Here is a 115,343-nt window from a genome sequence, read left to right as displayed (position 1 = left end):
TTTTAAATAGGCTAAAAAATCCTGTTCAGACATAGGACTTTCTAAATTTCCAATAACTCCAGCTCCGACTTCTTGATTTTTATTTTCCAGTTTAAGCGTATCGTAAGCAACTTCTTCATAAGGATGTGATTCATACATAGCCAAAAGAACTTTACGTTCAATAGCTTTTGTATAAACAACTTCAATTCTGGTCTCTTCCACTCTTTCTTGTAGCCCAATTTCCCCAATAGTTGGTTGTGCTTCGCCATGAGGTCTAAATGTACCATAACCGGCATTATTAAAACTGCATTGATCGTATTTGGTCCCAACTTTACCTGCGCCAGCATCAAATAGAGCTTCTCTAACCAATTCGACATGGCTTCGTGGGACATAGACCACAAGTTTATACAAAAGATTAGATTTAGGTTCTAAAATAGCCTGATTTTGAAGATTTAACAGGGAGGCTATCTTTGAATTAACACCACCTGTTATATTATCCAGATTCGTATGAATAGCATACAGCGCAATATCATGTTGAATTGCTTTTATAACAGTACGCTCTACGTAATTGTTACCATTAAATTTCTTCAGACCTTTAAAAACAATAGGATGATGAGAAACAATTAAATTACATCCTTTAGCAATTGCATCATCAACTACCTCTTCAGTACAATCTAAAGAAATCAATATTTTTGAAAGTTCTTGATCCGGATCTCCCACGATTAAACCGCAATTGTCATACGACTCCTGTAGATCTAATGGTGCTATCCTTTCCAGATAAGCAGTAATTTCCTTAATCTTCATGTTTATTCTCTAATTCTTCTTGATCCCTAAAAGTATTATGTTGCTCTAATATACGCTTATAATTTTTGATATCAACCCAATAATTAATCATGGTTACAAAATGAAAAATAATAGCAACAACAGATATAAATGGGGGTAATGGAATATTTGTCGCCAAATATATCCAGCCATATAGTGAACCTTTCTTAAATGTCGGAGATTCATCTACAGCGATTTTACGATCAAAAAATTCATTAATTAACGAATCCCGTAAACGTCTTGCTACTTCAAAATTCCAATAAATATTAAATAAAGGAATAGCGATACCAAATACCTGATTAGGTTTTATACATTGATTTTCTTCTGACACCAATAATAATGTCTTTCTCATCGTATTGGCTAAAAACAGCCAAATAACAATACGAATAATATAAATTGCAATTACTGTATAGATAAACTCCGGCTTTGAAATTTCCTTCAATAACTGTTCTTGTAATTCTACTTGATCCATCTGTGCTAATTCTCGTTATGCAGTAAAGATACCAATTCTTTTAAATTCTTTATTCGTCGATTTTGATCAATTACCCTTAAAATGATATTTATATTAAAAGCTTTAACCTATTCCCAAATAGTGAAAGAGTGGGGGATTTATTAGATTATTATCCAACTGTATTCCTGCAACTTAGCAAGTTTTATGAAAAATAAAGTTCATATAAAAAATATATCTAATTAATAATCAGACGTGTATTTCAAAAGCATAGTATGCCGTATACAACTGAGATAATGATTGCAATCTACATGGAATCATTTAATACAACGCGTTTCAAAAACTATTCGTTATCAACAGATAAAATAACAGAGTAAATAAGTACTTACTCACCGTATTTCACCCCGTTTAAAACACCTCAGTGAGGTTTTTAATTTCAGTATGCGAACTTACCACACTAGGGTAGGGGAGACCATTACTAGTAAAGCAAAAATATAGCAGGTCTTTTATGAAAATCATCGGATCTCTTTTTCCATTGATCAATAGTCAATGTTTTAATAAATTCAGCATCATCTGTGAGATCACATGCAACACAAAGTTTAGTTTGTCCTTTACATGTTTTTAATAATTCGGCCAGTAATTGATTATTTCTGAAAGGAGTTTCTATAAAAATTTGTGTCTGATCTTCCTTTGATGCCTGTAGTTCCAATTCTTTTATACGTCTTGAACGATCTGTTTTATCAATAGGTAGATATCCTTGGAAAGCAAATTTTTGTCCACTAAAACCCGAAGCCATTAAGGCTAATAAAATAGAACTAGGCCCAACTAATGGCACAATCTTAATTCCTTGACGATGTGCTTCAGCCACAATATCAGCACCGGGGTCAGCAACACCTGGGCAACCAGCTTCGGACATGAGACCGACATTTTTACCTGCTAGTAAGCCCTTGAAAAAATCTTTAATGTTTCCTTTATCTCTTGCATGCTTACCATAATCATAAATGATCAAATCCTTTTGAGGAATATTAAGTCCAGCTTGTTTAAGAAACTTACGTGCTGTCTTCTCATTCTCTACAATATATTCATCCAAGCTATTTATTGTCTCCACTAAATAGGAAGTGAAAGATTTTGCTGATGCTTCCTCGCTAAGAGGAACCGGAATCAAAAATAGTGTACCTTTTTGCATATTTACAAACCTACTAAATTGTCTTTCATAACAGATGCATTTTTCAATATAATGTAAAACCTTATCATTTTTTTGAGTATTTAAACTCATTATTAGTAACTTAGTTGCATAGCAAAAAAACTATATATGACAACTCAAATAACAGAAGGAATAAAAATTTCAGTAGAATGCGTTTTTCAACCTGAATATTCTAATCCAGAAAGAGATCATTTTATGTTTGCTTATCTAATAAGTATAGAAAACTTAAGTGATTCAAGTATTCAGCTCATGAGCCGCTACTGGGATATTTTCGATTCAATCGGAGATCATAATGAAGTATATGGTGACGGTGTGGTCGGAGAACAGCCCATTATTGAGCCAGGTCAAATGCATCAATATACATCAGGATGCAATTTAAAAAGTGAGATGGGCTATATGGAAGGTTACTTTAATATGATCAAATTGATAGACGACTCTTCATTCAAAGTTGACATCCCTAGATTTAACTTGATTGCAAATTACGTATTGAACTAGATCATTATCACCTGCATTTCATCTTATCCAGATCTTCTCCAAAGATTACATATAAAAGGCGAAAATTACTTACTTTTGCGTGATACATTTGTGAGTGGAAATTATTTTCTAAATAATCAAATTCATATATCTTCCTTATTCATCGCGATTGATTTTACATGTGATAAAATCTGCTTGAATAACTTGGACATACTGTTGCTAGGGACCAACATTTAAAATCTCCTATTAAATGACCAACTGTCATTTATTCTTAATAAAATAATACGTTAGCAATGTGCTAACTTTTGCATATAATTTACTACCATCAAAGTTATTTATACTAGAGGGTAGACATTCATAGTTTTTAATACATAGAGGTGTATTGAAAAACACAAGAAAAACACAAAATACTAATAATCAGTATTTTATGTTTTTCTTATGTATAAATTATGCAATTTATTGAACAAGAAAAATTAGGAAATTAACGTGAGTATATTAGCAACTGAACAAGTAAGTCATTCATTTCATGATAGATGGCTTTTTAAAGATTTACATTTTGGACTTCTAAAAGGGGATCGAGTAGCCTTAGTAGGTATCAACGGAACAGGAAAATCAACCCTTCTCTCCATATTAGGTGGCAAATTAGAGCCTACCTCCGGAAAAGTTGTTAAAGAAAAAGGTATCAAGATTGGTTTTTTAGATCAAGATCCTAAATATGATGGATTAACCTCCATTAACGATTTTATATATTCAACTGACAACGAAGAACAGCGATTAATTAGAGATTATGAAGAGCTTTTGGCTATGCCAGAAATTGATCAGAATAAATTAGAAGAGCTGACAGAAAAAATAACAACCCTCAATGCATGGGAGTATGAGTATAATATTAAGACTATTTTGAATAGACTTAATATTGTCGATTTTCATCAAGATATAAAGAGTCTTTCGGGAGGACAACGTAAGCGACTAGCTCTAGCAAAACTTTTAATAGACGAACCGGATGTTTACATTCTAGATGAGCCTACCAACCATTTGGATATTGAAACAATAGAATGGCTTGAAAAACTTTTGACAACAGGAAATAAAACTGTATTACTGGTTACCCATGATCGTTATTTTTTAGATAACATTTGTACAGAGATCAGAGAATTGGATAGGGGAAAGCTGTTTACTTATAAAGGAAACTATTCATACTTCCTCGAGAAAAAATCTGATCGCGAAGCGATCGACGCAGTAATGGTAGAAAGAAGTAGAAATCTATTACGTCGGGAACTAGAATGGATGAGAAGACAGCCGCAAGCACGTGGTACAAAATCAAAATCTAGAATAGATGCTTACTATGAGCTTGAAGATAAATCCAAAGCTCAAAAAGCAAATGACTCTGTTCAGTTAAGTGTTAAAATAAGTAGACAAGGCTCTAAAATTTTAGAATTGGAAAATGTCTCTAAAAATTATGGAGATAAAGTCATCATCAGTGATTTCTCTTATGTTTTCAAAAAAGGTGACCGTATTGGATTAGCCGGTAAGAATGGAACAGGTAAATCTACTTTTCTAAATTTAATTACCAAAAATGAAGTACCGACTAGTGGTAGTATTGCTGTAGGTGAAACGACCGTTTATGGATATTACAAACAAGGTGGTTTAGAAGTAAGTGAAGGAGATCGAGTTCTAGATGTTGTAAAAAATGTAGCAGAATATATCAAGATGGCAAATGGTGAAGTGATCACTGCTTCACAATTGTTGACACACTTTTTGTTTCCTCCTGAAAAACAATTTGGTTTTGTAAGCAAGTTGAGTGGGGGTGAGCGTAAGCGTCTACAACTAATGCGCGTGCTGATGTTAAACCCGAACTTCCTAATACTCGATGAGCCATCAAACGATCTTGATATTGACACCTTAAATGTTCTAGAAGATTTCTTAATGAACTATAATGGCGTACTTATATTAGTTTCTCACGATAGATATCTACTAGATAAATTGACAGAGCAATTATTCATATTTGAGGGAGAGGGAAAAATTGATATCTATAATGGTAATTATGCCGATTATAAAACAGAGCAGGATATCTTACTAAAAGAACAAAAACAGAAAAAAGATATTCCTGTTCAAAAGAAAGAAGAAGTAAAGGAAGAAAAGAAAAAGCTTTCATATAAAGAGCAATTGGAGTACGATAAACTGGAAAAAGAAATACAGCAATTGGAAGAACTCTTGGTAGAAAAAAACGATACACTTCATTCTACGGTTGACCATGTACAACTATCAAGTATAGCAAAAGAAATAGAAGATATACAAAATAGTATAGACGTCAAATCTGAAAGATGGTTGAGTCTAGCAGAACTGATGTAAAAATAACACACTACGTTTCACGTGAAACGTAGTGTCATAAATAATAAAAACTAAACAATCAATTCCGCCGTTTCACGTGGAACTTTGAAATAAAATAAGATGTTTAAAAAATATAACGTTATCGTAGTTGGTGCAGGACATGCCGGCTGTGAAGCCGCGGCGGCAGCTGCAAACCTAGGTTCATCTGTACTTCTCATTACAATGAATATGGGAGTAATCGCACAGATGAGTTGTAATCCAGCAATAGGTGGAGTAGCAAAAGGACAAATCGTAAGAGAGATTGATGCCATGGGTGGCTATACGGGTATCATCGCAGATAAATCAACTATTCAATTTAGAATGCTTAATCTGTCGAAAGGACCTGCCATGTGGAGTCCCAGAACGCAGAATGATCGTATGCGATTCGCAGAAGAATGGAGATTACAACTGGAAGCTCTGCCAACATTAGACATGTGGCAAGATACCGTGAAAGAAGTGATCGTTAAAAATGGAAAAGCTTGCGGTGTCATCACTTCTTTAGGAATAGAAATAGAAGCAGACGCAGTAGTCCTAACAAATGGAACTTTTCTAAATGGAGTCATTCACATTGGCGAAAAGAAATTCGGTGGCGGGAGAACAGGAGAGAAGGCAGCAACAGGTTTAACAGAACAACTTGTATCACTAGGCTTCGAGTCCGGTAGAATGAAAACCGGAACACCTCCGCGAATCGATGGAAGAAGCTTAAATTATGCCTTGATGGAAGAGCAATGGGGCGACGATAATCGAGGTCGGTTCTCTTATACAGATACTCCATTACCGACAGAGCAACGCTGTTGCTGGATCACATATACCAATGATAAGGTACATGAAATGTTGAAAACAGGTTTTGAAAGATCGCCTATGTTCACAGGTAGAATTAAAGGTCTCGGCCCACGTTACTGTCCTTCGATAGAAGACAAAATCAATCGCTTTGCAGAACGTGAAAGACATCAGATTTTTGTAGAACCAGAAGGATGGACTACCAATGAAATTTATGTTAATGGCTTCTCCACTTCTTTACCGGAAGACGTGCAACAAAAAGCTTTACAATTGATCCCAGGTTTTGAAAATGCAAGAATGTACAGACCAGGTTATGCTATAGAATATGATTTCTTTCCACCTATGCAACTTGATCTAACTTTGGAAACACTCATTGTAAAGCATCTCTTTTTTGCAGGACAGATTAATGGTACTACAGGTTATGAAGAAGCAGCAGCGCAAGGATTCATTGCAGGTATCAACGCACATCAACGCATTAATGATGATAAAGAACTAATCTTAAAAAGATCTGAATCTTATATAGGCGTACTAATTGATGACTTAGTAACAAAAGGAACTGATGAGCCATACCGCATGTTTACTTCCAGAGCAGAACACCGCTTACTGCTAAGACAAGATAATGCAGATATCAGATTAACACCGATTGCCCATAAATTAGGATTAGTAGGAGATGAGCGACTGAATAAAGTAAATGAGAAAATTAAAAATTCAGATCATATTATTCAGTATCTTAAACAAAATTCAACAACAGTAGATAAGATGAATCCTATCTTAGACGAAGTTGGATCAAGCTTGATTTCACAAAAAACAAAATTGGTTAATTTACTAGGAAGACCACAAATCAATATCTATGACCTCGCGAAAGGTGATTCAGATTTTGGATCCTATTTAAACCAGTTTGACAAAGAGACAATAGAGCAGGCGGAAATCAAAGTCAAATATGAAAGCTACTTCGAGAAAGAAATGGAAATCGTAAACAGAATGAAAAAAATGGAAGATAGAGAAATCAATCCAGATTTTGATTATTCTTCCTTAGTTTCGTTGTCGATAGAAGCAAGACAAAAACTAGCTCAGGTAAAACCTAGAACATTGGGCCAGGCATCCAGAATATCAGGTGTATCACCATCCGATATCAGTGTTTTAATGGTACATATGTCATAATAATCTGATTTACAGTTACTTGTATAATAAATATTATCAATGCAAAATAAAGCGATATAAAGTATTATTATTTCATTTATGAGTCAACATTCAAAAAAAAATAAAACAAGCTTAAAAAGCATTAAAAGCACACTAATCACAAGGTTAGTGCTTTTAAGCTTGTTTTCTTCTCTGATTTTATTAACTGTGCAATGTGCAAGCATAAAGCAGCCAACAGGTGGACCGAAAGATTCAATTGCACCGGTTGTACTCAATGAGTTTCCTAAGAATTTCTCAAAAAATTTCAAAGAGAAAAAAATTAGCATCACATTAGATGAGTATATTAAACTCAATAATCAGCAAAAGGAAATCAGTGTTTCTCCTGATATGGATAAGCCACCACAATTTAAAATTAAAAAGAAAGTACTCGAAATTACCTTACCAGATTCTTTAGAACAGAATACAACCTATACCATCAATTTTGGAAAGGGTCTCGTTGATTATAATGCGAGTAATCCAATCATCAATTACAGTTATGTATTTGCAACAGGAGATCAGATTGATTCATTATCAATATCAGGAAATGTAACCAACGCTTTGACAAAGGAGAAAGAAAAGGAAGTCCGGGTATTACTAATTCCAGTCAGTCAGGATTCTATATTTGGCAAAAAGAAAGCCAATATTTTTGCGCAAACAGATACAATTGGCAATTTTAAAATAAGTAATCTAAGAGCTAATACCTATCGCATTTATGCACTAAAGGAAACAAATAATGACCGTATCTATAACGGCGCAGATGAACTAATCGGTTTCTTAAAAGACTCCATTGTATTGGACAAAGACCTAACGAATATTAATCTTCAAATATCAAAAGGTACACCACTTAAATTTAGAGTAGTTGACAAGAAAATTGAAAACACAGGACGAATACATTTAGTTTTCAATAGGGGTATTAAAAAGCCAAACTTAGTGCTACTAAATGATGATGAAAATGATAAATCAAAAATTGTTAAGTACTCGGAAGCACAGGATTCAGCGTTAATTTTTATTAATAACCTGGAAAGAGATTCTTTAAAATTTGTCTTATCAGAAAACAATACAGTACTTGATACCATATTGGTAAAGAAATCGAATCTGAAATTAGATAGATCAATTGTTCCAACAACTTCTCCATCTACAGGTAAAGTTGACCGCGTAAAACATCTAACAATATCATCTTTAACACCTATAAAATTAATAGATAAAAGCAAAGTAAAATTGATAGAAGATAGCATTGCTAAAACAAATTTTCAACTCCAATTGGATACTAATGTTGCCAATCTTTATCACTTAAGATACAATTGGAGAAAGCAAAAAAACTATGAAATTATTCTTGAAGAAGGCGCAATGCAAGGCTATTTCGGTGAAAAAAATAAAGAGAAAAAGCTGACACTCGCTTATGATGATAGTGATAATTACGGCGATATAACGTTTACTTTTACTGCCATTGACAGTGCAAGACAGTACATCGTAGAACTTATTGATGAGAAAAAAGAAAAAGTATTCCGAAGAGATATTCTCAATAATTCAATCGGGAAAGTAGCTTATAAAGAGTTCCCCGGTGGTAAATATTCCATCAGAATAATACGCGACGATAACAAGAATGGCATTTGGGATCCTGGAGAAGTTTATAAATCAACGCAACCAGAACCCCTAGTATATTTAAACAAAACCTTTACAATACGTGCTAACTGGGAGCAAAATGAATCGTTCAGTTTACAGGAACTGAACGACTTGAATTAATCAAACCAGGAACTATAAAGCACATAATTATGCGGTAACTGCTGTAACAATAACTTTTGTTCATCAGTTATCGCTTTTATTTTTTTAGCCGGCACTCCAGCATATAAATACCCCGATTCACATACTGTATTTTCCAAAACAACAGCTCCTGCTGCAATAATAACATGGCTTTCTAGCACAGCATTATCCATAACAATGGCCCCCATACCTATCAGCACATAATCATGTACAACACAACCATGTACCATCGCCTGATGGCCGATGTTCACATAGTTACCGATCGTTGTACCAGCCTTTTGATACGTACAATGAATAACAACCCCATCCTGAATATTGGTATAATTACCGATACGGATATAATTTACATCTCCTCTTACGACAGCATTAAACCAAACTGAACAATGCTCTCCCAGCTCAACATCACCTACAATAGTACAATTAGGCGCTATAAAGCAGTTATCTTTAAATTTAGGGCTAATACCCTTTACTGGTAATATGAAGGCCATAATTGTTCTAAAATAAAGTATCTGTTAAAGTATCAGCATGTTGCGGATAATCTGTTGTAAAATGCAGTCCCCTACTTTCTTTTCTTAACAAAGCAGATTTTGTCACAATGAAAGCCACCTGTATCACATTTCTAAGCTCACATAGTTTAACTGACAATTTAGTATGCCTATAAAAGTCTTCAGTCTCCCCATACAATAAATGCAATCGATTGAGTGCTCGTTCTAATCTAAAATCTGAACGTACAATGCCAACATAATCACTCATCACTTTTTGACACTCTCGCAGATTATGGGTAACCAAAATATCTTCATTGGAAAGCTTTGCTTTTGAATCATCCCATTCTGGCACTCCTACTGCATAATCGGCTGTAGAAATCACTTTTGTAGCATCCAGGTAAATACGATGCGCATATACCAATGCTTCTAACAGGGAGTTGGAAGCTAGGCGATTTGCGCCATGTAAACCTGTCGATGAACATTCGCCACAAGCATATAAATTTTGAATACTGCTACGTCCAAAATCATCAACATAGATACCCCCGCATAAGTAGTGCGCAGCTGGTGTAACAGGAATAAAATCCTTACTCATGTCGAGTCCAATAGACAAGCATTTCTCGTAAATATTTGGAAAATGTTTAATAATATCCTCCTTCTCACGGTGGGTTATATCTAAATAAACATAATCAATTCCTGACTTTTTCATCTCGGCATCGATTGCTCGAGCCACAATATCCCGAGGTGCCAATGAAGCTCGTTCATCGTATTCAGCCATGAAATCATCCCCATTAATACGTCTTAGAATACCGCCAAAACCACGCACAGCTTCCGAAACCAAAAACGCTGGTGAGTCACTCGGATTATACAAAGCAGTAGGATGAAATTGCATAAATTCCATATTTCGCACCTTACCTTTTGCACGGTAAACCATGGCAATTCCGTCACCTGTGGCAATAGTTGGATTGGTTGTACTTGCATATATATGGCCAGCACCACCAGAAGCCATCACCGTAGTTTTGCTCAAAATCTTATCAACCTGATGCGTATTTGTATTGAATGCATAGATGCCAAAACACTTAATATCGCTCCTTTGCTTATCGACAAATTCACCTAAATGGTGCTGTGTTATTAAATCTATAGCGAAATAATGCGTCAACATTTCGATATTTGGATGCTCGTGTATTTTCTGCAAAAGAGACCTTTCAATCTCATACCCCGTGATATCTTTATAATGCAAGATACGATTGGCAGAATGACCTCCCTCCTTCGCAAGATCATAAAATCCGCTGTCCGATTTATCAAATGAAGTTCCATATGAAATCAATTCGTTAATACGTTCTGGAGCTTCCCGAACTACGTTTTCCACAATATTCACATCGCATAAACCATCCCCAGCAATCTGAGTATCAATTATATGCTGCTCAAAGCTATCAGACTTATCCACAACTGCGGCCACTCCTCCTTGTGCGTATTTTGTATTAGATTCATCTTCGTTAGATTTTGTGACAATCAATACTTTACCATGATCAGCAGCTTTTAAAGCAAAGCTTAATCCCGCTATTCCAGACCCAATTACAAGGAAATCTACCTTTTTTTCTGACATAAAATAATATTACATGTGACCAGCACATTTTGACTATTCAAATTAACAAAAAATGTGGAAAACGTGTAAATAAAAGGTTAAATAAAAATGATAACTTTTTTTTTTTTGTTGATATCTCCTATTTCTCACAAAATTCTTAAAAGTTATTAGCACAAAACTGCTCGTTTATCAACATAAATTAACATCAAAAAAATTCACATTTTTTTATTGAAAACAAAATCAAGGAAAAATCAGATAATTAAAAATCAGGCCTTTAAAATGAAATTAATGTGAATAAATTGTTAATAACTTTATAAAATCTTCATATCAAAATAAAAAATCACACTTTTATCCCCATTTTCCACACACTAATAAACAATAAGACCTTTTTATATAAAAAAGATTATTATTTATTAAAAAAAAAGAATGTGGAATACGTTTGATTTTCTTTGTTTAGTTTTGTCAAGTTGAATTTGAGTCTTTGAGAATTTGATTATTGATTAGGTATTGAAACTGAAATCAAATATTCAATTCTCAAGGGCTTTATTTCTTTTGAAAATATTTTTAAACCCCTTTAGAATGCGATAAATCTTATTTTTTAATTTAAAAATCTAAATAATGAACTGTTAAACAGCTTAATCGGCTATTTTAGTGGCTTTAGATTTCAATATTTTGATTTTATTTTTTTATTATTCTAAATATTGAATCTTAAATACCTGAAATTTGTTTTTTTATAAATTGGTCTAGATTTAAAACGAAAAATTTTAGGTCATTTTACACTGAGATCCCTTTGGTCAGTCTTTTTTGTAATTGTGTATACAGCATTTTCAAAATTTTTAATTGAAATCTCTCCTGCCGATCTTAAATACCATCTTCTTAAAAATCATATTTTTGAAATTTGAAATTGAAAAAATAAATTTTTCAATTTTTTTTTGAAAATGTTATTACGATTAAAGTCGTTTAGCTTTGAATTTTTATAAAATTTTTTGGATTTTGTAAAAATTTGAGCTTTTAAAGTGGTTTATTTTATAAATAAGCCCGCTTAGAATTGAATATACTTTTTTATAAAAAATGAATTATTCTACATTGTAATTTCAAAGCCTTTAATTTGATTTTAGGCGCCTTGAGGATCTCTTATTTACTTCATCAGAATTTTATTTTCAAAAAATTCTATCTATGGTCGCTTTATTTTTTTTAAAAAATTAGCAGTCAAATATTTTTATATCATCTTCAGATCGTAATGGCCGATGATCATAGCCGCTTCCACTTTTCAGTAATTTTTTTTTTTCGAATCTTATCTTTTGTATTTAAAAGCGTTTTACTTGCAATATTTGTTTTTTTAAAATTTTTCTGTTGATGTATAGGTTTTCTCAAGCGTTTATATTAAAAATTAAGTCCCTTACATTTAAATATTTGAAAACTTTGTGAATAAATTTTGCTGTAATTTATTTGTATAGCTTCAAAATAGTTTAGCTTTGTCCTATTGATTTGCATTAAAATCATCTTTGATTTTTTAATTTATAGCATTTCATTAAAATTCTTTGATATTCTCACCATTCTATATTGTGATCAATACTGCGATATTTGATAATTTTAGAAGTGAAATTCCAAATATTCGATTCTAAGAGCCTTTAATTTGAATTTTGAGGCCTTTACAATTCGATATTTATATTTATGTGGACAACTATATTGAATATTTAAATCTCATATTGCTATACAGTGCTATTTAGATAGGTTTTTGTAGTCTTAAAATTCACCTTTTAAGAAATGTTGATAAGTGTGTTAATTATCTTTATGACAAGTATTTACATTGTTATTTTAGCCTTAATTTCACCTGTTATTAACACATAGTAAAAATACGCTTTATTGAGATGTTGATAAGTGTGTTAATTAGCTGAATATTAATATACTATTTGTAACTATCAGTTAGTTACGGTTGGAATTATAAACATCATTTTCTATTTGAAAGATTTATTGAAGAACTATTCTTAATTTTGTAACGTAAATCAAATTAAGAAGAAGAATTAATGGATTTAGTAAATTACGATATTGAAGCTAAGGGCTATATTGATGCTCCTATAGATCCTAGCTTAGATTTGATACAAGAGATCAAACGTCTTAAGGAAGAGAAAAACGCCGTCATTTTAGCACATTACTATCAAGAAGCGGAAATACAAGATATAGCTGACTATATTGGTGATAGTTTAGGTTTATCTCAGGAAGCAGCAAAGACCGATGCTGATGTGATTGTTTTCGCTGGAGTGCACTTTATGGCTGAAACAGCAAAGATACTTTCACCATCAAAAAAAGTTTTACTTCCAGATGCCAAAGCAGGCTGTTCATTGTCGGATTCATGTCCACCTCATCTATTTGCTAAGTTTAAGGAGCAGTATCCCGATCATCTGGTCATCACGTATGTAAACTGTACTGCAGAATTGAAAGCGCTATCTGATATTGTCTGTACTTCTAGTAATGCAGTTGAGATTGTGGAGAGTCTACCGAAAGATCAAAAGATCATTTTTGGACCAGATCGTAATCTTGGGGCCTATGTAAAGAAGAAGACAGGAAGAGATCTTGTTTTATGGAATGGTGCATGTATGGTGCATGAGATTTTTTCTCAGGATAAAATAGATCGTTTAAGAGCTGAACATCCCGATGCAAAATTCATTGCTCATCCGGAGTGTGAAGATCATATCTTAGCAAGTGCAGATTATGTAGGTTCTACCTCTGGAATGCTGAAGTTTACAATCAATGATCCTGCGACCACATATATAGTCGCTACAGAGTCGGGAATTATCCATCAGATGCAAAAGGCTAGTCCAGGTAAAACTTTCATTCCTGCGCCTCCAAATAATGCTTGTGCGTGTAATGATTGTCCACATATGAAATTAAATACGTTGGAGAAGCTTTATAATTGCTTAAAGTATGAAAGTCCGGAAATAACACTAGATGATTCGATGATTGCCCGTGCGCAACGACCTATTGAACGTATGTTGGAAATATCCGCACAATTAGGATTATAAAATATAAAACAAAGACAGATATGTTAGAATTTGATAATACAGAAAGAACAAATTTAGGAGAGTTGGGTGAATTTGGTTTAATTTCATATTTAACGAAGGCTGTCGAGATTAATGAACCCAGTACCCTTAAAGGTATCGGGGACGATGCCGCTGTTTTAGATTTTTCAAATAAGAAAACTTTAATTTCAACAGATCTTCTGTTGGAGGGTATCCACTTTGATCTGCGTTATGTTCCTTTGAAACATTTAGGCTATAAAGCTGTACAGGTGAATTTGAGTGATATCTATGCCATGAATGGAACAGCATCGCAAATTACATTCTCAATAGGGTTATCCTCAAAATTTCCATTAGAAGCAGTTGAAGAAATCTATCAAGGTGCACTGATTGCTTGTAAAAAGTATAATGTGGACCTTATTGGCGGGGATACGTCAGCTTCAGTTCAAGGATTGGTTATTTCGGTAACGAGTATCGGTTTTGCTGATGAAGATCAGATTGCCTATCGATCAGGTGCACAGGAAGGCGACTTGTTATGTGTTTCAGGCGATTTGGGCGCTGCTTATGTTGGGCTACAATTACTAGAGCGTGAGAAAAATATCTTCTTGGAGAACCAGAATATACAACCAGATCTAGAAGGTAAGGATTATATCGTAGAGCGCCAGCTAAAACCAGAGGCTAGAAGAGATATTGTTGAATTATTAGCAAAAATCGGTATTAAGCCGAATGCAATGATTGATGTATCAGATGGATTGGCATCAGAGATTATACATATTTGTGAGGCATCTGATAAAGGTTGTAAACTTTACGAAGATAAAATACCGCTGGATTCGATGACTTATGAGACAGCTCGTGAATTTGGAATAGATCCAACCGTTTGTGCGTTGAATGGAGGAGAAGATTATGAATTATTGTTCACGATTCCACAAGCTGATTATGATAAGATAAAAGGATCGATGGATATTACTGTTATTGGGCATATTACACAAGCAAGTGAAGGATGTCAAATGATTTCTAAATCTGGAAAGGTCTATCCAATAACGGCGCAAGGTTGGAATGCATTTAAAGACTAAGGGTATTGTATACTATAAATAGAAGAGGCGATAATCCAGATTATCGCCTCTTCTATTTATGATGCTAATTCTTCTTCAATATCGATGTGATCGAATTCATCTGCACGTCTTTTTCGGATACTGAATTCGTTATAGCCGAAACCTATTTCTATTTGCAATAATTTTTGTTGAAGCATTTCAAGGATCGCGAGGAAATTGTAAACGAACTGTACCTTATTTTCAGAGTTTTTTAGAATATATTGAAAATCGAGTTGCCTATTTATTTCTATCAAATCTGCAATTGCCTTTTTTTGTTGATCTATACTATAAGGATGTTTTATAACAGTATGTTTTACTTCCGCAGGTCTATTAGCATATTGAAACATGACACGTTCGTATACCATCATCAATTTATACAGATCAAAACTGTTTAATTCTTCGCCTGTATTTGACTCCGGCCTAGCAAGTTTAATATCGTAATTGATATTACCCCGTTTATAAAGTTTAAGCCGCTCATCTTCCAATAATTTTAAATCCTCACAGGTATCCTTAAACTGCTTGTATAAAATTAATTTTTGGATTAAATCTTCTTTAGGATCGATTTCATTTTCATCATCATCCAATTCCGGGCGTGGGAGAAGCATCTTAGCTTTTATACGCATCAGGGTCGAAGCCACAAAAATAAATTCACTGGCCATCTCCATGTCTAATGCCTGTAATTTGTTGACATATGACAGGAAATCGTCGGTTATTTTTGAGATTGGTATCTCATGAATATTTAATTCATCCCTTTCAATAAAAAATAAGAGAAGGTCAAATGGGCCTTCAAACTGGGGTAACTTTATTTCGTATCCTTCTTCTACTTGCATATCAAGAGCAAATTTACATAATAATACAAACATTTTTATTTCAAACTATTAAAACTAAAAGCTTCTGCAACTGTTCATTTTCTAATACAAAAAGTATGATAAATACGAAAGTTGTGATAAATTAGTTGTTATTTTGTATCAATATTTTAAAGTAATTAGCAATACTATGCAGTTTGATGCTGGAGAATTATTAAGTAAAATCAATGATCCCTCTGATCTGAAAAAACTCAAGGATGACCAACTGGAACAAGTCAGCCAGGAATTACGTCAATATATCATTGATTTAGTTTCGGTTAATGGTGGTCACTTTGCAGCTAGTTTGGGAGTAGTTGAATTGACTGTGGCATTACATTATGTCATGAATACTCCCTATGATCAATTAATATGGGATGTAGGTCATCAGGCCTATGGGCATAAGATATTAACAGGACGTAGAGATTCTTTTCATACGAATAGAATTGTCGATGGTATTTCCGGTTTTCCAAAACGAGGAGAGTCCATCTATGATGCTTTTGGAGTAGGACATTCGTCAACATCAATCTCTGCCGCATTAGGTATGGCGGTTGCTTCTCAGATCAAAGGAGAAAAAGATCGTCAGCATATTGCGATTATTGGCGATGGTGCTATGACAGGAGGTATGGCATTTGAAGCTTTGAATCATGCAGGTATAGAGAAATCAAATCTTTTGGTTATTCTCAATGATAACTGTATGTCCATTGATCCTAATGTAGGAGCATTAAAAGAGTATTTAACCAGTATCACAACTTCAAAACGATATAATCGTTTCAGAGACGATATTGCATCTGTCTTATCCAAGATATCAGAGATGGGACCGAATGCTTTAGGAGCTGTTAAAAAGCTGGAAAAAAGCATAAAAGGGACATTGCTCAAGAATGCTAATTTATTTGAATCTTTAAATTTCAGATACTTTGGACCTGTTGATGGACATGATGTCAAAAAATTAGCAAAGACACTGGAAGATTTGCGCCATATCCCGGGGCCAAAGTTGTTACATTGCGTAACTGTTAAAGGTAAGGGATATGCATTAGCAGAAAAAGATCAAACCAAATGGCATGCCCCAGGTTTATTTGACAAAATAACAGGCGAGATAAAAAAATCTGTCAATGATAAACCGACAGCACCGAAATATCAAGATGTCTTTGGAAATACATTGGTAGAACTTGCGGAGAAGAATGATAAAATAGTGGGTATTACACCTGCTATGCCTTCTGGATCATCGATGAATATTATGATGAAAGCTTTTCCAGAACGATCATTTGATGTAGGAATAGCAGAACAACATGCTGTTACATTCAGTGCGGGTCTAGCAACCCAAGGGCTAATGCCTTTCTGTAATATTTATTCCTCATTCATGCAGCGTGCGTTTGACCAAGTCATTCATGATGTAGCCTTACAGAATCTTAATGTAGTATTTTGTCTGGACCGTGCCGGTGTAGTAGGAGCGGATGGTCCGACACATCACGGTGCTTACGATATTGCTTTTATGCGCTGTATACCAAATATGACGGTTTCCGCTCCAATGAATGAAGAGGAGTTACGCAATTTGATGTATACTGCTCAATTAGAAAATAAAGGTCCTTTTGTAATTCGCTATCCAAGAGGTAACGGCGTGATGGTCGATTGGAAAAAACCGTTTAAAGAAATTGAAATTGGAAAAGGCAGATTAATTCAGGATGGAGAAGCTGTTGCCATTTTAACTTTTGGAGCAATTGGTAACGAAGCCAGTAAAGCAATTTTGCAATTAGCTGAAGAAGGAATATATCCGGCTCACTATGATTTAAGATTTGCTAAACCTTTGGATGAAGAATTGTTACATAAAGTTTTTCAAAAATTTGAAAATATCATTACCGTTGAAGATGGCTGTTTGCAGGGTGGAATTGGGTCTGCTGTTCTAGAATTTATGGCCGATCATCAATACAGTCGTAAAGTTGTAAGATTAGGTATCCCTGATGCTATCATCGAGCATGCCGAACAGAAAGATCAATGGAATATAGCATACTACGACAGTGCCGCTATAATGGCCGAATGTCGAAAATTAGTAAAAGGTATAAAAACGGATACGATGGTTAGCTAAATTCGTTTGGTAAAAAAAATAAAAAAGAGGAATCATATCATCATGATTCCTCTTTTTTTGTTTAACTTTATAAAGATTCATCCGGCAGCAGTTCCCTTTTTTATAGTTTACTAGATTCGATCATTATTTTGCAACGTTATACGGATGGAATATTGCATGAATTATAGACCAAAAACTACTTTTTTTTAAAAAAAATAACAAAAAATTTGGAATGTTAATAAAAAAAAATAAGGCTAAAATTAGTTGCAAAAAAAAGCGATTTTTTTAATGTAACTAGTTGATTAATAATGAATTTAAATTAATTTTAAATTTTAGTTTTTTAGCTGATTTTTTTTTGTCATCTTCGTCTTAAGAGAAAGTTATCAACATTTTTTTGGTCGCTTATTGGAAATCAACTTATTAAGAATTTTAGAATGGAAAAAACGAGTACAAGTGTTTGGAATAATTGTCTTGCAATCATCAAAGACAATATACCAGCGCAAAGTTTTAAAACCTGGTTTGAGCCTGTGAAAGCAGTACGTTTGGAGGGTGACGTTTTGACTATTCAAGTACCTAGTTTATTTTTTTACGAATGGTTGGAGGAGCACTATGTTGGTATCCTTCGTAAGACTGTTAAAAAGTTTTTAGGTGAGCTTGGTAGGTTGGAATACAATATCGTGGTTGAGAAGTCATCAGCTTCAATTCCTTATACAACAAATATCCCTTCCAATGGCAATGGTGCAGAAGGTAAGAAACAATCTATACCTGTTCCTGTATCTTTAAATAAAGATATCAAGAATCCATTTGTAATACCAGGATTAAAGAAACTACAGGTTGATCCTCAATTAAATCAAAATTACACCTTTGATAATTTTATTGAAGGCGAGTGTAACCGTTTGGCGAGATCTGCGGGCTTTGCTGTGGCAAATAAACCTGGAGGTACCTCATTCAACCCATTGATGATTTATGGAGCTGTAGGACTAGGAAAGACTCACTTAGCACAAGCTATCGGTAATGAAATCAAAAGAAATCTACCAGATAAGTTGGTGATCTATGTTTCTTGTGAGAAATTTTGCCAACAATTCGTAGATTCACTTAAAAATAATACCATTAATGATTTTGTGAATTTTTATCAGGCAATGGATGTGATCATCATGGATGATGTACATAACTTCGCTGGTAAAGAGAAAACACAAGATATATTTTTCCATATTTTCAATCATTTGCATCAGTCTGGAAAACAAGTAATCTTAACATCTGATAAAGCTCCTAAAGATTTAGCAGGATTAGAAGAACGTTTATTAAGCCGTTTCAAATGGGGTCTTTCTGCTGATATTCAAATTCCAGATTTGGAAACAAGAATGGCTATTTTGAAAAAGAAAATGTATTCTGATGGAATTGAATTACCAGAAAATGTTGTAGAATATGTTGCAAATCAAATTGACAACAGTGTTCGTGAACTAGAAGGAGCTATGGTTTCTTTATTAGCGCAGTCAACATTAAATAAAAAAGAGATTGATTTAAATCTAGCTAAATCAATGCTTAAGAACTTTGTTAAAAACACGCATAAGGAAATTTCAATGGAATTTATTCAAAAGCTCGTTTGTGAGTATTTTGAAGTTCCAGTAGAAATGGTTAAATCTAAAGTTCGTAAAAGAGAAATCGTACAAGCTAGACAGATTTCAATGTATCTGGCTAAGAACCATACAAAATCGTCATTGAAAACAATTGGTTCATTCTTCGGTGGTCGCGACCACTCTACGGTAATTTATGCTTGTCAGACAGTAGAAGATCTAATTGAGACAGATAAGAAGTTTAAAACGTATGTAAATGATATTATGAAAAAGCTAAAAGCTTAATATCATCCATACATAAAGATATAAGACAAAAAAGGGATTCTAATTAGAATCCCTTTTTTTATCCAAATTGGATAACGTTTATGAACAAGCTCTTATACTATTGTGTTGTTTCTTCTGTATTTTCTTTTTGCTCTTCCTTGACCGGCTTAGGTGCTACTTCTGGAATAACTTTAGCAGGTCTTTCTGCCACCACTTTTTTGAATAATTCTTTTTGATCCTCTGTTAGTAATGCATCAACCTTTGCATCTGCATCAGCTTGTAATTTAGTAAATTGTTCTGTTAATACTTCTTTAGTAGCCGTAGTATCCTGCAGTAAAGCAGCCTCAGCTTTTGCCTGATCTAGCGTAATTGTATAAGCGGCAGTTTTCTGCTCGTCTGTCAAACTTAATTTTTGCGTTAATTCCGTCGTTACCTGAGTAGCTGTTTCTTCTGGACTAGCTTGTTGGGCAAATGTTAAACTGAGTGCTAATAAAAACCCGATCCCTGTTAAAAATAATTTTTTCATGACTGTTATTTTTAGTGTAAATATTCAATTCTTAAATTCTACTACTAAAACTAAAAACTACTGCTTTTTATTGTATCAAATCTGTTACTTTAACAAAGTTTTAACAAAATTAACGTTTTAAGTTATTGAAAATCAGTTTTTAATAAAAAAAGGTTCAACCGTGAAGTTGAACCTTTTGTCAATAATTATAATCAAATTAGTTTGATTTTTGTCTTTGTTGCCTACGTTCTAGCATTTCTTTTTGTAATGCGTCGTAAGATTTACTTTGTTCAGCATTTAAAAATGATTTGATTTTTACGTCGGTTGAAGAACGAAGAGGTTGCAATTTTTCGAAAGCTGCTTTACGGTCATCTGTATTCTTAAAAATATCTTGTTGCTTTTTGGACAGTTCCAAGCTATATACATAGATTGAATCTTTTTGATTTTGTGATAATTTTAATTGCTTATCTAATCTTTCTACCATATTTTTAGCTTGGTCTTCAGGAGATCGCTGCTGACCACCATTACGTTGTCTCTCTTGTGCCATAGCTGTTACAGCCAATAACATAAAAGCTCCCATTAAACTTGATTTTAAATTTTTCATATCATTTTATTAGTTTACTTATTTTTTATGTCAACTAGTTTAGTCGCCAATAAGAAGACAAATGATATTTAGTAAAGTTTAAGTGATGTGAAAATTTAAGATTCATTAACACTTCTGTCACAGATAGATAGAAGTTGTTGTTCAATAATATTTCGATATTCCTGATCTTCAAATGCTATTTCGATGGGAATGTAAGCTATAGGTAAGCTCTCTACTAAAGCTAAGTATTCAGGAGTACGGATTCTTTGTGCATCCTTTTCTGTAGTTATAATTAATTTAAAAGGATTTTTGATCTGATTAAACTTCTGTTTGACTGTCAATATATCATTTGATGTATAGGCATGGTGATCAGAGAAACCAAGATGCTCTATACCTTTTACAAGCCCTGTAAGGTAATCTAATAAAGGTTTTGGGTTCGCTATACCTGTAAGTAATAATACTGTCGTATTGGCGTTCATTTCAATCCTAGTTGTATTCAGATATACTAGCTCACCGTAGTGTATGGAAGTGAAAAAAATATTTGAAAGACCACTTTTACATTCTAGTTTTCTTTTAATAATTGCTTTCTCTTGAAGCGTAACTGAAGCAGGAGTTTTTGTAACCATAATCAGATCTGCGCGTTTAGATTCTCCTGGAAGATCTCTAAAATTACCCATGGGAAGTACAAACATGGGATTGAGGCAAGAATGATAATCGAATAAGAGTATTGAAAATGTAGGTTTTAGCTTACGGTGCTGAAAAGCATCATCTAGAATAATAACATCATGATTATCCATTAATGTTTCAACCCCTAAGCATCTGTCTTCACAAACAGCAACTGTAATATCTGAAAATTTATTTTTGAATTGTAAAGGTTCGTCACCTACTTCATCAGCAGTTGAAGAGACGGTAACATATTTAAAACCTTTGGTTTTACGTCCATATCCCCGACTCAAGGTAGCGATACATCTTTTATCTTTAAGGATTTTAATAATAAACTCCGTCATAGGACTCTTTCCTGTACCTCCAATGGCAAGGTTGCCAACAACGATAGTCGGTATGGAATAAGTTTTAGATTTTAGTATCTGGAGGTCAAATAATCGATTTCTGATCCAGATGATAAATCCGTATAGTATTGCAAAAGGGAATAATAGTAATCGAAGAAAATTCATTTTATTTGCTCATAATATTTAATCCAACGTCACTTATTTCTACAAGCGGATTGTCGCGCATATTCTGTTCAAAAGTGAATTGGTAAATACCGGTATCTGGGAACGTATAATTTTGATGAATAAGGCTACGCTGCGTATATAAAGAACCTGCGCTTTTTCCTGTCCATTTTCCATCAGCTTCTGCTAATTTGAGCGCTTTTCTATAGCTGTATTCTTTAGTTTTGGGACCTTTTTCATGTACTAAAACAAAAAGGTTAGAATAAGGGTATTTTGCCGTGTGTCGAACATTTAACCAAACGTCATATTTTTTAGAGATATCTGAAATATGTATGTTAAAGCTTGGTTTATCAGAATGGAGCCATTCTTTGTTGTTAATATTGACATTTTTATCAATAATGGTATTGGAATCGCAAGCACCCAATAGTATTATCATTATAAAGCCAATTAGAAACGCGTTGTTTTTCATTCTTATTTAAGTCTATAAAATTGGCGAGAATAGCTATTCTCGCCAATTAATGCAATAACTTATTATTCAGCTGAAGGATCAGTGTTATTGCCTTTATTTCTATTATTTCGATTCTTATTGAAACGTCTTTTTGGCTTACTTCCTGTACCTTCTTTACTTTGGGCAGAAGCAGTAGTTTTGTCTACATTTAAAACCTTTGTATTTTTATCCTGCTTTTGTTGCGGTTTCTCTAGCTTTACCGGTTGCGTTTTTACATTAGGTTCCGCAACAGTTTTTGCACGATTGTTAGGTTTGGATCTACCTTTATTATTTCTTTTTCTTTTGTTTTTTTCGTCCAGACGGGTTAAGCTATCTTGACCGACTACGTTCTCGTAATCATAATTAACAATTTTTTCCTCTTTGATCTCAGTATCAACAGTTGTGATCAACTCTTCAACTTTAATGCCCTGTTTATTCTTCTCGATTAGTTCTTTGACCTGATCCACAGGAAGTGCAATCCAACTCTCAGCTCCAGGATAAGAGAACCACATCATTTTCTTGAAAATGTCGGTTTTTTGCAAATATGCATTTCCTTTCAAAGTTTCAATACGGTCTACATTATTAGGAATATCCTTTAAAGCATCCATATAACTATCCAATTCGTAATTTAAGCAACACTTCAATTTACCGCATTGACCCGCTAATTTTAGCGTATTAAGCGATAGATTTTGATATCTAGCTGCAGAAGTTGAAACAGTTTTAAAATCTGTTAACCATGTCGAACAACATAATTCGCGACCACAAGAACCTATACCACCTAAGCGGCTTGCTTCTTGTCTCATACCAATCTGTCGCATTTCTATTCGAATACGGAATGACTCCGCCATTCTTTTAATTAACTCACGGAAATCCACACGACCTTCTGCTGTATAGTAGAAAGTTGCCTTTGTTTTATCACCTTGATAATCTACATCAGAAATTTTCATGGAAAGTCCCAATTCTAAAGCTAAATTACGCGCTTTATGCATCGTCTCCCATTCCAGATCTTTTGCCATATTGAATTTTTCAACATCGGCCTCAGTAGGTTTACGGTAGATTTTTTTGGTAACACTCTCTAAACTTACATTGTTTTTCTTTAACTGTAAGCGAACGAGTTCGCCAGTTAGAGAAACGTGTCCTATATCATATCCGCCTGTAGTAGGTTCTACAGCAACCATTTCACCTATTTCTAAATATAGATTGTCTGAATTGACAAAGAAATCCTTTCGGGATCCCTTAAATCGAACTTCTACAATGTCAAAAGGTTTATAGTTGGATGGCATATCCATATCAGATAGCCAGTCATATACATCTAATTTATTACATCCGCTAGTCATGCAAGAGCCATTATTTTGGCAACCTGCTGGAGTACCGCCCACTGTCGTCGTACTTCCACAACCTCCGCCGGATGAGCAACTGCCACATCCCATAGTTTTCTATATATATTGAGTTCCTTTCGGAAACGTTTTGTATTTAAACATTAATACTAATTGCAAAGATAAATCTAAAAATAATATTTTAGGATTTGCATTTCTTTCCACACTATAGTGTGTTGTTTCAAACAAATTAATTGTTTCTTCAATTTGTTCGATGGTATAATGAGTAGCAAACTTGTTTACAAAATCAAGTTCATGCGCGGATAGAAATACTAAGTTTGAAAGATCGAGTTTAATTAAAATAATTTGACGCATGATATTAATAGCATACATCAAAAACGTTTTTTGATTTTCACGACCTAATTTAGCCAATTCCTCCTCGCAAATGCTGATGATATTTAGACCAGAATCCTGAACAATAAGCCGTAACCATTTAACCAATAAATTGAAATGGTTGTTTGTCTGCGTATCGATCATATTTATAGCTTCCTGTACGTTACCGTCAGCTATAAAAGCAATATCTCTTGCTTCAGATTCTTCGAGGTTTTTATTTTCTATTAAATACGATGTAATCGCTTGATGACTCAATTTATTAATTTTAACGAGCTGTGTTCTCGAAATAATCGTGTTTAATATTTTATTCTGATTTTCAGCCACCAAAAGGAACAATGTTTTTTCTGGGGGTTCCTCAATCAATTTTAATAAGGCGTTACCTTCTTTTTCTAAATATTCAGGTAGCCACATAATCAAAACTTTAAATTCAGCCTCAAAAGACTTTAAACTTAATTTTTTGATTATTTCATGCGCTTCAGCAATATTGATGTTAACCTGCTTATTGTCGGCATCAAGTTGTTGTCGCCAATTTTCTAAACTTAGGTACGGATTATTCAAAAATGCTTTTCGCCAATTCTCAATAAATGTCGCAGCATTATCCTCCTTATGCTTCGCAATAAAAGGATAAGAAAAATGCAGATCCGGATGTATAAGTTTATTATATTTCCTACAGGATGAGCATAAACCGCAACTATCAAACTCGGCTTTATTTTCGCAATTAATAAATTGTGCGTAAGCTAAAGCTAAAGCTAGTGAGCCAGAACCTTCTGGTCCAAGAAATAATTGCGCATGACTCACACGGTTTTCACGAACTGTGCTGATCAGATGAGTTTTAACTAAATCATGTCCAATAATATCCCTAAATTGCATATACTACTCCTAGTCTATACAAATGTAATAAATAATAGACAGCATTTATTTATATTCAAAATATAAATGGGATATATGATGTCAATTTTATTGAAATTCAATTATTTACTAACCTGTAGCAAGATAAAGTTTATACAGTTAATTTTCCGCTATTTGGATATACACCTTCTAAAAATGTAGATTCTTTTGCGTAATATTGCAGATATAATTCATAATTTTAGGAAATGAGATTTATAGTATCCACATCGATTTTATTAAAACAACTTCAAGCTATTAATGGCGCTTCAAGTAGTAGTACAGTTCTACCCATTTTAGAGAACTTTCTTTTTGAAATAAAAGACAATACGTTAACAATATCTGCGACAGATTTGCAGACAAGCATGGTTACGTCATTGCAAATTGAGGCTAAAGAAGAAGGAAAAGTAGCGATGCCTTCTAAAATTTTAATAGAGACCTTAAAAACATTACCAGATCAACCAGTTGCTTTTTTTGTTGATAATAATACGCTAGCGATCGAGATCAGTGCCGGTGACGGTAAATATAAGTTGAGTGGTGAGAATCCTGAGGATTTCCCTAAAATTCCAGTAATTGACAATGCGCATACTGTTCATATGCCTGCTCCAATACTAGCAGAGGCAATTAGTAAAACAATATTTGCTGTTAGTAATGATGAGTTAAGACCGGCAATGTCAGGTGTGTTAGTTCAATTGGGAGATAAGGCCGTAACGTTTGTATCTACAGATGCACATAAACTGGTACGCTACAGACGTTCTGATATTGGCGTAGAAAAGCCTGCTTCATTAATTCTTCCAAAAAAAGCATTGTCTTTATTAAAATCATCTTTGCCATCAGAAGATATCAATGTTTCGATTGAATATAATTCGACAAATGCATTTTTTAGTTTTGGTAACATCAATTTAATTTGTCGTTTGATTGATGAGCGTTACCCAGATTACGAAGCTGTAATTCCGCAGGTGAATCCAAATAAGTTAACTGTTGACCGTTTACTATTTTTAAATACGTTACGTCGTGTTGTTATTTTTGCGAATAAAACAACGCATCAGGTACGTTTGAAAATCTCAGGTAGTGAATTGAATATTTCTGCTGAAGATCTTGATTTTTCTAATGAAGCTCATGAGCGCTTAGGATGTCAGTTTGAAGGGGAAGATATGGAAATTGGTTTCAACGCTAAATTTTTAGTGGAGATGTTAAACAATCTAGCTAGCGAAGAAGTAGTCATTGAAATGAGTACAGCCAATCGTGCAGGTTTGCTAATTCCAGCAGTAGCAGAAGAAAATGAAGATATTTTAATGCTGGTTATGCCAGTTATGTTAAATAACATCGGTTAATCGCACTGTTTTGGAGGTTATAGCGCATATCATTGATTTTGTTCTGCATATTGATAAACATTTACTTGAGATCGTAAATGATTATAAAACGTGGACATATCTCATCTTATTTCTGATCATTTTTGTTGAAACAGGAGTTGTTGTGATGCCATTTTTACCAGGCGATTCTTTACTATTTGCAGCAGGAATGCTAGCAGCACAGCCAAATGAACTTAATGTCTGGTTGATGATTGCTATCTTATTAGTAGCCGCGGTATCGGGAGATTCTCTTAATTATGCCATCGGGAAGCGATTTGGAATGCAGATGACCAAATTTAAACTATTTGGTAAGCAGGTAATCAAAGACGAGCAGATTCAAAAGACACATACTTTTTATGAAAAGTATGGTAGTAAAACAATTGTAATTGCACGCTTTGTGCCTATTGTCAGAACACTGGCTCCATTTGTAGGAGGAATTGGAAGAATGCATTATGGCACTTTTATAACTTATAATGTTATTGGAGCAATTCTCTGGGTCGTAGGGATTACATTAGCAGGATATTTTTTAGGTAATATACCGATCATCAGAGATAATTTTTCAAAAGTAGTGCTGTTGATTATCTTATTATCAGTATTGCCGATTGTCTTTGAAGTCTTAAAAGAAAAATTTAAAAGTAAGAAGGAAGCCTAAAAGCTTCCTTTTTTATTACAGGCAATTTTTTAGTATCATATCATAAAATAAGGTATTTGTAACCCAATAAGGTTCGATGATCAAAACAGTAAGTGTTTGATTTTATTAAACATGCATTTTAAATGGATATTATCACAAATCTCATTGATTTTATTTTACATATTGATAAACATCTTATTCAAATTGTTCATGATTATCAAGGATGGACTTATCTGATTATATTCTTAATTGTGTTTGCTGAAACAGGTCTTGTTATAACACCATTTTTACCAGGAGATTCGGTATTATTTGCATTAGGAGCTATTATTGCTCTTCCAGAAAGCGATCTATCTTTGTCTTTATTTTGGTTGGTGTTAGTGACAGCAGCAGTTTTAGGAGACTTTGTTAATTATGAAATTGGAAAATATTTGGGACATCGAGTTTTCAGGTCAAAGTCTAAAATATTTAAACCCGAATATTTAATCAACACCCAGTCTTTTTATACTAAACATGGTAATAGAGCTATTATCTATGCCCGCTTTGTTCCAATAGTACGCACATTTGCACCCTTTTTTGCAGGAGTTAGCCACATGACTTATGTTAAATTTGGTACCTATAATATTTTTGGAGGGCTATTATGGGTCACTTTATTTTTATTAGGAGGATATTTTTTTGGACAAATCCCAATGGTTAGGAATAATTTCTCTTTGGTCGTCTTCCTGGTTATCATCATTAGTGCTGTACCTGTGCTGGTACAGTTTTTTAATCATAAAAAATCTTCTACGGTCTAAACCTAAGATCCTTTTTTGAGTCTATTTTGTGAAAGAATTTCACACGAAGCATCTATTTATTTACATGAAGTACCTATTAATTTTCAGTTTAAGTCTACTATTTTCATTATCATCAGCACAAGTAAGAGTCGAAAAAAAGCAGGCAAAAGAAGCCTATCATCTTCTTAATGAAATCCGTAAAAATCCTGAACGGTATAAAAAGAAGCTCGGTCTATTCAATTTGAATAAAGTGACACAAAAGTCACTGAATTGGAATAAGAGGCTCGCTGAGGTTGCCGAATCGCGGGCCAAGGATATGGCAAAGCGAAATTATTTTGACCATGTCAATCCAGATGGTATAGGTCCTAATTATTATATGCAGCAAGCAGGTTATGATTTGAATGCCAAATGGCTAAAAAATAAGCGCGCAAATAATTTTGAGTCTATTGCCTGGAATTGGCCAAGTGCCACAGACGCAATAAAAGGTTTAATTATTGGTAAAGAAGCGCCCGGTTATCATCATCGAAAACATCTATTAGGGATGGACGAATGGAATGCCTCTTTATATGATATCGGTATTGGTTTTGTTACTACAGGAAAGAAAGGACATCAAAAAAGTTATTTATGTGTCATTATTGCCAAGCATGATTGGTAAATTAATCAATTTATAGTCTTGATATTATGCATTATTGGAATGTTTCTTACCTTTGCATATGATAAAATCAATGACAGGATACGGCACAGCTGTAAAAGACAATGGAAAAGTTAAGTACAGCGTCGAGATTAAATCCTTGAATTCTAAATTTCTTGAATTAAATCTGCGTTTACCAAAAGCAGTTTCGGACAAGGAATTGACTTTACGTACAGAGTGCAGTAAACTTATTGAAAGAGGTAAGGTGAACCTTTCTGTAAACGTTGAATATTCTGATCAAACGGCAAAAGCATCGACAATTAATGCAGATTTGCTAAAAAAATACTATACTCAATTACAACAAATTGCTTTTGAACTGGGAGATAAACAAGTTTCTCTTTTCGAATTGGCTCTTAATATGCCCGAAGTAATTGCTAATAATGATAATGAAGTTGATGAAGAAGAATCACGATTATTATTAGAAGCATTTTACGCGGCAGTAGAGCAATTTAATATTTTCAGAGCAGATGAAGGAGCAGTTCTTTCACAGGACCTGACAGATCGTGTTGAATTGATCTTAACTTATTTAACAGAAGTCGAAGCTGTTGAAATGGACCGTATTCCTTTAATACGCGAACGTATAGGCCATTACCTGGAGGAAACTGTAGGTAAGGAAAACGTTGATAAAAACCGTTTCGAACAAGAATTGATCTATTATATCGACAAATTAGATATAACAGAAGAGAAAGTTCGTCTACGCTCTCACTGTACCTATTTTCAAAAAGCTTTGAAAGCATCTGATTCTAATGGTAAGAAATTAGGATTTATTTCTCAAGAAATGGGTAGAGAGATCAATACGCTAGGATCAAAAGCCAACCACGCTGGTATTCAGCAGATCGTGGTAAAAATGAAAGAAGAATTAGAAAAAATTAAAGAGCAATTGCTCAACGTATTATAGGAATGGCAGGTAAGTTAATTATATTCTCGGCACCATCAGGAGCAGGTAAAACAACAATCGTAAAGAATCTATTAAGTAAACATGGTGATAAGTTGGAGTTTTCTATTTCTGCTAGTACACGCGAACCGCGCGGTGAAGAAATAGATGGCAAAGATTATTACTTTATATCAAAAGAAGACTTTCTACATAAGATTGCGAAACAAGAGTTCATCGAATTCGAAGAAGTATATTCAGGTACATTTTATGGAACATTACGTTCTGAAGTAGAACGTATCTGGGCACAGGGTAAACATGTTATTTTTGATATTGATGTGATTGGAGGACTTCGTTTGCGTTCAAAGTTTCCAGACGAAGCCTTATCTATTTTTGTGCAACCTCCTTCCTTAGAAGTTTTAAAAGCACGCCTGCGTGGTAGAGGAACAGACTCTGAAGAAAAATTGCAGGAACGTTTTGCAAAAGCTGAATCCGAATTATCCTATGCAGATAAGTTTGATGTGATTTTAAAAAATTATGATTTGGATGTTGCTGTTGTGGAAGCAGAGAAATTGGTAATGGACTTTCTGAATAAAAAGTAATGGCTAAAGTCGGATTATTCTTCGGGTCTTTTAATCCAGTTCATGTTGGGCATTTGATTATTGCCAATTATATGGCCAACTATACTGAGCTGGACGAAGTTTGGTTTGTGGTATCCCCACAAAATCCATTTAAAAAGAAAGAGAGCCTTGGTAATATGTACGACCGTTTAGAGATGGTTAATCTGGCAATTGAAGAGACCGAAAATTTAAAGGCAAGTTCCATTGAATTTAGTTTACCGCAACCCTCGTATACCATCGATACTTTAACACATCTGGCAGAAAAATATCCCACGCATGAATTTGTTTTAATTATGGGTGAAGATATTTTAGAGACCTTTTCAAAGTGGAAGAATCACGATATTATTTTAAGGGATTATCATATCTATGTTTATCCAAGACCTGGATATAATGGCGGTACAATGAAAGAACATCCGTCAATAACCCTGACACAAACACCGATGATGGAATTGTCTTCTACCTTTCTTCGACAAGCGGTGAAAGAGGGGAGCAATATCAAATTCTATACTCCGGATAAAGTCATTGAGTTTATCGAAAAAAAAGGACTATATTCATAAAAAGGCGAAACTTAAGTTTCGCCTTTTTTATGAACTTCAATCTTCTATAATAAATCCAACTTCCTGATCAAAAGCTTTTTTTTCTTCTTCAGATAGGTTCTTTTTCATAACACGGATGGTATATCCACCTTTTAGGACCCCTTTATCTAGATACATCCAATCAGAGATCCGTTGCGGATCTATTGTTACTTGATCACCATATTTTACAACCTTAGTTAGTTGCGGTTCATTATTAACGGTACCACGATATGATTTGCCATCTGAGGTTAGGTTACCCACCCAGATATGTTCACCACCCCCATCTTCTGTATCGAATCTTACTTTGATAGCAAAACTCTCGTATCCTTCCTGGGGATCCTTAAAAGAAGTTTCAAAATTCTGAAACGTTTTATTTGCTTCGAGGATGGCCTGATTCATGGCTTGATCATCACCATTGAATTCGATGACATCATCATTCTTTATCTTTTCTTTAATCGTGTTTTGGCACGAAATAAATGAGAACGATACAAGTACGGGTAATAAAAAAAACTTGAAAATTGGACTGTTTTTTGAATGTAGCATTGTTTGTTTATTTGTATTAGCTTAGAAATATTATTTTAAGATAATCATAATTTAGTATTTACTGCAAATAGAAGAGAAATGACTAGTACTATGGTCTGTATTTTTATATAACAGTTTATTCATATCTTCAATAAATTTTAAATGGACAACTGGACTAACTTATATTAAAACAATGAAACATCATTTAATATTATTGATTCTCCTTTTTTCAGGCTTTATAAAATCATTTGCTCAGACGAACGAGGATGATGGAAGTTCTTATACTAGGGATGAAAAAGGATACGAATTGCGCACTAAAATGACTATACCGCCGTACGGACTGACGAAAATCAAGACGTTAATATCAAATATTACATTTAAAGAAGATCCAGAAGGAAGCTCTGATGGAGGTTTTGAGGCGATAAGTGCTTCGCAGTTTAATGGACTGAGCCTAAGAGAGAAATTTACTTATGTAATGATCCATGCAGAACTTTCTCAACAGAATTGTGCTATTCCAGAATATCAAAATGATCTTCAGAAACGCATTTTCGGACAGCTTGAAACGGGATTTAATGAGGCGAGCTGGAGCCAGAGACAAGCTGACTTTCTTCTTGAAAATCGAGACTCGGTATTGAGACTCATTCAAGAATCAGTTGGACGGAGCAAATGGATGGGCATTAACTACAAAGAAGCAATTTTAGAAATGAATGCTTGGAACATGATTCCTTTTATCATTACGTATGTTAAAAATACACCAAAGGATAAAGATGCACTAACCTTACTGATGCTATTAATGAAACGTGGCGAATATGAAGAATTCCTCAATTCAGTATCCTATCAGAAATTGTATGGTACAGATGCTGGTTATTATGCCTACTTGAACTATAATAAAGCAAATGAGGATTTAATTTGTGAGCGGGCAAATCGTTACTACAAAGTAAAAAAGAAATAATATGAAGCGAATAATTAGTGTAAGTCTCTTTATGATTTGTCTATGTACAACATTAGTTGCACAAGAGCATGTTTATGTTGAACCGACGCAGGCTGATCGAAACTATAGGGCATACCGCGAGCAGGAGACAAAACCTGAGTTTGGTTTGAGAAAAGTTGAATCTTTAATCAAAAAAATTAAAGAACCAGAAGATGATGGAATGATTGCAGATTACATCGCGGCTATTTCTAAGGACGAATTTAAGCGATTGAATTTAAAAGAACAGTTTACCTATGTTATGATTCATCCAGAAGTATATAGTCAGGCTTGTATAGATGATATGACAAGTCGGGGTGAAGATCAAAAGATCTTTGGGTTACTTACCTTTCGTCTTTCAGGAGTCGACTGGAGCGCGGATCAATATAAGTTTCTCAAACAAAATCGCGATACAGTACAGACATTGATTTTTGAAACCATAGCTGTAAAGAAACATATGGGTGTCAATTTAAAATCGGCCCTTGTCGAAATTTCTGCATGGGAAAGTATCCCGGCTATGATTCGCTATTATCAAACAAATAGGAAAGATAGGGATGTTTTGACGGTATTATCTTTAATATTAAAAAAAGAACAGTACACTCCTTATCTGAAATCTACGATGTATGGAAAATTGTATTTGGGCGATGCTAATTATATGACATCAGTTCGTTTCAATACAGCAAACGAACAATTTCTCTTATCTACGGCACAGGAATATTATAATCAGAAAATTTCAAAATGATGAAGAGCATTCGAATATTATTGATTGGATTTTTTTTATACATGAATACTTCTTTTGCCCAAGAACAAAAGTTTATTGCGGTGGAGGCAGGTACTTATATTTTAGGTGATACAATCAGTTTGGATAATCCTAAAAGATCCGTTTCAATTCCAGCTTTTGCTATTGCTGAAGCCGAATTAACAAATGAAGCATTTGCTGCATTTGTTTCTGCTACGCATTATGTCACATTGGCAGAACGATTTCGTAATGCAATGGTCTTTGAACCCGGATTAGAAGAATTTCGATGGATACAGGATAGTACGGCATATTGGCGGTTTCCAAACGGAATAAGTAGAGGCGGGATTAAAGATAAAATGAATCATCCTGTTACCTGTATATCCTATCGGGATGCAGTAGCTTACTGCGAATGGGCAGGGGTTCGTTTACCCTCATTGGATGAATGGGAAGTAGCTTCAAGAGCAGGTTCGGAGACAAAGTATTTTGAAGGGGTAGATTTAGAAAAAATCATCAATTATGCCAATATATGGCATGGCAGAAATCATTTGGTAGCCGATACCACGGATGGTTATCTCTATACATCACCGATTAAAACATTTAAAGCAAATCCTTTAGGTTTATATGATGTATATGGTAATGTGTTTGAATTTTGTGAAGGCGCATTAGAACGTGATAAAGGTAGGAAAGTTGCCCATGCACGCGGGGGATCGTGGTGGTGTAGTAAAAATAGTTGCGTATCCTTTAATTCGCAATACATAGGTTCGGTCAATCCAAATGCATCTTTTAGTAATCTTGGCTTTCGAGTAGTCAAGAAAATGTAGAGAGATCTAATAAAAACAAATCTCTCTACATCTATTTGTTATCTACCCATCCAGCCACCATCTACGGTCAGAATTGTTCCATGAACATAGTTAGACGCTTCAGAGCTCAGAAATAATATAGGTCCTTTGAAGTCTTGAGGTTCTCCCCATCTTGCGGCAGGAATTCGACCTAAGATAGAAGCAGAACGCTCCGGATCATCGCGCAATGCCTCAGTATTATCTGTTGCAATATATCCCGGAGCAATAGCATTCACATTGACACCTTTGGAGGCCCATTCATTTGCAAAAGCTTTCGTGAGCGATGCAATCGCACCTTTTGAAGCCGCATATCCAGGTACATTGATTCCGCCTTGAAAAGAGAGTAAAGATGCTGTAAATATGATCTTTCCTGTTCCACGTGAAATCATGTCTTTACCTATTTCTCTGGTTAAGATAAACTGAGCATTTTGATTGATCTCGATAATTTCATCCCAATACTCATCCGGATGTTCTGCTGCGGGTTTGCGTAAGATATTACCGGCATTGTTGACTAATATATCAATGACAGGATGTTGTTCTTTTACCTTAGTAATAAATGCATACAAGTCATTTCGCTTTGAAAAATCACATTGATAGGCATGGAATTTTCTACCTAAAGATTCAATAGATTTTTGAACAGCAGAATTTTCTAGTTCTAATGTTGCAGATACACCAATTATATCTGCTCCAGCCTCAGCTAATGCCTCGGCCATAGCTTTGCCAATTCCTCTTTTGCAACCTGTCACAAGGGCTATTTTTCCTGTTAAATCAAATGATTGTAGTATGGACATTATTTTTTATAGCTAATGGTTAATGGTTTTTGTATTTGTTCTGATGCTTGTTGCAAATAAGCTTTCCAAGCATCCATATTTTCAATTTTTCCGGCTTTGTTGAAGGTTGCGCCAATATAATAAGTCAGGGTCTGATTATTTTTAGCCGCTATATTCCATAAAAATTGAGTTGGAGTATCAATAAAATCTTTCTTTACATGTGGTAAAATGATCGCTGTTCCCGTAATATTGCCTTTATTCTCTGGTTCCCAGTAAGCAAAGAAGTTTTCTTTTTTATAAATCGTGTAATTAGGATTTGCTTCTTTTCGCTTGGCGATACCCAATACGATAGGTGTCTCAGCAGCGGTTGCATTATGCATATTCACATTAATTCTACTTAACTGACTTTCAGCATCAATTGATATCTCTTTTTCAATACTGATCATCTGACCTTCTATTTCTTGAGGCTCATAAATTAATTTGAAAGTACTGCGTATAGGACCATTGTCCAGGACTTCTGATCGACGGTAGTGTTTTGTGTATTGAATTTGACCATTAAAGTATAGTGCCATATCACCTACCCCAAGGGTTTGTCCTACAGAATAATAGTCGAGACCTTTACCGTGATCGGCATGATAATCACCTGTTTTATACCACTCATCAATAATTAGATCGTTGGTCCGTTTTGACCAAAAATCAAAACCTTGTGCATCTTCAGAAGTCCCTTCTAAAGCTTTACCATATGCTCGAAAAGCTACAACATTGTTTTCCCATGCAAAATCATCTTTTCGTTCAGGAACATAGCGCGCATATGTTTTGCTTGCTGTCTTTACAGGTGCAGTGGCGGTAACAGCAAGTTCAATTTTTGCTTTCGGAGCAATGTGAACCGCAATCAGTACATTTTGAGGTGTTGATTTTCCGCGCTTTTCCAGTTGATAGATGACCGGTTTTTTCGATTCTTCTTCCAAAATCGAAAAAACGGTATCTTTTAGTTCAAAGTGCTGTTTAAATTTTTCGTAAGGAATACTCACGACTTCTTTTCTCTCAAAAGAAGAAGTATTGTGGATGAGTAATGAGCTCTTATTTTGGGCAGATAAACTAGATGTAATACCGAGTAATAATGCCACCGATAATAATGATTTCATAGTATTTATTTTAAATCTGTAATTGCAGATTTGTCCATATCGTCGTAGTCGAGGTTTTCTCCTGCCATTCCCCAGATAAAAGTATAGTTACTGGTACCTGCTCCAGCGTGAATTGACCAAGGGGGAGAAATCACAGCTTGTTCATTTTTCATCCAAATATGGCGTGTTTCATCTACTGGACCCATAAAATGTGATACCGCTTGACCTTCGGGAACTTCAAAGTAGAAATAAACTTCCATTCGACGGTCATGGGTGTGTGCAGGCATCGTATTCCAAACAGATCCTGGTTTTAGCTCTGTCATACCCATTTGAAGTTGACAGGTATCAACAATCTTATTCAGTAACATCTGATTGATTGTTCTATGGTTTGCTGTCTCAAGAGATCCGAGTTCAATTTTATTAGCCGACTCTTTCGTTACTTTTTTTGTGGGGAAGGTATGGTGAGCAGGAGTTGAATTTAGATAGAATTTTGCTGGATTCGAGGGATCATTACTATTGAAGTAAACATCTTCTACACCTTTTCCGATATATAAGGCCTCTTTGTAGCCTAATTCGTAGGTGGTACCATCAACTTCTACTTTTCCAGCTCCACCAACATTAATAATTCCAAGCTCTCTTCTGCTGAGAAAGAAAGGTTCTTTCAACAATGCTGGAATCGTTTCCAATTTTATTTTTTCAGCAACCGGCATGGCACCTCCAGCCATGTAGCGGTCATAGTGTGAGTAAGTAAAATGTATCTGATCTGCTTCAAAAATATTTTCTATTAAAAAGTTCTCTCTTAAAGACTTTGTATCAAGTGTTTTACATTCATTTGGGCTAATTGCGTAGCGCGACTCATAATTCATTTTCATATTCTAGCGTATTTAAGAAACATGCTAAAAATAACATATAAATAGATCATAAGCCACAATAATCTTCGCAATCGATATCGGAGACTTTAAATAAATATTGAAATGATATAAGACCAGATGGCTGTTGTCAATAGACTTAAGATAATTCCTAAGCCAATAATGAGATTGATTAATTTCGTGTTTAGCCTAAATTGTTGTACCACCATACTGGCTGTAATTAAAGTCGGCATAGCCGCTTCCATAATACTCACACGGGCGATATCCCCCTTAACATTGAGTAACAATGCGGCGATAAGAACAATCGCAGGCGCTAACATCAATTTATACAATAAGGTCATCGAAATTTGAGAAATCTCTCTCTTCATGCCTTTAAATTGCAACTGTAACCCCACAGAAAATAATGCCAAGGGCGCGACTGTAGATGCGATCTTATCAAAAAATGGTTCGGTAATACTCAAATCCACGTATTGTGCCAATACAAGGGCAAGTATGCAGGCGATAAAAGGAGGAAAAGTAACAAGTCTTATTAATAGGGCACCAACCTTAATCCCTTCATTATTGCTCCGGTCTCCCTTGATGGCACAAATAATCCCAACGGTAGACAATAGCATGAAATTTACCTGATCGCAAATAATAGCAATACTTAGATTCTGCTCCCCATAATAGGCAATAATTAAAGGAAAACCAATAAAAGAGGTATTGCTGTATGCCGACGACAATTCCAACGTACTTCTTGACCGCTGACTATAGCCTTTATAGCGACAATACAGTTCCATAAAGAGCCAACTCCCTGCAACAACAAGTATAGGGGATAGGACAGGGAAAAAAAGTTGCATACTCCAGGTGATCTGGGGAATATATTTAAAAGATACGGCAGGTAAGGCGATATATAAAACCCATATATTAATGCTTTTTGAAGCATTTTCAGGAATTAATCTAAAATGCTTAAATAGCATTCCAGCACAGACACAGAATATAATAAGTATAAAATTGACCATTTTAAATTGGAAAACGATATGAATGGTCGAAGTTACTCAAAAGAGAAATTGACTTTATATTTTTTAGAATATATATCGGATAAAAATCATCTTTTTTTAATGCAGTTCTGCTGGTAGATATAGGGCAATTATATTTTGAACATATTATAATTTCATGTAGTGATACTACAGGAGTAATAGAGGGTTTCTAGAGGGTTCATAGAGGTAAATCTATAGAAACCCTCTATAAAACCTAAATAATATCTGATATAAATCTCATAAAATATTTAATGAGATACCTATATGTGCATCAGATGTCCTTTAAAAAATATGAGTTAAGGTCTTTTTAATGTATAAAAAGAAAAAGCAATAGGTTAAAAGCTAACGCTTTTCTTTTTTTCTTCCTAAATTAGCATCATGACAAAGAAGAAACCAACCATCTTGGTTGTGAATGATGATGGCATTACAGCTCCAGGGATTAAAGTTTTAATTGAAGAAATGCAAAAAATTGGCCATGTGGTGGTCGTTGCTCCCGATAGCCCGCAATCGGGTATGGGACATGCCATTACGATCGGGCGACCTTTGCGTTTAGACCGTATTGATCTTTATGAAGGGGTTGAGATGTATAAATGTTCTGGAACTCCGGTAGATTGCGTCAAATTGGCCGTAAATAAGATCTTTAAGGGGCGTAAGCCTGATGTATGTGTCTCTGGTATTAATCATGGGCTCAATCATTCGATCAATGTTTTATATTCAGGAACGATGTCCGCTGCGGTTGAGGGAGCAATAGAAGGAATTCCGTCTATTGGATTTTCTTTAGATAATTTTGATTACGATGCAGATTTTTCTCATTGTAGATCCTACCTGGTATCAATCACCAAGCAGGTGTTGGCAAATGGTCTTCCAAAAGGTTCTTTGTTGAATGTTAATTTTCCTAAAGATGAAGCCAAAGGTATAAAGATCTGTCGTCAGGCAGGTGGACATTATGTTGAAGAGTTTGATGAGCGTGTCGATCCTAGAGATCGGGATTATTATTGGATGACTGGCAGGTTTGAGTTGGAAGATCGTGGAGAGGATACTGATTCATACGCATTAAGCAAAGGTTATGTTGCTATCGTACCCACACAGTTTGATATGACTGCCCATCATGTTATTCCTGAATTAAATTCTTGGGGATTCGATAGTTAATATGAAAAACAATTTAGGCATAGGGATTTTGTTGGGTGCCATTGCACCCATGATCGCTTATTTACTTTCTACCTATACAACGCTTTTTGAAAAAACGATATCGGAAAAGCCGATGTTAATTTATGCCATAGCGGTATTTATCAACTTATTGGTTATACGTTTTTTGTTTAAAGGAGAAAAAGGTGCCTTAGCAAAAGGAGTCTTGGTCGCTACATTTATAGCAACCATACTTTATATTCTTACACATAAATTATCCATATGAAATTGACATTGGGTTTTTCACCATGCCCGAATGATACGTTTATTTTTGATGCACTTATTCATCATAAAATAGATACAGAAGGACTAGAGTTTGACATTGTATATGAAGATGTCGAAACCTTGAATTTAAAAGCCTTTAAGGGAGACTTGGCCGTCACAAAATTAAGTTACCACGCTTTTGCTTATGCTGTTGAAGATTATGAGCTATTGGACGCCGGTAGTGCATTAGGTTTTGGAGTAGGACCCATGTTAATTACGAAAGATGAAGAGCTGGCTAAAGAGCTTCAAGAAATATTGTCATCCAAAACGGTATTAACGAAAGCACTAGCAGAATTACGGGTCGGTTATCCCGGGAAATATACGACAGCTAATTTTTTATTGGGTTTGGCATTTCCTGAATTGAAAAATAAAAAGGAACTTGTTTTTTCAGAAATTGAAGGTGCTTTGTTAGCCGGCGATATAGATTTAGGATTGATCATTCATGAAAACCGCTTTACTTATCAGGAAAAGGGCTTATTTAAAGTGGTTGATTTGGGCGATTATTGGGAAAAAACGACAAATTGTCCTATTCCTTTAGGTGGTATTGTTGTTAAAAGAAGTATTCCTCAAGATATTAAAGAAAAATTGAACCGCGTTTTGAGAGCGAGTGTCGAATATGCTTTTGCAAACCCGACATCAGGTCTCGAGTTTATCAAATCGCATGCTCAGGAGATGAGCATCGAGGTGATGTATAAACACATTGAACTTTATGTCAATAAGTACTCTGTAGAACTTGGAAAAGAGGGGCGTTCGGCGATTGAAATCATGTTTAAGAAGGCTCAGGATATGGGCTTTATCCCTAAAACGGAAAAGAATTTATTTTTGTCATAAAAAATAGTAAAAAATATAGATATAGTGTGTTAGATATGATATCTAATAACTAAATTTGCCCGATTAGTGTCAATTTGTCTGCAATTTTAGTTTGGAGTCATTATTGAATGAAAGTCATAAATTGAGATAGAAAAGAATATTATGTTAAAATTTTTAAGTAAATTATTTGGAAGTAAATCCGAGCGAGATATTAAGGCGGTCCAGCCAATTGTAGAAAAAATCAAATCGGAGTACGAACAACTTTCGCCGTTAAGTGATGATGAATTGCGTGGCAAAACCGCTGATTTCAAAAATAGAATAAAAGGATATTTAGCAGATATTGATAAAGAGATTTCTACTCTAAAGGCTGAAGCTGAAGATGATAATTTGGACATGTCACAAAAGACAGCGATATACGAAAGTGTAGATAAATTATCGAAAGACCGTGATAAAAAATTAGAAGAGGTTTTAATGGATATTTTACCAGAAGCATTTGCTGTGGTAAAAGAAACATCAAGACGTTTGGCAGAAAATAAACAATTAGTCGTTACTGCGACAGATTTTGATAGAGAACTTGCTGCGCAAAAGCAAAATGTGGTTATTGAAGGAAATCAGGCAACTTGGAAAAATGTATGGTTAGCTGCAGGAACTGAAGTAACTTGGAACATGGTGCATTATGATGTGCAATTAATTGGTGGTGTTGTTTTGCATCAGGGTAAAATTGCACAAATGGCAACTGGTGAGGGTAAAACATTAGTTGGAACCCTTCCTACTTATTTAAATGCATTAGCTGGTAATGGTGTGCATATTGTTACAGTGAATGATTATTTGGCACGTCGTGACTCGGAGTGGAATGCACCACTCTTTGAATTTCATGGATTGAGCGTAGATTGTATTGATAAACACCAACCAAACTCGCCGCAAAGACGTAAAGCTTATGCTTCAGATATTGTTTACGGTACGAATAATGAATTTGGTTTCGATTATTTGCGTGATAACATGACGCAGACACCCGATGCTTTGGTACAGGGTAAGTTACATTTTGCAATGGTGGATGAGGTCGATTCAGTTTTAATTGATGATGCGCGTACGCCATTGATTATTTCAGGTCCTATCCCACGTGGTGATCAACATGAGTTTTACCAATTAAAACCACGTATCGAACGTTTGGTAAATGCACAAAAAGCATATATCAATACGGTTTTGAATGAAGCTAAGAAAGCAGTTAAAGCTGGAGATATCGATCCAGAAAAAGGTGGTTTAGCATTATTTAGAGCTTATCGCGGTTTGCCGAAAAATAAAGCTTTGATCAAATACTTAAGTGAGGATAATCACCGTCAGATTTTGCAAAAAGTGGAAAACTACTATATGCAAGAGCAGAATAAAAATATGCCTAAAGCTGATGCTGAATTGTTTTTTGTAATTGATGAAAAAAATAATCAAGTAGAATTAACGGAAAAAGGTATTGAGCTTATTACTGCTTCGGGAGAAGATCCTTCATTCTTTATCTTGCCAGATGTAGGTTCTGAAATTGCGGATATCGAAAAAGCAGATATTCCTTTAGAGGAGAAAGCTGCTCGTAAAGAGGAGTTATTACGTGATTATTCTATCAAAGCAGAGCGTATTCATTCAATCAATCAATTATTGAAGGCATATACTTTATTTGAAAATGATGTTGAATATATTGTTGACGAAGGAAAAGTAAAAATAGTAGATGAGCAAACAGGACGTATCATGGATGGTCGCCGTTACTCTGATGGATTACACCAGGCAATCGAAGCAAAAGAAAATGTGAAAGTAGAAGATGCTACACAGACATATGCAACGATTACCTTACAAAATTACTTCCGTATGTACCACAAACTTGCGGGTATGACGGGTACAGCTTCTACTGAGGCTGGTGAGCTTTGGGAAATATATAAATTGGACGTTGTAGAAATTCCTACAAACCGCGTTGCTTTACGTGATGACCGTCAAGATTTTATTTACCGTACTGCTCGTGAAAAATATAATGCCGTTGCGGAAGAAATCCAAAAGTTAACTGAAGCGGGAAGACCTGTGTTGGTCGGTACAACTTCTGTTGAGATCTCTGAATTATTAAGCCGTATGCTTCAATTACGTAAGGTAAAGCATAATGTCTTAAATGCAAAATTACACCAAAAAGAGGCCGATATTGTTGCGGAAGCAGGTCAACCTGGACAGGTAACTATTGCGACAAACATGGCTGGTCGTGGTACGGATATTAAATTAACAGATGAGGTGAAAGCTGCAGGTGGTTTAGCGATCATCGGTACAGAACGTCACGAATCTCGTCGTGTTGACCGTCAGTTACGTGGTCGTGCTGGTCGACAAGGGGATCCGGGATCATCGCAGTTCTTTGTTTCTTTGGAAGACAACTTAATGCGTCTTTTCGCTTCTGAGCGTATCTCTAACATCATGGTTAAAATGGGTGTTGAAGAAGGTGAAGTGATGCAACATAGTATGTTGACAAAGTCAATCGAAAGAGCACAGCGTAAAGTAGAAGAAAACAACTTTGGTATTCGTAAGCGTTTATTGGAGTATGATGATGTGATGAACTCACAGCGTACAGTTATATACACAAAGCGTAAGAATGCATTGTTCGGAGAACGTTTAGACGTCGATTTGAACAATATGATTTTTGATGTTGTTGAAGAAATTGTTGTTGATGCTAAAGAAGGCGGTTCATATGAAGATTTTCAAATTGAAGTAATCCGTATATTTGCTGTAAATCCAGAGATTTCGGAAGAAGAATTCACAAGTCTAAAGATCGAAGCGTTAACAGATCGTTTGTTTGATCAGATAATCAATGCGTACCACACTAAATTAAATACGGTAGCGGCACATACGATGCCAGTATTGCAAAATGTATTTGAAGAGCGTGGTAATGTTGTCGAAAATGTTGTTATTCCTTTCTCCGATGGTCTTCGTGGCATTCAAGTTGCTACAAATTTGAAGAAAGCAATAGAAACAGAAGGAAGAGAAGTTTTCAAATCTTTTGAAAAAGGTATTGTTTTAGCATTAATTGATGAAGCTTGGAAAGAGCATTTACGTGAAATGGATGACTTAAAACAATCTGTTCAGAATGCTGTTTACGAACAAAAGGATCCGATCATTATCTATAAAATGGAAGCATTCAACTTATTTAAGTCGATGCTGGCGACCATGAATAAGGATATTGTAAGCTTTATCTTTAAAGGTGAGATCCCTGGACAAAATATGCAAAGTGTTCCAGAACGTTCTGTTCAAGCTGCTCCGGTACAGGTTAAAGCGACAAAAGCAGAGCTGGAATCTCCAATTGGAGTAAGTGCTGAGGATGTAGATACCCGTGATTTGGGCCCTACACAGCCTATCCGCAATGAAAATGCAATTGGCCGCAATGATGACTGTCCTTGTGGTTCTGGTAAGAAATACAAAAACTGTCACGGCGTTAATAGCTAGGCAGTGTTTTAAAAAAATATAATAATGCTTAAGAGAGGATTGATAGTTGTTTTTGCTTTAGTTGCTTTTACTTTTTCGAAAGTAAAGGCGCAACAAAATGAAAATGTAGTTGTCGTAAAAGATACATTAATTACGCTATTACAACACGTTAGGGCAAATATGGGTATCAATCCTGTCGAAAGCAAACCTGTTGCTGTACCAACTAAACCGACTGTAAGAAGCGCGGCTACGCGTACTACGGTTCGTGGTTTTAGGGTTCAGATATTTGCAGGCAGTGATCGTAACAGTGCTTTCTCAGAGCAGGCGCGATTTAGAAATATGTATAAAGATATTGATACCTATATTAATTACGATGAACCTAATTATAGGGTTAAAGTAGGAGATTTTAGGAGTCGATCTGAAGCAAATAATTTTATGAATTTGCTGCGTCAACAATTTAAGAACGTCTTCGTATTCTCTGAAAACGTTTTTGTTTACCAATAATCTTATTAAAATGGCAAGTATTAAAGATAAAGTTAATGCCTTAGCCCAACAGTTTTTCCACGAAGCAGTTCAAATGAGGAGACATCTTCATCAGCACCCTGAACTTTCTTTTGAAGAGTACAGTACTTCGGCATATGTCAAGTCTGTTTTGAATGCTATTGGAATTCCCTTTGAAGAAATGGCTGATACGGGTGTAGTTGCCTATTTAACGGGTGACATCGTTTCTGATGAAGTGATTGCTTTACGCGCTGATATGGACGCTTTGCCTATCCAAGAAGTGGAAGGCAGGACTTACGGTTCTCAAAATCCAGGTGTCATGCATGCCTGTGGACATGATGTGCATACCTCATCTTTGTTAGGTGTGGCCAAAATACTGCACGCATTGAAATCGGAATTTGGAGGAGTTGTAAAATTGATTTTCCAACCAGGAGAAGAACGTCTTCCGGGTGGAGCATCCCTCATGATTAAAGAAGGAGTTTTAGAAAATCCTATTCCTTCAGCCATTATAGGTCAACATGTTATGCCTTTTATTGAGGCAGGTAAAGTTGGCTTTAGAGAGGGGAAGTATATGGCTTCTTGTGATGAACTTTTTGTGACAGTAAAAGGTAAAGGAGGTCACGGTGCCCATCCGCATCAAAATATTGATCCAATTGTTATCACAGCGCATATCATAACGGCACTGCAACAGATTGCGAGCCGATTTGCCGACCCAAGAACCCCTACAGTTCTTTCTTTCGGAAAGATCATTGCAAATGGAGCTACAAACATCGTTCCTGACGAAGTTTATCTTGAAGGAACCTTTCGTACGTTTGATGAAGATTGGCGCGCTGAGGCTCATGAAAAGATGGTTAAAATGGCAACAGGTATTGCAGAGAGTATGGGTGCGGTTTGTGATTTTGATGTACGTAAAGGATACCCGTTCCTAATTAACAATCCTGAACTGACAAAAGCAGCAAGAGGTTATGCTGAAGAATATCTCGGTAAAGAAAATGTTTTAGATTTAGATCTTTGGCCTGCGGCAGAAGATTTTTCCTATTACTCGCAGGAAGTAAATGCCTGCTTCTACCGTTTAGGGACAGGAAATAAGTCGAAGGGTATCCAGTCTGCTGTTCATACGTCATCTTTTGATATTGATGAGGATGCATTACAATTGAGCATTGGTCTTATGGCTTATATGACATTAAGACGTTTAGGTCAGTAAAGTCTATGTCGTCACATCATATTGTTCGAGAAAGGCAAGAGCCGGCACTACTGATAACGGATATTTATAGTATTGACAAAGAGTTGGTTGGACAGCTTTTAGAATGGTCTCCAACGATCGTTACGGATGTCAACTCTTATGAAGCTGTTACTTCTCAGGCCTATAAGGTAGATATCATCTTCACTCCGGGGCTCATGGATTTCCCGCAGGAGCATGTAAAGGCTGTTATTTATGAAAAAAATTTTATAGCCAGTGCTTTGAGTTATCTTATTGAGGAGGGGTACAAAGCTGTAAATATATTAGGATCTGGATTTGATCAGACAGTATTGGAATATTTTGCACCAATGATTGATATTGTATGGTTGCATCACGAAACGAGAACTATCTTTGTTCAATCGGGATTTGAGAAATGGATGCCTGCTGGGGATGAGCTTTTTATAGGGTCTGTACTGAATGACTTGGAGACAAGTGGTTTGCAAGCGATTGGAGAAAATCACTTTAGAACAATTCAAGATGGTTTTTTTAGGTTAGAATTTTCATCACCAAAATATTGTTTATTGACAGAAAAATTATGAGCGCAGTAATTATTAAATCCGCAGGAAAAGATGAAGCGGCATTTATTAGTAAAATTGGACAGCAAAGTTATAATGAAACTTATCCTGCTATTCTAACGCAAGAACAAATTGATTTTATGTTGAATAAAAATTACACTGTTGATGCTATTCAGGCTTTAATGGACAGTGGTCAAGATTTTTATTTACTGTATGAAGGTGCTGTACCCAAAGGATTTGTTGCTGTTCAAAATAAGGAACAATCGATTTTGAGAATAGAAAAACTTTATCTGTTAGCTGAAGATAAGGGAAAAGGTTATGGAACGAAGTTCTTAAATTTTGTAGCTGATCTGGCTAAATCAAGAGATTTAAAGCTTTTAGAGCTAAATGTAAATCGGGGTAATCCGGCTTATCATTTTTATTTAAAGCAGAGTTTTGTTGTAACGGAAGTTGTTGACATCCCTTATTATGGTTATATTTTGGATGATTATGTTATGCAAAAAGACCTCACGCTTTAACGGTTTATTTTCGTAATTAAGTAGTATATTTCCTCTATGAATTAATAGCTTTTAATGGCAGAGGAGAGAACATAAATTGTTTTTATATGTGACAAAATTATGTTGCATATAAAAAGCAATTTATCTAAGTTTGATATAAATAGTAATCATCATGAAAGAAGTAACAGTAGAAGAGCTTAAATCAAAAATTGATAATGGCGAAGATTTTCAATTAATTGATGTTCGTGAATCATTTGAATATGAGGTTTCTAATTTAGGAGGATTGAATATTCCTTTATCTGGAATCTTAATTGAAGTAGATAAAATCGCTAAAGATAAACCTGTCGTGGTACAATGCCGTTCAGGAAAACGTTCTGCGCAAGCAGTAATGATGTTAGAGCAACAAGGTTTTGATAATTTAGCAAATTTAAAAGGCGGAATCCTTGCTTGGAAAGAGGAGATCGATCCTGAGATTGATGTTTATTAATATACATCCATCAAGGTTATACTTTTCATATCGATAATCAATAACCGAATAGGTTTACAATAAACAATCGTATTTAATGAAAAACTTAGAGCATCAGACTAAACAAGCTTTTTTGTTTAGTCTTGCTTTTTATTGCATTTCAATAATATCAAAATTCTTTTATTTTGAAATTTTTCCTATTCTCTTTAGTATATCTTTGTTACTCTCTTTAATCTGGGTCGTATTGGTACTGAGAGAAATCATTTTTTCTGGTCGAATTTCAAATACAGAGCGGATGCTCTTGGCTTTATTTATTATATTTTTCAATATAGTAGCGGGTCTATTTTATTTCTTCAAATTTAGGGAGAAGGTAATTGCTAAAAAGTAATCTTATGACAAAAAATTTTATTTTAAATATTCTAATCAACTTACTGATAGTAGGTGCAGTTTATTATGGCTATAAGTCTTATGAAGCAGGAAACATTTTAGTCTGTGGTATTTCGATCGCGCTATTGGTCGTCTTTATTTTCTTTAAACGTGTACTTATTAAGAAAGTTAGGATTGATTTAAAGAAAGAGGAAGAGCGAAGAAGATTAGAAAAGAACAAGCAATAAAAAGGGGGGCTAATTTTTCAATTGCCCCCTTTTTATTATTACTTAACAAATGGTGGTTTTACCACTTTTGCTTTTATACTTTGGTTACGGATACTGATGAAGATTTCAGTGCCTTCTTTAGCGAAAGCATTATCTACATAGCCTAAACCGATTGATTTTTTCAATGTTGGAGATTGTGTTCCTGAAGTTACACGACCAATTTTGTTTCCTTCAGCATCTACGATTTCGTAATCATGACGTGCAATACCACGGTCAATCATTTCAAATCCTACTAGTTTTTTCTTGATACCAGCTTCTTTTTCCGCTTTTAGATTCGCCGAGTTAACAAATTCCTTCGTGAATTTTGTTACCCATCCTAAACCGCCTTCTAAAGGAGAAGTTGTATCATCAATATCATTGCCATATAAGCAGAAGCCCATTTCTAAACGAAGCGTATCACGCGCGCCTAAACCGATTGGTTTAATACCGTAAGCTGCTCCAGCTTCAAATATAGCATCCCAAACTTTTTGAGCATCTTCGTTAGCAACATAGATTTCAAAACCACCAGCACCAGTATAACCTGTAGCTGATACCAGCACATTTTCTACTCCAGCAAAGGTACCTTTAGCAAAAGAGTAGTATTCCATAGATGCTAGTTCAATATCTGTCAAAGATTGTAAAGCATCAGCTGCTTTAGGCCCTTGTACCGCAAATAGTGAAGTTTCGTCCGAAATATTTTTCATATCAACTCCAAAACTATTGTATTTGGAAATCCAGTTCCAATCCTTCTCTATATTAGAAGCATTGACAACTAAGAAATATGTGTTTTCGTCGATGCGGTAAGTTAAAAAGTCATCTACTATCCCCCCAGTTTCATTTGGAAGATAACCATACTGTATTTTACCATCATATAATTTAGATGCGTCATTTGAAGACACCATCTGAATAAGGTCTAGCGCTTTTTCTCCTTTTAGAATGAATTCGCCCATGTGACTAACGTCAAACACACCTACACCTGTACGAACAGTTTCGTGTTCATCATTGATGCCCGAATATTGAACAGGCATATTGAAACCTGCAAAAGGTACCATTTTCGCTCCTAAAGCGATATGCGTATCCGTAAGGGCAGTATTTTTGATCATAATACGATAAGTTTTATTTATTTACAAATTTACAAAATAAACATGGATTTTAGCCTAAAGATTAGCATTTATGCAATCGATTTACTGATCGATTGTCAAAGAATAAATCGTGGTTTCCATTTTATCATCATCTTTATCTTCGCAAAGAAAAAAAGTGATCTGATCTTCTGATTGCTCTTTTAAGGTAATGCCTTCAAATTTGTGCTTTCCCGGAATACGGATAGTTTCAATACTTTGAGAATTTTTACGATTAAATTTTCCAAGTATTGTGCCCGCAATTTCCCCATCTAAATAAGTTGAGTTTGATGCTTCGGCCGCAGCAATGAAATAAACGAAGTCACCAACCAGAATGGCATCGGTAAAACCTGCTTGTACTTGATCTATGAGCGGTAATTTGATCGCATCAAAACTGGATTTTTCAGTGTTGAACTTGTTGATTTTGAAGATTCCGTTTTGAGCTTTTTGACCATTACCTCTATTGAATAACCAAATCTCATCTTCCGTATGAATAACACCTTCAATATTAAAATTGTCCTGATCGACTAGAAATTTCTGCTGTAAGCGATGATATATTTTGGAAAAATCTTCGGTTAGAACCTCTTTTTGGTAGGTAATGCGAAGGTTACGGTTTGGCGTTGATCCTGAACCATAAATATAATATTTATCCTGATCGAAAGTTATGGATTCAAAATCTGGTTTTCTAGCTTTCGCTATATTCTCTAGATCTGATGTGTTTTTGTCAAGTTGAATTCTTGTTAGAAGTCGGTCATTTAGTCCAAAGTCGTACAAGTATTGACTGTTATCAGCGATTAGAAAAAGGTGATTATTTTGATGTACTAACCCTGACGCGGCACTGATACCGGTGATGGTTAGAAAAAAATCCAGTATGATATTCTTCATATTGAGTTCTCCATGTTTAAGATCTCGAGGACACGTTTAAATTCCGGTTGTAGTCCTGCGTTGATGATGATATTATTTTGTGTTTTGGGATGCTTAAATGTTATTTCAGAGGCATGCAACATCATGGTGTCCATTTCAAAATGCTCTTTCCAAAACTTGTTTTGTTTATTACAACCATGAGGGCGATCACCTATAATCGGGTGGAAGATGTGTGCGAAGTGCTTTCTTAACTGATGCATCCTTCCTGTTGTAGGATTTGCTTCAACTAAGCTATAACGAGATGTTGGAAATTTTCCTGAAGGAAAAGGAAGTTCTGTATGAGCGATTGTTTTGAAATCGGTTTGTGCTTCCTGTATTACCCCGTTATCTTTTTTCAGGGGATAGTCAATGTGCATCTCTTCGGGCGCATGGCCACGTAATATCGCTAGATATTTTTTATCGACCTGTTGGTTCTGAAATAACTGCTGCAATTCCTTATCCATATCCTTATTTAAAGAGAATAAGAGGATTCCAGCTGTTTTTCGATCAAGGCGATGTGCAGGGTATACCGTTTGATTAATTTGATCACGCAAGAGCTGAAGGGCAAATTCGGAAGCATCGCGCGCGATAGATGAACGGTGTACAAGTAAACCATGTGGTTTATTAATCGCAATGATATCTTCGTCTTGATATAATATTTCTAACATGTTGGATTAATTGTTCTTTATAGCATCGATTATTTCGGTCGCTTTTTCGTCAATCTTAGGGCTTAACCATATTTTTCCGAAAGCACCGACACCTATGGGGTTCTCCTTACCTTGCCATTTAATTTTTGTTAATGAAAAAAGATAGAAGTTTTCAACGAGAACGTTTTTCGAAACAAAATCTTCGACTGCATTATTTCCGAATAACTGCATGCCGATATCAAATAAGCTCTGTTCTTTTTTACCTAATTGATTTTTTAATAAATATTCGGCTTTTTCCTTCACAACAAGTTCATGTTGTTCCTTTTTCGGATTTGTCCATATTGCTGCAATAACAATGAAAATGATTACTAAAGCAAAAATTCTTTTTTTATTCATTTTTAAGAAATTGTGTATACAAAAATAGCGTTTATACATCCATATAAACGCTATTTTATGATTTTATATACATTCGGTTAAAAAAGTAATTGCCAAACCCATTCTCCGGCAATCCATAAAAGATAGATGGTGCCGACAAAAAAGAGGACAATGATCGATAGAATACCCAGTAGTAACCAAATCGCAGAACCTTGATGTTTGTTTTCGTAGTAATGCTCTTTCATCAATTTGATATTCTTGGTATTTGCCTTGTTAAAGAAATCAAATACATTTCCAAAAAGTGGAATTGCTCCTAAAATTGCATCAATTGAAATATTAATCAGCATTTTGACGACTAATTTAGAGCTCGCTCCATTTCTCCACATGACCATTACCAAAACGAATGACGTTCCAAAGCTGGCAATTGTTCCTGCAAAAGGAACAAAATTAAGAAGTGGATCAAGACCAAAGCGGAATCCAGCTATCTGGAAATTATTATCCATCAGCCAGGAGAGTCTTTCAACCCAACCGAAATCATGATCTCTTCTTTTTTCTTTGTCAGCTAAAGATAAATCTCTTTTCATTATAATATTTCAAAGGATGCATTTACCTCACTTGTAATTTTGATCGGTTTAATATCCAAGTCCAGATCATCAGCTACATCTGCAGCTTCCATGTTACTTGATTTGAATGAAGCCATGGCACGTGGTGAATTGAAATAAATCATTTGTGGACTTTCAGACAATAGAATTGCTTTTCCAACTTTTTGACCAGCAGCTTCAGCTAAAATTTTCGCATTTTCCATCGCATCTTTAACCGCTTTAACTTTTAATGTTTTTTCAAGTTCTTTCTTTTTTGAATAATCAAGTTCGCTGATTGCTGTATTCTGTATTCCGGCAGCATCAACACCATCGAACAAATCATTTAATTTATTCAATTGCGTTACTTTAATACGGTATTGACGAGAAAGTAAGATTTCAGTTTCTTTTTTCTTCTTTGTAGCATAGTTCGTACTGTAGATGTTTTGAATTGTAAAATCCTTTTTTTCAACCCCTACATTTGTTGCTGCTTGAAATAATTGCTTTTCAAGAGTTTCGATTGAAACCTTTTTCTTTGTGTTTCCGTCTTGATAAAATTCCTTTAAAGTAACGTTTATATAAATAATATCGGGTGTTACTTCTTCTTCCGCTCTTCCGATGGTTGTTACCATATCTTTATTTGTCATTTGTTGTGCTTGTAAAGTGTGTACAGATGCAAATAGCATTATTCCTAACAATAAATTTTTCATACTTTTTCTATTTTAATACTTGTTTTCAAAAATCGAACCATTGTTTGTTTCTATTGATGTAGACGCAGTTTGAGCCAAGTAGTTTAATGGAAAAAAAATTAAAAAGATAAAGGATTTTAATTTTTTTTAAATATCTTTAAGAAATTTAATACAATAAAACAATGCAAGAAGGAGTAGTAAAATTCTTTAATGAAACCAAAGGTTTCGGTTTCATCATTCCAAATTCAGGCGAGAGCGAAATCTTCGTTCACGTTTCTGGTTTAGTAGACAAAATTCGTGAAAATGACAACGTTTCTTACGAAGTAGAACAAGGTCGTAAAGGTCTTAATGCGGTAAATGTAAAAGTTATCTAATCAGATTTTAAGATATATTTATTGTAGAAAAGCCCGATTTCAGAACGAAATCGGGCTTTTTTATACACTTCTAATTATGAAATTTAATGAGTTTCGGGAGCCTTTTTATATTGTATGGAATCTAATTTCCATTTGTATGCTTCTTTTTTTAGTAGTACTGTTTGTTTTAGATAGTTCTTTATTACTTGTAGCTGCGCCGATTTGTCCATCAAAGCTAAAAGGGACGGAATGTATGCTATGTGGTATGACAAGGGCATTTTTAAAAATTAAAGAAGGAGATTTCTCACTGGCTCATCAGTTTAATCGTGGAAGCATAATTTTGTTTTCATTGATTATCGTAAATTCTATTATCTTTATAAGTGAAAAAATTATAAACCATAAGAAACTATGAGAATAGCAGGATTACTATTGGGTATTCTATCCTTAATCGGGATGTTAGTGGCATTTATCCCTTGTTTAGGTTGGTTAAACTGGCTTAATATTCCTTTTGCTGTAGTAGGTTTGATCGTTAGTTTGATTGCTTACAATGATGTCAATGTGCAACCAAATAACCAGCCAAAGACTGGCATTATTTTATGTGTCATTGCAATTGTACTTGGTGGGTTTCGTTTGGCTGTTGGTGGCGGTATTTTTTAAAATACCATAATCAAGATATTAAATACAGCTGATATAGATTGATCTATGTAATTGATTTAATCTATATCAGCTGTATTTATTTACGAATTATGAGGAGCAAAGGGGTCATTATTGCCTCTTTCAGAAGGAGGGGGCGGAGGAATATGTCCGAAAGGATTCTGGTCTGCAAATGGATTATCATTTTCGTCAGCCTTTGGATCTTGACCATATTCGTTAGGACCTTTATCTCCTTCTAAAAAGAAAAGATATATTAAATAAAAGTTGACGAATGGTATTAGACACAATAGGATCATCCATCCTGACTTATTAATATCATGAAGACGTCTAACTGCTACTGCTATACTTGGTATTATTAGTGCAAGAGAAACAATAATACTCAGGTAGTAAAAAACATTAGCTATGTAAGCAAGAATTCCAAGAATACAGGAGATGATAAAGTTAAATAACGCGAACATCCAGTATTCTTTTCTGCGGGCTCGACCATCAAAATTTGCATAGTTGTCGCGAACGACTTTCAGAAACCATTCCATAATGTTAAGTTTTAATTAGGTTTTTTTATTAAAGTATATCTAAAAGTAAGGAAATAAATTTCAATTAGATGATTTAATGAAAGATTTCTTCTAAGATATAGAGCGATTTTATTTCTCTGAAATTCGTGAGATGTAGTCTGTAGTAGTCGATTATTTTTTCTAAAAGTATTTGGCGATCTTTAGTACTCATTTTGATATCTTCGGAGGAGTTGAATTCTGTTGCCATCAATTTTCTAAAGAGTGTGGTATGAGGTTCCTGTAGTACATAGGGATGTTCGGGAAGCTGATTGGAGAAAGTGGCAGATTCCAAATTGAAATAGGGATAGTTTTTCGCAGCTTCAACAGGGTAAAAACCCAGAAAACGACTTAAGTTAATAAGAAATACCAAATGAAAATTTGCCAGATTTGTTTCAGAGTTATCAAGCCAAAGTATCGCTTGATACAAATATTCAAAAAGAAATGGATCTCCAGATTGTTCCCTTAAGATTTTGTAGAGCACTTCATTGAGAAATATGGCTAATGAGCTTTTAACAATATCGTAAGGTATACTTTTTAAAGGAGGTACCTGCCGTGCTTCATTTATGCGATGTAGGGTATTGTTATCTTTAAAGGTTACAACCATATCTAAAGGATGTAAGGCCTGTAAGAACCCCGATCTAATTTTAGCTTTGGGTTTGCGGGCACCATTCACAAGGTATGATTGCAAGCCAAAGTGTTCCGTATAAATTTGAGATACGACGCTGCTTTCAGAATAATTGGTGGTTTTTAGTACAATACCCCTAGTTTTATGAAGCATATTTATTTATCTTTTTTTCCTTTTCGCATTTCTAACAATGCATTTCTATCAATCTTGCGTATCAGGCGATAAATAATACGAAGAAACCCGACTCCAAAAGAAATTACTCCTAAAATCATAATCGGTTTATACCAATTGTTTTGTAATTTCATTAGATAATAACTGACCAGGATGAGTATAACAGCAAGTATAATTTCTAATAGTCCTCTGCGTAAATATTTATTCATGATGTTTACAAGTGTGAATTGTTGAAAACTATTTTCTATGTTTAAGCAAATATAATATAATTAAATACATTATTTTTGCCTTTACCAAGGCCTGGATATTTATTTTTTTAAAAATAAATCCTTAAAATTGTTGCATTTAACAAAATAAATATAGATATTTGCACACTCTTTGCGAAAAGATATATTTAAATTAAGACAACAAAATAACATAATATCATGTCAAGAATTTGTGATTTAACAGGCAAAACAGCAATGAATGGATATAATGTATCTAATTCTAACGCTAAAACAAAACGTAAATTTTACCCAAATTTGCAAACAAAACGTTTCTTCATTCCAGAAGAAGATCGTTGGATTACATTAAAAGTTTCGACTTCGGCGATTAAAACTATCAACAAAATCGGTATCACTAATGCTATCGGTAAGTTCATAAAAAAAGGATCAATTTAATTGATTTTTCGCCTGTTGCATAAAATATCATTCATGAATTTCAATCCTAGCATTTTATAGGATTCAAAATAAAGTAAAACAATGGCTAAAAAAGGAAATAGAGTACAAGTTATCTTAGAATGTACTGAACACAAAGAAAGTGGTCTTCCGGGAATGTCTCGTTACATCACTACTAAGAACAAGAAAAATACAACTGAGCGTTTAGAATTGAAAAAATTCAACCCAGTATTGAGAAAAGTTACTGTTCACAAAGAAATTAAGTAATTCACATCTTAGTTGCTGTGTAAGCACTAAGTTAAAATATTAATACCATGGCAAAGAAATCTGTTGCATCGTTACAAAAAGGTGGCGGTAAAGAATATACAAAGGTTATTATTACTACTAAATCGACTAAAACGGGAGCTTATACTTTCAAAGAGGCGATGATTCACAATGATAAAGTAAAAGATACTTTAGCAGAGGCTGCAAAAAATAACTAGTAATTTTCCTTTTTTAAAGTTTTTCTTTAAAAAGAATTCAAAAAAATAGCCGTTTTGGTATACACCGAAAGGGCTTTTTTTGTTGGTTTCAAATATCTATCTTTGGCAATCGGTATTTTATACTGGTCGGAAGATAAATAATAATGAATTCATAAGCGGAACATATATCAATGGGATTATTCGATTTTTTCAAGAAGAAACAAGAAACTCCTGAAGCCCAAGAAGCTTTAGATAAAAGTTTGGAAAAGACTAAAGAGGGTTTCTTTTCTAAAATTACAAAAGCAGTTGTTGGTAAATCAACTATCGATGATGATGTTTTAGATAATTTGGAAGAAATATTGGTGACCTCGGATGTGGGTGTGACAACAACGCTGAAAATTGTTGACCGTATTCAGGCGCGTGTTGCACGTGATAAATATGTTTCAACCTCAGAGTTAAATACGTTATTGAAGGAAGAGATTCAGGAATTATTAGCGGAAAACAACAGTTCTGATTTTGAAAACTTTGAGTACGGTAATCACAAACCATATGTTATCATGGTGGTCGGTGTAAACGGTGTTGGAAAAACAACAACAATTGGAAAACTGGCACATCAGTTGAAAGCAGCTGGCAATAAAGTTGTTTTGGGTGCTGCCGATACTTTTCGTGCTGCTGCCGTAGAACAAATCAAGCTTTGGGGGGAACGTGTAGGTGTTCGTGTTGTTGCACAGGCAATGGGATCTGACCCTGCTTCTGTTGCTTATGATGCAGTCCAATCGGCCTTATCTAACGGTGATGATGTCTGTATTATTGATACAGCAGGTCGTCTTCATAACAAGGTTGGATTGATGAATGAGTTGGGGAAAATAAAAAATGTCATGCAAAAGGTTATTCCTGGTGCTCCACATGAAATTCTATTGGTTCTTGATGCCTCTACAGGACAAAATGCCATAGAACAATGTACTCAATTTACACAAGCAACTGATGTCAATGCCTTAGCATTGACTAAACTTGATGGTACCGCAAAGGGTGGGGTAGTTATCGGTATATCTGATCAATTTAAAATACCTGTAAAATATATTGGTGTCGGTGAGAAAATCGGCGATTTACAGTTATTCAACAAAAAAGAGTTTGTGGATTCGCTGTTCAAGTAATCCACATCCATTATATGAAAACAAAATATAGTAAGGCTGTAGAGCCAAAGTCAAAACCCCGTGTGAATGTGGTTACATTGGGTTGTTCTAAAAATATTCACGATAGTGAAGTATTGATGGGACAATTAAAAGGTAATCAAATAGAAGTTGTACACGAGGCTACTAATATTCAGGAGAACGATATTGTTGTTATCAATACCTGTGGTTTTATCGATAATGCCAAACAGGAGTCTATTGATACGATCTTACAGTTTTCAGAGTTGAAAGATGAGGGCAAGATCAATAAGGTCATCGTCACAGGCTGTCTTTCTGAGCGCTATAAACCTGAGCTACAATCTGAGATTACAAACGTAGACGGTTATTTTGGTACAAATGACTTACCTGATTTATTAAAATCTATTGGTGCAGATTATCGCCATGAACTTTTGGGTGAGCGTATGCTGACCACACCGTCGCACTATTCTTACTTTAAGATCGCCGAAGGTTGTAACCGTCCATGTTCATTCTGTGCGATTCCGTTAATGCGTGGTAAGCATGTTTCAAAATCAATTGATGATTTAGTGAAAGAAGCAAAATTCTTAGCTTCTAATGGAACGAAAGAATTGATATTGATTGCACAGGATTTAACCTATTACGGATTAGATATTTATGGAAAGCGTAACCTTTCTGACTTGATGCGTCATTTATCTGATGTTGATGGTATCGATTGGATTCGTTTGCAATATGCTTATCCTTCTGGATTCCCAATGGATATTCTTGATGCGATGAATGAACGTTCAAATATCTGTAATTACTTAGATATGCCATTGCAACATATTTCTGATCGTATGTTGACTTCAATGCGTCGCGGTACAAGTAAGCAAAAACAGATTGATTTGGTTAATAAGATCCGTGATAAAGTTCCTAATATTGCTTTGCGTACAACGTTAATCTGTGGTTATCCTGATGAAACTGAGCAAGATTTTCAAGAGATGTTGGAATGGGTTGAGGAAACACGTTTTGACCGCTTAGGATGTTTTACTTATTCGCATGAAGAGAAAACACATGCGCATTCATTGGAAGATAATGTCCCTGAAGAAGTAAAACAGGAGCGTGTAGAAGCGATCATGGAAGTACAACAAGGAATTTCTTTTGAGATCAATCAAGATAAAATAGGAAATACCTATAAAGTATTAATTGACCGTGTGGACGGCGATTACTTTATTGGCAGAACAGAATATGACTCTCCAGAAGTTGATAATGAGGTTATACTTGATGCAAAAACAAACTATGCCCGAATCGGTGATTTTGTAAATGTTAAAGTGGACCGCGCTGAAGACTTTGATTTATATGGATCTATTGTCAAATAATAGCGATCCAATCGTTGCTTTTATTCGTAAACACTACATTTGTGCGCAGAGAAAATATTAATTGCTTATTTTGTATAGCAATTATGTATATTACTCTGTTTTTAGTGCAAATGTAATCACGAATGAAAGCAACTTATATAGACTACAGCGAAACCAACAGCTTTTCTAAGACACTTATTGCTTATTTAAATCAGGATGAGGCTTTAGTTCCCTTTATCGGGAATTGGCCAACTTTCGCTGGTTTTGAAAAGCAAATTAATGAAAAAAAACCTTTTCTTTCGCGTACGCTTTTAGTTGATCGATTAAAAGCACAATATGGGGATTTATTAGAATCCGCACCTCACGTTGCAGCAAACATTGATAAATTACTTGCTGATAACGCATATACCATTACAACGGGACATCAACTCAATATTTTTACTGGTCCATTATATTTTATCTTTAAAATCATAACAGCTATTCGTTTAGCAGATGATCTTAAAGTCAGGTTTCCAGAGAAAGAATTTGTTCCTGTTTATTGGATGGCTACGGAAGATCATGATTTTGCGGAAATAAACCATACGAAATTGTCAGGCAAAAAAATCGTTTGGGATACTCCCGCGGTTTCAGCTACAGGAAGGATGGATACGGATTCTATTGTTCAGGCAGTAAAGCAGTATACCGGTGTTTTAGGGCTTTCTGAGCATTCTTGTAAACTTGCCTGTATTGTTGAGAATGCTTATCTCAAGCATGATAATTTAGCCGATGCTACCCGATATCTTGTACATGAATTGTTTAAGAAATTTGGCCTGCTTATTATTGATGCTGATGACAAAACGTTAAAAACCGTTTTTAAACCGATCATAGCAGAAGATATTTTAACAGAAAAAAGCTTTAAAGCAATAGAAGAGACTTCTGAGTCTTTGGAAAAAGCCGGTTTTGCCACACAGGTGCATGCTCGTGAAATCAATTTTTTCTATCTGACAGATGAATTTCGCGAACGTATTGTTTTAAATGCTGATGGCCGTTATGAGGTTTTACATCAGGATATTTACTTTACAAAAGCGGAGCTTGAAAAGGAAATAGATACATACCCAGAAAGATTCAGTCCGAATGTGGTTATGCGTCCTATGTACCAGGAAATCATCTTGCCTAATTTAGCTTATATTGGTGGTGGGGCAGAAATGGTTTATTGGATGCAGCTAAAAGCTAATTTTGATCAATATGGAATTGATTTTCCAATTTTAATACCACGTAATTCTGCCATGATTACTGAAGATAATGTGGTGTCTAAGATTTTTAGACAGGATCTTACTTTTAAAAGTATATTCCGGGATAGTGAAATTCTAAAGAAGGAATTTGTGCGTCGGCAAACGAAACATCGTTTAAATCTAAATGATGAATGGATGGAGCTAAATGCCATATTCGGAAAAATAAAGCTTCGTACGCACAAGATAGATCCTAGTTTATCACCAAGTACGGAAGCGATTAAAGCACGGTTAAAAAAAGCTATTAATAATCTGGAAAAGAAATTAATGCGTGCCGAAAAGCGGAATCATAAAGATGCATTGTCTAATATCGACCATATCAAAGAACGTCTGTTTCCAGGTGGTGGATTGCAGGAACGGTCTGAGAATTTTGGTCTTCTCTATGTTAAATATGGAGATACCTTATTCGATGAACTTTATAAGCATTTTAATCCATTGGATTTTAAGTTTACGATACTCTATTAAAAGTCAGCTCAAAGCTGACTTTTTTCATTTATAATTTGATAACACACAGTTCAGTTCTAGTTAACAGGGGGGGGTTAGATTTGTTGCATAACAATGTAACAAAATACTAGATGAAAGAATTTCTACTCACAACATGTTTAACTGTCATTGGTACTGGTTTGTATGCGCAGACAACTCAGGCTGGTTTTGCTGGAAAGATTACAGACGAGCACGCTAAAGGTGTTCAAGGCGCTTCTGTAGAGGTTCGAAATGAATCGACAGGCTTCACCACAAAAACATCTACCAATGCAAATGGCGATTATAATTTTAAAGAGCTACCATTGGGCGGTCCTTATATATTGAAAGTTTCCTATGTTGGATATGGTGAACAGGTTCGGACCGGATATAATTTAAATCAGGGTGATATTGTTCGATTGAATATTTCCATTCAAAATTCTTCAAATGTACTAGAGACAGTAGAGATTAAAGGTACAAATACATTAAAAAATCAGGTTGAAAATTTAGGTGCCGCAACTGCCGTCACGGCAAAGGATATCGCAAAATTGCCGGTTAATGGAAGAAACTTTACCTCTTTAATGGATCTATCACCATTGAGTAAAGGTGATAATATAGGTGGTCAGCTTGGTTCTTCGACCAACTTTACCATTGATGGTATGAACGCAAAGAATCCAACATCTGCCGGTTCAACAACAAGCAGAAGCGGGGCACCATTTTCGATTTCGATTGAAGCTGTCCGGGAATTTAAAGTGGTGACCAATCAATATGATGTGACTTATGGCAGAGCAGGTGGGGGTACTGTAAGTGCTGTGACAAAACAAGGAACTAATAAGACACAGGGTAGTGCTTGGTTGTATTCTCGGGCTGATTGGCTATCCAGTCCTAATGATATCAATGGTAAAAAGCGGATGAATGATTTCTCCACTTACCAATATGGATTCACTTTGGGGGGACCAATCATTAAAGATAAGCTTCATTACTTTGTCGCTTGGGATCATCAACGTGATGCTCGCCCATTAATTATAGCCGATATAACCTCTACTGCAGATGAAGAACGTTTTGGCATTACAAGAGACAATCTGGATAAGTTTGTTGACATCGGACAAAGAAAATATGGTATGGGCCAGGAGGCACAGACAGGTTCTTTTGACAAAATACGTCCATCAAATGCGATCTTTGGTCGTATTGATTGGCAAATTAATGACAAGAACCTCTTGACCATCCGTAACAATTTTACAAACGATATGAATAGGCTTGGCTTGCAGGATAATAAGGATATCATGATGTATGAATCTTATGGAAATGATAAAAATATTGACAATAGCTTATTAGCGACATTGCGTACAACGATTTCTCCTAAAATAACCAATGAATTAAAAGTACAGCACCTTTATACTTATCAGAGTAGTAGTCCAGGGGATCTTTTACCGAGTAAAAATATTCCGCGCGCAATTGTAGAGGATATAAAATCTACCACTGGTACTAAAACACTGCAATTGGGTGGACATCGTTTTGCTCAGGAAGCTTTTAAAAATAATGTATTTCAGCTTGTAGATAATATCTATTACAGTACAGACAATATAAATTATACTTTTGGTGTTGACTTAATGTATACGCATGCAAATTCAGTGTATGGTAGCGAAGTGAATGGACGCTTCCACTTTAGACCAAGCGATAACGGAAATACTGCTTTACAAAATTTTGAAGCAATGGTGCCGTACAATTATTATCGTGAAGTTCCATTGATGGCAGATCCAACGGTTGTCGGCAAAATATTTAATGCGGGTGTTTATGGACAGCTACAGACCAAATTAGCTAAAGGTTTGGATTTAGTAGCAGGATTAAGATTGGATTATGGACATTACCCAACTTCTCCTCTGAACGAAGATTTGTTAAAAGAAGTTGGTGTACGTACGGATCATAAACTGAAGTCTTTTGTAGCTCAACCGCGATTTCAGATGACCTGGGATGTGAATGAGGAACGGAAAGACTTTTTCCGTATTGGAGGAGGTATCTTTGCTTCGGATATCAACAATTATATGACGATCAATAATCTGACCTTTGATGGTAAGCATTTTGCGACTGTAGATGTGCGTGGTAAAGATGTGCCTAATCCTGATTTTATTGGATATAGAAAAGATCCTTCTTCTACGCCAACATTGGCACAATTTCAAACACCGACCATTAATACCTATGGATCTGACGCGAAGATTCCAGTGGTGTATAAGGCAAACGTATCTTATACGCATTTCTTTACAGAAAAACTCAAAGCGAGTCTTTCAGGATATATGAATTTGGGACGTAATAATTATATGTATGTAGATCGTAATATGGTAAATGATCCTTTCTTTAGATTAGCGAATGAAGACAACAGGGGCGTATATGTTCCTGCATCTTCTATCGTTGCTGGTGCTCCAGATTGGAAGCAGGGAAGGATTTCTAATAAATACGGACGTGTTTTGGAAATGAATTCTAAAGGAAAGGTCAACCAATTTGCAGTGGTATTGGATGCCAGTTACCAATACTATAAGGATGGATCTATTTCTGTCAGTTATACGTGGAATGACGTGAAGGATAATACTTCTTTCAATGGAAATGTGGCCAATACAGCAACACTGTCTTTAGCAGTGAAAGATGATCCAAGAGATTTAAGTGAGATGAGTTATTCCAATAATCAATTCCGCAATAAATTGGTTATATATGGTACTTTGCCAACATTTTATGGCGTGAGTGTAGGTGTTCGTTATTCGGGTATTGGAGGAACACGTTATAGTCTGTTGGCAGGAGGTAATATCAACGGCGATTTTGTCAGCAATGATAATGATCTAGCTTATATTTTTGATCCAAATAATCCAAGTACGCCAAAACGTATAGTAGATGGTTTAAATAACTTATTGGATAATGCTGCCAATCAAAGCCTCAAAGATTATATTAAGGAATATGAGGGTAAAATAGCAAAACGTAACGGAGGGATAAATGGTTTCTATGGCTTAATTGATCTTAGGGTCGCTAAAAAGTTCAATTTATACAAAAACCATGCTTTGGAGGTATCTGGTGATCTCTTTAACGTTGCCAACTTATTTAAGAAAACTTGGGGTGTAAATGAAGCCATTGGGAACCAGAGATTATATGCTTTGGGTGGAAAAGATACTGACGGAAATGCTTTACCTCAGTTTGATGCGACATTACAGCAGTATAATTATAGCGTAGCAAATACGGGAGTGATCTCACGTTCTGGAAATCCATATCAATTTCAATTAGGTTTACGTTACTCTTTCTAATATTTCAACTTATAAGAGGGTCTTTTCAAAATGAGAAAAGGCCCTTTTTTTATGATTTTATTTTGGTATGGGTGATAAGCGAACTGACATCGTGCATAACGAGCATTTGTTATCAGGAATTATGTCGGGTAACATAGAATCTTGCTCTAGATGATGAAATTGAGCTTAAATTTTGTGTGCAGATGAGATCGCAAACGATTGTTTTGTATGGGTATTCTAATAATTATTTTTACAGACATAATCTGCTTTTTTTAGGACTTGAAAAAATGTATCTTTGCACATCCAAAAAGCAGCTGTTTTGCTATTATTTTTAATAAAACCAAAAAAGGTAAGAATCTAGCGAAAGGCACTAATTTTTTGCACACATGAGTAACATACATTTTCAAGAAAAATTTGAAGATCGTCACAACGGACCAAGATCGGTTGAAACGAGAGAAATGTTGGAATTTTTAGGCGTTGACTCGCTTGACCAACTTATTGAGCAAACTGTTCCTGCACAGATTCGTGCAAAACAAGCTTTACAATTGCCTGCTGCTTTAAGCGAAGTCGCTTATTTGAAAAGGGTAAAACAAATTGCAGAAAAAAATAAAGTTTTCAAGTCTTATATCGGACAAGGTTATTTTGATGTGATTTTACCAGGTGTTATTCAAAGAAACGTCTTTGAGAATCCAGGATGGTATACACAGTATACACCTTATCAGGCAGAGATTGCACAAGGTCGTCTTCAGGCTTTGTTAAATTTTCAAACGGTTATTTGTGATTTAACAGGATTAGAGATCGCGAATGCGTCTTTATTAGATGAAGCTACTGCTGCGGCTGAAGGTATGTTTATGCTTTATTCGGCTCGTAAAAACAAAGCGGCTAATGTTTTCTTGGTTTCTGAAAATGCTTATCCACAAACGATCGATGTATTAAGAACTCGTGCATTATCTTTTGGAATTGAACTTCGTATTGAAGCTATTTCTGAAGACAGTTTAACGGATGATGTATTCGCTGCATTTGTTCAATATCCTACTGCAGATGGTTCAATTATAGATTATAAAGCTTTTACTGCTGCTGCGCATGCCAAAAACATTACTGTTTGTGCCGCTGCAGACTTAATGAGTTTAACGTTATTAACTCCTCCGGGAGAATGGGGTGCTGATGTTGTTGTTGGTAATTCACAACGTTTCGGTGTACCAATGGGTTTCGGTGGTCCTCACGCTGCTTTTTTCGCAACTAAAGACGCTTTTAAGCGTAATATTCCAGGCCGTATTATCGGTGTTACGACAGATTCTAATGGCAATTACGCATTGCGTATGGCATTACAGACTCGTGAGCAGCATATCCGTCGTGATAAAGCATCATCTAATATCTGTACTGCACAGGCTTTATTAGCAATTATGGCGTCATTCTATGCCGTATATCATGGTCCTCAGGGAATCAAGAATATTGCTAGCCGTATTCACGATTTGGCTCAATTGTTAGACCAAGCTGTTCAACAGTTGGGTTATACGCAATTGAACAAAAACTACTTTGATACTGTTCGTTTTGAATTAGGTGGTGAAGTTGCTGGATTAAAATCTGAGGCTTTAAATAATGAAATGAACTTCAATTATGTAGGTTCTGTTGTAGGTATCTCTATTGATGAGTCAACGACTTATGAAGACATTTTAACGATTGTTAAAGTATTTGCTAAAGTAAAAGCTAAAAATTTGGCTGATGTTGATTTCGAATCTATCGAGGCATCTTTAACATCAGCTCTTCCTGCTGATTTGGTTCGTACTTCTGATTACTTAACACACCCAGTTTTCAATAGCTACCACTCAGAGAGTGAGATGTTACGTTACATCAAATCTTTGGAAGCAAAAGATTTATCATTATGTCATTCTATGATTCCATTGGGATCATGTACAATGAAATTGAATGCTACTGCTGAAATGACTCCAGTTACATGGGCTAACTTCGGCGGTTTACATCCATTCGCTCCTGCAGATCAAACTTCTGGTTATATGCAGTTGATCGGTGAGTTGAATGAGTGGTTATCTGAAATTACAGGTTTTGCTAAGATGAGTTTCCAACCAAACTCTGGTGCTCAAGGAGAGTATGCCGGTTTAATGGTTATTCGTGCTTACCATGAAAGTCGTGGAGACCATAACCGTAACATTTGTTTAATTCCTGCTTCCGCTCACGGTACAAACCCTGCTTCCGCTTCTATGGCTGGATTGAAAGTTGTGGTTGTTAAATGTGATGATCGTGGTAACATTGATGTTGAGGATTTAAAAGTAAAAGCAGCAGAGCATGCCGCGAATTTAAACTCATTTATGGTGACTTACCCATCTACGCATGGGGTATTTGAAGAACCTATTATTGAAATCTGTGAAATTATCCATGCAAATGGTGGACAGGTTTATATGGATGGAGCGAATATGAATGCGCAGGTTGGTTTAACAAGCCCTGGTCGTATCGGTGCTGACGTTTGTCACCTGAACTTACATAAGACATTCTGTATCCCTCACGGTGGTGGTGGTCCTGGTATGGGGCCAATCGGTGTTGCGGCACACTTAGTACCTTTCTTACCTAATCACGAAGTGGTTGAAGTTTCTGGTGAAGAGGGTATCACTGCAGTATCTGCGGCGCCATTTGGTTCTGCTTCTATCTTAATTATCTCGCATGCTTATATCGCAATGATGGGTGGAGATGGATTAACGAACGCTACAAAAACTGCAATTTTAAATGCAAATTATATTAAAGCTCGTTTGGAAAACCACTACCCAGTATTATATTCTGGCGTAAATGGACGTTGTGCACACGAGATGATCTTAGATTGCCGTGCATATAAAAATGTGGGTGTTGAAGTTGCTGATATCGCAAAACGTTTGATGGATTATAGTTTCCATGCTCCAACAGTTTCTTTCCCTGTAGCGGGTACTTTGATGGTTGAGCCTACTGAGTCTGAGTCTAAAGCTGAATTAGATCGTTTCTGTGATGCTTTGATCGCTATTCGCCAAGAAGTTGCTGCGGTTGAAGCGGGTGATGTAGATCAGGCTGATAACGTATTGAAAAATGCGCCTCATACTGCATCTGTTGTAACTGCTGACGAGTGGACTAGATCTTATTCTCGCCAAACAGCTGCGTATCCTTTGGCTTATTTAAAAGATCGTAAGTTCTGGCCTTCTGTTGGTCGTGTAAACGATTCACAAGGAGATAGAACATTAATTTGTTCATGTCCTTCTATTGAAGAGTACGCAGAAGCTTAATCAAAAATATAATAAAATAAAAAGGCCTTCATCTAATACAGATGAAGGCTTTTTTTGTAAAAGATAATATTGAGCATGTCATCTTAAGGATATTGCTCATGATAGATGGTAGACAGCTCAATACCTTAACTTTTTGAGGAAGTAAGATTAAATATAATTCATTTGTAGCAGCAGTAGAGAGAGGATTGTCATAGCTAAATGATGAATCTCAAAAAAGGTAAAAGAAAGAAGATGTCTTATATATGATGCATTTATAATTGTAAATAAAACAAATTTATCTAAGTTTGTTTTGTGTTTTAATGAAAATCCAAGTTTACATGACTTAACTAACGACGCGGATTGTCTTTTTTGTGCAGCATCAATAATGATGATATCATTTTTGTGAATAGCTTGCTGACGGAATATTTACTGGACGGAAAAGCAAGATATTGGAATACGTATTAATCATGCATAAATGAGATTAAGTGCTCCTGAAGTAATTATATTAATAATGAAAGTAAAATCAACAATAACTTTTTTAGTGATGACAGCGCTATTTGCTTCCTGTTCGACAGGTAGGTATGCCGCAACTGAGAAAGTCTATAAGAAAAAAGCAAAGTTACTTGCCAAAGAATATGCTACAAGTCCTGTTATCAACCAAGCTATCGGTAAATTACCGCTATCGGTTGAAAAAGAATGGATCGCATCGATAAACTTTGGGATTCGCAAACCAAACTATGTTGTGATTCATCATACTGCTCAGGATTCACTGGGACAGACCATACGTACCTTTCATTCTGAAAAGGCGGGTGTAAGTGCTCATTATGTTGTTGGCCGTACCGGTAAAGTGGTGCAGATGGTCAATGATTATTATCGTGCACATCATGCAGGAATTGGTAAATGGGGTAATGATACGGATCTAAATTCTTCTTCTATTGGAATTGAATTAGATAATAATGGAACAACAGATCCTTGGACAGATGCACAGATTAATGCACTGACCGAGTTACTTTCGTATCTTAAAGTGAAATATAACATCCCTCAAGCAAACTTCATTGGTCATATGGACTTAGCTCCAACTCGTAAAAATGATCCATCACGATTTCCCTGGAAGGTATTAGCAGATAAGGGTTTTGGTTACTGGTATGAAGAATATCTGGAAACTCCACCAATTGATTTTAATCCAAAACTGGCTTTGAGAATTATTGGTTACGATGTAAAGAATTTGGATGCAGCTATTAAGGCATTTAAACAGCATTACATCCAGACGAATGCAAATGTCGCTACGCTGAAGGAAAATGATCTGAAGATATTATATTCGATCTATAAAAAGTTCTTATAACAATAAAGAGCTCCAAATTTTGGAGCTCTTTATTGTTATTGTGACATCTATACCGTCTTAACATATTTGATATCGTAATTCTCAATGTCTATGATGTAGCCATTTTTAATTAAGAAATCAAATAATGGTTTGGCTTCTTCAGAAACGGCCATATTTTTTGTGGTGATAATCTTATTTTCTTTTTTCAATAAGTATGGGTATGCATATAGCTTGATATTCTTATTGAACATTCCCGAAATATAGGAAAGAAGTTCATTGGTGTAATGCTCCTTGTTGTAATTATCCGAATTAAAGATATTTCTTAAATTGGAAACGTTTGTCGCAATACCAATATTTTTTGGTTTGAAATTATTGATAAACTCAGCAAGATGATTATTTCTTCTGAAATTGCTGACGATGATATTATTGCCTGTTGAACATAGCTCTTCGGCACGGTGTGCAAATTCTTCGAGATCTTTATCGGTAATGATATGATCCTCTTCAAGTACATTGCCCATTAATACCTCTATCAGGACTACTGTGTTTTCTGATGTTGCGCCTGTGTTTTTCTTAAATTGATCTACAGCAAGATTGAATAGATCAAAGTTAGGTAGAGATTTTTGTCTATATTTCGTTCTTAGAAGAATGATATTCTTTTTGTAAAGGTAATCTTTGATCTGTGCGGCTTTGCCATCTGGTTTAAAGATTGCGGCCTTTGCAAAACCTTTAGCAATGAGGTATAAATTGATCAATCTTTCATTGACATTTTCAAACAACGGGCCAGTTACTTTTACAAGATCAATTTCTACAGAGCCTACAGATAGATTGTCGACTAATGACTCAATCATCGTCTGCACGTTATCGGTATAATAATAGGCTGCGAAAAGGAGGTTGACTCCAATGATACCCAATACTTTTTGTTGTAGCTGGTTGTCGCTATCTAGCAGTCTTACGTGTATAATGATATCGTTGGTAGGGCCGTCGACTTCGTGTTGAAATCTGACACCAATCCAACCATGAGGTTCATTTGTTTTTGTAAAGTTTAGCGTAGTAACGGTGTCGGCAAAAGCGAAGAACTTTTTGTTACAGTATTTTTCACCATGTAAGCGCTTGGTTAATAAATCGAACTCGTGTTTTAGCATTTTCGTTAAACGCGTGCGGCTTACATATCTGCCATCCTCTTCTTCTCCGTAGATGGCATCGCTAAAAGTCATGTCGTAAGCCGACATTGTTTTGGCGATTGTTCCAGATGCCGCCCCTGCATTGAAAAAGTTACGTGCAACTTCTTGACCCGCTCCAATTTCAGCAAAGGTGCCGTAAATCTCCGGATTCAGATTTATTTTCAGTGCTTTTCTTTTGGTTTCAAATATTTCTCTTACCATGGTACAAAGGTACAAAAAATGATAGCCTGCAGAAAAGGAATGGGAGGGAAGATGATATTTGATCAATTTATAACAAAAGGGTTATTTTGATATCAAAATAACCCTTTTGTTACTGGTCTGTATGAAATTTTAATTTAAATATGCTTAAAATATTTTCAATTTGTGAAAGGCATAAAATAAGGCTGAACTTTGAAGTGCCTGACCAAATTTATTTTGCAACAGCAATTCTTTTGCTTCTTCGATAGAAATCAAATAAACATCTATTTGCTCACTTTCATCTAGGTCTTGCTCCTGGATCTTCTTTCCTCCCTGCATGAGGTAAGTATGTGTAATATTTTTACTTGTAGCAGGGTTGGCATAAAGTTCCGCAATTTTTTCAATCTTGGTAAAAGAATAACCTGTCTCTTCAAGCATTTCTCGCTCCGCTGTAAATTGTGGATCTTCTCCTTCTTCCATCGTTCCTGCCGGTATTTCAAGAATAACCTCGCCGGCAGCGTGTCTATATTGTTTGATGACGATCAACTTATTGTCTTCCGTTATACCGACCATATTGACCCAGTTTGGATATTCTAGCACATAGTAATGATCATTAATACTGCCGTTAGGCAACTCACAGGTATCCCTTCGTAAGGTAGCCCAAGGTGCTTTCGAGATATATTCTGATGATAGTAATTTCCACTTTTCCATTCGTACGATTAAATAATATCGGCCATCATTCGGTCCACTTTTGTGGCTAACTCTTTTTGGAGCTGTTCATAGTGCGATTTAGCTGTTAATGGTGCTTTTACTGAACAATAAAATTTTATTTTAGGTTCTGTTCCTGATGGTCTCGCAGAAATAACATCACCATCTACAGTGATAAATTGTAAGACGTCCGATTTCGGGAGATCAATGACTGTTTTAGTACCGGTGGCTATATCTATGGCGACCGAATTTTCATAATCACGAACTTCTACAACAGCTATGCCTCCTAAAGATTTAGGCAAATTGGCACGCAGGTTACTCATCATTGCTTTGATTTCTTCTGCACCAGCTTTACCTTTTTTAGTTAATGAAACTAATTTTTCTTGGTAGCATCCAAATTCTTGATACAGGTCAAGGAGAACTTCATATAAAGATTTGCCTTTCGATTTGTAATAGGCGGTCATCTCTGCTAAGAATGCGCATGCATTTGGGGCATCCTTATCACGTACAAGACTTCCGACTAAGTAACCATAGCTTTCTTCTCCGCCAACTAAATATGTCGCTGAATCGCCTAATTTGGTCATTAGTTCGCCAATATATTTGAATCCAGTTAAGGTCTCATAGTAAGGTACATTAAAATGGTTGGCAATTTCAGCTTGAAGATTTGTTGTGACGATTGTTTTTACAACATAGGGATTGTTATTAAGTTGATTTTGTTCTTTTTTAGAACTTAATACATAATAAACAAGTAGACTACCGATCTGGTTACCGTTCAGTAATTGAAAACTACCTTTATCGTTTTTAACTGCGATTCCAACGCGATCAGCATCGGGATCTGTTGCTAGTACGAGATCAGCATCCAGCTCTTCACCTTTTCTCTTGGCTAATGCCATAGCATCTTCTTCTTCTGGATTAGGATAAATAACTGTTGGAAAATTACCATCTGGAGTGGCTTGTTCTTCTACAATGGAAACATTGTTAAATCCCCACGCTTCCAATAATTTTGGAACAATTGTAATTCCTGTTCCATGAATGGGAGAAAATACGATTTTAAGATCTTTTTGAGCTTCTACAGCCTCCGGGTGGATACTTAATTTTTTATTTTCATTAATGTAAATTTCATCAATTTCATCACCTACAGGTATAATATTTTCTGGAATTGGCTGAAATGATATTTGCGAAACGCTATGGATAGCATTAACTTCTGTAATGACATTTATATCGTGCGGAGCTGTTAATTGGCATCCGTCGTTCCAATAGGCCTTATAGCCATTATATTCTTTTGGATTATGTGAAGCGGTAAGCATGACCCCGCTTTGGCAGGCAAAGTGACGGATTGCAAATGATAGTACAGGTGTTGGACGCAGTTCATTAAATAAATATACTTGGATTCCATTTGCCGCAAATACATCAGCCACCAGCTTTCCTAGGCTTTGCGAGTTGTTGCGGCTGTCGTAAGCTACAGCTACTTTAATGACCTGATTTGGAAATTGCTTTTTTAGATAGTTTGCCAACCCCTGAGTTGCTTTACCGATGGTATACTTATTTATCCTATTGGATCCTACACCCATGATACCACGTAAACCTCCTGTCCCAAATTCTAAATCTTTATAGAATGAATCTGTTAGTTCAGTTACTTCGTTGTTATCAATTAAAATTTGTAAAGCAGCTCTTGTTGCTTCATCGTATTCTGAGCTAAGCCATTGGTTGACTTTTGCTTGTAAATCCTGATCTAGACTATTCATTGTTATTGTGAATTTAAACTGTCAAAGTAAATATTTTTTAGGAATGTAATGCTTTTAATGTGAAATAAATCATTATTGTTAGGCATCACATCCACCATAAGCACGATCAAGTACCGTAAACATCCACTTACCATTTTTATTTGTGATGTGGAAGATAAGTGGAGCGTTTTTATCGGTTAGTATGATGCGGTAACTTTTAGCTTCTAAAGCTTTTAGTTTTTGAATTTCAGCATTTGATATTTTAGCATCCGAGATCTCGTTCATGAATTTTGCGGTATGCGATAGTTCTGTTGGATGTTGTTTGTTATTACAAAATAACCCTTTTTTATTCCAGGCCTCTTTTCCGCAGTCATATACTGGCAATTGCCCTATAGTAACCTTTCCTAAGAAATTGGTATGCGGATAAGGGTAATAATCGGGTATTGGATGATTGAAATCAAAAGCCACAGCATGTGTATAGATGGCTTGCACTCCAGGTCTATAGATGGTGTAATAACCGACCGTTTTGTCAATATAATTGTTTAACGCCTTGGAATCTTGTTTGTTAAATGCTTGAATAATATTCATTATGGTCGCGTCTAATGATTCGCCCTGTGGTGCTTGTTCTTGGATCGTATCTGTTGAATCTGATGGGATCGGCAGTGTATCTTTTGCTATCGTATCGATAGAATCCAGTTGACTTTCCTTTTTTTCAGCAGTTCTATTGCAACTGCTGAAAAGAAAAACTGCAATGAGCCAGACTCCCAATATTTTTTTCACCATGGTTATTATCATCTACTTGTGCGGATTTTAATTAATCCGAGTTAATTACAAAAATAGAACAACGGTTGCTTTATTCAAATACGTTGTACGTTAATCTTAAATTAATTGAATTATTTAGTTTTGTTCGTTAAATTGTGTATGATTGTTTTTAGAATACTACGAGTTGAGGGCTTCCACCATTGCTCTAATATTTTTTCAATCGTTTCTTCCTCTTTTGCGCCGAGGTTTTCTAGAAGTTCTTTTCTGAAGTTCAATTTGCAGGTTTTCCATGTTTCTTTATCAAACTGGGTTACTGATTTGATCTTGCGTAAAGCGGCGGTGTGAATTGCATTTGCTGGCACGACTTCATCAACAAGACCTACTGTAAGGGCTTCTTGTGGTGACAGTAATTTTCCCTCAAGTAAAAAGCGATAGGCATTCCCTTTCCCTAGCCAAAAGCTATAAAGGTGAAATATACTTTCTGGTACAATTAATCCAACTGGAATTTCGTTTAGGCCGATAATAAAATTTCCTTCTGCCATGATCCTATAATCACAACAGATTGCGATAACACATCCTCCTGCAGGGCTATGACCCGAAATTGCTGATACAATTGGTTTTGGAAACGAAGCTAGATCACGTGTTGTTTTGAAAAAGAGTGACCAGAAGGCTCTGATTTCGGTTTCATTGTATTCATATAATGTGATCAGATCTAAACCGGCGCTGAAAAAACCTTCTTTGCCATGAATGATAACACCTTCAATAGCCACATCTGATTTTAAATCGTGTATACAAGCATTTAGTTCTTCAAGCAGCACCGTATCCATTGCATTGGATTTTCCTCGGTCTAAAAATATGTTCGCGATACGGTCTTCCGTTTTGATTTGTATATGTTTCATATGTAATTATTTTTTTTTAAAAAGGCCATATGGAATATCCAACGTATTTTCATTGGTGTTTGTGCAGTTTGTACTATATGGATATTTCATAAGATTTCTGTTCTTGTAAATTTATTCAACCACATTTATATTAATTTCTTTCCTGCCTATCTTTCCATTGAAGTCTATACCTTCCAAAATTATTGTATATGGACCTTTTTCGTCCGAAGTATAAAAATCGAAGCTTGCTTTTCCAACTTGATCGGTAATGATGTTGGGTTCCCAGTGTATTGTCGTTCTTAAATCTGAAACTATTTTTGATACATTTTTTGCTTCGTAGCTCGGTTTATAAAATGTTCGACTCAGGTTAAAGCCTTTCGGTATAATGGTACGAATGCCTGTTGGTTTAAATGCAGTTGTAGCGCCATTGCCTCTTTTTGTTGTAATTACAATTAAACCATTGCCTCCATATGAACCATAGATTGCAGTATGATTAATGTTTCTCAGGACCTCAATACTCCCTACATCCGCGGCACTTAACATCGAGATCTGATCACCTTCTATGTACATGCCGTCGAGGACAACCTGCATAGGTCCGTTGCCTCGGGTATTGTAAGGTACGCCGTTCCTCCACATCACACCTGTGAGTCGTCCGACTAGACATTGTTCTAATGTACTGCAGTTTGACAGATCCTCTTCTGTAAGTACTTGATCGGCATTGCCTGGTCCATTTAAGTTACTTGAATTGGCAACGGCCTTTTTTATTGCTGTGCGGGTAATTTTAACTTCTTCGAGTTGTATGGAGCGCTGTTTGAGTCCAGCGGCTTCTAGCTGTGCAAAGTGGGCTTGTGCATTTTTTATATTTCCTAAGTATTTGGTGTTTATATTGTTCAGTACTTCAGGTAAATTTTTATTGATACCATTTGCTGGTTCCTCGATTTCATCAAGCTCAATGTCCAGTCTATTTTTATCTTTATCGGATTTTGCCGTCATAATGAATTTGATACTGTCGGTAAATAACAGGTCATCAAAAGAAAATTTTCCAGCTTCGTTCGTTAGCGTATCAATAGCGGCAGTCATATTGGTTGTAGGGATCAGAGTAACAGTTGCTTTTGGCACAACCGCTTTTCTACCAAGTTTTTTTATTGTTCCTGATATGGATATATTTTTTTCAAAATTATATTTTGGATCAGACATTTCATCTATTTTTGCCCAGTCTAATTTTCTCCACCCTTGTATCAGCATCAGATTATCCAGATCACTTTTTTTAATGTCTTTACTATCTGAAAAATAATAGTTGGGGTTTTCTATGAATCCATTTATTTCCGAACTTAATAGCAAGGACGTATATATGCTGGATCTATAGGGAGTATCAATCTGGGTTTTATTGCTATTAACAACTGATGCTGATAATGAACCAACCCGAATGGAGTCTGTGGTGTTTCCGCTTAAAACGCTAATGTTTACTTTTTGACGGGTTCCATAGGTGGGTTTATCAGCGGTTGCTTCGATAGGAAGAATCTTATCAGCCCGATAGTTGAAAATCATTCGTTCTAGTAAAGGCTTTAGGGTTGCATCCAATATGGATAACTGTATAACTCCCTGAGGCAGATTTTGTCTGGGGATGGAAAAAAGGACTTCGTTTTTATTCAATTTTTGCTTGGAAACATGAAATGAATTTCCATTATATTGGGCGATAAGATAGATTTCTTGCTGATTGATTTGATCAGGGCTAGCATTAACCTGTACAAAGACCCTGTCATCAGTAAGATTGCCCACATTCATGTTTAGTCCTGACATGCTGATTGACGGAAAAGGTGTTTCTGTTTTAGTGCCGTCGGTAAATGTCGCTATGGCTGTATATTTTAATTTTGCATCCAAAACAAAAGGATAGCTGACCATACCGAGCGGACTGGTTTCCATCTCGACTATCTTCTCCTTGTTGCTTTCCATAATGATAATGGTGCACTTTTCTCCCAGTCCTTTACTATTAAGAGCTTTAAAGCCTATTTTAGTGTGTAGTTGGTTTATAATGTTGCCTGATTCGGGTAGTATTTGCAGGCTGTTACTTGATTTATCTGCTGGAACGGTAAATGTTTTACGAATTATTATTCCGTCTATTGATTTAAAAGACAAATTGATGATTTCACCTGCAGGTATATCTTTAAGATCAATCAATAGCTGACCCTGCTGATCTGTTTTTTCGCGTGATGCTCTTTGTTTTCCATTCTTGAGATGGGTTTTGTAGTTAATATTAATTTCTGGCAGGGGAACTCCTGATAATGTTTTTAGTTTTATTGCATAGTATTTTTTCTCTCCATCGTAGATGATTTCATCACCGGTCATAATATTATCCGAACGACCGTTATAGATGGGCACTGTTTTGTCAAAGAAGTAGGCTGCACTATCATTTCTCATCCATTGTGTATAAGCGCGTATACGATAGGAGCCTTCTATGAGCGTGTCTGATAAGGTCAGATCAGCAATTCCTAAACCAGCGGTTAAGGGAATTTTTAAGGTATTCACTGTTTTGTTATCTGGAGATATTAAATCAATGTAGGCAACTTGGCTTACTCCGGATAAGAGGTTGTCTGGTGTAAGTGTGCAGTAAAGCTTCATCCAAATATTTTCACCAGCTGAATAGCTTTCTTTGTCCATATGAACATGGATTTTTTCTTTTGGATTTCTTGCAGCATAATTTCCTAATTTATCGATGAACTGTCGGATATCCGTTTGTCCTAATGACATAAAGGGAATTATGAATAATAAACTAAACAAGCTTGCCTTAAGATTCATACATTGAGGGTCAATAATTTGGAATAAATTACGAAAAATTATTAAATAATCCGTTGTTTCGAATTTGATATCAATGCAATTAGAAATTTTCTATCAATATTAGCTTAAAACAAATATCTTTGTGCTATGAATATCCTAATCATTGGTTCTGGCGGTCGTGAATCAGCCTTCGCCTACAAACTTTCGCAAAGTAAGCGTCTTCAAAATTTGTTTATTGCTCCTGGAAATGCAGGTACAGGTGCGTATGGTAAAAATGTAGCATTAAAAGTGACTGACTTTGACGGTATCGCAAGTTTTGTTCTTGAAAATGATGTCAACATGGTTTTGGTAGGCCCTGAGGAGCCTCTAGTAAAAGGTATTCATGATTATTTCTTGAACCGTGCCGATTTAAAACATATACCTGTTATCGGTCCACAGCAAGAAGGTGCGCAACTAGAAGGATCGAAAGATTTTTCTAAGCAATTTATGGACCGTCATGGTATTCCTACTGCCGCTTCACGTTCTTTTGATAAAACAAATTTGGAGGAGGGGCTTGCATATCTGGAAACTCAAAAGTTACCAATTGTATTGAAAGCTGATGGTTTAGCTGCTGGAAAAGGGGTGCTGATCTGTGAAACATTGGAAGATGCCAAGTTGGAACTGAAAGCGATGATCGCTGATTCTAAATTTGGTGCAGCGAGTGATGTTGTTGTTGTAGAAGAGTTTTTGAAAGGTATTGAATTGTCTGTTTTTGTTTTAACAGATGGTAACTCGTACAAAGTATTGCCTTCAGCTAAAGATTATAAGCGTATTGGAGAAGGTGATACTGGCTTAAATACAGGGGGAATGGGATCAATATCTCCAGTTCCTTTTGCTGATGAGGCTTTTATAAGTAAGGTTGAGGAGCGTATTATTAAGCCAACTGTTGAAGGATTAAAGAAAGATAATATTCCATATAAAGGATTTATTTTCATTGGCTTGATGAATGTTGACGGCGAACCATTAGTGATCGAATATAATGTGCGTATGGGTGATCCGGAAACAGAATCTGTTTTGCCACGTATTGAGTCCGATTTAATTGACTTATTAGAAGGTGTTGCTCAAGGTAATCTAGAAACACGCTCTTATACTGTTACTCCAAAAACGGCAGTAACTGTTATGCTGGTTGCTGGAGGATATCCTGGAAACTATGAGTCTGGTAAGGTGATTTCAAATATTGAAAATGTAAAAGAGTCGATTGTATTTCACGCAGGTACCAGCATGCAAGACGGTAATGTTGTGACTGCAGGAGGTCGTGTTATCGCAGTAACGACATTGCAAGATACGTTGTTTGATGCTTTGCAACAGGCAACTGCTGATGCAGGAAGAATCTATTTCGATGGTAAATATTTCCGCAGAGACATCGGTTTTGATTTGATTTAAAAAATTTTTCAATTCTTTTTTGGAAGATTAATAAAAATATCTATATTTGCATCTCCAAACAGGGAAATATCCTATAGGAGATGCCAAATGGCCCGTTCGTCTAGGGGTTAGGACGTTAGATTTTCATTCTAGAAACAGGGGTTCGATTCCCCTACGGGCTACGAAAGCGACTTAAGAAATTAAGTCGCTTTTTTTATGTCCATGGTTTTCTAAAAAAACCTGTATGATTTTTTCTATCTGTATAAATGCATTTTTGCAAAGCGCAAAATGAATAGCAAAAGCTTAATAAATCAACACATAAATTCATGCTCAAAGAGTGTGCATTAACAAAAAATAATGCTGATGTTCAGGTGCTAGATCGACATGTTCCTTTGGCACTTGGTTTGCGTATTTAAAAGTGTGAATGTGCGATGTTCTACAGGTTCAGATCCTGGATTTAGAGCCATTATGAGGCGTCAAGAGAAAGTGTCATAGCATTTTAGAATTCGTATTTGGGAATCGATGCTATGAAATATTTAATGGAATTATTTTTGGAATAAAATCAAACTTTTTGGTCATGCAAATGGCGAAAGGGATAGTTAGATTAGATAAGGAGGAAATATGATAGGTATTGTAGGAGGTGTTGGTCCTTTAGGAGGGCTTGACTTGTATAAGAAAATTATTGAAGAAACTATAGCGCTGTCAGATCAGGAACATTTACCCGTTATGCTTTATTCATTTCCGAACTTAATTGGTGATCGCTCAGAATATTTAAAGGGACATTCAACTGTTAATCCGGCTATAGCTTTAGCAGCAATCACAAGACAGATGGAAAGTGCGGGTGTTACTATTGTTGGTATTCCGTGTAATACTGCTCATGCAGATCCTATATATGGTGTGTACGAACAGGAATTAGCCAAAACGAACCAAAAGATTAAAATACTGCATCTCGTTAATGAGACGATTTCTTACATGAAGGCATTATATTCAAAAGCAAAAGTTGGTATCCTTTCCACTACAGGTACGCGTAACAGCGGGCTTTATCGAGATTTGTTACTGAAAGAAGGTTTCGAAATTGTAGAACCAAGCGAAGATTGGCAAGAGCGGATACATGCTGCTATATATGATAAGGAATATGGAATCAAAGCGCAGTCAACTCCTGTGACCAACAAAGTCCGTCTGGAATTGCATAGTGCCATGGACGAGTTAAAAAAAGGAGGAGCAGAAATTATTGTCTTGGGATGTACTGAACTGCCACTTGCTCTTCCAGAAAATGATCATAATGGCATGACCTTAATTGATCCAAACCGGATATTAGCAAGAGCACTTATTTATGCTTTTTCACCGGGTAAATTGAAATAATGCTTCATTATTTTGAGTATGGAAGTTTTCCCTGCGTCTTTTAAAGAAATTCTAGGAGCAGATTTGTCAATCTGTCATGTTAAATAGTCCATTATTTTATTGATTTCTAGCTTGGTATGTTATTTGTGTGTTTGAACATATAATTATAATCAAATGCAAAAGATAATACATAAATCAGAAAAACGTGGTCATGTTGACTTTGGATGGTTGAAAAGTGCCCACTCTTTTAGTTTCGGAAATTATTTCGATCAGGATAAGGTTAATTTCGGAGCATTACGTGTTTTGAATGATGATTTTGTTGAAGCAGGAAATGGTTTTGGACGTCATCCCCATGATAATATGGAGATCGTCAGTATCCCGTTAGCGGGTGTTTTGGCTCATCAAGACAGCATGGGAACCAGTCGTGATATCCAAACCGGTGATGTACAAATTATGTCCGCAGGAACTGGCGTTACGCATTCTGAATTTAATGGTAGTAAAGTAGATCCTGTTAAATTTCTTCAAATTTGGGTTATCCCGAATGAAAGACAGTTGACCCCAAGTTATGATCAGAAGTCATATTTGGATTTAGATCGAAAAAATAAGTTTGCGACGATCGTTTCTCCCAATACAGCAGATGCCCAAGCGGTCTTTATTAATCAAGATGCTTATTTCAATTTAGCAGATATTGAGGTGGATACTACCGTTAATTATCAATTGCATAGTGAAGCAAATGGTGTTTACGTATTTGTTTTAGAGGGGGCCATCGAAATAGCAGGAGAGAAGTTAAATCGCAGAGATGCGGTTGGAATTTGGGAAATAAACGAAATCGATATGCTTTCTACATCGGATGCTCAAGTTTTATTGATTGAAGTACCCATGTTTTAAATTTTGAGATACATAGTAAAAAAGTGTCTGTATCTAAAGATTCAGACACTTTTTTAGTTCGATGCAACAGGTTGCTATTTGATTGACACCGTGTCAAAAACAATCGTTTCGTAATTATCCTTTTCATAAAGCACGCCGATCTTCTTATTGTTGATCAGAATAATATCTGAATAGGCGGCATAAGAATCTTTATAGCCCACAGGTGCTTTTGCCACTACATGGTTAAAATACCAGGTCTTTCCTTGATCTTTACTGATTCGTAATGTTAAATTATCTCTATCTTTTTGAGAGGCAGCATTGCAAACAGCTAGAATATAATTTTTACCTTTTTTCCAAGATAGGGTAGAACCTTGGTTAACAGGATCTGGTAGATTTTTATCATAGAAAGTGGTATCCCATGTTGCTCCGCCATCATTCGAATAAGAAATAATACGGTTTCGTACATTTCCCTGTTGGTTTCTAGTATTCATATACAATCCTGTTTCGGAGATCTGTGCGGCCATCGTTTCATTTCCACCTTCAAAACTTATTGTATTTCCGATTTTGAAAGTTTTACCATGGTCGTCGGAATAATAACTATGTGCAAAATAATCTTTTCCTGCAGGTTTTGGGTCTCCTTCTGAATGATTTGCAGGAATGTATATACGGCCTTTATATTTTCCGGAATCAAATTGTAAAGCATGACCAGGTGTATTCGCGTAGGTTCTCCAATCCTCTTTAAAAGTATAATTAGGATTGAACGCGGGTTGATTTGGACGATGCACTGCAGTTGTAATGTTTGTCGGTGCAGCCCATGTTTTTCCTCCATCTGTAGAAGTGATATACCAGCATTCGCGAATTCCATTTCCTTTTCTGACATCTCCTTCGTGATTATTTCCTGTATTGTAGAATAAGAAAATTCGTCCTTTTGGATATTGTGGATCTAATAGATCAACGATAGGTGCGGGGTTGCCCGCCTGTAATTTATCTTGGTCTACAGCTATCTGCAGAGGTCCCCATGTTTTTCCATTGTCAGAACTGATTTTGTAAACGATATCGACATTTCCGTAGTCTCCGGCATGTTCAACACGGCCTTCGGAGAATGCAATCAGATTGTTACTTTTATCTTTGACAATCGCTGGAATACGGTAACTTTTGTAACCGTCATCTCCCGATTTAAAAACAGTCGTTTCTTGTGCTTGGATCATCGTCGATGATAGCAGGATAGAAAACGTTAAAAATAATTTTTGCATGATATAATGTTTTGGTTATTAATTACTCTGTATAAATGTAAACATCCATTTTACTGGATTTTGCCAATCGGTTCCTTTAAAATCGCTGATCGGTAATTTGATTAAAATTTCATTCCAACCTTTTTTCAATAAAATCTTTGTTGGCGCTCTGTAGGAATAGCCTTCGTCTACTAGAGGAGTTTCTAAATCTCCTTTTGCACCGGCATGCTTCCAAATAGGCGGTTCGATCGTTTTATTATTGACCCAGACTTGGCTTCCAAGATCATCCCAAGTGTGTAATTGGGGTGTATTGCTTGCATATGACCGAGATAGATTGTTGAATCCGATCCAGAATAATTTGTGCTCGCTTTTTTCACTCCATATCTTGGTACGTGCGTACCAAGTTGTGTTCTCTTGTGGATTTTTAAGTGCACCAGGTATGATATCTGCCCACCAATGTCTCAGTATCACGGTACCTCCCGCTATTGTTTTTGTAACTGTTATATCAGGTGCAAATGGTTTCGTTTCTATTGGAAATGTTTTTGCAAGATTGCCCTCATTTTGAAAGGGGCCGATCAGTTCCCATTTTGATCCTATTTGTTTGACATAGGGAAATGGTTTATCAGAAAAATAGCTGTTTTTATGATGGAGCAGTCTAGTTTCAAATGCTTTAAATTCCTGATAAGCAGGAAGACTTTCTTGCACAATATTACATGTCCAGCCAGCTATACCACCACCTCGCCAACTGCGTTCTGCAAATGTGACAAGAGCGGGATATATGGCGTTTTGGACAAACATATCCTGAGGTTCGGCTACTGCACGATCTGGCCATGAACACAAGGTTGCTCCGATCAGATTTTTATGCTCCTTATCTTGTTCGCCAATTTTTCTATGAAATAAGGTCGTTACAGTTTCCAAAGGATCCATATGATTTATATAGAGATGTTTGGAATCGATAAATACATGGTCCCCTTGTTCTAGTATTTTTTTGGGACCACCCATCCACAGTTGTCGAATGGTCTGTGGCATAAGGTTACTGCCCGGATCCCATCCAATTGTTTTATAACCTAATTCTTCAACGTATTGTGTGATTTCAGGCATGAAGTTTTTATTGCTGATTTTTACTTCATCACCTCCAATGTGCAAATAGGGGAGATCGGTATAGGTTTGTGAGAATTCTTTTAAAAGTTCCTTAATATATACCATACCAGAGTCCGTTTGCATGCCTACTCCAAAATATCTTTTGAAAGCATCACTGTGTCCTGGCATATCAATTTCAGGTAAAAGCAAGATATGGCGTAGTTTGCAATAATTTATTAGTTCTTTGAACTCTTGTTCTGTATAATGTTCACCTTTACCTCTGGTAATGTAAGATGGATCGGTAAGATCCGGGTATTTTTTGCTGGCTAAACGCCAAGCGATATCTTCTGTAAAATGAAAGTGTAAAACATTTAATTTATAACGTGCCATGATATCAACATGTTCTTTTAGGATAGCAAGAGGTTGATAATTACGTCCGACATCAACGAGGAAAGACCGCCATGAGAATGCCGGTTTGTCATTGATCTCACAAAATGAAAGCTTTTTCTGTTGAATTGAAAATTGTCTTAATGTTTGTAATCCGTAATAAATGCCTGCACTATTTTGTGCTTTTATGTGGATTCCTTTCTCATCAATTTTCAAATGATAAGCTTCCTTATTTTCGGATAAACCACTTAATAGCTCAAGTGTTAAGAGCGGCAGACTGTTGTTATGACCAGCTTTTTTAGTTCCTATTTTCCAATCAGCAAGAATGGTGTTGGCCAGTTTATATTCATTCGTTAGTGCTGTATTATTTTCATTTACAACAATCCCCTTCTTCAGATCAAGCATACCTTCCCCCAATTCCATGTTGATCGGTAATGGAATTAAGTTTTCTTGTGCAGACGAAATTGAAAAAAAACTGATGCTAAGAAGTAAAATGCTAAGGTATTTGAGCTTAAGATTCATTTTTATCTTTTAAGAAGTTTTTAAGAATTGTCCAACAATACCATTCCTGACGAGGAAGGTGGAATGGTCCTTTGAATAGATTTCCTTTCGCAGTCTGTGCAATTGAACCATCCCGATGGAGATATCCAAACCATTCGCCATGCTTCTGATCGTGAAATTTTTCATAGCCATACTGATGTATTTTTTGATGCATGTCGGCATACTTTTCGTTTCCTGTCAATAAATACGCGAGCAGTGTCGCAATGATAGTTTCGTTTTGAGGCCACCAGAATTTCATGTCCTGCCAATATTCTTGTACAGGTTTATTATATAAATCTCTAAAATATAAAATACCACCAAATTCTTTATCCCAACCCCTTTCCCACATATAGTCGAGCATCTTACAGCCTAACTCGATGAGCTTTGGATCGTTGTTGCGGTATTGCGCTTCATGCAGAATAAACCAAGCTCCTTCTATGGCATGGCCGGGATTTAAGGTTCTGCCATCTATATGATCGATGATTTCTCCTTTCGGTGACACTTGCTCCATGACTACCTTGAGGTCGTGCTTAACGAAATTGGTTTCAATTTCTTTGATCCAAGTGGAAATGGCTTCATCACAGCGAGGGTCACCGATTGTGTCACGTAGTTGCTGTGCCGTATTGATCATGATCATCGGCGTTCCGATACCTTTTGAAGGCCTTGTGTCTGTAAACTTAGGAGCTAATTTGATTTCTCCGGAAGCATATTGGATGCATTTCCCAAAAATAGCACGAGCTTGTTCCGCAGCTTCTTGACTGCCTGAGGCCTTTGCATAGGCAGCAAAGGCAATAACGGCAAAAGTCTCTGAAAAATAATATCTTCTTTTACGGATCGATTGACCATTTTTAGTAACATGGAAAAACATTTGTCCGTCAGTATCAAAGCAATGTTTTTGGATAAAATCATAGCCTAACTTAGCCCCATCTAACCATTCTTGTTTGGGTTCTACTGTGTTGTAGAGTGTTGCCAGTAACCAGGTTGCTCGTCCCTGAATCCAAACTGCTTTGTCATCATCAATTAAACTTCCGTCCTGATCGCGCATGAGTAAAAATCCACCGTCTTCATGGTCAAATGATTTTGGGAACCAAAATGGTACAGTATCTTCTAGAAGCTGTGTTTTATAAAATTTTTCGAGTTCTTCGAGTTGTGTTAAAGTATACATCGTTTTTAGTCAATTTTAAAACTGCATGTTGAAGCTGGTACTTCTGCCTCATTTTGCAAATTTGCGGTGCTATAGGGTGAATATGCGTATCGGATTTCAGTTATGATTTTATCGCTTGGCAAATCAATCGATACACAATTTTTTTGAATTGATATTTTTCCAGGCTGCAAGGTATATCCTTTTTCATCGATCAGGGTAAATCCCTGTAAAGGTTGATTATTGTTTGTTTTAAGTGATTTACAGTTTTTAAAGTAGACCTTGATCATATTGTTTTTTATGGTATAGTGGTCGAATGTTGGATAATCTGCATTGATTTTGAATTTGTATTCGTGAGCAAGGGCTAGATTCGCCAATCGGTTTCCGATAATGATCTTATTTTTAGGATGGACATCCGAAAGATCACCGACATCTGATGAAACAGCCATGTAGGTGTTTTCAAGTTTTGTATTCAATTTGCGCTGACTGTCTCTGAATCTCGGCCATGAAGGACGTTCAATACTTGACAGTTGCACATAATAGAAAGGTAGGTCTTGCTTAAAATTTTGGCGCCATGAACTGACAAGTGTTTTAAATAATAGCTCGTGTAGTTCAATATTATGGGCATTGCTTTCTCCTTGATACCACAAAACAGCTGTGAATTGCGTATGTAACCAATGCAATATACCGGCTTCAAAATTGTAGGCGGGTTCATAAGGGTGACGTTGATATTTTGCGGAGGACAGTGCCAGATTTTGATCAGATCTATTGCGGCAAAAATCCTGTATAAAATCGGATTTCCTCCAACTATGGATGTAGCTTGCTAGTAGATTATTTTGTTCTAATGTTGTACGGTCTATCCATGATTCGGTATTGGATCCAGGAACATCCAGTTCGACTATACCAATTGGAATATTGGTCCTAGAAGATACTTGGAGTGCAAAAGCATAAGCTATTGCAGAGAAATTTGCCTTATTTTCTTGTGTTGGTAAAGTCCAGTTTCCACTGAAAAAGTCTAATTTATTAATCTTTTCAAGTGTATTTAAGTCCCAGGATGTCGGATTGGTCTGAACGAGATTGTTATTTTTAAACAACCTTACTTTTGGTGCATTCATTTGAATTAAACTGTCTCCTCCGCGTGCATTTTTTAGCTCAAATGCCATATTGGATTGTCCAGATGCTAGATATACATCGCCAAAAAGTATATCTTTAATTTTCAACTCTTCGTGTTCCGTTTGGATATGAATATCATATGGACCTCCGGCACTTCTTTTGGGAAGAAGAATTGACCAATCACCATTTTCATCGGACTGAGTTTGATAGGTTTTGTGATCGAATCTTAACGCTATTTTTGTATTGCATGATGCTTTTCCTAAAATAGGGTTTTCTCGGTTTCGTTGTAAGACCATATGATCTCCAAAGTTAGCCTTAACGGAGAGAGGTTGCACGATTCCCTGTATCGCTTGGTTTACCTGTTTGGCGATTATGGTCGCGCCTTCAACATTTGGATGTATGTTATCTTCGAATAAATCGATTCTACTCTTTAATTGTTCATTGATGTTGATCAGTTTAACTTGATTATTTTTGGTAATTTTTGGTATCAACGCAGTGATGGCTTGATGCCAATCCCTTGTACCGGATAAGAAACGAGTATGACCGCTGAAAATAGGGGTAAGGGTACAAATATATATGGAGACATCGGGGTTTGATTTTCTCAGATTACTGATAAGTGTACTGTAATCCTGTTCAAATTCATCGCTATAGTTGGGCCAATTTCGAGGATCAGTGTCATTTACGCCCAATGCTATAATCGCAATGTCAGGATGAAATGCCAGTGCTTGTTTATATTCCTGGGTTTCGACATAGGGCTTATGTCCCTTGCTCAATAGTGTGGCACCACTAAACCCGAAATTTTGGACGTTAAAATTTGATCCTAATAACTCTTGAAGTTGTTGGGGATATGTTTTATTCTCCTTTTTTAATCCTAATCCTTTGGTGATTGAATCGCCAATGCATGCCACTCTTTTCTGAGCATACAATGCGATGGAGGAATACACCATAATAGATGTGATTAAAATTATTTTTTTAGTCCAGCGAAGCATTTGATTTTGGCTTTAATACAACAAGTTGAATGATGACAACAACAAATACAATGACAGCCAAAAGCGCAAAATCTTTTCCTAGTTTACCTTCATCAGCAGACGCCCCCAATACTTTAGTAATAAATGCACCGGCCATAACACCAAGCATATTCATGATCCCATATGCTGTTGCACGGAATTTACTCGGAACAAATTGGCAAAGAATAGGCATATTATTAGCGTCGAACATGCCGAAGCCAAAACCGAACATTAATCCTGCGCCTACAACATGGTAGATATGTTGCCCATATCCGATTAAGAACATAGCCGGAATTGTTAATAATAAACCAATTGCAGATGTATAAATACGGCCTTTTACATTCTTTTGTATCCAACGGTCAGATAATATACCTCCAAAAATAACCCCTAAGAAAGAGGATATCGCGATTGTGATTGTTGATAGTGGACCTGCTTGCGACATCGATATATTGAGGTTCTCTGAAAATAAAGTCGGTAACCAGTTTTTTGTCGCCCAGCCTGGTAAGCTTGGTATCGCAAAATAAAACAAGATGACCCAAAACGATATATTGCTCAGGAGTATACCTATAGCTTTGAAACTATTGATGGGTTTTTCTGTTTGTTCTGATTTTTTCGTTCTTACCGGAGCTTCTGCTAGAAAGAACATGAGGACAATAGCATATAATACTCCTATTAAACCAAATATTTTGAATGTACTGTGCCAAGAATAAGAACTTGCTAATGTTGCCCCGAATCCGCCTAGTGCCTGGCCTGTATATAAACCAGTCATGTGAATACCAATTGCTAATGAACGCGATTTATCAGAATGAAAATCCGAGATGAGTGATAGTCCTGCTGGAATATAGATGGCTTCGGAAACGCCCATAATACCGCGAAGTATCATTAATTCCGGATAGGTTGTAGCGTATCCCATTAATGAGGTGACTAATGACCAAACAAATAAAGAGCCTACGATAAGCCACTTGCGATTGAGTCTATCAGCCAGTATTCCTGAAACAGGACTCATCAGTCCATAGATCCATAAGAATATGGCCATTAATTGTCCAAAGACAGTTGCTGACTGTAGTTCAGTGATATCGACCTGCATCGTCGGACGCATGGTCGATAGAATCTGCCTGTCCATGTAATTGAGTAATGCAACCACCCATAGTAGGCCAACAACAATCCAAGGATAATATTTTTTATTTTGTATCATGATTTGGTTTATATTTAGATGTTATCTAATGGTACCTGTTAATATTCCTGCAGATCGAATGCCTGCTTTAATTTCCCCCGATGGAATATAAACTTGTTGGTCATGAAAGACAGCAGTTGTGGTAACAGGTGATCCTGTCGGTAAAGTGCTGGCGACATGCCATTTGTTTAGTTGGTCATCATATTGCAAAACATTTTTGGTAAAACCTGGATGATTGGATTGCACGATTGCTTTATCTTGTATTAATTTTTCTTTGCGATCTGGAGCCGTTTCTTGTGCTATATCTAGAATTAACCGTTCAACTTTGTGAAAAGTTGAACCATTATCACCGCCTATTAAGAATAGGTTACCTTTATTATCTGCGAATCCTGTTCCTGCAGAAAGAGCTTTTGGCAAATCGGCGATCTGGATAATCTCTTTTGTTTTTAAGTCAATTTTATAACAGGTTTTATATAATGTACTGATCGCATTAAGCTGTCTGGTACGCCCTCCAAATAGATAAAGAAAGTGATCTTTAACAAGTGCTACAGTATGTGTTAATGGATATGGAAGACGCATATACTCCTGCCATTTTTGATCGTATAGGTATATTTTATCTGAAACAAGCGCCGCATTTTCTCCACCTATTAAGTAGAGCTTGTTATCGTCTGCCACCAGGCTTGCATTGCTTAAAGGAATTGGAAGTTCGGGAAGCTTTTTTACTTGGAAGTTGTTTTGTTCTCCGTTCCAGCTATAGATCTGAAATTGTGAAGAAACTCCCATTTCATTTTCTCCACCTGCGGTATAAATTCCCTCTTCTTGACTGCAATTTGCGGCATATGCAGTAGAAGTGTTTAGCGAGATTGTATTTTTTAATTGTAAATTGTGATCTTTTATAGCATAAATATATGCTGTATGCTGGTATTTTTTTATTCCTCCTTCCCAAGGCATCTTTTCTGGAAAATTTGCGCCACCAGCGATCAGTAAATGATTGCTGTGGATTCCTACAACAGGTCCTGCAACACCAAGTTGCACTTGACCGGTAATCGTTTTGGGTAGAGAGTCCGAAACAGACCAAGTGATCTCTTCTACATTTTTTGTTGTGCTACATTGCATAAATAAGAGTGTGCTTAAGATAAGAGGAATAGTTTTCATCATGTTATAAAGTTGATTTGAAACTTGAAAAATTTAGCGATGCAACATCGGCTTTAAATCTTTCAAAATCTTTTTCTGTCATATTGCGAACAGGTAATCTAAACGCTCCACAATCTAAACCTATGAGTTTCATGTAAGATTTTCCGACAGCAATACCACCATACTTTCCTAATAAAGTGATCATATCAATTGACTGTTGCTGTAAAGCATTTGCTTTTTCAAAATCTCCCTGATCAAATGCATCAATTAATGCTCGATAAAGAGGAGCAGCATAATTATAGGTGCTTCCCACAGCTCCTTTGGCACCAAGGACTAGTGCTGATAACATGTTTTCATCTCTGCCCCATAGCATATCATATTTGCGATTGGCAAAATTTAGACATGAGAGATAATCCATAAAGTCCTCATGTGTATATTTTATTCCTACAAAATTGGGAATTTTACCATCAATTGCTTTCAATAAATCGATCATTGCAAAATTTCCACCTGTTAATACTGGAATATGATAATAATAGAATGCTGTTTTAGGTGCAGCTGCTGCAATTTCCTCACAGCATTTCGCTAACTGTTCTACATTGGCAGGTTTAAAATAGAAAGGTGAAGTAAATGAAATGCCAAACAAACCGATCTGTTCAGCTTTTGTGGCAAGTAAACAACATTCTCTAATATTTGTTCCACCTACTAGTGTAATTACTTTAAACTCTTTATCACTGGCAGTTGCTTTTGCCCAAGCTTGCATAATAGCTACCCTTTCATCAAAGGTTAATGAAACACCTTCGCCCGTTGACCCACAGATAAATGCACCAGCTACCTGATTTTGTTTCAGTAACTGATAATAAGCAGGGATAGATTCAAGATTTAAATCACCATTTGCCAGCATTGGTGTGAAAGGCGCCGCAATTAAGCCCTGTAATTTGTGATTATTCATGAGTGTAAATATTTTTTTATAATTGGTCTTTAAATTATTTCCTTTTATCATTTGTGTGACATATTCGATAGGCTCAATTAATAACGTATTTTAATTTATTATGAGTTTACCCACGATATTGTTACTCTTGACGTCGTTAGCAACATATTCTATTTTGATTAAAAATACAATAAAGCATTATGTCATACATTTGAATGATTAAAATTATTCTTTTATCTCTACTATAGCAAGTAAATGATAAAAAAAAGTGTAACATTTGTACAGACTAAGATAGATGGTGAGAAATTATAATAAAAAGTCCGATGTTAGAGAAATTTGAGAGCATTGATACTTCAAGTTTAGTAGACAAAGTAGAAAATCATATTATTGATTTAATTAGAGCTCGTAATATTCAGATTGGAGAGTCATTGCCAAAGGAATTGGAGCTTTCTGAAAGTTTTGGTGTATCTAGAACTGTTATTAGAGAGGCTCTTTTACGGTTACGTATGATGGGGTTAATTGAGTCACGAAAAAATAAGGGAGCAGTTTTGACGAATCCTAACTTATTGACTCCTTTAAAAAAAGTTTTTCATCCGGCTATGCTGGATGATGATACGTTGAAAGATATTTTTGAAATGCGGCTCGCTTTGGAGGTCGGAATGGCGGAATTAATTTTTGACAGAGTAACGGCAACTGATATTGCTGAGCTGGAAGAAATTGTTGAAATGGAGATGAGAAATAGTGACGGACGATCATTCCTTATACAGGAAGAAGTCGCTTTTCATGGAAAGCTGTATAAGATTTCAGGCAATAAGATGCTCATGGAATTCCAGGAGATGTTACTGCCAATTTTTCAATATGTGCACGATGGTGGTTTATTGAATCAACAATTTTTTTCCAATGATTTTATTTCGCATAAGCAATTGATTGTATTGCTGAAAGAAGGAGATGTTTCCTCCTTTAGAGATGGGATGCGAAAACATCTCGATAATCATTATCATCGCTTATTGAAACACTAGTTATTCTTCTTCATTTTCGATAGGGGTCAGGTTCTTTAATAAAAGATTGACTTCTTCTTCAGTGGATGTTAACTGTGCTCTACAAATTTGAATCAATATTGATGCTCTTTTAATTTTTTCGGAAAGCGCATCAATATTTGTATTACCTGTTTCAATTTCCTGGACGATTTTTTCTAATTCTGTAAATGCGTCGGTATATGTATATTTATTTTCCATTTTTGTTAATTTTTTGAGTTACACTGATAATCTCACCATCCCAAACTTGCGTTGTCAATATATCGTTATTTTTAATCTGATCGACTGATACAAGAAGTTCTCCATTCACCTGTGTAATGGAATATCCTTTTTTTAGAAGTCTGACTGGATCTGCCAATTGGATCATTTTTTCAAGATGATCCAAGGTGGTAAATTTTTGACGGAAGATGTAGGCAATATTTATTTTTAAATCCTTTTCAAATGAGTTTAAATCGACTTTCGATTGCTGAATTGATCGCTGTGAAGACCATTTAATATCTGATGCAAGCGATTTTAATTTTTCATTTTCACCTTTAAAAATCGTTGTGGTGTTTTGCAGTATCCGCGTTGTCAGTTGATCTAAAGGAATGGCGAAATTATGAAATTTCTGAATTAGAAAATCTGCTAATTCACTTGGTGTGATGGCGTTTTTATAAGCAACCATCTCGCTCACAGTTAGATTGGTAGAATGTCCGATGCCAGTTAAAACGGGAAGTGGAAAGATTGCAATCGCTTTAGCCAATAAATAGTTATTGTAGCTGGAAAGGCCAACTTCCCCTCCGCCACCACGAATAATGGCAACCGCATCGTAAGCATCGGAGCGCTCTGCAATGACTGATAATTGTTTGATGATTGACGGAACGGACTTGTCCCCCTGTAATAAGGCGGGATAAAGGGTTTGTTCTATTTTATATCCCCAAGGGTTTTGATTGATAATTTTATAGAAATCGGATAAACCCTTACTAGTTTCGACAGAAATAATTGCTAGCCGCTTGGGTAAAGTGGGAAAAGGTAGATTTCTATTTAAATCAAAAATCCCATCTTCTTTTAGTTTATTGATACTATTTATTCTTTCTTTTTCTAGTTCTCCTAAAGTGAAAGTGGGATCGATATCGACAATTCGTAAACTTAAACCATACATCGGATCATAAGAAATACTAGCTTGAAATAACATAGTAATTCCTTCTCGCAAAGGTTCCTGCGCAATTTTGAGAAACTGCGTGTTGATTCTTTGGTAGTCTGCTTTCCATAAAATGGATCGGATCTCGGCCACAATCTTTCCTTCTGTCTTTTCGACAAGCTCCGGGTAGCAGTGTCCAGAATGAGAGTAATGGTTGAGTTTATTCATTTCTGCTTTGATCCAATACAAACTCTTATAACGCTCAGCAATAGTTTTTTGGATGCTACGCGTTACTTCTAACAATGAAAAAATGGTTCTGTTTTCTACTACCTCCGGCATATATCAAAGATAAGATTATTAAATGTAAATATTTTGATCATGCGTTTTTGTGCATGATTGTATTTCTTTTATTTGTACATTTACATATAAACCCTTTTTAAACAGATGATGATAAGTAGAATAAAACTTCTAATTTCAGGGATTTTTGCAGTAGGATTTCTCCAAATGAATCGTGTAAATGCGCAATATAAATCGACTATTAAAAATGAAACCGTTCTTTTTAATAATATCGACGCTGTACTTCCTTTAGGTAAATTGGACAAGTACACGATTACAGTTTGTACACAGGATTCTAGCTTATTCCGTGATTTTAATGATCAGATATCCCGTTATGCTGCTGTAACTTATGCAGGTTTGGGGAGTTTTGATGAACAAATTAAATATAGCAACCTTGTTATTGTGGCTGTTAAGGCTGAAGCATTAACATTTCCATTTATAGAACAGCTTGTTCAAGCAAAAATGAATAATAAGAAGATTATTCTTGCTGTGTTTGGAAAGGGGGATGTATTGTCTTTGCTGAATAATGTGAAAGTCCCAATTTTGTGGAATGATCATTTTTCTCGCGAAACGCAGAATAATGCAGCTATGACAATTTTCGGGGGGCTATCTGCTTTTAATAAACTACAGAAAACTTATTCCAGCAGTTTTATGAAAGGTATGGGTGAAGCGACTAGTCAGACTCGTATCCAATATGCAGTGCCCGCGAATGATGAGATCAACATCGATCGATTAAGTAAAAAAATTGATGAAATAGCAGCGGAAGCAATCGCTGAAAAGGCAACACCTGGTGCTGTGGTCATGGTCATTAAGAATGGTCAGGTCATATTTGAAAAAGGCTACGGATATCATACTTATAGTAAAAAAGAACCAACAACTATTCATAATATCTTTGACTTGGCTTCAGTAAGTAAAATTGCAGGTACTACTCCTGTAATTATGCGTTTGACCGAACAGGGGATTGTTGACTTAGATAAGCCTATCGGGGACTACCTTTGGCAGGCTAAGGCTACAAATAAAAGGGATATCCGATTAAAGAGTGTGATGTTACATGAAGCCGGATTTACGCCTTTTATTCCTTTTTATAGAAATTTGAAACCTGGCGATTTACAATCTTATGATTCACCGACTCATCATGTGAAAGTGGCTGATAGCTGTTATCTGGTCAATAATTATTACCGGGATGTCATGTGGCCTGAGATGTTATATTCAGAGGTGAAACCTGAAGGAAATTATGTATATAGTGATATCAGTATGTACGTGATGAAAGAGGTTGCGGAGCATCAAACTGCTATACCGATGCAAAAGTATGTGCAGGATAATTTCTATCGCCCATTAGGTATGAAGACCGCTGGTTATAACCCAAGGGATCGTTTTGCAAAACAGGATATTATTCCAACGGAGCAGGATACTTCCTTTAGAAAAGTGCTTTTGGAGGGATATGTTCATGATCAAGGAGCGGCAATGGCCGGCGGAGTGGCGGGGCATGCTGGTCTATTTGCTACTGCAAATGATTTGGCAATTTACGGACAGCTGCTATTAAATAGAGGTGAATATGGCGGAGAACGTTATTTTGAGACAAAGACAGTGGATCTGTTCACATCAAAACAATCCTTAACAAGTCGGAGAGGTTTAGGTTTTGACCGTTGGGATCCGAATCTGAAAAATGAGTATCCTTCAAAACTTTCAAATGCAACTGTTTATGGACATACGGGCTATACAGGTACTTGTATTTGGATTGATCCTGCTAATCAGCTGGTTTATATATTTCTGTCAAATCGTGTTCACCCTCAGGTTTCGACTAAATTATTTAACCTCAATATCAGAAGCAGGATTCAAGACGCTATTTATGAAGCCATAGCAGCAGGTAAAAAATAGTTCTTATGAAAAATTACATTTTACCATTGGCAATCGTGTTATCAGGGATTGAAATTGTGAAGGCACAGGATTATGAAACTATTCATCGAAAGATGATCGTTGTTGACGGCCATAATGATGTGATTATTACATCGGTCTTACCCGGTCTTGATATCAGTCAGCGGTTAAGGGTAAACCATACTGATATTCCAAGATTGATTGAAGGTGGTATCGATGTACAGGTTTTTGCGGTATGGTCGGATGATAAAAAATGGAAATCGGGAGCATTTAAACATGCTAATGATCAAATTGATGCTCTTGAAAAAGTGCTGAACAGAAACCCCGATAAGATTGAGCTTGCTAAAAATAGTGATGACATTGAGCGTATTACAAAAAATGAAAAAGTAGCAGCGCTTATCGGTATAGAAGGCGGAAATATGATAGAGGCTAATATTGATTATTTAGAAGCTCTTTATCATCGAGGGGCCCGGTACATGACGCTCACTTGGAATTATAATTTATCTTGGGCTACTGCGGCCGCTCAAGAGTTCAAAACGACATCACAGGATGGTAAGGGTTTATCATCCTTAGGTAAGGATATTGTTAGAAAAATGAATAAACTGGGCATGATGGTAGATCTATCACATGTTGGTGAAAAGACTTTTTATGATGTATTGGATGTCGCGACCAAACCGGTACTGGTGTCGCACAGTAATGCTTATAAATTAACTCCTCATTTCCGAAATTTAAAAGATGCCCAGTTGGAAGCTCTGAAGAAAAATGGGGGAGTGGTAGGTGTTAATTTTTACTCTGGTTTTCTGGATAAAAATTATGAAAAGCGTGTCAAAAAATTGTACAAGAAGCAATTTGGTCTTCAAGGCGATTATACCCTCTCTGCTTCTGATCAATATGGGATATTGTCTGTGGAAAATAAACATATTGCAGATGTGCCTTTGTCTTTACTCTTGGATCATATTGATTATCTGGTGCAAAAAATTGGTATTGATCATGTTGCCATCGGATCTGACTATGACGGTATAGAGTCAGCCCCTCGAGGATTAGAAGATGTAAGTAAATTACCGAATTTGACAAAGGCTTTACTGAAAAGGGGCTATAATCAGTCGGACCTTGAAAAGCTTATGGGATTAAACTTTTTAAGAATACTAAAAGAAAATGAAAACTAGATCAAATGATGATAATTCGCATATCCATAGACACCCCCTACCTGTAGAATAACAATAATAAAAAAGGGAAGCAGAAAGCTTCTCTTTTTTGTTTTATGGCGAAATAACTGCATGCCGAGAAATCCTCCTAAACTACCCCCAATGGCACAAAAACTTAGCAGTGTTTTCTCCGAGATTCTATTGGTTTTATTTATCGCTTTTCGTTTATCAAGATAAAAAAGCAAAAAAGTAAGAAGATTAACGAATACAAGATAGAAAATAATAGTCTGCTGCATAGTTTGTAAAGGTAATAATAGATTTCTTTTTTCTAAGATTCCTCTTCTAAGCGTGTTAACTCTTCGTAGTTATGATTCAATTTTTTGAGCAATTTGCCATAGATGAGATGATAATAGCCTTTTGCTAATTTTATGAAGACATAACCAAATGTAAAAGATAGAATTGATCCCAATATTAGAATAAATAATACCATGGACCAACTATGACTTTCATAAAATTCAGCTACTATATTATGTAGTAGAGAAATTATGATAACATAATTTATACACCATAAATTAAACTTAATGTAGTGATCTGCATTTTTTCGAACGGCCAATATTGCTTCCATTAAGGATTTTGTATTATTGGTATTTTTGATTTTTTTTAAAAGTTTGAAAAAGATATATATAAAGTAGAAGATGGCGATATAGGATATAATCTCATATGTCCAGTTCAATAATTCGAAAGCAAGAAACTCTTCCTTTTCAGATGGAAGTATAAATGAAAGTGTGATTCCCAGTAAGAGTTCGAGACAACAGATAATAAATATCCATTTAACAATGGATGTAGAACTCTTATGTAGAATAGCTTTGATTTCAGATTGATTGAGTTTCATGAAATTTTCGTTTTCCTTCCACTGTTTTTTAAATTGATCTAACTCATCCATTACAAAGCCCCTTTCTTTTTTAAAATCTCTTTCAATTTTGTTTTTGTTCTGTTCATTTTAACGCGAGCATTGACTTCGCTGATGCCAAGTGTCTCAGCGATTTCTGTGTAATCCCTATCTTCCAGATAAAGGTATATGAGTGCTTTTTCAATATCATTCAAATGGTGGATCGCTTCATATAAATATTGGAGCTGATCATCTTTTTCTGGATCGTATTCCTCGTATGATATTTTTTCTAAATTTTGATCCCAGGGAATAATTGGTAAAGTCCTTTTTTTGTTTCTAAATAGGGATATCGCTGTATTTAGCCCAATTCGATATGCCCAGGTGCTAAATTTTGCCTCGCCTCGGAATTTAGGATAAGAATGCCAAAGCTGAATCGTTATTTCTTGAAAAAGATCTTTATGCATATCCTCTTGATCCGTATATATTTTACAGATTTTATGTACGATATTTTGATTTTTTTCTAAAAGGATGATAAACTCCTGTTCCAAATTCATATTCGATAAGTCGATAACTTCTGATTCTTGTTACAAAATATTGTAAGATTTTTTAATAACCTAAATGTTGCCGTTTAAAAAGTGGTAAATTCGTACAATGGCAAAGACAAAATCAGCATATTTCTGTCAAAGTTGTGGATTTGAATCCGCAAAATGGCTTGGGCAATGTCCTTCATGTAAGCAATGGAATTCTCTCGTAGAAGAAGTGGTAGAGAAATCAGGATCTAAAGTCCCTGAATGGCGCAGTACATCGCTAACATCGTCACCCAAGCGCGCAAATAAAGCGGCTGTTATTCATGAAATCGTTTATCAGGATGAATCACGTATCCTGACACCCGATCAGGAGTTTAACCGTGTCTTGGGCGGAGGGATTGTTCCAGGTTCTTTGGTTTTAATCGGTGGAGAACCGGGTATTGGGAAGTCTACGCTCATGTTGCAACTGGCATTATCCATTCCGCAGGTAAAGACCCTTTATATTTCAGGAGAAGAGAGTGAGCAACAGATTAAAATGCGGGCGGAACGGTTGTCGCAATCATCTAATGCGAATTGTTATATCTTAACAGAAACGTCTACACAAAATATTTTTAAACAGATAGAAGTTGTGCAACCCAATGTAATCGTGATCGATTCCATTCAGACCCTGCATTCGTCGCAGATAGAATCTGCGCCGGGTTCTGTGTCTCAGGTTCGGGAATGTACAGCAGAGTTGTTGCGGTTTGCCAAAGAAACGAGTACTCCAGTTTTAATTGTTGGTCATATTACTAAAGATGGATCTATTGCAGGACCTAAAGTTTTGGAGCATATGGTCGATACTGTTTTACAGTTTGAGGGCGATCGGCATCACGTTTATCGTATCTTGAGAGCTGTGAAGAATCGGTTTGGTTCGGCCTCAGAGCTGGGTATCTATGAAATGCAGGGTTCAGGTCTGAGAGAGGTTTCCAATCCCTCTGAAATTATGATTTCGCAACGCGATGCTCCGGTTAGTGGGGTGTCTATCGCAGCAATGCTGGAGGGAGCACGTCCTATGATGATTGAGGTGCAGGCCTTAGTTAGTAATTCTGCTTTTGGAAATCCACAACGTACATCCACTGGATTTGATACTAAAAGATTAAGTATGTTACTTGCTGTATTGGAGAAACGTTTTGGTTTTAGATTGAGTGCGCAAGATGTCTTCTTAAATATTGCAGGAGGACTAAGAGTGGAAGATCCTGCTATAGATTTAGCAGTCATCGTCGCTATTATTTCTTCACAACAGGATATTGCTGTAAAAACAAACATCACTTTTGCTGGTGAGGTCGGGCTATCTGGAGAAATTCGTGCTGTAAATCGAATTGAGCAACGCATCGCTGAAGCTGAGAAATTAGGTTTTGAAGGAATCTTTATTTCTAAGTTTAATACAAAGGGGTTAGATCCTAAAAAGTATAATATCGCTATTCGTCCGGTTGCAACTCTAGAGGATGTATTCCGAGCTCTGTTTGGTTAACATGAGCTATAAATAGAAAAGGGAACGATTATTAATCGCTCCCTTTTCTATTTATTTTAATACTTCTTTCAGTTTCTTATTCAAGTCCTCGCCATGTATATTTCTGGCTATGATTTTTCCAGAAGGATCAATCAGCACATTTTGTGGGATAGCTTTGACGCCATATAATGTTCCCACATCATTTTGCCAACGCTTTAGGTCCGAAACATGTTTCCAATGTAACTTATCGGTATGAATGGCCTTTATCCAAGAGTTTCTGTCTCTATCAAAAGAAATTCCTAATATTTCGAAGTTTTTATCTTTAAAGGTCGCATAGGTTTTGACTAAGTCAGGACTTTGCACCCGACAATCAGGACACCATGAAGCCCAAAAATCTAGTAGGACAAACTTCCCTCTGAAATCGGTTAATTTAATAGGATTTCCCGTGGTATCATTTTGCGTAAACTCGGGAGCTTGTTTTCCGATTACGACTTTCGAAAGTGCTTCAAGATATGTTTTAAATTCCTGACCTTCTTGTGAATTTTTAACGTTTTTGCCTAAGGTGTTGTATAAGCTTTGTAATTCTTGATATTCTGGCGTATAGCCACCAACTCTTCTTAAATCTACCAATGTAGAAATAGAATCTGGATTGGCTTTTACACGAGCGATATAATCCTCTTTAGTTAACTCTTTCTTCTGTGCTGCTGCTATAAGGGGTAAGCAAAATAAGAAGTATATAAAAAATTTTTTCATCATTATTTGAGCATTTTTATTACAAATATAATATAATCTATCGCTTAGGTAGATTATATTTGTTTTTTATACATTCTTTTTACAATTGATTGCGAACTTTACCAAAATATTATCTTAGCATTTCTTTATTCAGACTATTATGAATTCAACCTTTCAATCTAAGCTTCCACGTGTGGGAACAACAATTTTCAGTAAAATGTCTGCGCTCGCGCAACAGTATGGTGCACTAAACCTGGCACAGGGTTTTCCTGATTATGATACTGATCCACATTTAATCAATCTTGTAAAGGATTATATGAACGATGGGTTTAATCAATACGCATTAATGCCGGGAGCCTTATCCTTACGTGAAAAAATAGCCTTGAAAGTTATGAATACCCATCAGATAGAGGTCGACGTTCAGGATGAAATTACTGTAACAGCGGGAGGGACTCAAGCTATTTTCACTGCTATAGCTACAGTTGTTCATAAAGATGATGAGGTCATTATATTTGAACCAGCATATGACTGTTATGCCCCAACTGTTGAATTATTTGGAGGAAAGGTCATACCTATTGTTCTTTTAGCGCCTGATTTTACTATTGACTGGGATTATGTAAAAAGTCTAGTGAATGCCAGAACGAAACTGATTATTATTAACAACCCTAATAATCCAACTGGTCGACAACTGGAACTGGATGATATCGAAGCATTAGCTCAGATTGTAGCTTCGTCGCAAGTATTTGTATTGAGCGACGAAGTGTATGAACACCTCGTATATGATGGCAGAAAGCCCTATTCTTTATTAGCGCATACCTTGCTAAGGCAAAGAAGCTTTGTCATTGCATCTTTTGGAAAACTACTCCATGTAACTGGCTGGAAGGTGGGATACTGTATAGCACCCCTTGAATTAACGAGAGAATTTCGAAAGATCCATCAATACAATGTCTTTAGTGTCAATGGTGCAGTTCAAATGGCTATTGCCAAGTATCTGGAAGATTCACAAAGTTATTTAGGTTTAGGAGACTTCTTTGAACAGAAGAGGAACTTCCTGATTGCTGGAATATCATCTTCCAAATTTACCTTATTACCGAGCAACGGTACTTATTTTTTGAATGTTGATTACAGTTCAATTTCGGAGGAACAAGACCTCTTATTTGCTGAACGTATGATCGTCGAAAATAAGATCGGATTAATTCCGATTTCAGCGTTTTATACGGCAGATCCAAATCAGTATATTTTGCGAATTTGTTTTGCTAAAAGATCTGCAACGCTCATTGAAGCCATTGATTTACTTAATAATATTAGATAATACTTCAAATAAACGTTTTAGCAATCGTGTGCATTTGCATTTTTGCTATAAACGATTTAAAATCTTATAAAATATGGTGAATAAGCTACAATATTTTATAAATTTGTAATTCACCCTATCAATACTAATTCTAATAATGGCTAGATTAAATTTATTGGAAGAAACACGCTTTGAAAAAGTTCCTGTAAGTGTGTATCCTGATCCAAGCACAGCTTCCAAAGTTGTTGCAAAGCGTATTGCGGACATCATTCGCAAAAAGCAAGAGAATGGCGAAAATGCAATTTTAGGTCTTGCTACTGGTGCAACACCCATTAAAGTTTACGCTGAATTAATCCGTTTACATAAAGAAGAAGGTTTAAGTTTCAAAAATGTCATCACGTTTAACTTGGATGAATATTATCCGATGCAGCCAGATGCCGCACAGAGTTATGTGACATTCATGAATAAAAATCTATTTGATCATGTCGATATTGAAAGAACAAATGTTAATATTCCTGACGGAACATTAGCAGTAGATGCGATCAATGCCGCTTGTGAAGCTTATGAGCAAAAAATTACTGACTTAGGTGGTTTAGATATTCAAATTTTAGGAATTGGTCGTACAGGTCATATCGGTTTCAATGAGCCTGGATCTGCTCCTAATTCGGGTACACGTGTTGTCACATTAGATGATTTGACACGTCGTGATGCTTCTCGTGATTTTGGTGGTAAAGAAAATGTACCTCGTAAAGCAATTACGATGGGTGTCGGTACTATTTTTAAAGCTCGAGAGATCATTTTGATGGCCTGGAGTGGTAATAAAGCTGAAATCATTAAGAAAGCTGTAGAAGGTGAAATCTCATCAGAGATTCCAGCAACTTATTTGCAACTGTCTGATAATGTAGAATTCATTTTAGATACAGAATCAGCTTCATTATTAACGAGATTTGATTTGCCTTGGTTGGCTGAAGATATTGAATGGACACCTGTTTTAATTAAAAAAGCAGTTGTTTGGTTGTCTTTAGAAATTAAGAAGCCTATTCTGAAACTGACAGAAGAAGATTATAATAATCATGGTATGGCTAAGTTGGTAACCCAATCAGGTCCTGCTTACAATATCAATATCCGTATTTTTAATGAATTGCAACATACCATTACTGGCTGGCCAGGTGGTAAACCAAATGTTGATGATTCACAAAGACCTGAGCGTGCTAATCCGGCTAAGAAGACTTCAATTGTATTCTCTCCGCACCCTGATGACGATGTAATCTCTATGGGAGGTACATTTATTCGTTTAGCAGATCAAGGACATGATGTACATGTTGCGTATCAAACTTGTGGTAACACAGCTGTTTGGGATGATGATGTTATCCGTTATTTAGAATTTGCGGAAGATTTTGCAAAAGAGATGGGAATTGATGCATCAAAAATTTCAACGTTGTATAAAGAAAGCCGTGAGATTTTTGAAACTAAAAAACCAAACCAGATCGATACAGAGATTGTTCGTAAGATCAAAGCATTAATCCGTAAAGGAGAGGCTATTGCTGGCGCTCGTTTTGTAGGTTTACCAGATACAAATATCCATTTCCAAGACTTACCTTTTTACGATAGACAGAAATTCTCAAAAGATGTTTCTTTCGAAGATGATATCCAGCAAACAATGGAATTATTACGTCAGGTAAAGCCACATCAGGTATTTGCAGCTGGTGATTTTGCGGATCCACATGGAACACACAAAGTATGTTTTAATATTTTGTTTGAAGCATTGAGACGTTTAAAAGCGACTGATGAGTGGACCAAAGATTGTTGGTTATGGTTGTACCGTGGAGCGTGGCATGAATACCCAATTCATGAAATTGAAATGGCTGTTCCATTATCGCCACAAGAGGTATACCGCAAGCGTTTGGCTATCTTTAAGCACCAATCACAGAAAGATCTTCCAGTTTTCCCTGGGGATGATCCTCGTGAATTCTGGGTACGTGCAGAAGATCGTACCAGCGAAACTGCAGAATTATATGATCAATTGGGATTAGCTAATTACGAGGCAATCGAAGCTTTCGTAAGATGGGAATTCTAATTATATTAAATAACTAATAAAAGGCTCTCCGTTTTAGGAGAGCCTTTTTTGTTCTATTACTGACTATTAGAATTATCGCATTTAAGGAGATAATGGTATTGTATTCTATATGGTTTCCACAATTTTGCATTAAATATAAATCATTGCAAAATCTTTAATTGCGAGATAATTGTCTATGAAAACTGCAAATAAATATCTTAATGCATTGGGTGTATATCCAAAAAATTTCTTAAAAGCTGTAGTAAAATGAGTCGCATGTCTATAACCCAACTGCTGACTAATTGAGCTTACCTTGACATCTTTTTCTTTAAGCATCAGTTTCGCCTTATTCATTTTACAATCAACTATAAAATTGAATACTGTCATTCCATAAAATTGCTTAAAATGTTTTTTAAGGTATTGTTCATTAGTTCCGACAATTCTGGCCAATTGAGAGATCGTGAAATTCTGACTCAAATTGGACTCGATCAATCCTTTAGCGGTCTTTATCTTTTCCATATCAATATCTCTCAATCTTGTACTTTCTGTTTTTGTAGATAATTCTAAGTAGGCGACCAATTTGCAGAATATGTTTAGAGATGTCCCTTTATAGAATGTAGATAGGAGAGACTCTGGAAGTTGCGTATGAATAAGACCTAGAGCATTGCTATGAATGGATGGGACACGAAAACATCTCAATGTTGATGAAGATTGAAAGAGTTTTTCTATCTTTTCTTGATTACCAAGTTCAATTTCACTGTGCTTTAGAAACCCAGCCTTAAATGTCAGTATACAAATTTTTGCTTTCTCATTTTTTGCGATCAGAAAGAGATCCAAACCTTGTGAATAATAAAAGCAAGAATGTTTTTCTTTAAGCTCAATCTCTTGTTGGTCCAAAATTATAGTGCTGGTTTTAGCCATAGAAATAATGAGAACCGAACTGTTGTCATCAATTTTGAGACGAGAAAATTCATCATTTAAAGCTAAAAGCTTTACTTCATAATCTATGTTATTGTATAAGGAGATGTTTCTATCCTCTTGATTCATATTGTGCTTATTATTATAGTTGCCACTTAATTTCGGATTGTTAAGCTTGTTTTTCGGATCTCGTCACTCCACTATTTATAATTAATCTAATTTTGCATTCAGTTATTTAGACTGGTTCTAAAGACAAAGATATAAATTTTTACATGTATTAACTAAAAAGTGAAGGATGATAAAAAATTACTTTTCAATTTTACTGCTATTGCTGCTGGCCACATATTCTTTGGATTTGTTGGGACAGACTCATGTTACATTAGCTGGACGTGTTTTAGAACAAGAAAGTGACGAGCCTATTAGGGGCGTTTCTGTTTCTGTAAAAGGGAATGAACGTTCAGGAAGTGTGATAACAGGTTCCCAAGGTAGCTTTAGGATTCAGGCACATCAGGGACAAAAATTAATTGTTTCCCACTTAGGATATTTGCCGACCGAAATTTTTATTGATAAAGATTGGTCAGATCGTATTATTTACCTAGCAAAAGATAACAAACAGCTCTCAGAAGTAGTTGTTACTGGAGCACTTGGTATTAAAAGACAATCCAGAGAGCTTGGCACTTCTGCTCAGTCTGTTAGCAATGAGGAGCTTAATCTAGGTAAAGTTGTAAACCCATTACTTGCTTTGTCTAGTAAAGTTGCTGGATTGCGTATCAATGCAACTGATCTAACAACTGGTAAAACTGATCCAGGCATTCAGATTAGATTAAGAGGTACCCGTTCTTTAAACAGATCTAAAAATGATCCTTTGTATGTTGTAGATGGAGTTCCTTTACCAGATATTACACGTGTTAACCCAAATGATATTCAGGATATTACTGTCCTTAAGGGTGCGAATGCTGCCGCCCTTTATGGTTCTGAGGGTGTAAATGGTGCTATCATGATCACGACAAAATCTGGAAAATCTGATCGAGGTCAAATTAATTTTAGCAATAGCACAACTTTTTCTAATGTATTTTTATTACCGCCGGCGCAAGTGGAATTTGGACAAGGACAGAACGGGATTTACAGTCCAGTAGCTAATGAATCTTGGGGTGATAAGTTTAATGGAGAAGAGAGAGACTTTGGTCTTCCAATCAATGGATTACAACCGACTAAACGATATGAAGCTCCTAGTAAAGATAATCGCTTAGGATTTTTTGATACAGGAATTACGACCCAAAATGATCTATCGTTTTCGGGTGGAGATAGTGAAAGCTCATATTTTATGTCCTTACAGGATGTGCGTATCAAAGGAATTATTCCAGGAGATAAATCAAGTCGTACTGGAGCCCGATTTAATGGTTCTCGTCGTTTTAACAAGCTTAATACTTCATTTAACGTAAACTATGTCTTTTTTAAGAACAATACAACGAGCGATGGGCCTTGGCTTTCTGTATATACTCAGCCTGCAAATATTGACTATAAGGACGCTAGAAATTGGCAAAATCCAAGTTCTCCAAATCATCCTTTAAATTGGTATAATCCTGTTGCAAGTACAAGAAATCCAATTTTCATGGCTGATAACAACAGAAATACTTCCGATCAACATACCTTAAATTCAAAATTAGAGTTTAATTATGAATTTGCAGACTGGTTGAATGCGACTTATAGAACAGGTCTTTATTTCCAATCTGAGCCAGGTCGTGTAACAAATCGGAAATTAACATCTAGCGTAGCAACACGGAATATCAATGGATCTGTTAATGATACTCATGCCGGATTTACAAGATTCAATAATGACTTGATTTTAAATTTTCATAAGGATTTTGGTGATTTCACGACTAAGTTATTAGTAGGTCAAAATGTCAGAATGGATGAAAGAAAACAAATAAATGTAAGTGCATCAAACTTATTATTTGAAGATATTTTTAATCAAGGATCTAGAACAGGAGAGTTGACTGGAGGCTCTACAATAACAAAATACCGATCATTGGCTACATATGGAGAATTTACTGCAGGTTATAAAAATTATTTGTTTTTGACTTTGATTGGTAGAAATGATAAAGTTTCTGTGTTAGACCCCAATAATAATAGTTACTTCTCGCCAGGTATAAGTTCTTCCTTTGTATTTACAGATGCAATTGAAAGTCTGAAAAATAACAGCGTATTAAATTATGGACGTGTTTATTCATCTTATAATAAGACCGGTAATGTTACATTGGATCCTTACAGATTAAATTTAACATATAGTCAGACAGCAGGATTTCCTTATGGAAGTTTGGTCGGATTTACGCCTTCTCTATCAGAACCCAATTTATTAATTAAGCCAGAATTTGTAAAATCTTATGAGGTAGGTCTTCAGCTGGGATTCTTTAATAATAGATTGAGTACAGATATTGCTTATGCACATTCAGATTCTGATGGACAGATTTTTAATGCCGGGATATCAAGTGCAACGGGATTTAACTCTACAATTGTCAATGCAGGACGGATGATCAATAAAACGCTCGAAGTTATGATCAATGGAACTGTAATTAAAAATGATAAAGTGAAGTTGGATTTGGGTTTTAACTTCAGTTATACAGACACTAAAGCTAAAGACCTATTTGCAGGAGATGAATTTAACATCTTTAGACAGGCTTATGCGCTTAAAGATCATCAATATCCGACGCTTAGAATGACAGATTTCTTAAAAGAAGGAGGTAAAATAGTACTAGATAAGGATGGTAATGTTATTCCTTCAGATGAAGAAGTTGTATTGGGTACAATGGTTCCTCCATACCTTTTTGGTTTTTCAACAAAACTCTCTTATCAGTCCTTTACATTAGGTTTTCAAATAGACTCAAGATTAGGAAGCTGGATGTACTCAGAAGTATTTCCAAGAATGTATGCAGCAGGAACACATATTGAGACTGTGAAATATGATAGACAGCCGTTTATTATGCCAAATTCGATGGTTCGACTTTCGGATGGAAGTGTTGTGGAGAATACCGATGTATATTCTAAAGGAGACAAAGCTTGGTGGACCGCTTATGGAAATATTCAGACAACTACTGCTGCAAAAGCAGACTTTTTAAAATTAAGAGAACTTTATGTTGGGTATGAATTGCCTGCAAAGTTTTTGGCAGGACAGAAATTGTTTAAAAAAGCAAGCATCGGTTTTGTTGGTAATAATTTGTTCATTATTAGACATTCTTCCAATAAAATTGGTGATCCCGAAGCACTGTACAATCAAACGGATGGTTATGCGAGTTTCAGACAGATCCCAACATCAAGGTCAATGGGCTTCAATATTAATATGACTTTTTAAAAATACGAAAATGAAATACAATATTAGAAAGATAGGGTTAATGAGTTTTGCATTTTTCACATTGACTTCTTGCAAAGATTTTTTAGATGTAAATGTTAACCCGAATTCCCCAATTAAGGAAAATTTAAGTTTGAATGCTAAACTTCCTGCAGCATTGGTGACATCAGCGGCATATGAAGCTACTCAATTAAACCAGATAGGAGGTCTTTGGGGAGGATATTGGGGTACTTCAAATGAAGGAATTAATTCTTTTGGAGCTCTCAAGATATATAATGGCCCAGGAATTAGAGATACTCGTGATGGATTGGCTGTTTGGGAATCGACTTATAATAATTTGTTTTATTATAAAGAAATATTAGAACAGGCGGAAATAGAAGATGCTAAATTTTATTCAGGAATAGCAAAGATTATGATGGGATACCATTTTTTTATACTTGTTGATTTCTATAATAATGTGCCTTATGAGGACGCCCTAAAAGGGTCTAAGATTTTGCACCCAAGTTATGAGTCCGGAAAAGATGTATATAAAAAGTCTGTAGACCTGATTACTCAAGGTATAGAAGAAATTAAAGTTGCCTCTTTGCTTCCTGCAAATGATGATGTTGTATTCAAAGGAAATAAAACGAAATGGGCAAAATTTGGAAATACGTTGAAATTAAGAGCGTTGTTAAGACAGTCTGAAGTTTCGAGTCAAGCATCTTATATTACAGAGGAAATTGCTAAAATTACAAAAGAAGGTTCTGGCTTTTTAGAAGAAGATGCTAGTGTAAACCCAGGTTTTTTGAATACAGCATCTAAGATTAATCCATTCTACGAAACCTACTATCGTAATAATTCTGGAGTAGCTGTAGCTAATTATGCTAATATACGTCCAACTCAGTATCTTATTGGAAAATATAAAGAATTTAATGACCCGAGATTGGCTCAAAATTATGTGAGTATAAACGGAGACTTTAAAGGGGTTATTTTTGGGGAAAATATGATAAAAGATGAGTATGCAGCAGTTAATACTTCATCTTTAAAAGGACCAAATGAGAATGGAAACCAACCAGCAGGAATAATTAAATCTTTCAATCAATCTATTGTTTTAATATCATTAGCAGAATCTCATTTCTTGCGAGCAGAAGCAGTTGAAAGAGATTGGATAACAGGTATAGCAAGTCAATTATATCAAAGTGGGATACAAGCATCCTTTAATTATTTGTTCAATGTTAATAATTATAATGTACAATCTTATATCAACCAGACTAATGTGAACTATGCGACTGCAACGAATAAGATTGAGCGTATCATCACACAGAAATGGTTAGCTCTAAATAATATTAATAACATTCAGTCATGGAATGATTTTAGAAGACTCGGATACCCTAACTTTCCTAACTCTGCGTCTTCTCCAGTGCCTAATGGGTATCCATTGCGATTTATGTATCCTGAAACAGAAATCAATACGAATAACCAAAATGTGGTAAGCCAGGGTGATAATGGAGTTTTAACCAATAGAGTATGGTGGGATGCTAATTGAGTTCTTTTGTTAAAGAATTTTAAGAAAAAGACTTCATCATCAATACAAAAAGCCAATCGAAAAAGATTGGCTTTTTTGTATTTTGAAAAGTTTTATTTTAATCTTTGCTAGGAAACATTTTTCCAATGATCATTTCTAGCACCGCTACTACAATTGCAAAGAGCGCTGCTGTCCAGAAGCCGGAAACATCAAATTTAGATCCGAGTAATGAATCTGTTAATAATATCATGAGCACAGTGATGATAAAAGAAACTAGTCCCAGTGTTAACCAATTTAGTGGAAAAGTGAACAATCTTAAAATCGAACCAACGGTAGCATTAACAAATCCAATAACAAGACCTGTTATGATAGCCCAAAGAAAGCTGGCAACATGTACTCCTGGAGATATGTAGGCTGCTAGTGCAATCACTACACCTGTAATAAGTAGGCTAATAATGAATTTCATGATATTTATAATTTTAAGTTAATCTTACAAAATTATCATCAAATGCGGTGCCAAATTCTACTCCTAAACGATCGTTTGCTATTCGTCTCTCCCAAATTAAACTTTTGGTACTTTAATGTGTTTAATATAATTAATTACATATATGTTATGCTTGCATAATATAAATTTTGTAAATTCACATAAACAATTATAACAGAGACAATATGAAAAAGATGATCATGACACTGATGCTGGTATTTACGTCAGTATTAATTTTTGCACAATCTGACCCTATTATTGGAAAATGGCAGAATCCTAGTGGAGAAGGTAGAATAGAAATCTACAAAAAAGGTGAAAAGTATTTTGGTAAACTATATTGGTTGAAAGAGCCAAATGATGCACAGGGTAATATTAAAAAGGACGTTAAGAATCCCGATAAAAGTTTACAAAGCAGACAGGTTCAGGGCTTAGAGATTTTGACCAACTTTTCAAAAGATGGTAATGTCTATCAGGACGGTAAAATATATGATCCAAAAACAGGAAAAACCTATAGCTGTAAAATGACCTTACAGGGAACAGATAAGTTAGATATCAGGGGTTATGTGGGCGTCAGTTTATTCGGACGTACTGAATCATGGAAAAGGGTGAACTAAAGCTTTGGTAAAAAAATGGAAAGCGCTACTTATTTATAAGGGCGCTTTTTCTTTTAGGGTCTTTAATTATTAAAAACATTGTAAAATTAATTTAATAGCAGTAATTTCAGCAATCTAAATATTAACGATAGAATTGCTATGGCTGTTAAAATGTCCTATTCAGAGAATATAAAACTTGCTCTCCAATCCATTGTAGGCAATAAGTTGCGCACATTTCTGACAGCACTGATTATCGCAATAGGCATTACGGCACTTATAGGTGTTTTAACATCTATAGATGCGATTAAATCGTCTTTAACAGATTCCTTTTCTTCAATGGGGTCCAATTCATTTAATATTCGGAATCGCGGTCTGAATGTCCGTATTGGAAATAGCGGTGAGCAGTCGAAGGTATATTCCTCCATTACATACCGAGAAGCGGTCAGCTTTAAGGAACAATATAAGTTTGACGCGGTCACCTCGATCAATGTTAATGTTTCATGGGCCGCAACAGCAAAATATAAATCAGAAAAAACAAATCCTAATATCGGTGTCATCGGATCTGATGAATCCTATTTAAAAACATCCGGATATAACTTGTCTATTGGGCGTAATTTTACGAATCAGGAAGTTTATAAAGGAAGTCCTGTCGTCATTATCGGTGATGAAATATATCAAAAATTATTTAAAGGCACCATCAATCCCATAGGTGAATTTATGACAATCGGTGGGGTGCGTTATCAAGTAATCGGAGTATTAAAAAATAAGGGATCAAGCGCTGGTATGGGTGCTGATAAAGCCTGTTTGATACCTTTGGTAAAAGCAAGAACGGTAATGGGGGGTGTTGAGCCTTCTTATACCATTACGATATCGGTTAATGATCCGGTTCGCTTAGAAGCCGCAGTAGGGGAGGCTACTATTGTGTTCCGTAATATACGTGGGTTGACAGCTAAACAAACATCGGATTTTGAAATCACAAAATCTGATGCAGTTGCGCAGATCTTACTTCAAAATATGGTTATCATTACAATGGGAGCAATCGTGATTGCATTAATAACATTAATAGGAGCTTCCATCGGTTTAATGAATATTATGCTGGTTTCTGTAACAGAGCGGACGCGTGAGATTGGAATCCGTAAGGCAATTGGAGCAACCCCTTCGGTGATACGTAAACAGTTCTTAATAGAAGCAGTTGTTATCTGTTTAATTGGTGGGGCCGCAGGAATTATATTGGGCATCGTCATCGGCAACCTGCTAGCATTACAATTGGGTGCATCATTTATTGTTCCTTGGAATTGGATCATATTAGGTTTTACAGTATGTGTTCTGGTGGGTATGCTCTCAGGCTATTATCCTGCATCAAAAGCTTCAAAATTAGATCCTGTAGAAGCATTGCGTTATGAATAGTAAAATTGTGCAAACGGTTTCACATACTTTTGAGGCATTAATAACATAAACTTCATTTATAAGTGGAGTAAATGCTCTTATAAAATCTTATTATTGTAGAAAATTTTGAATTATTATGTATAAAACTCTTCAACCTGCATTGCAGAAAGAATTAGCAGCTATCAAAGAAGCTGGTTTGTATAAAGAAGAACGCGTAATTACTACGCCTCAAGGTGCTGATATTAAAGTAAGCACTGGTGAAGAAGTCATCAATTTTTGTGCAAATAACTATTTAGGATTATCATCACATCCTAAAGTAACTGAAGCAGCAAAAAAAGCAATTGATTCACATGGATATGGAATGTCATCAGTACGTTTTATTTGTGGAACACAGGATATTCACAAAGAGTTGGAAGCAAAAATTTCTAAATTTTTAGGAACAGAAGATACTATTTTATATGCGGCTGCATTTGATGCCAATGGCGGAGTATTCGAACCTTTATTAGGTGCAGAAGATGCGATCATTTCAGATGAATTGAATCATGCATCTATTATCGATGGTGTCCGTTTGTGTAAAGCACAACGTTTCCGTTATAAAAATGCGGATATGGCAGATTTAGAGGCTCAGTTACAAGCGGCTTCTGGCGCGCGTCACCGTATTATCGTTACAGACGGAGCATTCTCGATGGATGGTTCGGTAGCTCCATTAGATCAGATCTGTGATTTAGCAGATAAATATGAAGCATTAGTGATGATCGATGAGTCACACTGTACAGGTTTTATTGGTAAAACTGGCCGTGGAACACATGAATTATATAATGTAATTGATCGCGTTGATATTATTACTGGAACATTAGGGAAAGCATTAGGTGGTGCATCTGGCGGTTTTACTTCTGGTCGTAAAGAAATTATTGATATGTTACGTCAGCGCTCTCGTCCATACTTGTTCTCCAATACTTTAGCACCAGCTATCGCAGGAGCTTCTGTAGCAGTCTTAGACATGCTAAGTGAAACGACAGACTTACGCGATAAATTAGAAGCAAATACAGCTTATTTCCGTGAAAAAATGACAGCAGCAGGTTTTGATATTAAACCGGGATTTCACCCTATTGTGCCTGTTATGCTGTATGATGCGAAATTAGCGCAAGAATTTGCAACAAGAATGTTGGCTGAAGGAATCTATGTAATTGGTTTCTATTACCCTGTAGTTCCACAAGGAAAAGCACGTATTCGTGTTCAAATTTCAGCAGGTCATGAGATCAGTCATTTGGATAAAGCAATAGCAGCATTCATAAAAGTTGGAAAAGATTTAGCTGTAATCAAATAAAATACACATAGTTATATGAATTTATGGTGCAAAATACTTATCTTTGCACCCTGAATTTAAAACAAATTTACTTGCTGGATGCAAAATATTAGAAATATAGCGATTATCGCTCACGTCGATCACGGTAAAACTACGTTGGTAGACAAAATCTTACACTTCACAAATCTTTTTAGAGATAATGATGGTACAGGTGATTTAATTCTAGATAACAACGATCTAGAGCGTGAACGCGGTATTACAATCGTTGCTAAAAACGTTTCTGTTCAATACAAAGGTGTGAAAATCAACGTTATTGACACTCCTGGTCACGCCGATTTCGGTGGTGAGGTTGAGCGTGTCTTAAAAATGGCTGATGGTGTTGTGTTATTAGTAGATGCTTTTGAAGGTCCTATGCCTCAAACTCGTTTCGTTACACAAAAAGCTTTAGCTTTAGGCTTGAAACCTTTGGTAGTTGTTAATAAAGTAGACAAAGAAAACTGTCGTCCTGAAGAAGTATATGAAAATGTATTTGATTTATTCTTTAGCTTAGATGCTACTGAAGAGCAATTGGCGTTTCCAGTATTATACGGTTCTTCTAAAAATGGTTGGATGTCAACAGATTGGAAAGAGCCTAAAGAAGATGTATCTGAATTGTTAGATGCTATCATCTCTCACTTCCCACCATCTCCTTTTAATGAAGGTACTTTGCAAATGCAAATCACATCTTTAGATTACTCTACTTTCGTAGGTCGTATCGCTATTGGTCGTGTTGCACGTGGAACAATCAAAGAAAACCAACCTATTTCATTGATGAAACGCGATGGTAAAATCGTTAAATCTCGTGTAAAAGAATTACATACGTTTGAAGGTTTAGGTCGTCGTCGTGTTACAGAAGTTGCTTGTGGTGATATCTGTGCTGTAGTTGGTATCGAAGGTTTTGATATCGGTGATACTATCGCTGATTTCGAAAACCCAGAGCAATTAGAGGTTATTCATATTGATGAGCCTACAATGAACATGTTGTTCACGATTAATAACTCACCTTTCTTTGGTAAAGAAGGTAAATTAGTTACTTCTCGTCACATCCATGATCGTTTACAAAAAGAATTAGAGAAAAACTTAGCATTACGTGTAGTTCCTACTGAATCTCCTGATGCATGGTTAGTATATGGTCGTGGTATTCTCCATTTATCTGTATTGATCGAAACAATGCGTCGCGAAGGTTACGAATTGCAAGTAGGTCAGCCACAAGTTATCTTGAAAGAAATTGATGGTAAGAAATGTGAGCCAGTCGAAGTATTGGTCGTAGATGTTCCTGCTGAAGTTTCTGGTAAAGTAATCGAATTGGTAACACAACGTAAAGGTGAGTTATTGATTATGGAGACTAAAGGTGAAATGCAACACTTAGAGTTCGAAATCCCTTCTCGTGGTATCATCGGTTTACGTAACAACGTATTGACTGCTACTGCTGGTGAAGCTGTTATGGCTCACCGTTTGAAAGGTTACGAGCCTTGGAAAGGTACAATCCCTGGACGTCAACATGGTGTATTGATCTCTTTAGATAAAGGTACTACAACAGCTTATTCTATCGATAAATTACAAGATCGTGGTAAATTCTTCGTTGATCCAGGAGTAGATATCTATGAAGGACAAATTTTAGGAGAGCATATCCGTGATAACGATTTAACAATCAATATCGTTAAAGCGAAACAATTAACGAATATGCGTGCTTCTGGTACTGATGATAATACTCGTATTGCACCAGCGATCAAATTCTCTTTAGAAGAATCAATGGAGTATATCCAAGGTGACGAATATATTGAGGTTACTCCTCAGTCTATCCGTTTACGTAAGATCTACTTAACAGAAGGTGAACGTAAAGTGAACAAAAAAGTTTAATGATCTCATTAGATTTAAAATAATAGAAAAAGCCTCCGATTTATCGGAGGCTTTTTTTGTAATATCCTTTTTTCATACAGTGATTATAAATTCTCCTTTATCTGTTTTGAAGAATTCTTTTTGGAATTCTTTTTAGATTTTCCAAATCATTTGGATCGTTAATAATCTGTCTTTTTTGTAATAAAATCAATGCAAAGTCGTGAATGTCAATATAAATTTCGATTTTTAAGTGGCCTTATTAAAAATCCTTACATATTATATTTTATGAAAAGAACTTATCTCACGTATATTTTCTCAAAAAGAGTCTTAGGTTATACCTTGTTTTTTAGCTTTTTTACGCTAGATCATGGATTTGCACAAAATCGATCACAGCAGGGATCGCAGGTATTAGAGCCTATTGTGCAAAAAATTGTAGCAGAAGCCAATAATAACTCTCAGCTGGAATCACTCGCGTTTGAACTGTTAGATGTAGTTGGTCCCCGCTTAGTGGGAACTCCAGGCATGACCCGTGCAAATGAATGGGCAGTTGCTAAATTTGAAAGTTGGGGCATTACAGCTCAAAATCAAAAATTTGGTGAATGGCGAGGATGGGAACGCGGTATTTCACATATCGATATGATTGCACCCCGTGTCAAATCATTGGCCGGAACACAGCTTGCATGGAGTCCGAGTACAAAAGGGAAAAGTATACAAGCAGAGGTTATTAGCCTACCAGATGTAAAGGATTCCTTGTCATTTCATAAATGGCTTCCATCTGTTAAAGGTAAATTTGTGATGATTTCAATGCCACAGCCAACCGGTCGTCCGGATCATAACTGGGAAGAGTATGGGACCAAGGAATCCATTGAACGGATGAAAGTTTCTCGGGACTCTCTTGCAGTTTTATGGAACAACCGTATCAAAGCTTCTGGAGTATCTGCAAATTCTATCCCAGCCATGTTGGAAGATGCAGGTGCCGTAGGGATATTGACCAGCAATTGGTCAAAAGAATTTGGAGCGAATAAAATATTTGGAGCACGGTCATATAAGGCGCCATCGCTCGATATCTCCTTAGAAGATTATGGTATGTTATACCGCTTAACTGAAAAGGGAATCAGTACAAAGATCAGTGTCGAGACTGCTTCAAAGGATCTAGGAAACGTACCTTCCTTTAATACTATTGCTGAAATTAAAGGAAGTCAATTTCCGAACGAATACGTTATTCTTTCAGCTCACCTTGATTCCTGGGAGGGAGGTTCGGGAGCAACGGACAATGGAACCGGAACTATCGCTATGATGGAAGTCGCACGTATTTTGAAAAAGATATTGCCAAATCCTAAGCGAACTATACTAATCGGTTTGTGGGGAAGTGAAGAACAGGGGCTAAACGGCTCGCGTTCATTTGTCTTGGACAATCCAGAGATAATAGAAAATACACAAGCTGTTTTCAACTTAGATAACGGTACAGGCCGTGTTGAGCGAATTAATGGCTCAGGCTTTGTACATGCTTATGACTTTATATCCCGTTGGATGTCTGCTGTGCCTGCTCATGTTACAAAAGATATCAAAACAGAATTTCCGGGATCACCAGGAGGCGGGGGATCAGACCACTCATCTTTCGTTGCTGCTGGAGTACCTGCTTTTATGTTAAGTTCATTGTCTTGGGGTTACTTTTCAAATACATGGCACACCAATTTGGATACTTATGATAAGTTAGTGTTTGATGATCTCAAGTATAATGTAATTCTTACTGCTGTAATGGCATATAAAGCCTCTGAGGAAGCTAAGTTGGTTAATCGGGAGCAACGGGTACTCCCAGCGGGAACTGACGGTAAACCGGGTATTTGGCCTCCTATTAGACAGCCAAGGAGAACAGGAGTTGGATATTAGGTAACATTTGAAATAGATTCTTTATTAAGAATTTGTAAAATATTGGGCTTTTCTTAGTTCATGTTATTAATAAGGATTTTTAAATCCTTATTTTTGTTTTTATCTGTATGTCAGATTGAAACAAATTAGATTGGAATTTATAAATGGCGAAGACACAGGATAATAGTCCGAAAAATTATATTCAAATAAAAGGGGCAAGAGTCAATAATTTAAAGAATATTGATGTCGATATCCCTAAAAACAAACTGGTAGTTATTACAGGTATGTCAGGCTCGGGCAAATCTTCCTTAGCATTTGATACACTCTATGCCGAGGGGCAACGTCGTTATGTCGAAAGTCTCTCTTCCTATGCTCGTCAGTTTATGGGAAGGATGAATAAACCTGAAGTTGATTATATTAAAGGTATAGCACCGGCGATAGCGATCGAACAACGCGTTATTACGAGCAACCCACGCTCTACTGTCGGTACATCGACTGAGATTTATGATTATCTGAAACTATTATATGCACGTATAGGCAAAACCTATTCTCCCGTATCTGGACAACTTGTTACAAAAGATACGGTCTCCAGTATTGTAGATTTTGCAACGGCTTTAGAGGAGGGAACATCTATTACCATTTATGCTCCACTAATTCCTACGAACGACCGTAAGTTAAAAGAGGAACTTTCACTTTTATTACAGAAAGGTTTTGTCCGTATCAAGTATAAAGGTGAGCTACAGAAAATAGAAACGATCATCGATGACAAGAAAATCGATAATAAAGTAATTAAAGAAGGTGAAATAGAAATCGTTACGGACCGTCTTCGTATCGATTCGGATGACGATACCTTAAATCGTCTTTCGGATTCTATTCAAACAGCTTTATTTGAAGGAAAAGGTAATTGCTCCATAGCCGTAGGAGACGAATTACATCATTTTTCAGATCGCTTTGAGCTTGATGGAATCTTGTTTGAAGAACCAACAGCTAATTTCTTCAGTTTTAATAATCCATATGGAGCATGTCGCC

The 115,343-nt window shown here is 35.8% G+C and carries 103 protein-coding genes and 1 tRNA gene (2 of these 104 running past the window's edge); 58 read left to right on the top strand and 46 right to left on the bottom strand.

Translation table 11 applies throughout. From position 1 onward, the window contains the following. From WH188_RS22705 to WH188_RS22695, 3 genes are all read right to left on the bottom strand, one after another. Positions 1-783, bottom strand: partial view of a Nif3-like dinuclear metal center hexameric protein gene (locus tag WH188_RS22705; protein WP_168127995.1) — the 5' portion only. Its footprint begins 318 nt before the window's first position; 783 of the gene's 1,101 nt are visible here — the first part of the coding sequence; it begins with the start codon at positions 781-783; the stop codon falls past the left edge of the window. Then, complete coding sequence (locus WH188_RS22700) at positions 773-1,273, bottom strand: hypothetical protein (protein WP_021189291.1); 501 nt, start codon at positions 1,271-1,273, stop codon at positions 773-775. The genes WH188_RS22705 and WH188_RS22700 overlap by 11 nt, the downstream gene beginning before the upstream one ends. Positions 1,274-1,727: 454 nt before the next feature. Then, complete coding sequence (locus WH188_RS22695) at positions 1,728-2,435, bottom strand: SAM-dependent methyltransferase (protein WP_168127994.1); 708 nt, start codon at positions 2,433-2,435, stop codon at positions 1,728-1,730. A 126-nt stretch (positions 2,436-2,561) separates the two neighbouring features. Between WH188_RS22695 and apaG the strand changes: the two genes are divergently transcribed. From apaG to WH188_RS22675, 4 genes are all read left to right on the top strand, one after another. Beyond that, a complete protein-coding gene (gene apaG / locus WH188_RS22690; RefSeq protein ID WP_168127993.1) occupies positions 2,562-2,948 on the top strand; it encodes a Co2+/Mg2+ efflux protein ApaG in 387 nt (128 codons plus the stop codon). A gap of 465 nt (positions 2,949-3,413) precedes the next feature. Further along, a complete protein-coding gene (locus WH188_RS22685; protein WP_168127992.1) occupies positions 3,414-5,273 on the top strand; it encodes an ABC-F family ATP-binding cassette domain-containing protein in 1,860 nt (619 codons plus the stop codon). Positions 5,274-5,372: 99 nt separating this feature from the next. After that, the gene (gene mnmG, locus WH188_RS22680) at positions 5,373-7,232 is read left to right on the top strand and encodes a tRNA uridine-5-carboxymethylaminomethyl(34) synthesis enzyme MnmG (RefSeq protein WP_132771753.1); all 1,860 of its coding nucleotides are present in this window, start codon (positions 5,373-5,375) and stop codon (positions 7,230-7,232) included. A 186-nt stretch (positions 7,233-7,418) separates the two neighbouring features. Beyond that, positions 7,419-8,993: an Ig-like domain-containing domain gene (locus WH188_RS22675; RefSeq protein ID WP_232789371.1), complete on the top strand. Its 1,575-nt coding sequence runs from the start codon at positions 7,419-7,421 to the stop codon at positions 8,991-8,993. Here the strand turns inward: WH188_RS22675 and WH188_RS22670 are convergent. Next, positions 8,990-9,499: a gamma carbonic anhydrase family protein gene (locus WH188_RS22670; protein WP_132771751.1), complete on the bottom strand. Its 510-nt coding sequence runs from the start codon at positions 9,497-9,499 to the stop codon at positions 8,990-8,992. The genes WH188_RS22675 and WH188_RS22670 overlap by 4 nt on opposite strands. 7 nt (positions 9,500-9,506) lie before the next feature. Continuing rightward, positions 9,507-11,099: an L-aspartate oxidase gene (nadB, locus tag WH188_RS22665; RefSeq protein ID WP_168127991.1), complete on the bottom strand. Its 1,593-nt coding sequence runs from the start codon at positions 11,097-11,099 to the stop codon at positions 9,507-9,509. 2,006 nt (positions 11,100-13,105) lie between these two features. On the opposite strand from nadB, the gene nadA reads away from it, so the two are divergent. Next, positions 13,106-14,101: a quinolinate synthase NadA gene (gene nadA, locus WH188_RS22660; RefSeq protein WP_168127990.1), complete on the top strand. Its 996-nt coding sequence runs from the start codon at positions 13,106-13,108 to the stop codon at positions 14,099-14,101. 20 nt (positions 14,102-14,121) lie between these two features. Beyond that, positions 14,122-15,168, top strand: a complete 1,047-nt coding sequence (gene thiL / locus WH188_RS22655) for a thiamine-phosphate kinase (RefSeq protein WP_168127989.1) — start codon at positions 14,122-14,124, stop codon at positions 15,166-15,168. 56 nt (positions 15,169-15,224) lie between these two features. On the opposite strand, the gene WH188_RS22650 is transcribed toward thiL, so the two are convergent. Beyond that, positions 15,225-16,049, bottom strand: coding sequence for a segregation and condensation protein A (locus tag WH188_RS22650; protein WP_317166848.1), 825 nt, complete (start codon positions 16,047-16,049; stop codon positions 15,225-15,227). A gap of 133 nt (positions 16,050-16,182) precedes the next feature. Here WH188_RS22650 and dxs point away from each other — a divergent pair, with 133 nt between their 5' ends. Continuing rightward, positions 16,183-18,111, top strand: coding sequence for a 1-deoxy-D-xylulose-5-phosphate synthase (gene dxs / locus WH188_RS22645; protein WP_132771748.1), 1,929 nt, complete (start codon positions 16,183-16,185; stop codon positions 18,109-18,111). 413 nt (positions 18,112-18,524) lie between these two features. Beyond that, positions 18,525-19,949, top strand: a complete 1,425-nt coding sequence (gene dnaA / locus WH188_RS22640; RefSeq protein ID WP_132771747.1) for a chromosomal replication initiator protein DnaA — start codon at positions 18,525-18,527, stop codon at positions 19,947-19,949. A gap of 97 nt (positions 19,950-20,046) precedes the next feature. Here dnaA and WH188_RS22635 read toward each other — a convergent pair whose 3' ends face one another. The 6 genes from WH188_RS22635 to WH188_RS22610 all read right to left on the bottom strand — a co-directional run bounded on the left by WH188_RS22635 (position 20,047) and on the right by WH188_RS22610 (position 25,251). Beyond that, positions 20,047-20,454: a hypothetical protein gene (locus WH188_RS22635; RefSeq protein ID WP_021191448.1), complete on the bottom strand. Its 408-nt coding sequence runs from the start codon at positions 20,452-20,454 to the stop codon at positions 20,047-20,049. Positions 20,455-20,650: 196 nt separating this feature from the next. After that, a complete protein-coding gene (locus WH188_RS22630; protein ID WP_031289190.1) occupies positions 20,651-21,037 on the bottom strand; it encodes a hypothetical protein in 387 nt (128 codons plus the stop codon). Positions 21,038-21,132: 95 nt separating this feature from the next. Then, entirely contained in the window at positions 21,133-22,188 is a 1,056-nt protein-coding gene (gene lpxK, locus WH188_RS22625; protein WP_168127988.1) for a tetraacyldisaccharide 4'-kinase, read from the bottom strand. Between the two features lies 1 nt (position 22,189). Further along, positions 22,190-22,654 (bottom strand): gliding motility lipoprotein GldH, encoded by a 465-nt coding sequence (locus tag WH188_RS22620; protein ID WP_168127987.1) that lies wholly within the window; start codon positions 22,652-22,654, stop codon positions 22,190-22,192. Positions 22,655-22,716: 62 nt separating this feature from the next. Then, positions 22,717-24,102, bottom strand: coding sequence for a PSP1 domain-containing protein (locus tag WH188_RS22615; RefSeq protein ID WP_206368615.1), 1,386 nt, complete (start codon positions 24,100-24,102; stop codon positions 22,717-22,719). Positions 24,103-24,108: 6 nt separating this feature from the next. Beyond that, complete coding sequence (locus WH188_RS22610; RefSeq protein WP_168127986.1) at positions 24,109-25,251, bottom strand: DNA polymerase III subunit; 1,143 nt, start codon at positions 25,249-25,251, stop codon at positions 24,109-24,111. A gap of 224 nt (positions 25,252-25,475) precedes the next feature. Between WH188_RS22610 and dnaN the strand changes: the two genes are divergently transcribed. The 7 genes from dnaN (at position 25,476) to nadD (ending at position 30,758) form a co-directional block, all read left to right on the top strand. Next, complete coding sequence (dnaN, locus tag WH188_RS22605) at positions 25,476-26,600, top strand: DNA polymerase III subunit beta (protein WP_021188232.1); 1,125 nt, start codon at positions 25,476-25,478, stop codon at positions 26,598-26,600. Positions 26,601-26,610: 10 nt separating this feature from the next. Next, a complete protein-coding gene (locus WH188_RS22600; protein WP_021188231.1) occupies positions 26,611-27,270 on the top strand; it encodes a DedA family protein in 660 nt (219 codons plus the stop codon). Positions 27,271-27,392: 122 nt separating this feature from the next. Then, on the top strand, positions 27,393-28,040 hold the full coding sequence (locus WH188_RS22595; RefSeq protein WP_168127985.1) for a DedA family protein: 648 nt from the start codon (positions 27,393-27,395) through the stop codon (positions 28,038-28,040). A gap of 64 nt (positions 28,041-28,104) precedes the next feature. Then, a complete protein-coding gene (locus WH188_RS22590) occupies positions 28,105-28,674 on the top strand; it encodes a CAP domain-containing protein (protein WP_168127984.1) in 570 nt (189 codons plus the stop codon). 58 nt (positions 28,675-28,732) lie between these two features. Continuing rightward, the gene (locus tag WH188_RS22585) at positions 28,733-29,608 is read left to right on the top strand and encodes a YicC/YloC family endoribonuclease (protein WP_132771739.1); all 876 of its coding nucleotides are present in this window, start codon (positions 28,733-28,735) and stop codon (positions 29,606-29,608) included. 2 nt (positions 29,609-29,610) lie between these two features. Beyond that, complete coding sequence (gene gmk / locus WH188_RS22580; RefSeq protein ID WP_132771738.1) at positions 29,611-30,183, top strand: guanylate kinase; 573 nt, start codon at positions 29,611-29,613, stop codon at positions 30,181-30,183. Then, positions 30,183-30,758, top strand: coding sequence for a nicotinate (nicotinamide) nucleotide adenylyltransferase (gene nadD, locus WH188_RS22575; protein WP_021190413.1), 576 nt, complete (start codon positions 30,183-30,185; stop codon positions 30,756-30,758). The genes gmk and nadD overlap by 1 nt, the downstream gene beginning before the upstream one ends. A gap of 36 nt (positions 30,759-30,794) precedes the next feature. Here nadD and WH188_RS22570 read toward each other — a convergent pair whose 3' ends face one another. Next, positions 30,795-31,319, bottom strand: a complete 525-nt coding sequence (locus WH188_RS22570; RefSeq protein WP_168127983.1) for a YegJ family protein — start codon at positions 31,317-31,319, stop codon at positions 30,795-30,797. 172 nt (positions 31,320-31,491) lie between these two features. Here WH188_RS22570 and WH188_RS22565 point away from each other — a divergent pair, with 172 nt between their 5' ends. Genes WH188_RS22565 through WH188_RS22555 form a run of 3 tightly spaced genes read left to right on the top strand, consistent with a single transcriptional unit; the run spans position 31,492 to position 33,825 of the window. Then, positions 31,492-32,250 (top strand): hypothetical protein, encoded by a 759-nt coding sequence (locus WH188_RS22565; protein WP_132771736.1) that lies wholly within the window; start codon positions 31,492-31,494, stop codon positions 32,248-32,250. Between the two features lies 1 nt (position 32,251). Then, positions 32,252-33,007, top strand: a complete 756-nt coding sequence (locus WH188_RS22560) for a hypothetical protein (protein ID WP_168127982.1) — start codon at positions 32,252-32,254, stop codon at positions 33,005-33,007. A gap of 41 nt (positions 33,008-33,048) precedes the next feature. Then, positions 33,049-33,825 (top strand): formylglycine-generating enzyme family protein, encoded by a 777-nt coding sequence (locus tag WH188_RS22555; RefSeq protein ID WP_339424682.1) that lies wholly within the window; start codon positions 33,049-33,051, stop codon positions 33,823-33,825. A 38-nt stretch (positions 33,826-33,863) separates the two neighbouring features. Here the strand turns inward: WH188_RS22555 and WH188_RS22550 are convergent, their stop codons facing one another. The 4 genes from WH188_RS22550 to WH188_RS22535 form a co-directional block, all read right to left on the bottom strand. After that, positions 33,864-34,634, bottom strand: coding sequence for an SDR family NAD(P)-dependent oxidoreductase (locus WH188_RS22550; RefSeq protein ID WP_132771734.1), 771 nt, complete (start codon positions 34,632-34,634; stop codon positions 33,864-33,866). After that, positions 34,634-35,758, bottom strand: a complete 1,125-nt coding sequence (locus WH188_RS22545; protein WP_132771733.1) for a DUF4861 family protein — start codon at positions 35,756-35,758, stop codon at positions 34,634-34,636. Before WH188_RS22545 ends, WH188_RS22550 begins: the two co-directional genes overlap by 1 nt. Before the next feature lie 5 nt (positions 35,759-35,763). After that, positions 35,764-36,609 carry a 5-dehydro-4-deoxy-D-glucuronate isomerase gene (gene kduI, locus WH188_RS22540; RefSeq protein WP_021189180.1) on the bottom strand — a complete coding sequence of 282 codons (846 nt, stop codon included), beginning with the start codon at positions 36,607-36,609 and terminating at the stop codon, positions 35,764-35,766. 86 nt (positions 36,610-36,695) lie between these two features. Beyond that, positions 36,696-37,607, bottom strand: coding sequence for an AEC family transporter (locus WH188_RS22535; RefSeq protein WP_132771732.1), 912 nt, complete (start codon positions 37,605-37,607; stop codon positions 36,696-36,698). A 396-nt stretch (positions 37,608-38,003) separates the two neighbouring features. On the opposite strand from WH188_RS22535, the gene surE reads away from it, so the two are divergent. The 10 genes from surE to WH188_RS22485 all read left to right on the top strand — a co-directional run bounded on the left by surE (position 38,004) and on the right by WH188_RS22485 (position 47,155). Beyond that, complete coding sequence (gene surE, locus WH188_RS22530; RefSeq protein ID WP_021189178.1) at positions 38,004-38,774, top strand: 5'/3'-nucleotidase SurE; 771 nt, start codon at positions 38,004-38,006, stop codon at positions 38,772-38,774. Between the two features lies 1 nt (position 38,775). Continuing rightward, complete coding sequence (locus WH188_RS22525) at positions 38,776-39,036, top strand: hypothetical protein (RefSeq protein WP_132771731.1); 261 nt, start codon at positions 38,776-38,778, stop codon at positions 39,034-39,036. Further along, complete coding sequence (locus tag WH188_RS22520) at positions 39,033-39,905, top strand: menaquinone biosynthesis family protein (RefSeq protein ID WP_132771730.1); 873 nt, start codon at positions 39,033-39,035, stop codon at positions 39,903-39,905. The genes WH188_RS22525 and WH188_RS22520 overlap by 4 nt, the downstream gene beginning before the upstream one ends. A gap of 141 nt (positions 39,906-40,046) precedes the next feature. Next, complete coding sequence (secA, locus tag WH188_RS22515) at positions 40,047-43,343, top strand: preprotein translocase subunit SecA (RefSeq protein ID WP_132771729.1); 3,297 nt, start codon at positions 40,047-40,049, stop codon at positions 43,341-43,343. 24 nt (positions 43,344-43,367) lie between these two features. Then, positions 43,368-43,826, top strand: coding sequence for an SPOR domain-containing protein (locus WH188_RS22510; protein ID WP_021189175.1), 459 nt, complete (start codon positions 43,368-43,370; stop codon positions 43,824-43,826). 10 nt (positions 43,827-43,836) lie between these two features. After that, complete coding sequence (locus tag WH188_RS22505; RefSeq protein ID WP_168127981.1) at positions 43,837-45,027, top strand: M20 metallopeptidase family protein; 1,191 nt, start codon at positions 43,837-43,839, stop codon at positions 45,025-45,027. Between the two features lie 5 nt (positions 45,028-45,032). Beyond that, positions 45,033-45,602, top strand: a complete 570-nt coding sequence (locus tag WH188_RS22500; protein WP_132771727.1) for a thiamine diphosphokinase — start codon at positions 45,033-45,035, stop codon at positions 45,600-45,602. Further along, the gene (locus WH188_RS22495; protein WP_021189172.1) at positions 45,599-46,096 is read left to right on the top strand and encodes a GNAT family N-acetyltransferase; all 498 of its coding nucleotides are present in this window, start codon (positions 45,599-45,601) and stop codon (positions 46,094-46,096) included. The genes WH188_RS22500 and WH188_RS22495 overlap by 4 nt, the downstream gene beginning before the upstream one ends. A gap of 151 nt (positions 46,097-46,247) precedes the next feature. Then, positions 46,248-46,562: a rhodanese-like domain-containing protein gene (locus WH188_RS22490; protein ID WP_021189171.1), complete on the top strand. Its 315-nt coding sequence runs from the start codon at positions 46,248-46,250 to the stop codon at positions 46,560-46,562. 371 nt (positions 46,563-46,933) lie between these two features. Continuing rightward, entirely contained in the window at positions 46,934-47,155 is a 222-nt protein-coding gene (locus WH188_RS22485) for a DUF6358 family protein (protein ID WP_132771725.1), read from the top strand. Between the two features lie 38 nt (positions 47,156-47,193). On the opposite strand, the gene gcvT is transcribed toward WH188_RS22485, so the two are convergent. The 6 genes from gcvT to WH188_RS22455 all read right to left on the bottom strand — a co-directional run bounded on the left by gcvT (position 47,194) and on the right by WH188_RS22455 (position 51,504). Next, positions 47,194-48,273, bottom strand: a complete 1,080-nt coding sequence (gene gcvT / locus WH188_RS22480; RefSeq protein WP_183918386.1) for a glycine cleavage system aminomethyltransferase GcvT — start codon at positions 48,271-48,273, stop codon at positions 47,194-47,196. Positions 48,274-48,357: 84 nt separating this feature from the next. After that, positions 48,358-49,176, bottom strand: a complete 819-nt coding sequence (locus WH188_RS22475) for a DUF6929 family protein (RefSeq protein WP_132771723.1) — start codon at positions 49,174-49,176, stop codon at positions 48,358-48,360. Beyond that, positions 49,173-49,862 (bottom strand): pseudouridine synthase, encoded by a 690-nt coding sequence (locus WH188_RS22470; RefSeq protein WP_132844920.1) that lies wholly within the window; start codon positions 49,860-49,862, stop codon positions 49,173-49,175. The genes WH188_RS22475 and WH188_RS22470 overlap by 4 nt, the downstream gene beginning before the upstream one ends. A gap of 6 nt (positions 49,863-49,868) precedes the next feature. Then, positions 49,869-50,237 (bottom strand): DUF4359 domain-containing protein, encoded by a 369-nt coding sequence (locus WH188_RS22465; RefSeq protein ID WP_021189168.1) that lies wholly within the window; start codon positions 50,235-50,237, stop codon positions 49,869-49,871. A gap of 77 nt (positions 50,238-50,314) precedes the next feature. Next, the gene (locus WH188_RS22460) at positions 50,315-50,800 is read right to left on the bottom strand and encodes a DUF4112 domain-containing protein (protein WP_021189167.1); all 486 of its coding nucleotides are present in this window, start codon (positions 50,798-50,800) and stop codon (positions 50,315-50,317) included. Continuing rightward, positions 50,800-51,504, bottom strand: a complete 705-nt coding sequence (locus tag WH188_RS22455; protein ID WP_021189166.1) for an SIMPL domain-containing protein — start codon at positions 51,502-51,504, stop codon at positions 50,800-50,802. Before WH188_RS22455 ends, WH188_RS22460 begins: the two co-directional genes overlap by 1 nt. Before the next feature lie 161 nt (positions 51,505-51,665). Between WH188_RS22455 and WH188_RS22450 the strand changes: the two genes are divergently transcribed. From WH188_RS22450 to WH188_RS22445, 3 genes are all read left to right on the top strand, one after another. Then, on the top strand, positions 51,666-51,857 hold the full coding sequence (locus tag WH188_RS22450; protein ID WP_038695072.1) for a cold-shock protein: 192 nt from the start codon (positions 51,666-51,668) through the stop codon (positions 51,855-51,857). A gap of 76 nt (positions 51,858-51,933) precedes the next feature. Further along, positions 51,934-52,248 carry a DUF2752 domain-containing protein gene (locus tag WH188_RS26365; protein ID WP_132771721.1) on the top strand — a complete coding sequence of 105 codons (315 nt, stop codon included), beginning with the start codon at positions 51,934-51,936 and terminating at the stop codon, positions 52,246-52,248. Beyond that, positions 52,245-52,493, top strand: a complete 249-nt coding sequence (locus tag WH188_RS22445) for a hypothetical protein (RefSeq protein ID WP_132771720.1) — start codon at positions 52,245-52,247, stop codon at positions 52,491-52,493. The genes WH188_RS26365 and WH188_RS22445 overlap by 4 nt, the downstream gene beginning before the upstream one ends. A gap of 80 nt (positions 52,494-52,573) precedes the next feature. Here WH188_RS22445 and WH188_RS22440 read toward each other — a convergent pair whose 3' ends face one another. Continuing rightward, the gene (locus WH188_RS22440; RefSeq protein WP_168127979.1) at positions 52,574-53,023 is read right to left on the bottom strand and encodes a DUF805 domain-containing protein; all 450 of its coding nucleotides are present in this window, start codon (positions 53,021-53,023) and stop codon (positions 52,574-52,576) included. 73 nt (positions 53,024-53,096) lie between these two features. Continuing rightward, positions 53,097-53,819 carry a DNA repair protein RecO gene (gene recO / locus WH188_RS22435; RefSeq protein ID WP_168127978.1) on the bottom strand — a complete coding sequence of 241 codons (723 nt, stop codon included), beginning with the start codon at positions 53,817-53,819 and terminating at the stop codon, positions 53,097-53,099. 443 nt (positions 53,820-54,262) lie between these two features. Here recO and rpmB point away from each other — a divergent pair, with 443 nt between their 5' ends. From rpmB to WH188_RS22390, 9 genes are all read left to right on the top strand, one after another. Continuing rightward, on the top strand, positions 54,263-54,496 hold the full coding sequence (gene rpmB, locus WH188_RS22430; protein WP_021189160.1) for a 50S ribosomal protein L28: 234 nt from the start codon (positions 54,263-54,265) through the stop codon (positions 54,494-54,496). An 81-nt stretch (positions 54,497-54,577) separates the two neighbouring features. Continuing rightward, positions 54,578-54,760 carry a 50S ribosomal protein L33 gene (gene rpmG / locus WH188_RS22425; RefSeq protein ID WP_002998409.1) on the top strand — a complete coding sequence of 61 codons (183 nt, stop codon included), beginning with the start codon at positions 54,578-54,580 and terminating at the stop codon, positions 54,758-54,760. A gap of 47 nt (positions 54,761-54,807) precedes the next feature. Further along, complete coding sequence (locus WH188_RS22420) at positions 54,808-54,975, top strand: DUF4295 domain-containing protein (RefSeq protein WP_021189159.1); 168 nt, start codon at positions 54,808-54,810, stop codon at positions 54,973-54,975. A 170-nt stretch (positions 54,976-55,145) separates the two neighbouring features. Continuing rightward, the gene (gene ftsY, locus WH188_RS22415; protein ID WP_021189158.1) at positions 55,146-56,108 is read left to right on the top strand and encodes a signal recognition particle-docking protein FtsY; all 963 of its coding nucleotides are present in this window, start codon (positions 55,146-55,148) and stop codon (positions 56,106-56,108) included. Positions 56,109-56,122: 14 nt separating this feature from the next. Continuing rightward, entirely contained in the window at positions 56,123-57,457 is a 1,335-nt protein-coding gene (gene rimO, locus WH188_RS22410; RefSeq protein WP_021189157.1) for a 30S ribosomal protein S12 methylthiotransferase RimO, read from the top strand. Positions 57,458-57,579: 122 nt separating this feature from the next. Then, on the top strand, positions 57,580-59,169 hold the full coding sequence (bshC, locus tag WH188_RS22405; RefSeq protein WP_339424680.1) for a bacillithiol biosynthesis cysteine-adding enzyme BshC: 1,590 nt from the start codon (positions 57,580-57,582) through the stop codon (positions 59,167-59,169). Positions 59,170-59,279: 110 nt separating this feature from the next. Then, positions 59,280-62,447, top strand: coding sequence for a TonB-dependent receptor (locus WH188_RS22400; RefSeq protein WP_021189154.1), 3,168 nt, complete (start codon positions 59,280-59,282; stop codon positions 62,445-62,447). Between the two features lie 365 nt (positions 62,448-62,812). Continuing rightward, the gene (gcvP, locus tag WH188_RS22395; protein WP_339424679.1) at positions 62,813-65,686 is read left to right on the top strand and encodes an aminomethyl-transferring glycine dehydrogenase; all 2,874 of its coding nucleotides are present in this window, start codon (positions 62,813-62,815) and stop codon (positions 65,684-65,686) included. Positions 65,687-66,176: 490 nt separating this feature from the next. Beyond that, positions 66,177-67,007 (top strand): N-acetylmuramoyl-L-alanine amidase, encoded by an 831-nt coding sequence (locus WH188_RS22390; RefSeq protein WP_132844912.1) that lies wholly within the window; start codon positions 66,177-66,179, stop codon positions 67,005-67,007. Positions 67,008-67,054: 47 nt separating this feature from the next. On the opposite strand, the gene WH188_RS22385 is transcribed toward WH188_RS22390, so the two are convergent. The 6 genes from WH188_RS22385 to WH188_RS22360 all read right to left on the bottom strand — a co-directional run bounded on the left by WH188_RS22385 (position 67,055) and on the right by WH188_RS22360 (position 75,164). Then, positions 67,055-68,368 (bottom strand): hypothetical protein, encoded by a 1,314-nt coding sequence (locus WH188_RS22385; protein WP_021189151.1) that lies wholly within the window; start codon positions 68,366-68,368, stop codon positions 67,055-67,057. Between the two features lie 144 nt (positions 68,369-68,512). Continuing rightward, positions 68,513-69,055: an NUDIX hydrolase gene (locus tag WH188_RS22380; protein WP_021189368.1), complete on the bottom strand. Its 543-nt coding sequence runs from the start codon at positions 69,053-69,055 to the stop codon at positions 68,513-68,515. An 8-nt stretch (positions 69,056-69,063) separates the two neighbouring features. Further along, positions 69,064-70,797 (bottom strand): phospho-sugar mutase, encoded by a 1,734-nt coding sequence (locus tag WH188_RS22375; RefSeq protein ID WP_132771714.1) that lies wholly within the window; start codon positions 70,795-70,797, stop codon positions 69,064-69,066. Between the two features lie 78 nt (positions 70,798-70,875). Next, on the bottom strand, positions 70,876-71,559 hold the full coding sequence (locus tag WH188_RS22370; protein WP_339424678.1) for a hypothetical protein: 684 nt from the start codon (positions 71,557-71,559) through the stop codon (positions 70,876-70,878). Positions 71,560-71,669: 110 nt separating this feature from the next. Continuing rightward, positions 71,670-72,437 (bottom strand): enoyl-CoA hydratase/isomerase family protein, encoded by a 768-nt coding sequence (locus WH188_RS22365; RefSeq protein WP_132771712.1) that lies wholly within the window; start codon positions 72,435-72,437, stop codon positions 71,670-71,672. 111 nt (positions 72,438-72,548) lie between these two features. Beyond that, positions 72,549-75,164 carry a carboxypeptidase-like regulatory domain-containing protein gene (locus WH188_RS22360; protein ID WP_339424677.1) on the bottom strand — a complete coding sequence of 872 codons (2,616 nt, stop codon included), beginning with the start codon at positions 75,162-75,164 and terminating at the stop codon, positions 72,549-72,551. Positions 75,165-75,338: 174 nt separating this feature from the next. Here WH188_RS22360 and purD point away from each other — a divergent pair, with 174 nt between their 5' ends. The 4 genes from purD to WH188_RS22340 all read left to right on the top strand — a co-directional run bounded on the left by purD (position 75,339) and on the right by WH188_RS22340 (position 78,821). Beyond that, positions 75,339-76,613, top strand: coding sequence for a phosphoribosylamine--glycine ligase (gene purD, locus WH188_RS22355; RefSeq protein WP_132771710.1), 1,275 nt, complete (start codon positions 75,339-75,341; stop codon positions 76,611-76,613). Positions 76,614-76,702: 89 nt separating this feature from the next. Then, positions 76,703-76,774 (top strand) — tRNA-Glu (locus tag WH188_RS22350). Positions 76,775-77,213: 439 nt separating this feature from the next. Continuing rightward, positions 77,214-77,954, top strand: a complete 741-nt coding sequence (locus WH188_RS22345; protein WP_339424676.1) for an aspartate/glutamate racemase family protein — start codon at positions 77,214-77,216, stop codon at positions 77,952-77,954. A gap of 153 nt (positions 77,955-78,107) precedes the next feature. Continuing rightward, positions 78,108-78,821, top strand: coding sequence for a pirin family protein (locus WH188_RS22340; RefSeq protein WP_168127969.1), 714 nt, complete (start codon positions 78,108-78,110; stop codon positions 78,819-78,821). Between the two features lie 74 nt (positions 78,822-78,895). On the opposite strand, the gene WH188_RS22335 is transcribed toward WH188_RS22340, so the two are convergent. The 7 genes from WH188_RS22335 to WH188_RS22305 are packed head-to-tail and all read right to left on the bottom strand — an operon-like array spanning position 78,896 to position 88,557. Then, a complete protein-coding gene (locus WH188_RS22335) occupies positions 78,896-80,053 on the bottom strand; it encodes a sialidase family protein (RefSeq protein WP_021189375.1) in 1,158 nt (385 codons plus the stop codon). 18 nt (positions 80,054-80,071) lie between these two features. Beyond that, positions 80,072-82,021, bottom strand: coding sequence for a family 20 glycosylhydrolase (locus WH188_RS22330; RefSeq protein WP_168127968.1), 1,950 nt, complete (start codon positions 82,019-82,021; stop codon positions 80,072-80,074). Further along, on the bottom strand, positions 82,011-83,204 hold the full coding sequence (locus WH188_RS22325; protein ID WP_168127967.1) for an AGE family epimerase/isomerase: 1,194 nt from the start codon (positions 83,202-83,204) through the stop codon (positions 82,011-82,013). The genes WH188_RS22330 and WH188_RS22325 overlap by 11 nt, the downstream gene beginning before the upstream one ends. Before the next feature lie 5 nt (positions 83,205-83,209). After that, positions 83,210-85,240, bottom strand: coding sequence for a GDSL-type esterase/lipase family protein (locus tag WH188_RS22320; RefSeq protein ID WP_168127966.1), 2,031 nt, complete (start codon positions 85,238-85,240; stop codon positions 83,210-83,212). Between the two features lie 25 nt (positions 85,241-85,265). Next, positions 85,266-86,495: an MFS transporter gene (locus tag WH188_RS22315; protein WP_021190829.1), complete on the bottom strand. Its 1,230-nt coding sequence runs from the start codon at positions 86,493-86,495 to the stop codon at positions 85,266-85,268. Between the two features lie 21 nt (positions 86,496-86,516). Further along, positions 86,517-87,632, bottom strand: a complete 1,116-nt coding sequence (locus WH188_RS22310; RefSeq protein WP_168127965.1) for a kelch repeat-containing protein — start codon at positions 87,630-87,632, stop codon at positions 86,517-86,519. A gap of 1 nt (position 87,633) precedes the next feature. Beyond that, positions 87,634-88,557: a dihydrodipicolinate synthase family protein gene (locus tag WH188_RS22305; protein ID WP_132771702.1), complete on the bottom strand. Its 924-nt coding sequence runs from the start codon at positions 88,555-88,557 to the stop codon at positions 87,634-87,636. Between the two features lie 302 nt (positions 88,558-88,859). On the opposite strand from WH188_RS22305, the gene WH188_RS22300 reads away from it, so the two are divergent. Then, positions 88,860-89,555 carry a FadR/GntR family transcriptional regulator gene (locus tag WH188_RS22300; protein ID WP_168127964.1) on the top strand — a complete coding sequence of 232 codons (696 nt, stop codon included), beginning with the start codon at positions 88,860-88,862 and terminating at the stop codon, positions 89,553-89,555. Here the strand turns inward: WH188_RS22300 and xseB are convergent, their stop codons facing one another. Both xseB and xseA read right to left on the bottom strand, forming a co-directional pair. After that, entirely contained in the window at positions 89,556-89,771 is a 216-nt protein-coding gene (xseB, locus tag WH188_RS22295) for an exodeoxyribonuclease VII small subunit (RefSeq protein WP_021190832.1), read from the bottom strand. Continuing rightward, entirely contained in the window at positions 89,761-91,029 is a 1,269-nt protein-coding gene (gene xseA, locus WH188_RS22290; protein ID WP_132771699.1) for an exodeoxyribonuclease VII large subunit, read from the bottom strand. The genes xseB and xseA overlap by 11 nt, the downstream gene beginning before the upstream one ends. Before the next feature lie 105 nt (positions 91,030-91,134). Here xseA and WH188_RS22285 point away from each other — a divergent pair, with 105 nt between their 5' ends. Together WH188_RS22285 and WH188_RS22280 are read left to right on the top strand one after the other, a co-directional pair. Further along, positions 91,135-92,904 (top strand): serine hydrolase domain-containing protein, encoded by a 1,770-nt coding sequence (locus WH188_RS22285; protein ID WP_237682857.1) that lies wholly within the window; start codon positions 91,135-91,137, stop codon positions 92,902-92,904. Positions 92,905-92,909: 5 nt separating this feature from the next. Then, positions 92,910-94,067, top strand: coding sequence for a dipeptidase (locus tag WH188_RS22280; protein WP_168127963.1), 1,158 nt, complete (start codon positions 92,910-92,912; stop codon positions 94,065-94,067). Here WH188_RS22280 and WH188_RS22275 read toward each other — a convergent pair. From WH188_RS22275 to WH188_RS22265, 3 genes are read right to left on the bottom strand one after another with little or no spacing between them, the layout of a single operon-like run. Further along, entirely contained in the window at positions 94,064-94,342 is a 279-nt protein-coding gene (locus WH188_RS22275; RefSeq protein WP_168127962.1) for a DUF1294 domain-containing protein, read from the bottom strand. The two genes, WH188_RS22280 and WH188_RS22275, sit on opposite strands and share 4 nt — an antisense overlap. Positions 94,343-94,374: 32 nt before the next feature. Next, positions 94,375-94,989, bottom strand: coding sequence for a hypothetical protein (locus tag WH188_RS22270; protein WP_168127961.1), 615 nt, complete (start codon positions 94,987-94,989; stop codon positions 94,375-94,377). Continuing rightward, on the bottom strand, positions 94,989-95,489 hold the full coding sequence (locus tag WH188_RS22265; protein ID WP_132844881.1) for an RNA polymerase sigma factor: 501 nt from the start codon (positions 95,487-95,489) through the stop codon (positions 94,989-94,991). The genes WH188_RS22270 and WH188_RS22265 overlap by 1 nt, the downstream gene beginning before the upstream one ends. A 97-nt stretch (positions 95,490-95,586) precedes the next feature. On the opposite strand from WH188_RS22265, the gene radA reads away from it, so the two are divergent. After that, the gene (gene radA, locus WH188_RS22260; protein WP_021190839.1) at positions 95,587-96,972 is read left to right on the top strand and encodes a DNA repair protein RadA; all 1,386 of its coding nucleotides are present in this window, start codon (positions 95,587-95,589) and stop codon (positions 96,970-96,972) included. A 51-nt stretch (positions 96,973-97,023) separates the two neighbouring features. Here radA and WH188_RS22255 read toward each other — a convergent pair whose 3' ends face one another. Beyond that, the gene (locus WH188_RS22255) at positions 97,024-97,707 is read right to left on the bottom strand and encodes a peroxiredoxin family protein (RefSeq protein WP_339424673.1); all 684 of its coding nucleotides are present in this window, start codon (positions 97,705-97,707) and stop codon (positions 97,024-97,026) included. Positions 97,708-97,843: 136 nt separating this feature from the next. Here WH188_RS22255 and WH188_RS22250 point away from each other — a divergent pair, with 136 nt between their 5' ends. After that, the gene (locus WH188_RS22250; protein WP_339424672.1) at positions 97,844-98,995 is read left to right on the top strand and encodes a methionine aminotransferase; all 1,152 of its coding nucleotides are present in this window, start codon (positions 97,844-97,846) and stop codon (positions 98,993-98,995) included. Positions 98,996-99,131: 136 nt separating this feature from the next. Further along, the gene (gene nagB, locus WH188_RS22245) at positions 99,132-101,051 is read left to right on the top strand and encodes a glucosamine-6-phosphate deaminase (protein WP_339424671.1); all 1,920 of its coding nucleotides are present in this window, start codon (positions 99,132-99,134) and stop codon (positions 101,049-101,051) included. Between the two features lie 129 nt (positions 101,052-101,180). Here the strand turns inward: nagB and WH188_RS22240 are convergent, their stop codons facing one another. Then, a complete protein-coding gene (locus WH188_RS22240) occupies positions 101,181-102,077 on the bottom strand; it encodes a helix-turn-helix domain-containing protein (protein ID WP_339424670.1) in 897 nt (298 codons plus the stop codon). Between the two features lie 166 nt (positions 102,078-102,243). Between WH188_RS22240 and WH188_RS22235 the strand changes: the two genes are divergently transcribed. Next, positions 102,244-105,297 (top strand): SusC/RagA family TonB-linked outer membrane protein, encoded by a 3,054-nt coding sequence (locus tag WH188_RS22235; protein ID WP_339424669.1) that lies wholly within the window; start codon positions 102,244-102,246, stop codon positions 105,295-105,297. Positions 105,298-105,307: 10 nt separating this feature from the next. After that, positions 105,308-106,819 carry a SusD/RagB family nutrient-binding outer membrane lipoprotein gene (locus tag WH188_RS22230; protein WP_339424668.1) on the top strand — a complete coding sequence of 504 codons (1,512 nt, stop codon included), beginning with the start codon at positions 105,308-105,310 and terminating at the stop codon, positions 106,817-106,819. 97 nt (positions 106,820-106,916) lie between these two features. On the opposite strand, the gene WH188_RS22225 is transcribed toward WH188_RS22230, so the two are convergent. Next, on the bottom strand, positions 106,917-107,264 hold the full coding sequence (locus WH188_RS22225) for a phage holin family protein (RefSeq protein ID WP_021190846.1): 348 nt from the start codon (positions 107,262-107,264) through the stop codon (positions 106,917-106,919). A 203-nt stretch (positions 107,265-107,467) separates the two neighbouring features. Between WH188_RS22225 and WH188_RS22220 the strand changes: the two genes are divergently transcribed. The 6 genes from WH188_RS22220 to uvrA all read left to right on the top strand — a co-directional run. Then, positions 107,468-107,896 carry a DUF2147 domain-containing protein gene (locus WH188_RS22220; RefSeq protein WP_132771687.1) on the top strand — a complete coding sequence of 143 codons (429 nt, stop codon included), beginning with the start codon at positions 107,468-107,470 and terminating at the stop codon, positions 107,894-107,896. Positions 107,897-108,034: 138 nt separating this feature from the next. Next, a complete protein-coding gene (locus tag WH188_RS22215; RefSeq protein WP_339424667.1) occupies positions 108,035-109,282 on the top strand; it encodes an ABC transporter permease in 1,248 nt (415 codons plus the stop codon). A gap of 115 nt (positions 109,283-109,397) precedes the next feature. Next, on the top strand, positions 109,398-110,588 hold the full coding sequence (gene kbl / locus WH188_RS22210; protein ID WP_183916417.1) for a glycine C-acetyltransferase: 1,191 nt from the start codon (positions 109,398-109,400) through the stop codon (positions 110,586-110,588). A 78-nt stretch (positions 110,589-110,666) separates the two neighbouring features. Then, on the top strand, positions 110,667-112,466 hold the full coding sequence (gene typA, locus WH188_RS22205) for a translational GTPase TypA (protein WP_132771684.1): 1,800 nt from the start codon (positions 110,667-110,669) through the stop codon (positions 112,464-112,466). 264 nt (positions 112,467-112,730) lie between these two features. After that, positions 112,731-114,335: a M20/M25/M40 family metallo-hydrolase gene (locus tag WH188_RS22200; protein ID WP_339424666.1), complete on the top strand. Its 1,605-nt coding sequence runs from the start codon at positions 112,731-112,733 to the stop codon at positions 114,333-114,335. Positions 114,336-114,478: 143 nt separating this feature from the next. Further along, positions 114,479-115,343, top strand: the 5' portion of a protein-coding gene (uvrA, locus tag WH188_RS22195) for an excinuclease ABC subunit UvrA (protein WP_339424665.1). Its footprint extends 1,937 nt past the window's final position; 865 of the gene's 2,802 nt are visible here — the first part of the coding sequence; its start codon is at positions 114,479-114,481; its stop codon lies beyond the right edge, outside the window.

The sequence above is a fragment of the Sphingobacterium sp. MYb388 genome (assembly GCF_037479535.1).
Classification (GTDB): Bacteria; Bacteroidota; Bacteroidia; order Sphingobacteriales; family Sphingobacteriaceae; genus Sphingobacterium; species Sphingobacterium anhuiense.
This window is presented reverse-complemented; position numbering and strand designations above follow the sequence as displayed.

Bases quoted from the DNA above. Each gene is read 5' to 3' on its own strand.
- rpmB (WP_021189160.1), top strand. From the start codon at position 54,263: ATGTCAAGAATTTGTGATTTAACAGGCAAAACAGCAATGAATGGATAT.
- WH188_RS22360 (WP_339424677.1), bottom strand. From the start codon at position 75,164: ATGTCATTAGGACAAACGGATATCCGACAGTTCATCGATAAATTAGGA.
- WH188_RS26365 (WP_132771721.1), top strand. From the start codon at position 51,934: ATGAAATTTAATGAGTTTCGGGAGCCTTTTTATATTGTATGGAATCTA.
- rimO (WP_021189157.1), top strand. From the start codon at position 56,123: ATGAAAACAAAATATAGTAAGGCTGTAGAGCCAAAGTCAAAACCCCGT.
- WH188_RS22550 (WP_132771734.1), bottom strand. From the start codon at position 34,634: ATGTCCATACTACAATCATTTGATTTAACAGGAAAAATAGCCCTTGTG.
- WH188_RS22375 (WP_132771714.1), bottom strand. From the start codon at position 70,797: ATGAATAGTCTAGATCAGGATTTACAAGCAAAAGTCAACCAATGGCTT.
- WH188_RS22305 (WP_132771702.1), bottom strand. From the start codon at position 88,557: ATGAATAATCACAAATTACAGGGCTTAATTGCGGCGCCTTTCACACCA.
- WH188_RS22585 (WP_132771739.1), top strand. From the start codon at position 28,733: ATGATAAAATCAATGACAGGATACGGCACAGCTGTAAAAGACAATGGA.
- WH188_RS22500 (WP_132771727.1), top strand. From the start codon at position 45,033: ATGTCGTCACATCATATTGTTCGAGAAAGGCAAGAGCCGGCACTACTG.
- WH188_RS22385 (WP_021189151.1), bottom strand. From the start codon at position 68,368: ATGGTAAGAGAAATATTTGAAACCAAAAGAAAAGCACTGAAAATAAAT.
- WH188_RS22330 (WP_168127968.1), bottom strand. From the start codon at position 82,021: ATGAATCTTAAGCTCAAATACCTTAGCATTTTACTTCTTAGCATCAGT.
- dnaA (WP_132771747.1), top strand. From the start codon at position 18,525: ATGGAAAAAACGAGTACAAGTGTTTGGAATAATTGTCTTGCAATCATC.
- thiL (WP_168127989.1), top strand. From the start codon at position 14,122: ATGTTAGAATTTGATAATACAGAAAGAACAAATTTAGGAGAGTTGGGT.
- WH188_RS22400 (WP_021189154.1), top strand. From the start codon at position 59,280: ATGAAAGAATTTCTACTCACAACATGTTTAACTGTCATTGGTACTGGT.
- WH188_RS22240 (WP_339424670.1), bottom strand. From the start codon at position 102,077: ATGAATCAAGAGGATAGAAACATCTCCTTATACAATAACATAGATTAT.
- kbl (WP_183916417.1), top strand. From the start codon at position 109,398: ATGTATAAAACTCTTCAACCTGCATTGCAGAAAGAATTAGCAGCTATC.
- secA (WP_132771729.1), top strand. From the start codon at position 40,047: ATGTTAAAATTTTTAAGTAAATTATTTGGAAGTAAATCCGAGCGAGAT.
- gcvP (WP_339424679.1), top strand. From the start codon at position 62,813: ATGAGTAACATACATTTTCAAGAAAAATTTGAAGATCGTCACAACGGA.
- WH188_RS22345 (WP_339424676.1), top strand. From the start codon at position 77,214: ATGATAGGTATTGTAGGAGGTGTTGGTCCTTTAGGAGGGCTTGACTTG.
- gmk (WP_132771738.1), top strand. From the start codon at position 29,611: ATGGCAGGTAAGTTAATTATATTCTCGGCACCATCAGGAGCAGGTAAA.
- lpxK (WP_168127988.1), bottom strand. From the start codon at position 22,188: ATGAATTTTCTTCGATTACTATTATTCCCTTTTGCAATACTATACGGA.
- WH188_RS22545 (WP_132771733.1), bottom strand. From the start codon at position 35,758: ATGAAATCATTATTATCGGTGGCATTATTACTCGGTATTACATCTAGT.
- WH188_RS22390 (WP_132844912.1), top strand. From the start codon at position 66,177: ATGAAAGTAAAATCAACAATAACTTTTTTAGTGATGACAGCGCTATTT.
- purD (WP_132771710.1), top strand. From the start codon at position 75,339: ATGAATATCCTAATCATTGGTTCTGGCGGTCGTGAATCAGCCTTCGCC.
- WH188_RS22215 (WP_339424667.1), top strand. From the start codon at position 108,035: ATGGCTGTTAAAATGTCCTATTCAGAGAATATAAAACTTGCTCTCCAA.
- WH188_RS22525 (WP_132771731.1), top strand. From the start codon at position 38,776: ATGAAAAACAATTTAGGCATAGGGATTTTGTTGGGTGCCATTGCACCC.
- WH188_RS22595 (WP_168127985.1), top strand. From the start codon at position 27,393: ATGGATATTATCACAAATCTCATTGATTTTATTTTACATATTGATAAA.
- WH188_RS22235 (WP_339424669.1), top strand. From the start codon at position 102,244: ATGATAAAAAATTACTTTTCAATTTTACTGCTATTGCTGCTGGCCACA.
- WH188_RS22250 (WP_339424672.1), top strand. From the start codon at position 97,844: ATGAATTCAACCTTTCAATCTAAGCTTCCACGTGTGGGAACAACAATT.
- WH188_RS22300 (WP_168127964.1), top strand. From the start codon at position 88,860: ATGTTAGAGAAATTTGAGAGCATTGATACTTCAAGTTTAGTAGACAAA.
- nadA (WP_168127990.1), top strand. From the start codon at position 13,106: ATGGATTTAGTAAATTACGATATTGAAGCTAAGGGCTATATTGATGCT.
- ftsY (WP_021189158.1), top strand. From the start codon at position 55,146: ATGGGATTATTCGATTTTTTCAAGAAGAAACAAGAAACTCCTGAAGCC.
- WH188_RS22325 (WP_168127967.1), bottom strand. From the start codon at position 83,204: ATGTATACTTTAACACAACTCGAAGAACTCGAAAAATTTTATAAAACA.
- nadB (WP_168127991.1), bottom strand. From the start codon at position 11,099: ATGTCAGAAAAAAAGGTAGATTTCCTTGTAATTGGGTCTGGAATAGCG.
- WH188_RS22265 (WP_132844881.1), bottom strand. From the start codon at position 95,489: ATGAATTTGGAACAGGAGTTTATCATCCTTTTAGAAAAAAATCAAAAT.
- WH188_RS22590 (WP_168127984.1), top strand. From the start codon at position 28,105: ATGAAGTACCTATTAATTTTCAGTTTAAGTCTACTATTTTCATTATCA.
- WH188_RS22620 (WP_168127987.1), bottom strand. From the start codon at position 22,654: ATGAAAAACAACGCGTTTCTAATTGGCTTTATAATGATAATACTATTG.
- WH188_RS22475 (WP_132771723.1), bottom strand. From the start codon at position 49,176: ATGAAGAATATCATACTGGATTTTTTTCTAACCATCACCGGTATCAGT.
- nadD (WP_021190413.1), top strand. From the start codon at position 30,183: ATGGCTAAAGTCGGATTATTCTTCGGGTCTTTTAATCCAGTTCATGTT.
- WH188_RS22700 (WP_021189291.1), bottom strand. From the start codon at position 1,273: ATGGATCAAGTAGAATTACAAGAACAGTTATTGAAGGAAATTTCAAAG.
- WH188_RS22610 (WP_168127986.1), bottom strand. From the start codon at position 25,251: ATGCAATTTAGGGATATTATTGGACATGATTTAGTTAAAACTCATCTG.
- xseA (WP_132771699.1), bottom strand. From the start codon at position 91,029: ATGCCGGAGGTAGTAGAAAACAGAACCATTTTTTCATTGTTAGAAGTA.
- WH188_RS22270 (WP_168127961.1), bottom strand. From the start codon at position 94,989: ATGGATGAGTTAGATCAATTTAAAAAACAGTGGAAGGAAAACGAAAAT.
- WH188_RS22255 (WP_339424673.1), bottom strand. From the start codon at position 97,707: ATGATGAAAAAATTTTTTATATACTTCTTATTTTGCTTACCCCTTATA.
- WH188_RS22460 (WP_021189167.1), bottom strand. From the start codon at position 50,800: ATGAAAAGAGATTTATCTTTAGCTGACAAAGAAAAAAGAAGAGATCAT.
- bshC (WP_339424680.1), top strand. From the start codon at position 57,580: ATGAAAGCAACTTATATAGACTACAGCGAAACCAACAGCTTTTCTAAG.
- WH188_RS22470 (WP_132844920.1), bottom strand. From the start codon at position 49,862: ATGTTAGAAATATTATATCAAGACGAAGATATCATTGCGATTAATAAA.
- WH188_RS22230 (WP_339424668.1), top strand. From the start codon at position 105,308: ATGAAATACAATATTAGAAAGATAGGGTTAATGAGTTTTGCATTTTTC.
- WH188_RS22445 (WP_132771720.1), top strand. From the start codon at position 52,245: ATGAGAATAGCAGGATTACTATTGGGTATTCTATCCTTAATCGGGATG.
- radA (WP_021190839.1), top strand. From the start codon at position 95,587: ATGGCAAAGACAAAATCAGCATATTTCTGTCAAAGTTGTGGATTTGAA.
- recO (WP_168127978.1), bottom strand. From the start codon at position 53,819: ATGCTTCATAAAACTAGGGGTATTGTACTAAAAACCACCAATTATTCT.
- WH188_RS22695 (WP_168127994.1), bottom strand. From the start codon at position 2,435: ATGCAAAAAGGTACACTATTTTTGATTCCGGTTCCTCTTAGCGAGGAA.
- WH188_RS22315 (WP_021190829.1), bottom strand. From the start codon at position 86,495: ATGATACAAAATAAAAAATATTATCCTTGGATTGTTGTTGGCCTACTA.
- typA (WP_132771684.1), top strand. From the start codon at position 110,667: ATGCAAAATATTAGAAATATAGCGATTATCGCTCACGTCGATCACGGT.
- WH188_RS22340 (WP_168127969.1), top strand. From the start codon at position 78,108: ATGCAAAAGATAATACATAAATCAGAAAAACGTGGTCATGTTGACTTT.
- rpmG (WP_002998409.1), top strand. From the start codon at position 54,578: ATGGCTAAAAAAGGAAATAGAGTACAAGTTATCTTAGAATGTACTGAA.
- WH188_RS22495 (WP_021189172.1), top strand. From the start codon at position 45,599: ATGAGCGCAGTAATTATTAAATCCGCAGGAAAAGATGAAGCGGCATTT.
- WH188_RS22565 (WP_132771736.1), top strand. From the start codon at position 31,492: ATGAAACATCATTTAATATTATTGATTCTCCTTTTTTCAGGCTTTATA.
- WH188_RS22630 (WP_031289190.1), bottom strand. From the start codon at position 21,037: ATGAAAAATTTAAAATCAAGTTTAATGGGAGCTTTTATGTTATTGGCT.
- dxs (WP_132771748.1), top strand. From the start codon at position 16,183: ATGCAGTTTGATGCTGGAGAATTATTAAGTAAAATCAATGATCCCTCT.
- WH188_RS22520 (WP_132771730.1), top strand. From the start codon at position 39,033: ATGAAATTGACATTGGGTTTTTCACCATGCCCGAATGATACGTTTATT.
- WH188_RS22310 (WP_168127965.1), bottom strand. From the start codon at position 87,632: ATGATGAAAACTATTCCTCTTATCTTAAGCACACTCTTATTTATGCAA.
- surE (WP_021189178.1), top strand. From the start codon at position 38,004: ATGACAAAGAAGAAACCAACCATCTTGGTTGTGAATGATGATGGCATT.
- kduI (WP_021189180.1), bottom strand. From the start codon at position 36,609: ATGAAAATGAATTATGAGTCGCGCTACGCAATTAGCCCAAATGAATGT.
- WH188_RS22510 (WP_021189175.1), top strand. From the start codon at position 43,368: ATGCTTAAGAGAGGATTGATAGTTGTTTTTGCTTTAGTTGCTTTTACT.
- WH188_RS22370 (WP_339424678.1), bottom strand. From the start codon at position 71,559: ATGGTGAAAAAAATATTGGGAGTCTGGCTCATTGCAGTTTTTCTTTTC.
- WH188_RS22615 (WP_206368615.1), bottom strand. From the start codon at position 24,102: ATGGGATGTGGCAGTTGCTCATCCGGCGGAGGTTGTGGAAGTACGACG.
- dnaN (WP_021188232.1), top strand. From the start codon at position 25,476: ATGAGATTTATAGTATCCACATCGATTTTATTAAAACAACTTCAAGCT.
- mnmG (WP_132771753.1), top strand. From the start codon at position 5,373: ATGTTTAAAAAATATAACGTTATCGTAGTTGGTGCAGGACATGCCGGC.
- WH188_RS22650 (WP_317166848.1), bottom strand. From the start codon at position 16,049: ATGTTTGTATTATTATGTAAATTTGCTCTTGATATGCAAGTAGAAGAA.
- WH188_RS22285 (WP_237682857.1), top strand. From the start codon at position 91,135: ATGATGATAAGTAGAATAAAACTTCTAATTTCAGGGATTTTTGCAGTA.
- WH188_RS22220 (WP_132771687.1), top strand. From the start codon at position 107,468: ATGAAAAAGATGATCATGACACTGATGCTGGTATTTACGTCAGTATTA.
- WH188_RS22320 (WP_168127966.1), bottom strand. From the start codon at position 85,240: ATGGTGTATTCCTCCATCGCATTGTATGCTCAGAAAAGAGTGGCATGC.
- WH188_RS22420 (WP_021189159.1), top strand. From the start codon at position 54,808: ATGGCAAAGAAATCTGTTGCATCGTTACAAAAAGGTGGCGGTAAAGAA.
- WH188_RS22200 (WP_339424666.1), top strand. From the start codon at position 112,731: ATGAAAAGAACTTATCTCACGTATATTTTCTCAAAAAGAGTCTTAGGT.
- WH188_RS22635 (WP_021191448.1), bottom strand. From the start codon at position 20,454: ATGAAAAAATTATTTTTAACAGGGATCGGGTTTTTATTAGCACTCAGT.
- WH188_RS22490 (WP_021189171.1), top strand. From the start codon at position 46,248: ATGAAAGAAGTAACAGTAGAAGAGCTTAAATCAAAAATTGATAATGGC.
- WH188_RS22505 (WP_168127981.1), top strand. From the start codon at position 43,837: ATGGCAAGTATTAAAGATAAAGTTAATGCCTTAGCCCAACAGTTTTTC.
- WH188_RS22335 (WP_021189375.1), bottom strand. From the start codon at position 80,053: ATGCAAAAATTATTTTTAACGTTTTCTATCCTGCTATCATCGACGATG.
- WH188_RS22275 (WP_168127962.1), bottom strand. From the start codon at position 94,342: ATGCAGCAGACTATTATTTTCTATCTTGTATTCGTTAATCTTCTTACT.
- WH188_RS22485 (WP_132771725.1), top strand. From the start codon at position 46,934: ATGACAAAAAATTTTATTTTAAATATTCTAATCAACTTACTGATAGTA.
- WH188_RS22555 (WP_339424682.1), top strand. From the start codon at position 33,049: ATGAATACTTCTTTTGCCCAAGAACAAAAGTTTATTGCGGTGGAGGCA.
- WH188_RS22560 (WP_168127982.1), top strand. From the start codon at position 32,252: ATGAAGCGAATAATTAGTGTAAGTCTCTTTATGATTTGTCTATGTACA.
- WH188_RS22570 (WP_168127983.1), bottom strand. From the start codon at position 31,319: ATGCTACATTCAAAAAACAGTCCAATTTTCAAGTTTTTTTTATTACCC.
- apaG (WP_168127993.1), top strand. From the start codon at position 2,562: ATGACAACTCAAATAACAGAAGGAATAAAAATTTCAGTAGAATGCGTT.
- WH188_RS22450 (WP_038695072.1), top strand. From the start codon at position 51,666: ATGCAAGAAGGAGTAGTAAAATTCTTTAATGAAACCAAAGGTTTCGGT.
- WH188_RS22440 (WP_168127979.1), bottom strand. From the start codon at position 53,023: ATGGAATGGTTTCTGAAAGTCGTTCGCGACAACTATGCAAATTTTGAT.
- WH188_RS22365 (WP_132771712.1), bottom strand. From the start codon at position 72,437: ATGAAACATATACAAATCAAAACGGAAGACCGTATCGCGAACATATTT.
- WH188_RS22465 (WP_021189168.1), bottom strand. From the start codon at position 50,237: ATGAATAAAAAAAGAATTTTTGCTTTAGTAATCATTTTCATTGTTATT.
- WH188_RS22280 (WP_168127963.1), top strand. From the start codon at position 92,910: ATGAAAAATTACATTTTACCATTGGCAATCGTGTTATCAGGGATTGAA.
- WH188_RS22670 (WP_132771751.1), bottom strand. From the start codon at position 9,499: ATGGCCTTCATATTACCAGTAAAGGGTATTAGCCCTAAATTTAAAGAT.
- WH188_RS22225 (WP_021190846.1), bottom strand. From the start codon at position 107,264: ATGAAATTCATTATTAGCCTACTTATTACAGGTGTAGTGATTGCACTA.
- WH188_RS22380 (WP_021189368.1), bottom strand. From the start codon at position 69,055: ATGGAAAAGTGGAAATTACTATCATCAGAATATATCTCGAAAGCACCT.
- WH188_RS22535 (WP_132771732.1), bottom strand. From the start codon at position 37,607: ATGGTCAATTTTATACTTATTATATTCTGTGTCTGTGCTGGAATGCTA.
- xseB (WP_021190832.1), bottom strand. From the start codon at position 89,771: ATGGAAAATAAATATACATATACCGACGCATTTACAGAATTAGAAAAA.
- WH188_RS22455 (WP_021189166.1), bottom strand. From the start codon at position 51,504: ATGAAAAATTTATTGTTAGGAATAATGCTATTTGCATCTGTACACACT.
- nagB (WP_339424671.1), top strand. From the start codon at position 99,132: ATGGCTAGATTAAATTTATTGGAAGAAACACGCTTTGAAAAAGTTCCT.